This window comes from Stieleria mannarensis, from assembly GCF_014154935.1.
GTDB classification, from domain to species: Bacteria; Planctomycetota; Planctomycetia; order Pirellulales; family Pirellulaceae; genus Stieleria; species Stieleria mannarensis.
The window spans coordinates 1-115,343 of sequence record NZ_JACEHH010000002.1 but is presented as its reverse complement, the minus strand read 5'-3'; the positions used below and the strand labels follow the sequence as shown (position 1 = coordinate 115,343).

The 115,343-nt window shown below is 59.7% G+C and carries 61 protein-coding genes and 1 pseudogene (1 of these 62 running past the window's edge); 37 read left to right on the top strand and 25 right to left on the bottom strand.

Annotated elements, in window-relative coordinates; translation table 11 throughout:
- Both H1B37_RS01760 and H1B37_RS01755 read left to right on the top strand, forming a co-directional pair.
- Window positions 1-838: the 3' portion of an FG-GAP-like repeat-containing protein gene (locus H1B37_RS01760; protein WP_182864894.1), read on the top strand. It extends 428 nt beyond the left edge of the window; only the last 838 of its 1,266 coding nucleotides appear in the window; the start codon falls outside the window, past its left edge; its stop codon occupies window positions 836-838.
- A complete protein-coding gene (locus tag H1B37_RS01755) occupies window positions 835-1,191 on the top strand; it encodes a nucleotide pyrophosphohydrolase (RefSeq protein WP_182864893.1) in 357 nt (118 codons plus the stop codon). The genes H1B37_RS01760 and H1B37_RS01755 overlap by 4 nt, the downstream gene beginning before the upstream one ends.
- A gap of 452 nt (window positions 1,192-1,643) precedes the next feature.
- On the opposite strand, the gene H1B37_RS01750 is transcribed toward H1B37_RS01755, so the two are convergent.
- The 3 genes from H1B37_RS01750 to H1B37_RS01740 all read right to left on the bottom strand — a co-directional run bounded on the left by H1B37_RS01750 (window position 1,644) and on the right by H1B37_RS01740 (window position 4,736).
- On the bottom strand, window positions 1,644-2,423 hold the full coding sequence (locus H1B37_RS01750) for a class I SAM-dependent methyltransferase (RefSeq protein WP_182864892.1): 780 nt from the start codon (window positions 2,421-2,423) through the stop codon (window positions 1,644-1,646).
- 62 nt (window positions 2,424-2,485) lie between these two features.
- The gene (locus H1B37_RS01745) at window positions 2,486-3,013 is read right to left on the bottom strand and encodes a hypothetical protein (protein WP_182864891.1); all 528 of its coding nucleotides are present in this window, start codon (window positions 3,011-3,013) and stop codon (window positions 2,486-2,488) included.
- Window positions 3,014-3,254: 241 nt separating this feature from the next.
- Entirely contained in the window at window positions 3,255-4,736 is a 1,482-nt protein-coding gene (locus tag H1B37_RS01740) for a hypothetical protein (RefSeq protein WP_182864890.1), read from the bottom strand.
- 833 nt (window positions 4,737-5,569) lie between these two features.
- On the opposite strand from H1B37_RS01740, the gene H1B37_RS01735 reads away from it, so the two are divergent.
- The 7 genes from H1B37_RS01735 to H1B37_RS01705 all read left to right on the top strand — a co-directional run bounded on the left by H1B37_RS01735 (window position 5,570) and on the right by H1B37_RS01705 (window position 12,744).
- On the top strand, window positions 5,570-6,016 hold the full coding sequence (locus tag H1B37_RS01735) for a type II secretion system protein GspG (protein ID WP_286177314.1): 447 nt from the start codon (window positions 5,570-5,572) through the stop codon (window positions 6,014-6,016).
- A 65-nt stretch (window positions 6,017-6,081) separates the two neighbouring features.
- Window positions 6,082-6,711, top strand: coding sequence for a pilus assembly FimT family protein (locus H1B37_RS01730; protein WP_182864888.1), 630 nt, complete (start codon window positions 6,082-6,084; stop codon window positions 6,709-6,711).
- Window positions 6,711-7,214, top strand: a complete 504-nt coding sequence (locus tag H1B37_RS01725; RefSeq protein WP_182864887.1) for a type II secretion system protein — start codon at window positions 6,711-6,713, stop codon at window positions 7,212-7,214. Before H1B37_RS01730 ends, H1B37_RS01725 begins: the two co-directional genes overlap by 1 nt.
- A complete protein-coding gene (locus tag H1B37_RS01720) occupies window positions 7,211-8,188 on the top strand; it encodes an MlaD family protein (RefSeq protein ID WP_286177313.1) in 978 nt (325 codons plus the stop codon). The genes H1B37_RS01725 and H1B37_RS01720 overlap by 4 nt, the downstream gene beginning before the upstream one ends.
- Window positions 8,189-8,223: 35 nt before the next feature.
- Window positions 8,224-9,876 carry a type II secretion system minor pseudopilin gene (locus H1B37_RS01715; protein WP_286177312.1) on the top strand — a complete coding sequence of 551 codons (1,653 nt, stop codon included), beginning with the start codon at window positions 8,224-8,226 and terminating at the stop codon, window positions 9,874-9,876.
- Between the two features lie 112 nt (window positions 9,877-9,988).
- Window positions 9,989-11,572 carry a type IV pilus biogenesis protein PilM gene (gene pilM / locus H1B37_RS01710; RefSeq protein ID WP_182864885.1) on the top strand — a complete coding sequence of 528 codons (1,584 nt, stop codon included), beginning with the start codon at window positions 9,989-9,991 and terminating at the stop codon, window positions 11,570-11,572.
- On the top strand, window positions 11,569-12,744 hold the full coding sequence (locus tag H1B37_RS01705) for a cadherin repeat domain-containing protein (protein WP_182864884.1): 1,176 nt from the start codon (window positions 11,569-11,571) through the stop codon (window positions 12,742-12,744). The genes pilM and H1B37_RS01705 overlap by 4 nt, the downstream gene beginning before the upstream one ends.
- A gap of 612 nt (window positions 12,745-13,356) precedes the next feature.
- Here H1B37_RS01705 and H1B37_RS01700 read toward each other — a convergent pair.
- Complete coding sequence (locus tag H1B37_RS01700; protein WP_286177311.1) at window positions 13,357-15,531, bottom strand: sigma 54-interacting transcriptional regulator; 2,175 nt, start codon at window positions 15,529-15,531, stop codon at window positions 13,357-13,359.
- Window positions 15,532-15,748: 217 nt separating this feature from the next.
- Here H1B37_RS01700 and H1B37_RS01695 point away from each other — a divergent pair, with 217 nt between their 5' ends.
- Window positions 15,749-17,098, top strand: a complete 1,350-nt coding sequence (locus tag H1B37_RS01695; RefSeq protein WP_182864883.1) for a DUF1598 domain-containing protein — start codon at window positions 15,749-15,751, stop codon at window positions 17,096-17,098.
- 364 nt (window positions 17,099-17,462) lie between these two features.
- On the opposite strand, the gene recG is transcribed toward H1B37_RS01695, so the two are convergent.
- Both recG and H1B37_RS01685 read right to left on the bottom strand, forming a co-directional pair.
- Complete coding sequence (gene recG, locus H1B37_RS01690) at window positions 17,463-19,622, bottom strand: ATP-dependent DNA helicase RecG (RefSeq protein WP_182864882.1); 2,160 nt, start codon at window positions 19,620-19,622, stop codon at window positions 17,463-17,465.
- Window positions 19,623-19,829: 207 nt separating this feature from the next.
- A complete protein-coding gene (locus H1B37_RS01685; protein WP_182864881.1) occupies window positions 19,830-21,758 on the bottom strand; it encodes a hypothetical protein in 1,929 nt (642 codons plus the stop codon).
- Window positions 21,759-21,962: 204 nt separating this feature from the next.
- Between H1B37_RS01685 and H1B37_RS01680 the strand changes: the two genes are divergently transcribed.
- The 8 genes from H1B37_RS01680 (at window position 21,963) to H1B37_RS01645 (ending at window position 26,895) form a co-directional block, all read left to right on the top strand.
- Window positions 21,963-22,592, top strand: coding sequence for a BON domain-containing protein (locus H1B37_RS01680; protein ID WP_182864880.1), 630 nt, complete (start codon window positions 21,963-21,965; stop codon window positions 22,590-22,592).
- 87 nt (window positions 22,593-22,679) lie between these two features.
- On the top strand, window positions 22,680-23,045 hold the full coding sequence (locus tag H1B37_RS01675; RefSeq protein ID WP_286177310.1) for an ArsR/SmtB family transcription factor: 366 nt from the start codon (window positions 22,680-22,682) through the stop codon (window positions 23,043-23,045).
- 68 nt (window positions 23,046-23,113) lie between these two features.
- Window positions 23,114-24,526 carry a permease gene (locus H1B37_RS01670; RefSeq protein ID WP_182864878.1) on the top strand — a complete coding sequence of 471 codons (1,413 nt, stop codon included), beginning with the start codon at window positions 23,114-23,116 and terminating at the stop codon, window positions 24,524-24,526.
- Between the two features lie 11 nt (window positions 24,527-24,537).
- Window positions 24,538-24,774 carry a thioredoxin family protein gene (locus tag H1B37_RS01665; RefSeq protein ID WP_182864877.1) on the top strand — a complete coding sequence of 79 codons (237 nt, stop codon included), beginning with the start codon at window positions 24,538-24,540 and terminating at the stop codon, window positions 24,772-24,774.
- A gap of 27 nt (window positions 24,775-24,801) precedes the next feature.
- Window positions 24,802-24,960: a hypothetical protein gene (locus H1B37_RS01660; protein WP_182864876.1), complete on the top strand. Its 159-nt coding sequence runs from the start codon at window positions 24,802-24,804 to the stop codon at window positions 24,958-24,960.
- A 58-nt stretch (window positions 24,961-25,018) separates the two neighbouring features.
- Window positions 25,019-25,663, top strand: coding sequence for a nitrophenyl compound nitroreductase subunit ArsF family protein (locus H1B37_RS01655; RefSeq protein ID WP_182864875.1), 645 nt, complete (start codon window positions 25,019-25,021; stop codon window positions 25,661-25,663).
- Between the two features lie 34 nt (window positions 25,664-25,697).
- Window positions 25,698-26,108, top strand: coding sequence for a nitrophenyl compound nitroreductase subunit ArsF family protein (locus H1B37_RS01650; protein ID WP_182864874.1), 411 nt, complete (start codon window positions 25,698-25,700; stop codon window positions 26,106-26,108).
- A gap of 40 nt (window positions 26,109-26,148) precedes the next feature.
- Window positions 26,149-26,895, top strand: a complete 747-nt coding sequence (locus H1B37_RS01645; protein ID WP_182864873.1) for an aromatic aminobenezylarsenical efflux permease ArsG family transporter — start codon at window positions 26,149-26,151, stop codon at window positions 26,893-26,895.
- An 85-nt stretch (window positions 26,896-26,980) separates the two neighbouring features.
- Here H1B37_RS01645 and H1B37_RS01640 read toward each other — a convergent pair.
- The 4 genes and pseudogenes from H1B37_RS01640 to H1B37_RS01625 all read right to left on the bottom strand — a co-directional run.
- A pseudogene (locus tag H1B37_RS01640) lies at window positions 26,981-27,175 on the bottom strand (ACR3 family arsenite efflux transporter); the annotation flags it as partial.
- A 75-nt stretch (window positions 27,176-27,250) separates the two neighbouring features.
- Window positions 27,251-27,616 carry a hypothetical protein gene (locus H1B37_RS01635; protein WP_182864872.1) on the bottom strand — a complete coding sequence of 122 codons (366 nt, stop codon included), beginning with the start codon at window positions 27,614-27,616 and terminating at the stop codon, window positions 27,251-27,253.
- A gap of 98 nt (window positions 27,617-27,714) precedes the next feature.
- Window positions 27,715-29,025 (bottom strand): ABC transporter permease, encoded by a 1,311-nt coding sequence (locus H1B37_RS01630; RefSeq protein ID WP_182864871.1) that lies wholly within the window; start codon window positions 29,023-29,025, stop codon window positions 27,715-27,717.
- Window positions 29,026-29,041: 16 nt separating this feature from the next.
- A complete protein-coding gene (locus tag H1B37_RS01625) occupies window positions 29,042-30,529 on the bottom strand; it encodes an efflux RND transporter periplasmic adaptor subunit (RefSeq protein WP_182864870.1) in 1,488 nt (495 codons plus the stop codon).
- 206 nt (window positions 30,530-30,735) lie between these two features.
- Here H1B37_RS01625 and H1B37_RS01620 point away from each other — a divergent pair, with 206 nt between their 5' ends.
- Window positions 30,736-33,150, top strand: a complete 2,415-nt coding sequence (locus tag H1B37_RS01620; protein ID WP_182864869.1) for a CehA/McbA family metallohydrolase — start codon at window positions 30,736-30,738, stop codon at window positions 33,148-33,150.
- A 138-nt stretch (window positions 33,151-33,288) separates the two neighbouring features.
- Here H1B37_RS01620 and H1B37_RS01615 read toward each other — a convergent pair whose 3' ends face one another.
- The 4 genes from H1B37_RS01615 to H1B37_RS01600 form a co-directional block, all read right to left on the bottom strand.
- Window positions 33,289-34,740, bottom strand: a complete 1,452-nt coding sequence (locus tag H1B37_RS01615) for a leucine-rich repeat domain-containing protein (protein WP_182864868.1) — start codon at window positions 34,738-34,740, stop codon at window positions 33,289-33,291.
- A 47-nt stretch (window positions 34,741-34,787) separates the two neighbouring features.
- Window positions 34,788-35,378, bottom strand: a complete 591-nt coding sequence (locus tag H1B37_RS01610; protein WP_182864867.1) for a hypothetical protein — start codon at window positions 35,376-35,378, stop codon at window positions 34,788-34,790.
- A 73-nt stretch (window positions 35,379-35,451) separates the two neighbouring features.
- Window positions 35,452-38,712, bottom strand: a complete 3,261-nt coding sequence (locus tag H1B37_RS01605) for an efflux RND transporter permease subunit (RefSeq protein WP_286177309.1) — start codon at window positions 38,710-38,712, stop codon at window positions 35,452-35,454.
- Window positions 38,709-40,244 carry an efflux RND transporter periplasmic adaptor subunit gene (locus H1B37_RS01600; protein WP_182864866.1) on the bottom strand — a complete coding sequence of 512 codons (1,536 nt, stop codon included), beginning with the start codon at window positions 40,242-40,244 and terminating at the stop codon, window positions 38,709-38,711. Before H1B37_RS01600 ends, H1B37_RS01605 begins: the two co-directional genes overlap by 4 nt.
- Before the next feature lie 502 nt (window positions 40,245-40,746).
- Between H1B37_RS01600 and H1B37_RS01595 the strand changes: the two genes are divergently transcribed.
- Both H1B37_RS01595 and H1B37_RS01590 read left to right on the top strand, forming a co-directional pair.
- Entirely contained in the window at window positions 40,747-41,910 is a 1,164-nt protein-coding gene (locus H1B37_RS01595) for a c-type cytochrome (RefSeq protein ID WP_182864865.1), read from the top strand.
- Window positions 41,907-44,276 carry a PVC-type heme-binding CxxCH protein gene (locus H1B37_RS01590; protein ID WP_182864864.1) on the top strand — a complete coding sequence of 790 codons (2,370 nt, stop codon included), beginning with the start codon at window positions 41,907-41,909 and terminating at the stop codon, window positions 44,274-44,276. Before H1B37_RS01595 ends, H1B37_RS01590 begins: the two co-directional genes overlap by 4 nt.
- 270 nt (window positions 44,277-44,546) lie before the next feature.
- Here H1B37_RS01590 and H1B37_RS01585 read toward each other — a convergent pair whose 3' ends face one another.
- Window positions 44,547-45,728 carry a hypothetical protein gene (locus tag H1B37_RS01585; RefSeq protein WP_182864863.1) on the bottom strand — a complete coding sequence of 394 codons (1,182 nt, stop codon included), beginning with the start codon at window positions 45,726-45,728 and terminating at the stop codon, window positions 44,547-44,549.
- A 324-nt stretch (window positions 45,729-46,052) separates the two neighbouring features.
- Between H1B37_RS01585 and H1B37_RS01580 the strand changes: the two genes are divergently transcribed.
- Window positions 46,053-46,697 carry a sigma-70 family RNA polymerase sigma factor gene (locus H1B37_RS01580; RefSeq protein ID WP_182864862.1) on the top strand — a complete coding sequence of 215 codons (645 nt, stop codon included), beginning with the start codon at window positions 46,053-46,055 and terminating at the stop codon, window positions 46,695-46,697.
- A 248-nt stretch (window positions 46,698-46,945) separates the two neighbouring features.
- Here H1B37_RS01580 and H1B37_RS01575 read toward each other — a convergent pair whose 3' ends face one another.
- The 5 genes from H1B37_RS01575 to H1B37_RS01555 form a co-directional block, all read right to left on the bottom strand.
- Window positions 46,946-47,797 (bottom strand): SPFH domain-containing protein, encoded by an 852-nt coding sequence (locus H1B37_RS01575; protein ID WP_286177308.1) that lies wholly within the window; start codon window positions 47,795-47,797, stop codon window positions 46,946-46,948.
- A 101-nt stretch (window positions 47,798-47,898) separates the two neighbouring features.
- Window positions 47,899-48,921 carry an SPFH domain-containing protein gene (locus H1B37_RS01570; protein ID WP_182864860.1) on the bottom strand — a complete coding sequence of 341 codons (1,023 nt, stop codon included), beginning with the start codon at window positions 48,919-48,921 and terminating at the stop codon, window positions 47,899-47,901.
- Between the two features lie 517 nt (window positions 48,922-49,438).
- Window positions 49,439-51,982 (bottom strand): DEAD/DEAH box helicase, encoded by a 2,544-nt coding sequence (locus H1B37_RS01565; protein WP_182864859.1) that lies wholly within the window; start codon window positions 51,980-51,982, stop codon window positions 49,439-49,441.
- Between the two features lie 250 nt (window positions 51,983-52,232).
- Window positions 52,233-57,755, bottom strand: coding sequence for a protein kinase domain-containing protein (locus H1B37_RS01560; RefSeq protein ID WP_182864858.1), 5,523 nt, complete (start codon window positions 57,753-57,755; stop codon window positions 52,233-52,235).
- Window positions 57,752-64,843 carry a hypothetical protein gene (locus H1B37_RS01555; protein WP_182864857.1) on the bottom strand — a complete coding sequence of 2,364 codons (7,092 nt, stop codon included), beginning with the start codon at window positions 64,841-64,843 and terminating at the stop codon, window positions 57,752-57,754. The genes H1B37_RS01560 and H1B37_RS01555 overlap by 4 nt, the downstream gene beginning before the upstream one ends.
- Before the next feature lie 291 nt (window positions 64,844-65,134).
- On the opposite strand from H1B37_RS01555, the gene H1B37_RS01550 reads away from it, so the two are divergent.
- From H1B37_RS01550 to H1B37_RS01540, 3 genes are all read left to right on the top strand, one after another.
- A complete protein-coding gene (locus H1B37_RS01550; protein WP_182864856.1) occupies window positions 65,135-65,686 on the top strand; it encodes a hypothetical protein in 552 nt (183 codons plus the stop codon).
- Between the two features lie 141 nt (window positions 65,687-65,827).
- Window positions 65,828-66,601 carry a HEAT repeat domain-containing protein gene (locus H1B37_RS01545; protein WP_286177307.1) on the top strand — a complete coding sequence of 258 codons (774 nt, stop codon included), beginning with the start codon at window positions 65,828-65,830 and terminating at the stop codon, window positions 66,599-66,601.
- A 243-nt stretch (window positions 66,602-66,844) separates the two neighbouring features.
- Window positions 66,845-68,167 (top strand): Gfo/Idh/MocA family protein, encoded by a 1,323-nt coding sequence (locus tag H1B37_RS01540; RefSeq protein WP_182864855.1) that lies wholly within the window; start codon window positions 66,845-66,847, stop codon window positions 68,165-68,167.
- 3 nt (window positions 68,168-68,170) lie between these two features.
- Here the strand turns inward: H1B37_RS01540 and H1B37_RS01535 are convergent, their stop codons facing one another.
- Entirely contained in the window at window positions 68,171-69,811 is a 1,641-nt protein-coding gene (locus H1B37_RS01535) for a hypothetical protein (RefSeq protein ID WP_182864854.1), read from the bottom strand.
- Window positions 69,812-70,511: 700 nt separating this feature from the next.
- Entirely contained in the window at window positions 70,512-84,086 is a 13,575-nt protein-coding gene (locus H1B37_RS01530; protein WP_182864853.1) for a putative Ig domain-containing protein, read from the bottom strand.
- Window positions 84,087-84,536: 450 nt separating this feature from the next.
- Here H1B37_RS01530 and H1B37_RS01525 point away from each other — a divergent pair, with 450 nt between their 5' ends.
- Window positions 84,537-85,715, top strand: coding sequence for a GNAT family N-acetyltransferase (locus H1B37_RS01525; RefSeq protein ID WP_220497985.1), 1,179 nt, complete (start codon window positions 84,537-84,539; stop codon window positions 85,713-85,715).
- A gap of 214 nt (window positions 85,716-85,929) precedes the next feature.
- Complete coding sequence (locus H1B37_RS01520) at window positions 85,930-88,674, top strand: hypothetical protein (RefSeq protein ID WP_182864851.1); 2,745 nt, start codon at window positions 85,930-85,932, stop codon at window positions 88,672-88,674.
- Here H1B37_RS01520 and H1B37_RS01515 read toward each other — a convergent pair.
- Window positions 88,671-89,924, bottom strand: coding sequence for a M48 family metalloprotease (locus tag H1B37_RS01515; RefSeq protein WP_182864850.1), 1,254 nt, complete (start codon window positions 89,922-89,924; stop codon window positions 88,671-88,673). The two genes, H1B37_RS01520 and H1B37_RS01515, sit on opposite strands and share 4 nt — an antisense overlap.
- Before the next feature lie 386 nt (window positions 89,925-90,310).
- On the opposite strand from H1B37_RS01515, the gene uvrA reads away from it, so the two are divergent.
- From uvrA to H1B37_RS01480, 7 genes are all read left to right on the top strand, one after another.
- Complete coding sequence (uvrA, locus tag H1B37_RS01510) at window positions 90,311-96,748, top strand: excinuclease ABC subunit UvrA (RefSeq protein ID WP_182864849.1); 6,438 nt, start codon at window positions 90,311-90,313, stop codon at window positions 96,746-96,748.
- Between the two features lie 147 nt (window positions 96,749-96,895).
- Entirely contained in the window at window positions 96,896-98,107 is a 1,212-nt protein-coding gene (locus H1B37_RS01505; protein WP_182864848.1) for a class I SAM-dependent methyltransferase, read from the top strand.
- Window positions 98,108-98,467: 360 nt separating this feature from the next.
- Window positions 98,468-99,277: a signal peptide-containing protein gene (locus tag H1B37_RS01500; protein WP_182864847.1), complete on the top strand. Its 810-nt coding sequence runs from the start codon at window positions 98,468-98,470 to the stop codon at window positions 99,275-99,277.
- 180 nt (window positions 99,278-99,457) lie between these two features.
- Window positions 99,458-101,020: a hypothetical protein gene (locus H1B37_RS01495; protein ID WP_182864846.1), complete on the top strand. Its 1,563-nt coding sequence runs from the start codon at window positions 99,458-99,460 to the stop codon at window positions 101,018-101,020.
- Between the two features lie 9 nt (window positions 101,021-101,029).
- Window positions 101,030-102,739: a serine/threonine-protein kinase gene (locus tag H1B37_RS01490; protein ID WP_182864845.1), complete on the top strand. Its 1,710-nt coding sequence runs from the start codon at window positions 101,030-101,032 to the stop codon at window positions 102,737-102,739.
- Window positions 102,739-104,097 carry a hypothetical protein gene (locus H1B37_RS01485; RefSeq protein WP_182864844.1) on the top strand — a complete coding sequence of 453 codons (1,359 nt, stop codon included), beginning with the start codon at window positions 102,739-102,741 and terminating at the stop codon, window positions 104,095-104,097. The genes H1B37_RS01490 and H1B37_RS01485 overlap by 1 nt, the downstream gene beginning before the upstream one ends.
- Before the next feature lie 8 nt (window positions 104,098-104,105).
- Complete coding sequence (locus tag H1B37_RS01480; RefSeq protein WP_353620756.1) at window positions 104,106-105,008, top strand: RNA polymerase sigma factor; 903 nt, start codon at window positions 104,106-104,108, stop codon at window positions 105,006-105,008.
- Between the two features lie 62 nt (window positions 105,009-105,070).
- Here H1B37_RS01480 and H1B37_RS01475 read toward each other — a convergent pair whose 3' ends face one another.
- Window positions 105,071-106,810, bottom strand: coding sequence for an arylsulfatase (locus H1B37_RS01475; RefSeq protein ID WP_182864843.1), 1,740 nt, complete (start codon window positions 106,808-106,810; stop codon window positions 105,071-105,073).
- 221 nt (window positions 106,811-107,031) lie between these two features.
- Between H1B37_RS01475 and H1B37_RS01470 the strand changes: the two genes are divergently transcribed.
- Window positions 107,032-108,558, top strand: a complete 1,527-nt coding sequence (locus tag H1B37_RS01470; protein WP_182864842.1) for a sulfatase-like hydrolase/transferase — start codon at window positions 107,032-107,034, stop codon at window positions 108,556-108,558.
- Window positions 108,559-108,751: 193 nt separating this feature from the next.
- Complete coding sequence (locus tag H1B37_RS01465) at window positions 108,752-112,111, top strand: amidohydrolase family protein (RefSeq protein ID WP_182864841.1); 3,360 nt, start codon at window positions 108,752-108,754, stop codon at window positions 112,109-112,111.
- 329 nt (window positions 112,112-112,440) lie between these two features.
- Here the strand turns inward: H1B37_RS01465 and H1B37_RS01460 are convergent, their stop codons facing one another.
- On the bottom strand, window positions 112,441-113,160 hold the full coding sequence (locus H1B37_RS01460) for a type 1 glutamine amidotransferase (RefSeq protein ID WP_182864840.1): 720 nt from the start codon (window positions 113,158-113,160) through the stop codon (window positions 112,441-112,443).
- Between the two features lie 411 nt (window positions 113,161-113,571).
- On the opposite strand from H1B37_RS01460, the gene H1B37_RS01455 reads away from it, so the two are divergent.
- The gene (locus H1B37_RS01455; RefSeq protein ID WP_182864839.1) at window positions 113,572-115,089 is read left to right on the top strand and encodes a TolC family protein; all 1,518 of its coding nucleotides are present in this window, start codon (window positions 113,572-113,574) and stop codon (window positions 115,087-115,089) included.
- Window positions 115,090-115,343 lie beyond the last annotated feature (254 nt).

Sequence of the window (115,343 nt, the reverse complement as noted above, 5' to 3'; positions counted from 1 at the left end):
GTCGCAAAATGAAGGCCAGTTATTTGAAGACCTGGACGGCGATGGGCGTCCGGAATGGATCGTCAATAGCTGGAAAAAGGACTGTCCGATGATGGTCTATCGGCTGGTCGATCGCCCCGCTGGCAACGACGCCGCGGCCGACGATCGCAAGCTGGGGGCGAACGCCAACGGCGGGAAAAAGGCGGCCGCCAAATCGGGCCAGCCCGCCAAGTATGCCCTGGCCGGACACATGCTGGGCGAGTCGGCCAACGGACACGGGGTCGCCGTCGGTGATTTGAACGGCGACGGGAAAACCGATGTGCTGGTCGGCCAAGGCTGGTACGAACAACCGCAATCCGATCCCTGGGGCCAACCCTGGACCTTCCACGCCGACTGGGACCTGCACAGCTCGCTGCCGATGATCGTCACCGACCTGGATCAAGACGGCGACAGCGATTTGATCATCGGCAAAGGCCACGATTACGGGCTGTCCTGGTGGGAACAAACCGATCCGGACAAGCAAACCGGCAAGCTGGACTTCACCGTTCACGAAATCGATTCCAGCTACAGTCAGCCTCACACGCTGGCTTGGGTCGACCTGGACGGCGACGGCAACAAAGACCTGATCACGGGGAAACGCTACTACGCCCACAACAGCCGTGACCCCGGTGGCACCGAGCCGCCGTGCCTGTACTACTACACCTGGGATCAAGAATCCAAGTCGTTCCAACGTCATACGATCGACGAAGGTCACGTCGGATGTGGACTGCAGATCGTCGCCGAAGACCTGAATGGGGACTCCAAAGTCGACATCGCGGTGGCCGGCAAAAGCGGCACGTATCTGTTGCTGGCCCAATGAGTCGGTCCGACGCCCCGTCCTCGCTGACGCTTCGTCAAGCGCAAGACGATGTCGACCGCTGGATTCAAACCATTGGCGTCCGCTACTTCGACGAACTGACCAATCTGGCTCAGCTGGTCGAAGAAGTCGGCGAAGTCGCCAGGATCCTGTCGCGAACCTGCGGCGAACAATCCTACAAGTCGACCGACCGGCCCGGTGAGTTGGCCGATGAATTGGCCGACGTGTTGTTCGTCACGATTTGCCTGGCCAACCAATCCGGCATCGACCTGACCGAAGCGCTGCGAGCGAACCTGGAAAAGAAAACCTCACGCGACAAGGACCGCCACCGCAACAACGAAAAACTGCGGGAATGAATTTCCATCGCGAAGGATCGCCAACGGCCTGTTGATTGAATCGAATCCAGGATGCCGATGCCAGACGCGACGTTTGGCCTTCACCCGCCCTCGTAGAGGTCGTGCGGTTTTTTGGAATTCACCCTCCCTGGCAGGAGGGTCGAGCGCAGCGAGGGGAGGTCGAACGGTGAATCATCGAACCAACTTTCGTCCTCGGATCACATCGAAACGCAGATCAACCCTCCTCGCGTCGTCGCCTACTCCTCCGCGACCCTCCCCGAGGGAGGATGAAGGCGTAAACGCCTGGACTATCAAAGATAAAAACCGCACGACCTCTGGAAGTGAGAGTGCCTACGCGTGCTTGATGGCACCATTCCGCTCGGCCTGGCGTATCGGAAGAATCATCAAGCCGCCAAGAGTTCGCAGTGGAGGGGCGGTCACCCACGGGGCGTCGCAGACCTTGCCGACTTCCGCTACGGGGCGATCTTCCGCAACACGAACAGCCCTTCGAGCAACTCTTTGTCGAACGGCAGCGGGTCGTCGATGTCGTAGGCAAAGTCGAATGATTCGACCAACTCGAATCGATCGCTGACCTTTTTGAACAACCGTTTCAGCTGGGTGGGCGTGTACAGCCGAAGTGGAAATTCGCTTTGAATGCGGATCACTTCGCCACTGGATTTGACCGCTCGCAATTTGACCCGCAAGGTTTCCAATCGCTTTTGGGCGTCGGTGTGTGGCACGCTGATCGTCGTCGACAACGTCGTGCCGGCTTGACGCGTTTTGAAACGCTCGACCACCGCCTCGTAGTCTTCTTCGGGCACCAAGTGCATGCCCAAGATGTAGATCCCGCCGCTGGCCAAACAATCGGCCATGCTGTGCAAGTGGGCCAGCGCATCCTTTTCGGTCAACAGATGCCGAAAGGTGTTGTACGTGCAAAAGGCGGCGTCGAAGGGCTTGTCGAATTCCAACTGCGTCATGTCGCCCTTGACGCACGTCGCGGTCAAACCACGCCGCTTCAACTTGCGGCGCATGTAATTCAACATCGCGTCGCTCAGGTCCAAGCCCGTCGCGTCGTAGCCCTTGGCAGCCATCGCGACGACCAGCCGTCCGCTGCCGCAACCGGGTTCAAACACACGCCGCACGCGGCGGTCGGCATAGCGTTGGAAGGCTTCTTCAAAGAACGCGACTTCGACCGGCGTTTCTTCCCGAAACAGCATGTCGAAATATTGGGGGTGGTCGTACCAGTTAGCCAAGAGTTTTTGCCCAGGTTGTTTGAATCGATCAACGCAAGCACGTCGACTTAGTTTTCTGCGTTTTAGGGTGCTGCGTTTTCGCTTTCCGAACCCGGTCCGGAAGCGTTGTCCTCAAGAGGGACGATCTTCCCGAACAGGTGGCCGCCGTGTTCACCGTGCTGCCACGTCCCGGCGTAGCGCGCGGCATCGGGGCCGGCTTGGATCAAGACCCTTGCGTCGAAGGTCCCCATGCCGGGAATCCAAAGCGAATCCAACGTGATCACCGGCGTGTTGCCGGACCAAAGGATCTTCAAATCCATCGGCAATTCCTGGTCGACGTTGCCGTACTTGATCCGCGCGGTCAAGCGATACAGATCCGCGGCGGGCAGTTTTTCACAGGATTTGATCGTGTAGGTTTCCGTCTTCGGCGTGCCGTCTTTCCCGTCGACGGTGAACTTGCCGATGAACTGCGTCCCGCTCAAGTAGGCTGCCAAGCGGGTCTCGCGCTGAGTCGGTTCGTCTCCGCATGCCGGGGCAGGCGAGACTGCCACCGAATCGATGACCCCCAAAACCAGGAACGCGAGTGACAGATGGAATAGACGGGTCGTCATGATGGCACCTCGAATAGGAACGATACAACGCCACCAGTTTAACGTCGTCCAACGGTCCGATAAGAGCGGCCGGCGCGGATCGACGAGGAAAAAAAAATGGGATTGGCGATAACACCAATCCCAACACGTCGATCCCAAAACCCCAGAAAGCTAGGCGTCACGAAGCGCGCGGCGAGCGTGGAAAAATACTGGGAATCCACCTTCTGGCGAAGGTAGCTACGTTTGCCCGATGCGAAACGACCTACGGATTGACGATCTCGTTGGTCCGTTGAACGTTTTGCTTTTGATTCTTGTACATCTCCGGCAGGTTGACCGGTCGGCGGCGTGGGGGGCCCGGCACGGGTTCGGGTTGCCAGTCTTCGGCACGCACGGCCGAGCCGAGCGGTGTGGTCAACGAATCATCCAGCGTCTTGAGGTAGGACTGCAGCTTCCAAGCGGGAATCACCGTGACCCCGGCTTCGGTCGCTCGCTGTTTGGCTTCCCCGAGCGCGGCCAATTCGGCTGCGGCAGCGTCCTCGTCGCGGCCTTCGATTTTCGGCGATTCACCGACGACCAGGAAGCGAACGCCGGGATCAATGCGTCCGGTTCGTTCACCGTTGTCGGCGATTTCCGCCCCCGCGGCCTTGATCATGCCTTCCAGAATGTCGTTGTCCGGACGACCGTCGTCATCGATATCGATGCCACCGGCCAGCGCGATCCGCACCGTCCGTCCGGGAGCCCAGAAGGGCGAGTAGACGGCGTCGCCTTCGATGATCGGATTGCCGACTTGCGGCATCGCCACCACGCGAGCCTCTGCCAAGTGCGGGCCGAGGATCTTGGTCACTTGGATGGACGCTTTGATGTCCGCATCTTGCAGCCGAGTGGTGTCGTCACGATCGATCACGCCGAAGGTGATTCCCGGCCGCAACGCGTCGGCCGATCCGAGGTTAATCGAGACGATCTTGCCGCCTCGCAAGACGTAGCGGATTTCACCTTGGACGGTTTCGAAGCGGCCACCGCGAAGCTTGTTTAGCTCCAATTTCTGGGTTTCGATCGTGTTTTCCAGGGTCTGGGTCTGTTGGACCAGTTGGTTACGTTCCAGTCCGGCCTTGCGTTGCAACTCTTGCAGTTCGCGCTCGCTCTTGGTCTTGCTGTCCTTGGCACGTTCCATTTTGGTCAGCATGTCGTTGCGGTAGGCGGTGAATTGAGTCCGTTCGTCTTCCAACTGCTTGGCCAGATTCTCTCGCTCCTCTTCGGCCTTGGCCTGAGCTGCGCGGGCGGTTTCGACGTCCGTGGCCGCTTGGGCGCGGATCTTGTTGGCGTCATCGCGGGCGACACCATATTGTTCGTTTCGGTCGCGAATGGCGTTCATGAAGTAGTCGACCAACGCGCCGTAATGACGATCCTGGATGCCGACGTCCTGGCCGAACACCTGCATGTCGTTGTAGAACTGGGTGGTCAACGTATCGAATTGGGCGTCACCGCTGCTGCTATTGGCGAACGAATCGAACTTGTCCTGGGTCATCTGCTCAGCGCCCAGCATTTCCATCATCGTGATGTTCTTCTCCTCGGCGGCTCGCAGACCGTTTTGAACATCGGTCAAGCGGCCGGCGATGGTCGTCCGTTCTTCGGCCTGACCGCTCCCCCAACTCCAGAGGATGAAGTTCAGGGCAAGAGAGAGGACCAGCAGAATCAAACAAGTGATTAAGCTGCCGCGAATGACTGAATCGTCGCGTGCCGCCATGGCAAAATTCCGAGCGATAAGTGGAGAGGACGGGAGAAACGGAGTGGATGGACGAGCCGCTGGCCGACCGGCGATGTCCAAAAGACGGCGCCCATCGGCAAGATTTCCACCCACAGAATATTCACTAGTCTGCGTCATTCTAGCGTTTCTGTGCCAGAAACACCGAGCTTCCCGGTCCGACAGGACGGGTTTTATCGCCCCGTGCGGTCGAGACATCCGGCCCAGACGCATGTTTCCTACGGTAATCGGCGACAACCGGGTCGGCCAGCGAATCGGCGATTCCGCTTTTTTAGGTGCATCGGTGCCTCGTGACACCGCCCATGCCCCCGGAGGACATCCCTTCTGGGTTGTCCCGTCGTCGCGACACCCGCCCGTTAGCGGAACCCCGGCCACCCACCCGAGCCGCAGCGACACTCGCCAGCGAGCTGTCGATCTTAATCGCAACCGAAACAATCGTGGGCCGATGGCGCTAGTCCAATCCCACCTACTTCATGAGCCGACGAATTGAGACACAATGGCGGAACCTTTGGCCGGGCGAGCGGTTAAGATAGGAAGTGCCGCAAACGGTCGCCCCGTGAGGCTGGTCGGCTGCGGTGCCCCGGCCAGATCACCGGTCACGAGCCCAACCGCTCGTCCAAAGGCCCGCTGACTTGCTCAGGCCCGCCGGACTTGCTCAGGCCCGCTGACTCGGAGAGATTGACCAGGGGTCCCCCCCTCGAACACTCCGCCAGCAATACCAACGGGCAGCGATCGCCGCCAAGCCATCGATGCTCCCTCCGGCGATCGGCCTTTCCCCTTCCGGAACAATCCCACAACTCATGCAAATTCGATCCATGCCACGTCCTTCGTCTCTCCCGGCCGCTTCCAATCGTCGTCGTCGACATCGCCGCGCCGCCCGTCATGCGTTCACGCTGCTGGAACTGTTGCTGGTGCTCGCGATCCTGGTCGTGCTAGGCGGTATTGTCGCGGTCAACGTGGTCGGGACCGGCCAAGCGGCCAACGCCGACGCCACCGAGGCCCAATTGAAGATGTTGAAGTCCAACATCGATATGTTCCAGATCCGCATGAACAGCCTGCCGCAATCCTTGGAAGAACTGCGCGACGGGCCTTCCGACGCGGCCAAGAAGGCGAAGTGGGTTGCGCCGATCATCACCGAAATCCCCAAAGACGCCTGGGGCAATGAAATCGACTTCAGCGTCAACGGCAACAGCTACGAACTTCGCAGCGCCGGCATCGACGGCCAGAAGAACACCGAAGACGACATCGTCGTCACCCCGTAAGACGCCTGCCGCAACAGTGATGATCCACGACGATCACGATCCGACAGCACTCGTAGAAAATGTTGATGGCAGACAGTGATCGCACGAGCGAACGACGACGCGGTTTTACGCTGCTGGAGCTGTTATTGGTCCTGGCGATCATGTCGGTGCTGGCGTCGATCGTACTCCCGCAAGTCGCCTGGTTGTTGGGCGACCGGCGGATCGTTCGCGGCGCCAAATTGATCCGCGAAGAATTGATCCTGGCTCGCGTCGACGCGATGCGACAAGGTCGGATCTTGATGGTCGACGCGATGCTGGAATCCGGGCAACTCCGCGTGCAACCCTACTTTTCCATGGCCGACTCGGTCAACGCGATCGACCAAACAGGCACCCAATCGGCGATGTTGTCCGGAGCCGAACAGGGTCAGGTCGTGCCCGCGGTCCAGGATGAATCAGAAATCCGTCAGTTGGAATTGCCCGACGACGTGGTGGTTAAAAGCGTGTCGGTCGTCTCGGCGGCCCGCGCGATGGAAATCCAGCAGGCGACGATGAGCAACCAGGCCGAAGGCTACAGCCAACCGATTCTGTTCTATCCCGACGGGACGACCAGCACCGCCGCGGTCGTCCTGTCACATCCCGAACACGGCCAGATCACCGTCAAGCTGCGCGGGATCACCGGTGACGTCACAATCAGCGAAGTGGGGCCGAATCAGTAATGCGATCCCACCCGCTCAAACAGACGCCTCCTCAACGCCGACGCGCATTTTCGCTGTTGGAAATGCTGTTGGCACTGGCCATCTTGGGCAGCAGTTTGGCAATCCTGGCACAAATCGCCGGGACCGGAGTCAGCGCCGCCCGCGAAGCCCGCGCGCTGGCGACGGCCAGGATGATCTGCCAAACAAAACTAAGCGAATTGTTGTTGAACATGCAGGCCGGGCAAACCCCGACGACGATCATCGAGGCGCCGGCCGAATCGTTCGATAGTGCGTCGACGGAAACCTACGTCTATTCGGTCGAGATCTTGCCGGGACAGCTGGACGGCCTGCTTTCGCTCCGCGTCAGCGTCATCGCCCGCGCCGGTGACGGCAGTGAACAACTCGCCGCGTTCGCGCTCGACCGCTGGGTGATCGATCCCGCGCTGGGGCTGGAGGAGGCCGAGGCGGAAGAAGAGGCGCTGCGTGAAGAAATCGCCAGCGGCGGCGAGGAGCCGGTCGCATGAGGGTCGGTCACACCACTCGAATCTCGTCGAACCGATCGCGCTGGGTACCATGTCGCCGATGCCGACACGGCTTCACCCTGCTGGAACTGTTTCTGACGCTTTCGTTGGCCGTCGTGCTGATGACGCTGGTCAACGCCGCGTTTCGGTTCTACGCCGTTGAAATGGATTCCAGCGATCAAGACATGCGGCGGACCATGTTGGCTTCGGCGGTGATGCAAATGATCGAAGACGACTTGCGGGCGTCGCTGCATCCGGTCCCGCTGGACACCAGCGCGCTTGAAACCCTGTTGGCCAGCACCGCTTCATCCGCCACCGGCGGCGGCAACACCGGCGGTGATCCGGGTGCCGCCGAGGCCGCCGGTATGGAAGATCCGGCGTTGGAAGAGGATGTCGTCACGTCGGTCTCCGGCGTCGCGGTGCTGCAAACCCCCGGATTGATCGGCGACCAATACCAACTGCAAATCGACACGAGTCGGCTGCCCCGCCTGGAAGAGTACACCGTGTTGATGGACGTCGATCCGGGCAACCTGGCCGATTTGCCCAGCGATCTGAAAACCGTGACCTACTACGTCCAAGCATCCGATGCCGTCGGGATCGATGACACGCTGGCCAAGCTGGACGCCACCGAGTCGACCGGCGGCGGCTTGGTCCGCCGCGTGCTGGATCGCTCGGCAACCACCTTCGCGTCGACCTCGGGCAACCTTTCGGCGCTCGGGCAAACCGGCGAATTGCTCGCCCCGGAAGTCACCGGCATCGAGTTTTCTTACTGGGACGGCGTGACCTGGCAAATCGAATGGAACAGCGATGAATTCGGCGAGCTTCCCTTGGCCGTGAAGATCCAAATGGCGATGCTGGATCCCTTGGTCCCCGAAAGTGAACAAGAACCGCGACTGTTCTCGCACGTCGTCCGGCTGCCGATGGCCAAACCAATCGAAGAAGAAGAGGAAGAGGATCTCTCGGGGGCCGGTCTGTGATGTCAGCATTCGATTCATTGGCGAAGCGAAATTCATTGTCGAAACGAACGCCGCGCCGGCGGCGCGGTTTTTTCCTGGTGTTGGTCTTGCTGGTCGTCGTCGTCGCCACGCTGTCGGTTTACTCGTTTACCGGCGTGATGGTCGCCTATGATGACGCCGCGTACTTGTCAGGCGATCTGGTCCGAGCACGGGTGGCGGCCGACTCGGGGGCCGAGGCGATTCGTTTGATCTTGGCTCAACCCAAGATGATGCGGGACGAAATGGGGGGCGTGTACAACAACCCCAATTTGTTTCAGGCGGTCGCGGTTTCCAATCAAGACCCGGCCAACGTGTGTGACTTCTCCGTCCCCGCGCCGGACCTGAACGAAAACGGCATGCTCAGCGGAATCCGCTTCGGGCTGCAAGACGAATCGGCGCGGTTGAACTTGAACACGCTGACGGTTCTGGACGAAAACTCCGACGGCTTGATGGCAGCGCTCAGTTTGATGTCCGAGGAGGACGCGGCGGGGGAGCTGCCCGACAGCATCGCCACCGCATTGCTATTGGCGTTGCCGGGGATGACCGAGGAGATCGCCGATTCGATCCTGGATTGGCTGGATGAGGACGACGAGGTCCGGCCCTACGGTGCGGAACTGGAATATTACAGTGGTCTGCCGACGCCCTATGAACCGACCAACGGTCCGATCAACAGCGTGGAAGAATTGCTGTTGGTCGCCGGCATGACTCCGACCCTGTTGTTCGGTGCCGACAGCAACCGAAACGGGATGTTGGACCCGGACGAACAACAACGTTTTAACGTCAGCGTCGACACGCCCGGCGCGCTCGGTCTGGCGGCGTACTTCACCATCCACGGCCAAGAAGCGAACCGGCAGCGAGACGGATCGTTCCGCGTGAACATCAATTCCGACGACTTGGAAATCCTGTACGAGGACCTGAACGAGGTGCTCGGTGACGAGGTCTACGCCAGTTTTATTTGTGCCTACCGGATGTCCGGCGCCCCGTCAACTTCGGCGGCCGCTGTTCCCGGCGGAGACGTGGAAACGGAAACGGGATCCGACGGCGGCGTTTGGACGGCCGACCTGATGGAAAACTTTGACTTGTCGGCCGGCGGAAGCATTCAGTTCAACCAGGTGTTGGACCTGATCGACGCCACCGTCACGGTCGGTGGAGGTGACAACGCGGTAACCTACCGCAGCCCCTTTGATCTGTTGACCGCCGGCGTCTATCTGCCGCTGATCATGGACAAACTGGTCACCAGCGATACTCCGGCGATGCCCGGCCGGATCAACGTCAATGAATGTCCCGCCGAACTGCTTTACGGCATTCCGTTTTTGACCGAAGAACAAGTCGGTGCGATTCTGGAAGCCCGCGGCACCGAATCGGACGACGAAAATCGACTCTACGAGACTTGGTTGATGGTCGAGGGCATCGTGACGTTGTCGGAGATGAGAAACCTGGTGCCGCTGTTGACCGGCGGCGGCGACGTCTATCGGGCTCAGATCGTCGGCTACTTCGAATCGACCGGCCTGGCCCACCGCCAAGAAGTGATCATCGACGCGACCACCGTGAATCCCAAAATCGTCTCCTACCGCGACCTCAGCCATCTCGGGCGGGCGTTCGACGTCTCCGTCCTGGGCATCCGCAACGTCGCCGCGGTCGCCGGCGATGAGCCTGTCCCCCAGCAGTAGATGGCGGCCGAACAGTCGCCCAACAGCGATCGGCCAATCGAACAACCTTTCCGCCAGCAATCCTCCCCGACGCAAACCATGCCCTCAGACATTCTCCGACTAGACTATCACCATGCCTAAACGAATAGCCCTCGACTATGACGATCGCGAATTGCGGATCGTCGTCGCCAACTGCAGCGGTTCCAAGGTGCAGGTGACCGACGCCCAGGTCATTCCGATCCCCGAAAACGGTTCGGTGTCGGAGAAACTGCGCGGCTACATCACAAGCGAGAATCTGCAAAAGACAGAAACGCTGGTGGCGATCGGCCGCGGCAAGGCGGAGTTGCGCGAGTTGCAACTGCCACCGGTGCCCGAGGACGAGTTACCGGACATGGTGCGATTCCAGGCGATCCGCAGTTTTGCCTCCGCCAGCGAGCGCGCGATCGTCGACTTTTTGGTGACCCGTCGCACCAACGAAAACCACACGTTGATCGCCGCAGCCGTCGCACCGGCGGAAATGGACAAGGTTCGCGAGCTTTGTTCGACATCGGAACTGTTGCCCAAACGGATCGCGCTGCGTCCCTTGACCGCCGCGTCACTGTACCTGCGAACGCAAAAGCAGCCATCGATCTGTGTGATGATCGACCTGCTGACCGACGACGCGGAAATTGTGATCGCCCGCGACGGCAAAGTGATCTTTGTTCGAACGGTGCGTTTGCCCTCGGAGGAACGACATCGCAGCGGCGCGATCGCCAGTGAGCTACACCGCACGATGGTGGCGTGCGGTGAAACCTCCACACCGGACCGCATCGTGGTCTGGGGCACGAGCGGTGTGCACGCCGGCGACATCGCCGCGATCAAGAACACGATCAATTGCGAAGACGTCCAAGCGGTCAACCCGTTTGATCTGGTCGGATTGCAGATCGATCGCGAGGCGCTTCCCGAACATGTCGGCCGACTCGCGCCCCTGGTCGGATTGCTCGCCAGCGACGAAACGGCTCCGGAAACCCTGATCGATTTTCTGAACCCACGCAAGAAGCCGGAAGTCGAACCGGATCGCGTGCGCCGCATCCTGATGATCGCCGGACCGATCGCCGCGGTCTTCTTGATCGGGTTCTTTATCTATCGTCAATTTGCCGAGTGGGATCGAAAGATCACAAACGCAACCAACGAAGTCAACTTGTTGTTGCCTTCGTCCGAAGCGGCCGATGAGAGCATCGCGAGAACCGAAACCATCGACCAGTTCCTGGACGCCGATGTCAACTGGCTTGATGAGATTCGGCGGTTGGCCGAAAAGGCACCGCCGAGTGACAAGATGATTGTCCGTAACATCTCGGGAACCGCCAACATTCGCGGCGGTGGCGGCACGCTGCGGGTCGTCGGCGCCGTCACCGAACCCGGCGTGATCGACGAATTGGAAGCATCGCTCCGCGACGAAACTCACGCCGTCGTCGGCAAGGGATCGCAAGAACAAAAGGACCAAGACGCCTACTCGTGGACCTTCACCGAATCTGTCGCGGTCTCCGGGGAAACGGTGCGCAACACACGATACTCGCGGATGACAGAGCAAATGCTGCAAGCGGAATCTGAAACCGATGCCGCCGACACAGAACCGCCTGCCGAGTCGGCGCCGGCAGACGAAACGCCCGCAGAAGCAGAATCTTCCGAGCAGGAAACACCTGAAAACGCCACCGAATCGGCGGAGGTCCAAGCATGAACCAACGTGAACGAGTACTAGCGATTCTGGTCGGCGGGCTGTTCGTCCTGGGTCTCGGCCAGTGGGGATTCACCAAGTACAAGACCGCGATCAAGCAGCGACGTACGCAATACGAATCGCTGCAGGAGCGACAGGTTCAACTTGCCGAGAAACGCAACCAGGGTGCGCTGGCCGATCGCCAGATGGGCGAGTATCTGGTGCGATCGGTCTCCAGTGACGTCGAACGGGCCCGCAGTGATTACCAAAGTTGGTTATTCGATGTCGTGGAGACTCACAACATCCAAGACGCCAAGATCGACAGCGGGCGGACCGCACCGATTGGTGACCTCTATCAACAGATGACGTTTCTGCTGACCGGGCGTGCCGAGGCGCCCGAGATTTTCGACTTCATGCACGAGATCCAGTCCAAGGACTACCTGCATCGGATTCGCGAATTCGACCTCAAACCTTCAAAGACCGAGTCGGGGTTCACGATCAGCATGACGATCGAAGTCGCTTCGTTGAGGAACGCGCCGGTCGATGCCAAGCCCCCCGAAACCGATGCCTGGCGTGTCGACCCCGATGCGTTGGCCTACAGCGAACCGATCTTGAACCGCAACCTGTTCGAGCCGCCCAACCGCCCGCCGAGCTACGGCGGCAGCAAAACCATCGAAGTCACCAAGGGACGCAGCGAATCGGTTTCGTTGGTTTTCAAGGATGCCGAACAGCACCGATTGTCGTATGAGTTGGTCGATCCGCCGGAGAACATTTCGATCGACCAGCGCAGCGGAACCCTGCGAGTCAGTTCGGACGAGCTGACGGAGTTTGACATCAAGGTGCGCGCGACCGACGACGGTTATCCGAGGCGAACGGTTGAGGAGACGTTGTTGGTGAAGGTGGTCGATCCGCCGCCGCCGCCGCCACCGGAAAAGCCGCCGCTGGAGTTTGACGATGCCAAGCAGACCTACCTGACCGGATTGGTGCAGGGTGCCGACGACTGGACCGCCTGGATGAACGTCCGCACGCGTGGCACGACACTCAAGTTGCGCGTCGGCGACGAGTTCGAAATCGGCAGCGTGCGTGGCGTCGTCGAATCGATCGACGCCGACCGCGTGAAGATCAAGATCGGCGACAAGACCATCACCCTGACCAGTGGCGGAACCCTCAAATCCGCCGTCGACTCGGTCGAGTGAGTATTTGATGACGGTTGGTCAAAAGATTTGCTGGTCAAAAAATCGAAGGCCCTAGTAAGGCGGGTGCCAGCAAACGCGGCCTCCCATTTTTTGACCACTCCATTTTTTGACCAATTGCCATTCCAATTGGTGCCACCCACCAATCACGCGCCGGGCGACGCCCCACGCGTGAAGCCAGGGGAGATAGGACCTATGTGACCTAGGGGACAAATGTGACTGGCCACGTGGTTGAATATCCGGCAGCGTCCTATTGGTCCTCTACGTCCCATTGGTCCTATTTCCGCGTGCCGCCAATTGGTGCCACCCGCTTTCAATTGGTGCCATCCACCATCTCGCTCTCAATTGGTGCCATCCATCATCTTGTTTGCTAGCAGAGAAGCTGAGTGCAGCCCAGGGTTGGATTTGCTAGCAGTCGCTCAGTTGGTGCTGGAGTGCGATAGATGGGTGGCACCAAATTGGCGAATCGACAGGAGAAGGATGGCAGAATGATGCGGGGCAGAATGATGAAGACGGACCAGCATCTATCACATCATTCTGCCCCGTATCATTCTGCCTTCACTCTGAGACACACGGCTCTTGGCGATGACAGGCTGGAAGCCGATCCCACCGGGGCTACGATTCTCGGTTGAATTTCTTGAGCTTGCGATCCAGCGTGCTTCGTTCGATGCCCAGGATCGAGGCGGCTCGGCTCTTGTTGCCGTCGGTGTGGCGGAGCACGCGTTCGATGTGGGAACGCTCCAGGTCGGCCAGGGAAATCTCCACGGGCGAATTCGCGGTCGCAGAATCGGCGTCCCCTTTCCCAGCCGACATCGCCGGCGTCAGCAACAGGTGCTCGGCGTCGATCGTCGTTCCCGCATTCAGTACGACCGCGCGTTCGATCACGTTACGCAATTCACGGATGTTCCCCGGCCAACGGTAATCCAACAACATCCGTCGCGCTGGCTCGGTGATCGTCGTGATTCGCCGTCCCATCTGTTCGTTAAACTGAGCCAGAAAATGCTCGGCCAACAGCAGGATATCGCTGCCGCGGCTGCGTAGCGGTGGCACCAGGATTTCGACCACATGCAAGCGATAGAACAGGTCTTGGCGAAACTTGCCTTCGGCTACCATCGCTTGTAGATCACGGTTGGTCGCCGCGACCACCCGCACGTCGACTTTGATCGGACTTTGCCCCCCGACACGTTCAAACGGATGACCTTCCAACACGCGCAAGAACTTGGCTTGGATCTCCGCATCCATCTCGCCGATTTCGTCCAACATTAACGTGCCACCATCGGCCGCTTCGAACTTGCCCTGCTTGCGATCGGTCGCGCCGGTAAACGCGCCCTTCTCGTGGCCGAACAATTCGCTTTCCAGCAAGGAGGGCGACAGTGCGGCACAGTTCATACAAACCAGCGGCGCCGACGCGCGTCCGCTGGCATGGTGGATTGCCGAAGCCACCAATTCTTTGCCAACCCCGGACTCACCACGCACCAACACCGTCGCGTTGGTCGGCGCCACCAGGGCGATCTTTTCAATGATGTCGCGGACCGCATCGCTTTGCCCGACGATCTGAACTTTGCCGCCGATCTGTTTTTGCAGCGTCTGGATTTGGCGTTGGGATCGACGGAGCGAACGATCCAGTTTCCCGCGGACACGCAGGTTGCGCAACGACTCAGCCAGAATCTCCGCGACCGCCAACACGAACTCCAGATCGCGCGGCGAAAACACGGTTTCTTTGTCAGTCGTCAGCAGGTGCAACATCCCCAGCACCTTTTCTTCGCGATCTTTGACCGGTGCCAAGATCATGCTGACCGCATCGATTTCGCCGCGGCTGTTTTCGGTCGCCAACGTTCGGTCGCCGGCGACGTTCCGGGCCAAGATCGCTTGCCCGTCCGGCCCGATCACGCTGGCAATCGCGGTGTCTGCCGGACGCCGGTAGCTGCTCGATCCGAGCGCCGAATCGTTTGCATGACGCGTGGCCACTAAAACCAAGTTCGAGGAATCGGCCGCCGAAGTGTTGCCGGACGATTTCTGTGATTTCGTTTTGACGACGAAGGCCCCGGCGCTGCGGAAGGGAATCGAAGCGGCCAGACGATCCAAAACCAGTTCGATCGCTTGGGCGGCCGACTCGGCACCGGCCAATTCGAATGCTAACTGCAGCAGCGTCGCCCGCGCCGTTTCGGTCTCCGCCGATGCGTCTTTGGCTCCGGCATCTTTGGCTCCGGCATCTTTGCCCGCGGCGCGAAACGGCTTGGTTTCCAGCAGGTCGCGGTGCAGGTATTCGCTCTTGGCGCGACGATCGGTGATCGACGCCGCCTCCATCGCCAACGTCAAGTGATCCTCGGTCGCACCGGCCGGCAGCGGCGAGGCGGCGGGCCCCTCGGCCGATTGAATCTGGTGCACGAATTGGAGGGAGTACCCGGCGATTTCGATTTTGTCGCCGTCGGCCAGCTTGGTCGGCGAATCGATCCGACGTCCCGAGACGAACGTGCCGTTGCGGCTGCCCAAATCCTCGATCATCCAGCCCTCGGGGGACGACCAAACGCGGGCGTGTTGGCGGCTGGCCCGTTCGCTGCGGATCGCAATGTCGTTGGTGCTGGATCGTCCCAGGATGACTTGCGCGGGCGCCGAAAGCCGAAAAACATCACTCCAGCGGCCGGCGGATTGGGTCACCAGGTACCCGCCATCGATGCCACCGGCGGGGACAAACGCATCGTGCTTTCGTGCCGCCCCCCCGTTCATCGACAGGCTGCCGGAGGCGGAATCGTCGCCGTGCGGCGGCAAGGTCATGCTGCTGTCACTCAAAATGCTCGGATTCCCTGGAAATTGCGGAAAGTCCCTGGAGAAGAATGCCAGCCGATTAGTTTACCAGATCAGCGGGTCGAACTTGCGACCAGAATCGGCGGCAACTATTCTCTAGATCAGTCTAGGCCGCCTCCCAACCGACTTTTCCGCCGCACGATGACGCGTCTTTGCGAATCCCCGGCGTCTCAAATCCAATTCCATTCGGAGTAACTTTTCGATGAAACTGAGCCAAGCTCGATTCATGATCGCGATTGCGATGAGCTGTCTCGTTGCGGTCGCCTCGCTGACGACGGCGGGATTCAACAACGGTGGCGGCAATAACGTTGGTGGTGTTTCGATTGATCCGGCCGGCGTGGTTCGCTCGGCAACGGTTCAAGAAAACCAGGAACTCGTCAACCTGCTCCGCAACGAAGTGACCGCACCGGCGGGTGACCTGGCCGCCGCCGCAGAACTGCGAATGGTCTCACTGTCCGGACTCCAAGACGCGATCATTGAAGTCCGCAAGTCGGGCGCCCGGCTGCCGGCCGAGATCCGCTACCTGGCCGGGCTGACCGGTGTGGATTATGTCCTGGTCGATCACGAAAACAACGACTTGATCCTGGCCGGGCCGGCCGAACCGTGGACGCTGTCCGAAACCGGCAGCGTCGTCGGGACCGAAACCGGCGCCGCGATCTTGCAACTGGAAGACTTGGTCGTGGCACTCCGCAACGTCGAAAACTCTCGAGCCCAAGGCATCAGCTGCTCGATCGAGCCGACCACCGAAGGCCGGCAACGGCTCAACGCATTCCTCAGCCGAATCAAACTGCGTCCGGGACAAAACCCGGCCGCGCTCGAAGCCGGCATGAAACAAGCGTTCGGCCCGCAGATGATCAAGCTGACCGGCATCCCCGCCACCAGCCGCTACGCCTGCACCCTCGTCGCGGCCGACTACCAAATGAAACGGCTGGCGATGGCGATCGAAGACTCCCCGGTCAAAGGCCTGCCCAGCTACCTGCAACTGGCACGCAACACCTCTCACGCCGGCAGCATGAATCCGCGTTGGTGGATGGAATGCGAGTACGAAAGCCTGACCCGCAATGAAGAAGGCACGGTTTGGAAGCTGACCGGTCAAGGCATCAAGACGATGACCGAACAAGACGCGATCGCCGCCGACGGTTCCGCATCGAGCACCGAAAAGGCAGACAAGCTGGCTCAGAAATGGGCCACGTCGATGACCGAAAGGTTCGAGCAGCTGGCCAAAGAGATGCCGGTCTTCGGTGACCTGCAAAACCTGATGGACCTGACCGTTGCATCGACTTTGATCGTTCAAGAACAACTGGAAAACCGCTCGGGATTGGAATTGACCGTGCTTCGCGACCAAGAAACCCTCGCGCCGCCGGCATTCGACGCCCCGCAAACGATCGCTCCGGAGTGCAGCTTCATCAAAGGCCGCAGCGGCTGGGTCGTGACGGCCTCCGGTGGCGTTTCGATCAACGCCTTCCAGATCGTTCATGACCAGCAAGTCGACACCTCGCTGACCAACAAGATCGCTTCGGCGCGCAGCGACGCCTGGTGGTGGAACAAGTAGGGCGGGACGATTGCAAATTGCAACGTGAACATTGCAACTTGCAGGTTGGAGGTACCGGCCCCATAGGGTGATCGTCGCACGCAGCGTGACCTACCGACACTTCACCCTCCCTTCCAGCTGTCGTGCGGTTTTTAACCTCTGATTTAACAAACGTTTTCGACTTCACCCTCCCTAAGTGAGGGTCGCGGAGGAGTGAGCGCTCGGAGCGGGGAGGGTTCGTTGTGGCTCGGAAGCACTCTACCACCACCACGAATCGCCCCTCCCCTCGCTACGCTCGACCCTCCCTGCCAGGGAGGGTTAATTCTGAAAACCGCACGACCTCTCGAGCGAGGGTTAATTCTTAACTTGGTGCCGATACCCTTCCCTACGCGACGTCGCCTAGGTCGAGCCGCTTGCCGTAGCGCCGCATCAGTTGCTTCTTGAGCGGCTGCCACTTGGGATCGGACAACTCGGGGTCTTCGTCGATCGTCGCCTGTGCGATCTCGCGGGCGACCTGCAGCACGTCGATGTCGTTCATCACGTCGGCGATCCGCATCGGCGGCAGCCCGCTTTGACGCGCCCCGAACACGTCACCGGGGCCGCGCATTTTGAAATCGGCTTCGGCCAGTTCGAATCCGTCGCTGGTGTCTTCGAACACTTTCAATCGCTCGAACTCCTCCGGTGATTGTTCCCCGTCGGTAAACACACACACGTGACCGGCATGGGTGCCGCGGGAGACCCGTCCGCGGAGTTGGTGCAACTGGGCCAACCCGAAACGCTGGGCGCCCAGGATGGTCATCACAGTCGCATTGGGCACATCGATGCCGACTTCGATCACGGTCGTGCTGACCAAAACGTCCGTCTCTCCGTCGGCAAACGCTTCCATCACCGCACGTTTTTCGTCGCTGGAAAGCCGTCCGTGAAGCAGCCCGACCTGGTATCCTGCCAGCTCACCGCTGCACAGCTCGCGATAGACCGATTCCACCGACGAGACGTCTTCCTCGGTCGTCGCCTCCTCCGCATCCCCTTGCGTCGCAGTGACCTGAGCACTCACCCGGGGCGCGACGACGAACGCCTGGCGGCCTTCATCGAGTTGTTTCTTGACGAACGTCCACCAACGCTGACGCCACTGGTCGCGGCCCAAGTACGTGTTCACGCCGCCACGTCCCGGCGGTTTTTCGCGCAGCGTCGTCAAATCCACGTCGCCGAACATCGTCATCGCAACCGAACGCGGAATCGGCGTCGCACTCATCACCAAGTAATGCGGATCCACGCCGCCGCTGCGGAGTTGAACGCGCTGCCGCACGCCGAACTTGTGTTGTTCATCGATCACGCACAGCCCCAAACTTCTGAACTCGATGCCGTACAGCAGCGATTGCGTGCCGACGAGCAGATCGATTTCCCCCGAGGCCGTCTTTTCGAGCGTCTCACGCCGCTCGGCCGCGCCCTGGGAACCGCACAGCAGCCCGATTCGGACGCGGCTGTCGGCCAACATCCGCGACAGGGTTTGGAAATGCTGCCTGGCCAAGACCTCCGTCGGTGCCATCAACACCGCTTGATGAGAATTGCCGACGGCCAGCATCATCGCGTAGATCGCCACCACGGTTTTCCCGCTGCCGACGTCGCCTTGCAACAACCGGTTCATCGGAAATTGTCGGCCCATGTCGCGTCCGATCGCCAGCATCGCCGCCTTCTGGTCGCCGGTCAATTCGAACGGAAATCGGTTCGTGATCCGCGCATCCAACATCGCCGATGTCGGCAGCGGCGTGGATCGCAAGTCCGTCGTCAGCTTGCGACGACGCATCGCCAGGGCAAGTTGCATGACCAGCAATTCTTGAAAGACGAACCGCGTTCGCGCCGCGGTCAGGTCGCTTGCGTCGGCCGGCCAATGGATGCTGCGGATCGCATGGTGAATGTCCGGCAATGGAATCCGCAGATCGATTTCCGCTGCACGCAACGCCTGGGTCGCTTGGTCGCGCAGGTCGCTCGGCAAGACTTCGGTCAGCGACCCGCACAGCGCGTCGATCGCCGTGCTGACATAGCGCCGCATTTCGTTTTGTTTGACGCCTTCGGTCAGCGGATAGATCGGCAAGATTTTGGGCTTTGCGATCCCCTCATCCTCTTCCAACAACGTCACCTTGGGATGCACAAATTCCCAGCGCAGCCCGTTCAGCTTCGGTTCGCCGCTGATCATGACGCGGCGGTCAAAGGTGATTTGTTCGGCGCGAAAGGGCTGGTTGAAGAACACGATTCGGACCGCGCCGGACTCGTTCTGCACGACGGCGCCGAAAATCGATTTGCCCGGCGTTCGAGAAACAATCTCGGCGTCGACGATCGTGCCCACCAGCGACGCCGATTGCCCCTCGCGCAGTTGGTCGACCTTGCTCGGTGGCGCCGGGAATTCATAATTTCGTGGGAAACAGAACAACAGGTCGCCGGCGGTCCGCAGCCCGATCTTGGCCAGTTTGTCGGCGCGCATCGATCCGATGCCCGGCAAGAATTGCGCCGGCGTTGCGAGCGTCGTCGGGTTTGAGTTCTCCGTCATCTCACTCCGGTGGGAGAGGCATGCAGATGGGCCGTTTCACTTTGTACAAGAAACGTCGTGCATCGCAGTGCGAACGTAGCGACCTTCGCCAGAAGGTGGATCTCCAGCGGTTTCCACGCTCTGGCGAGCGTAGCTACGTGAGATGATGCTGTCCAGCTAGCCAGACAGCCGCCGCGAGTGACAGGCTAGAAGCCTATCCCACAATGATCAATCATCCAACGGCTCGGCCCGCAAAGTAAAGAATCCGAAGTGGATTCCGTCGGGCTCGTCGTAGCCGAAAAAACCGGTCGGGGCGAAGTATTTTTCAAACTCCGAGAACGGCGGCAACTCGTTTTGATCCAAAAGCTCGGAAAACTTCCGCGCGACGATGTTGTTTTCACCCGCCCGGCGAATCATATTTCGCGAGTTTTCGTCCTTGGCCAGATCATAAATCACGCGGATCCCCTGGGCACCGTCGATGAACGACAGCAAGAACGGTGACTCGCCGTCCAGCTTGCCACCCAATTCACTGGCCACCAAATCATACTCGGGCAACTGGACCAGACGTGGCAAGTTGCCCGCCTCGGCCAGTGCGGCCTTTTCCATGAACTGGGTGCTGTCGGCATAGATCAACCATTTCCCCAGCACCATGAAACTCGGTTCGGGACGCCGCATGTTCTTGGGAAAGTTTTCGCCAGGGCCGCGAAGACGGTAAACGACGTGCCCGCTGATCGAATCAACCTTCATCTGGTTTGGCATGCGATCGCGGATCTGGGCAAGGCTGGACTTCGTTTTGGTCGTGTCCTTCATTTCGAGCGCCAACACGGTAACGCCGCTGTTGAATCGAATGGGCTGTTCCATCCAAGTCACCCGCACCAGTCGGCCGGTGATGTTTTCGAGCAAATCTTCTCGCAGTTTCACGCCCAGTCGTTTTTCGATCGGTGTTTCAACGAGTTCTTGAAGTGCGTCGGTGCGTTGTTGCAGTTTGTCGATCACCTTGCCGACGTTTTCGTAGGCCTTTTCAAAGTCCCAAGTAATCGACGTGTATCCGGCAACGGAATCGGGAACCCAGTTCGGCGGCGTCGTGTCGCCGGTTTCCGGTCGCAACACGCCCAGCACGCCGTCGCGTGGCGGATCGATTTTGATGTGGTAGTGTGCGATGCCTTCGAACACGTCACCGCCGGAAAACGAACTGCCGCCGATCCCGCCGATGCGATTGGCCCCCAAGTCCTGGATGACCGGCCAGATGAATCCGGCCGTCAATGAACCGCTGCGTTTGATCACCCGGTCGACGATGGCGTGGGGATCGACAAAGAACGTCAGTTGCGGCCGCGTTTCTTCGGCACCGATGCAACGTGACATGATCGATCCGAATTTCGCACTGTCGGCCAGCGTCGGTTCGTCGCTCTTTTCCAGCCAATGATTTAGGACGTCTTGCGCGGTCGAATTCCCGACGCCGATCACCAGCGTGCCGTCTCGTTCAAAGAACTCGATCGGCTGCTGACCGTACCGTCCGGGCAACAGACGGATGACCTCGGTCGAGTCGATCTCGCGGACGCGGCGAACGTAGCCGCCGTTGAGGACCTGTTCCTCGAACCGTTCGACGATCGACATCAATTGCGGGATGCTCTTGTCCGCATCGATGATCAGGGTTGCGCCGAAGGAATACAGCTCGCGCCGCTTTTGGCGTTCGCGGCGCGCCTCCAACTCCGTTTGGTCTTCGTTTTCCCTGGCTTGGATCTCGGGCTTTTCGTCTTCATCCTGAGGCTTGACCGGGTGGATCGCAAAGGCGACTTGGCCGTGCGGAATGGCCAACAACTCGTCCAGGTTCACCCCGACCCGATCGCTGATTTCGTCAAACAGATCGCGGGCGGTCGCATAAAACTGATCGGCAAAGGGCCTCATTTTGGGGTCGTCGATCATCTTGCCGATCGACGTCTTGTCCATTTGGGTCCGCAGGTCGTCGGCACTGTCCAGACGGATGTAGACGAGTGTATCACTTGGTAACAAACGCGGTGCTCCAGGGGCAGCGTCGGCATCCGGTTTACTGTCCGCGGCGGTCGCCAGCGGTCCAGCGGCCATCATCAAGCACACCAGCACCGACACGACGGCGGAACGCCGGGGGCGTAATACGAGATCTGGAGGAGAGAGTAACATCGGTTTCGGCATCGTAGATTAGGGGAAAAACGCTGGGAAGATTGGACGGGATGTGACGGCTGATTCGATTTTCCGGGTTCGATCTTGGTTGCAAACGCCCGAAGCCTGCTCGGCTAAATCCGAAACGTTTCAGGGCGCCGGATGTTAAACTAACGTATCAGATCTTGAAATCTGGTTGCCCGCACTATCGTCCAAGGTCCGCTCATGGTCTCCCTGAATCAAATCACTCGCTTTTGCCGCTGGTTCTCGATCGTTGTCTTGGCGAGCGTTTTTGTCGCCGGCAGTGGGGTCGCACAGGCCCAAGATGAGGCGGAAGGTACCGGCGGAACCCAATTCGAAGGCGTCGAACCGGACATGAGTGCCTTTGAAGGCATCGAGCGTGGTGATTCGGTCGGCACGGCCTCCACGCAAGGCTTTGGACTCGCCGCCGAAGCCGGCACAGGCACGGCGGGGCGTGCGACCGGCGGGATTGGCGGCGGTGGCGGTGGTTTCGGTGGCGGCCTGGGAGGCTTGTTTGGTGCCCTGGGCGGTGCCTTCGGAGGCCAAGGCGCCTCGAGCGAAAAACCGATCATCCGCGTTCGACTCCGCTCGGCGATCGACATCCCCCCACGACCGGCAGCCCAGGTTCAACAATCCGCACGTCGGACGCTCGATCGCCTGCCCTACAGCAGCCGCATTCCTGGCGTCAACGTCACCATGGACGGACAAACCGCTATCCTGAGCGGCACCGTCGCCAACGAGAAAGACCGCCGCATGAGCGAATTGCTGATGCGACTCGAGCCCGGCGTCCGCCAGGTTGACAATCAAGTCGTCGTGAATTCGACAGTGAATTGATACCACCGTCCCACGGGTCAGCGTGATCAATCGCTTCTGGTTCCCGAATCCATTTCCGATTCTATTGAGCAAGCCTTAGAATTGCGGTTGCCAAAGCACCAGACACGCAAGGATCCCGATGGGAACCCGATGGACAAGACCGAAACAGCCAAGTACGAAACGCGGGCCAAGGTGCTCAAGGCCTTGGCCCATCCCGCGCGCTTGAAATTGGTCGATGTGCTGTCAGAGCACGATCAGGTGTGCGTTTGCGACCTGACCGAAGCGATCGGTACCGATATTTCGACGGTCTCTCGTCACCTGACGCAGCTGAAGAATGCCGGGATCGTGGAAAGTGAAAAACGTGGCCAAATGGTCTTCTACCGCCTGCGCGTCAAGTGTTTAAGCCAATTGTTCGGTTGTATCGAGTCGGTGGTGAAGTGCCAGGTCGACCAGCAACGGAACGTGCTCTCTTAAGAGCGATTTTTTTTGGCACCTCATTTGCTTATTTGTGCAAATAAGCAAGTATACGATGGGGGTCCAAAATGACTCGAGAATGGAAAATCTTCGCCGCGTTCCTCGGCGTCTTCCTGTTTGCCTACTTCGTCCCCTTGGCGACGCCACAATTTGACGCAGCCTCCGACCCGCTGGCGACAAAGGTGACCGGCGCGATCGTTGAGGCCTTCTTGCTGTTGCAGTGGTACGCCCGCAACCACACGCTGGCATGTGTCGTGCCCGCCCTGTTCATCGCAGGCGCCATCACGACGTTTCTGACGAAAGAAGCGGTGCTGAAACACTTGGGACCGAAGGCGAACAAAGCCGAAGCCTACTCGGTCGCTTCGGTGTCCGGGACGGTGCTGGCGGTCTGTTCCTGCAGCGTGTTACCGATGTTTGCCGGGATCTATCGAATTGGAGCCGGTCTGGGGCCCGCCGCCTGTTTTTTGTACGCCGGGCCGGCGATCAATGTCTTGGCGATTTTTTTGACCGCCCGTGTGCTCGGCTTTGAACTGGGGGTCGCCCGGGTGATCGGTGCGATTGTTTTCGGGGTCATCATCGGATTGTTGATGGGCGTCTTCTTTCGTGAAAGCGAACAGGAGCGGACCGAGGTGACGATGGCGTTGCCCGATCCGCCCGCGTCGAAGCGTCCGCTCTGGCAATCGGCCTCGATGCTTACCGCAATGCTCGCCTTTCTGATCTTCAGCGATTGGTTCAACCCGGGCGACAAGCAGGTGCAATTGACCGATGGCACGCAGTTCGCCGCCACGCTGCAGTACGAGACCTTGGAAACCTATGACCTTCGGCTCAAATCCGCGGTGCTGGGGCACGAGGCTTCCGAAGTGGTTCGATTGTCGAAATCAGAAATCACAAGCATCGAAGACGTCGATACCTGGGTCACACAAATCCACCACCATCGCTGGTATCTCGCCGGCGCGATGGGGATCGTTGTTGCAGTGATGAGTTTGATCTGGCTGGACCGCGAGGATTTTCGTGAGTGGATGGGCAACACCTGGGAGTTCTCCAAGTTGCTGATCCCACTGCTCTTTGGCGGCGTGTTTGTCGTCGGATTCTTGGGTGCCTTGATTCCCGAGAAACAAGTCGCCTCGCTCGTCGGTGACAACAGTCTGTTGTCGAATCTGATCGCGTCGGTCGTCGGATGTTTGTTTTACTTCGCAACGCTGACGGAAGTCCCGATCCTGGAAGCCCTGATGCAAAACGGCATGGCTTCGGGACCGGCGCTCGCGCTGTTGCTTGCGGGGCCAGCCTTGTCGCTGCCGAGCATCTTGGTGATCCGCGGCGTGATCGGAAACAAAAAAACAGCCGTCTTCGTCGCTCTGGTTGTCGTCATGGCGACGGTCGCAGGCATGACCTATGGATCGTTCTTTCCGTCTGAATCGAACCTCGGCATTGAAACCATTGCCGAGCTTTCAAATTCTTCAACCAATCTCCTTGAACCGTAAAGGGAACCATCATGACCAAGATTCAAATTCTCGGAACCGGATGCAGAAAGTGTCTTGCGCTGAAAGAAAACGCCGAGTCGGCGCTCAAGCAGGCCAACGTTGAGGCAGAGGTCGAAAAGATCGAAGACATCAACGAGATCGTCAAATACGGAGTGATGAGCACGCCGGCGCTGGCGATCGATGGCCAAGTCAAGTTTGTCGGCAAGATCGCTTCGCCCGACGAAATCATCCAAGTACTTCCGCAGTAGCGTGTCGCAACCTGTCTGATGATGGAGATGAACCATGTTTTCCAATTCGATCGGTTTTCTGGCCTGACGACCGACGAGGTCAACGACCTGATACCGGTCAAACCCTTGGCGGAGTTCGAACCGGTGATGCGGGAAGCCATGCAAGCCAAGCTTTCCGCCGTCATGGAAAAAATCCGCCCTGCATGAGCCTTGTGCTGAATCGATCACGTGCAAGGCATTCACAAACCGACCAAGGATTGGAACTGTGGACCTTAAAACATCACTATCCATTGCATTGCTTTCGTTTTTCTCGGCAACGATCGTTGTCCTGATCGCCCGTTCGCTCGACAACCAGGCGATTCGCTCGATCGAGCCTCAACTGGCCCGCATTGCCGACCAACTGGAGACGTTGAACTCTGCGGGAGTGTTGACCGCAGCGCCGATCACCGGCTCGAACGCCGTCGAAACCGAAAATGGCGTGGTCGTCAACTATTTCTTCAGCAACACCCGATGCGCCACCTGTCGCGCGATCGAGTCTCAGACACTGGAAGTCGTTCAGTCCGAATTCGCTGCCGAATTGAAAGACGGCACGGTTGGCTGGAAGACACTCAACTATGAAGACGACAACCATTCGCAGCTGAGAGAACAGTTCCAGATTGTCATGCCGGTTGTCGTTCTGACTCGAGTTCAAAACGGTGAGCTGGCTGAGTGGAAACGGCTCGATCAGGTCTGGGGCCTGGTCAGCGACCGCGCGGCGTTTTCGACATTCATCGAACAGGAAATCAATGGCTTGCTGGACGCCGTCAATGTCCCCGACGTCGCAGATGAAGAATCTGTCCTGAGATCAAACACTGCAACGGATGATTCGACGGAAGTCGACACGCCCGTTGATTTGCCTTTACCTGAATAGCCCGACCGATACTCGATTCCGCAGGGAGTTTGTCATGTTACGCGTTCTTGTTTTTGGTGCGGCCGTCGTTGCGAGCAGTGTTGCATTGCCGGCTCATGCCGCCGATCGGCCGGCCGATCGTGTGGTGGCGATGTATTTCCACCGCACCGAGCGTTGCCCGACGTGCAAGATGATGGGCAGCTATTCCGAAGAGGCGGTGAAGAAGGGGTTCCCCGAACAAGTGAAAAACCGGTCAGTTGAATTTCGCACCATTGATTTTCAGCAGCCGAAGAACGCGAAGCTCGCCGAAGCCTACAAGGTAAAGGGTCCGGCGCTGATCATTGCCGACGTCGAAGACGATCGTGTCACGGAGTACAAGGATTTGAAGGACATCTGGGTTAAGGTTCGAAACAAACCCGAATTCCTTGAGTACGTCCGCACCAGCATCCAGGCGTATCTGGATTGATCGCGTCTTGCTGAATCGAATCCCCCAGAGGAACGGAACCATGTTGACGTACTCGCTCTACGCGATCGCGGCTTTGTATCTCGGTGTGCTGACCTCGATCAGCCCCTGTCCGTTGACGACCAATATTGCCGCCATTTCCTACATCGGCAGCAAGGTCGAAAACTCAAAAAGCGTAATTCATGCCGGTGTACTGTACACGATCGGACGCTGCCTGCTGTACGTGACATTGGCGGGGTTGTTGACTTGGACCAGTCTGTCTATTCCGATGGTGTCAGTGCTGTTGCAAACGTACATGCACCTACTTCTTGGTCCGATCTTCTTGTTGCTCGGAATGTTGTTGGCAGGGATTGTGTCGATCAGTTTTGGAGGCGGGTTGCTCAGCGAAGGGATGCAACGTCGCGTCGACTCGATGGGACTCTGGGGAGCGCTCTTGTTGGGTGCGTTGTTCGCGATGTCGTTCTGTCCGACGTCCGCGGCATGGTTCTTCGGCCTCTTGACGCTCACGCTCGGTTCGGATTCCGGAGCGATCACGAGCATGCTGACGCGAATCGGATTGAGTCTTCCCGATGCGACGGTACCAGGAGGATCGTTGGTGTTGCCGTTTGTTTATGGCGTCGGCACCGGGTTGCCCGTCATTCTGGTCGCGTTCCTCTTGGCGTTTAGCGCGAATGCCGTCGGGGCCACGTACAAAGTGCTTGGACAGATCGAATGGTGGGCGCGGATGACGACGGGCTGGATCTTTATCTCACTAGGCGTCTATTTTTCCTTGGTCTACGTGTTCGCGTGATAGGCGAACGAGGCAGGCTTCCGCATGGTGGGAACTGGTGTCGACACAAGTCGTAAGGCTTGTTGAACCCACCAGGAGGGTTTCTTCAATGCTGTCCAGCCAATTCCGGTTCGCTCGGTTCTTTCATTTCGGCGTCTTCGGGAGATTCGGCCGGGAACCAGGCTTTCGTTTTTAGGCAAAATTTGACCAGGGCCAGCATCAAAGGAACTTCGATTAACACGCCCACCACGGTCGCCAGGGCTGCTCCGGAAGACAATCCGTACAACATCGTGGCCAATGCCGGCCCGCTCATCCCCGGCACTTCTCTGTGCGCAAAGCCGGGAAAGAAGGGAGACATCGCAAATTGTGTAGACTCCTATACCTGCCAGTCCTGGTCAAACACTTTCCCTCGAACCCAGACGTTCCACAGGTGCAACCACCCCGCCTGGATCGCAAGCGCAAACACGATCGTCGCTCTGCCGATCGGGATCTGTGCTTCGGCCGGACTCCACTCCATCAAAAAGATCGTCAAAAAACAACCGATCGCCATCGCGATCATCGCCCCGCTGATCATCCACAATGCGCGGAGGTCCGGTCGTCCCGCAAAAATCGCCAGGACGATGGCGATCAACGCCAACACCGGTCCACTGATGACGATCGACTCGACGTCGTACATCGCTGCTGCCGATGCGATCGGCGAACCGATCAAGATCAGCGCGGCGATCGCGATGGCGATCTTCAAACGTCGACTACCGGAGTAAGATTCTGGGGGAAGTGGCGGTGATGCGGGAGCGCTCTGAGGGGCCGCATAGGGGTTGAATTCCGATCCCAGCGATCTCGCTACTCATGACGCAAGGCTTCGATCGGGCTCATGTAGGCTGCACGGCGTGCCGGATAGACTCCGAAGATCAATCCGACGCCGAGGGAAATGAACAGCGACAACAGCACCGACCACAACGCAATCCGAGGTTCCAGAGTATAAACGATCTCCGGCAAGATCTCCGGGGAAACCGCCGACACGAACGATCGCAACGAGCGGAAGAGCGGGCCACACATCAATCCGCACAGCACGCCCAACAGACCTCCACTTCCAGTCAGCACCAGCGTCTCGGTCAAGAATTGCTGAATGATGTCACTGCGTCTGGCCCCCAAGGCGCGGCGGATCCCGATTTCGCGTGTCCGTTCGGTCACCGTTGCCAGCATGATGTTCATGATCCCGATCCCGCCGACCAACAGCGAAATCCCTGCGATCACCACCAACAAGACGTTGAACATCGTCCGCGTCCGCTCGGCCTGACGCAGCAACTCTTTTGGTACCACGACCGCAAAGTCTTCATTGTCGTGGTACGTCTCCAACAAATGCTTCACGATCGCGGCGGTGACATCGACGTCCTTGATCTCGCGCACCGACAGCGTGATCTGGGTCAGCTCGACAATTTCACCCTTGAAATTAAACCCATCACCGGTGCGTGTCATGATTTGGTCACCGACCCGATGCTGGAACGTTTTCAACGGGATGTAGGCGTCGCTGCTGTATTCGCGTGCATCGAGCGAACCGCCGATCGCGGCGGACGCTTCCCGCGGTTTGGTTTGCCCGATCACCCGATACACGTCGCTTTCGACGCGAACTTTCTGGCCGATCGGGTCTTCCTGTGGGAACAATCGCTTGGCCGTGCCGTCGGCCAGGACGATCACGTTTTCGCGGTCGTCCCGATCGTTGATCCACCGTCCACGGGCGATTTCCAACCGATTCAGCGGCAGATGTTCCGGCGTGCACCCGATCAATTTGGCATCGATCCGCCGATCCTTGACCATCATTTCGCGGCGCAACTCACGGATCGGCACGGACGTTTCGATCGTGGGCACGTTGGACAGGATGCGTCGATAGTCGGCCCGCGTGACGCCGTAGGTCTTCACACGCTGCTCCGCATCCTCGCTCGTTCGCGGTTCGATGCTGCGCACGATGATGTTCTTGGCGCCCAATTCCAAAATCTGTTGTTGGGCGTCATAGCTGACTCCTTCGCCCATCGCGACCAACCAGATCACGGTGGTGGTCCCGATGAAGATGCCCAGGGCCGCAAGCGCCGAACGCAGCTTTTGGACCATCAGACTTTTAAAGCCCAGTTTCAAGGTTTGAACGAGTTTGCCCATCGCCAATCGGCCTCGTTCAAGTTCCGGCGTCCGGTTTGACCAGTTTCTCCCCGCTCGTCTCTACGTCTTCCGTTTTGGCATCCTTTTCCGCAGCGGCCCCCCCCTGCTCGGCGTCTTGCGTCGCAGTCTTTGCCGGTCCCATGGCTTGGCGTTGCGCTTCATCGACGTAGGCCAGCGGATCCAGAACGACCTTCTCTCCCTCGGACAGTCCTGCCGTGACGATGGTGAATTCGTCATTGGTATCGCCCAAGCGGACCAATCGGCGAGTCACGCGTCCGCGTTCTTCCACCCAACAGAAAAACTGGCCGTCGATCTCCACGATGCTGGCTACCGGCACGGTCAACACATCCTGATGATCGGCCAACACGACATCGACGATCGCACTCATGCCCGGCTTCAGCCCTTCGTGCTGTTGCAGTTTGATGATGGTGTCGTACTTCACCAGATTCCCCGTCCACCAACCGGCCGGTTTGGTCACTTCGGCGATCTCGCTGACCTCGCCGACCAACCGCACGTCTTGCAATTCGATCTTGGCGGGCATGCCGACTTTCAATCGATCCACTTTCGATTCGTGGATCCCGACCTTGACCTGCATTTGGCTGACGTCAGGAATCACCAGCAACGTTTGCTGCTCGCGGACCACCGCGCCTTCTTCGATGTCCGGCGTCGATTTCCAGTCCGCCATCGATGGAAAGATCACCATCCCGCCGATCTCCGCGGTGATGGTGCAATTCTTCAGTTGCTCCTTTTCACGTTCCAGGCGGGCCTGTTCGAGCCGCAGCGAGGCATCAAAGGATGCCAGTCGGGCCTTGGCCGCCCGCAGGTCACTTTGAAGCGTCTGCAATTCCTTTTGCTTCTTGTACTTCTCCAACGCCATCAGCTTGGTCTGTTTCAATTCGAGCGCCTTGCGCGCCGATTCCACCGCAAATTTCTCGCCCTGCAATTGCAGCGGCTTGATCAACCCCTTGGCGGCCATCCGCAGGTTCGACTCATAGCTCAGCTCGGCCTGCTTGAGCGCTTGTTCGGCATCAAAAATTTCTTTCTCGATGGTGCCGCGTTCTTCGACGAAGGTGCCTTCGAGATACTCGGTGATACTTTTTTCGGCGACCGCGACGTCACTTTCGGCGGTGATTTTGTTGGCCAGCGCGTTCTCGTAAATGATCTCCTGGGCCAAGATATTGTCTTCGATCAGCGACGTATCCAGGCGGACCAACTCGTCGCCCGGTTGGACCATTGATCCGGTTTCGATGACCCACAAGACGGTGCTGCCGCCTTTGACCATGCACTTGATTTCTTCATTGTTGCTGCTTTCGACGGTCCCGTTCTCCGTCACCGTGACCTGCAGTTTGCCGCGTGAGACACGATGCGTCAGAATGGACGACTCCTCATCACGCTCCAACGAATTGGTCGCCAGCGTGGTGACCGCGCCGACCGCGCCGAGCAAAACGAGCGCAATGAGCGTGCGTCGTCCCCAGGTCGAAGCGGTCGAGATCGTGTCGGACATCAGATCGTTGCAGAGGTGTGTGGCGGGATCCCGTTTCAAGGAATCGTGCGGACAGAGAATCCCCATTCTACCCGCTGATGGCGTTTTTTTGAGAGCGAAACTGGAATCCGCGAGAATCGAAAAACGGCACGATGCACGCACGGGCGACCAATGCGTTACAAATTGATACCCCGCACACTCCCGAATTGCCCTCCCCAGGACCAGTCATGAACGCCCCTCGCAAAACCACGTCCCCGGTTCTCTTGTCGATCGGTATCGCGATTTGTTTGCTGCAACCGGCGCGACTTGCCAGCGGACAAGACGATTTGGCAATCGTGCATCGTGTGCCGAAACAACCTCTGCTGGCCGCGACGGCGCGATTGATCGAAGCGATGCAGTTCGCCGGTTCGCCCTTGGATGATTCAACCCTTGCCGCGATCCAGGACGCCGACAAACTCGGCACGCCGGCCGAGGTGTCGCGCGCGATCCAATCCGCCCTGGACCCGTTGTGCTTGGCAGCAGTGCACATCAATGCCGAAAGCCGCGTCAAAGTCACCGAGGGCCCGGTGAAGAAGCAACTGATGCAACAGGGTTGGCGCGCATTCCTGGTGAAAGTCCACAACGAAGCCGGCATCACGCCCGAATTGGTCGTCGACAGCCCCAATGCGGCGCCGGTTTATCAGAAAGGCCGCGGCGCCCGTCAACGCCCCCGCAGCGACGAAGATCTGGTCGATCCGAATGAAACCGAGGACCGCTGGCTAGACCTGTCGATGCTCAACCGCGCCCCGCTGAAAAAACAGCTCAGCGGACTGAACCTGGAATACCGCGTCGTCATGCTCGGCAGCCGTGATGCCGGTAAACGCGAAGCCAACATCGCCTTCAACGTCGGCCAGGGGACTCAGGACATCGGGTTTCGAAACAGCGTCGCGATCCTATTCGATTGCCAGAGTGCGGTCGACGTCCAACTGGGAATCATCGACGTTGACGGACAGCCGACGACCGCGTCGTTGTTGATCACCGACGATCAGGGACGCGTGTACCCGAATCCGGCCAAACGTTTGGCTCCTGATTTCTTCTTTCACCACCAAGTCTATCGGGCCGACGGCGAGTCGCTGCTGCTGCCACCCGGCGAGTACAACGTGTCGGTCACGCGGGGGCCGGAATATGTGCCGATCCGACGTCGCATCCGAGTCCCGGACATCGAACGGCATCAAGAGTCCTTTCAACTGAAACGCTGGATCCACATGGCCAAACGCCGTTGGTATTCCGGCGACCACCATGTCCACGCGGCCGGTTGCGCCCACTATGACAGTCCGACCGAAGGCGTCGGCCCGGAAGACATGATGCGGCACTTGTTGGGCGAAGACGTCAACGTCGGTTGTGTGCTCAGTTGGGGTCCCTGCTGGTACACCCAAAAAGAATTCTTCAACGGTCAAACGTCTGCACTGTCGACCGAAGACAACTTGATGCGTTACGACGTCGAAGTCAGCGGGTTCCCCAGCTCCCATGCCGGTCACCTGTGTCTGCTGAACTTGAGCGAAGACGACTACCCGGGCACAAACGAGATCGAGGACTGGCCGAGTTGGACGTTGCCGGTGTTGCAATGGGGCAAACAACAAGGCGGTGTCGTCGGATACAGCCATAGCGGATGGGGATTGGCGCTTCCCGACACCATGCCCGACGGTTCACGCAAGTTTGTCGGACGCCCCTGGGGCGGTGCCAAGGGAGATTGGCGTGGGAAGGCCGCCGACGCGTTGCCAGACTTTGCGATGCCGAAGTTTGACGGGATCGGGGCCAACGAATACATCGTCACGGTCGCCGAAGACGCCTGTGATTTCATCTCCGCGGTCGACACGCCGGCGATCTGGGAACTCAACATCTGGTACCACACACTCAACTGCGGCATGACCGCGCGAATCAGCGGCGAAACCGATTTCCCCTGTATCTACGGTGACCGCGTCGGCCTGGGACGGATCTATGTCCAGCTGGACGAAGATCAACCGCTGGACTATGAAAACTGGATCGCGGGATTGAAGGACGGTCGCAGCTACTGCGGCGACGGACTCAGCCACATCATCGACTTTGCCGTTGATGGTTTGGGAGTGGGGCAAAAGCAATCCGCGGACACGAAGCCGAGTCGTTTGGATTTGAAGCGTCCCGACACGGTGAACGTGACCTTCGACGTCGCAGCGTTGCTCAAGGAAACGCCGACCAAAGAAACCGAGCGGATTCGCAAGTTGCGGATGGACGAAAAACCCTACTGGCACATCGAACGCTGTCGACTCGGTGATTCACGACGCGTTCCGGTGGAAGTGATCGTCAACGGCGAAGTGGTTGATACACGCCAGATCATCGCCGACGGCTCGGTCACGTCACATTCGATCCCGGTTCAAATCGATCAGTCGTCGTGGGTCGCCGTTCGCATCCTGCCCTCGGTCCACACCAATCCGGTCTTTGTTCATGTTGCCGACAAACCGATCCGAGCCAACCGCAAGAGTGCTCAGTGGTGCATCGATGCCGTGGCGGCGTGCTGGAATTCCAAGCGTGGTCAAATCCGCGAATCCGAACGATCCGAAGCGAAAGCCGCCTACGACCGTGCCGCCGAGCGCTATCGCACCATCCTCGCCGAATCGAGCAATTAGTCGTCCCCTCCGTGTTGGAGTTTAGCCTTGAGGCGACCGTCCAGCTTAGGGCGATCGTTTTCTGGTGTCCGATGGCCCTTCCAGGCTGTCGCCCATGGGGCTCTACGCGACGACCTGGAAAGGACGTCGTACAGCTGATCAGTTCCCCGACGCGTTCTGTGCGCAAAGGCGTTCGACGAACGCTTCCGCCTCCGGCGTCAACTTGGCGATCCGGATCGTTGTCAGCTGTTTCAATTCTCCCAGCGGTTGGACATCATCGAGCGTCACCTGGTTGCGATTTCGAACGACCAGAAACGACAATCGCTTCAACTTGGCGATCTCGCGGAACGTCGTCTTGGTCGTATAAAACCGTCCCTGCAGGTCCAACGATCGCAGCGAAAGCCCGTCTGTCAGCCGCAGCGGTGTCGATATTCTGTTGTAGAGCCTCAGTTTCTGCAGCCGATTCATCCGTGCGATGTACTGCCAAACAAACAAATGATTCCGAATCCGCAACTCGATCGGTGGGTTGATGGATGCAACGACTTCCAAGTCATCTTCCAGATTCTCCGCAACGTTGAGATCCAGTTCCTTGAGCCCCAAATCGATCCACGACTGAAGCAGATCTTGGCTGATCGGTGTAGGTGCAATCGACAAGCGGTAACGCCAAAAAAAATCCGCTTGATAGATGAATTCGACGTATCCGTCGAACGTCCCCACCTTCTTCAGCCCCGACGGCAGCCATTCGGTGAGCCCCTTGAGCGTCACCCCGGGACTGCTCACGTCCGCGCTGTTGAAAATGTCGATCCGGCCAAATTTACGATGATCGATCAATTGCAGTCGTCGGTCGTCGACGGTGCAGCGTTGAAGATCAAGTTCTCGCGCCCGAATCGTATTGAGCGCGAGGCATGCTTCGTCGGTTAATTCGCAATCACGCAACAGCAACTTGTCGACGCGCGACGTGTCCGTGCGACAAAACAGTTGAATCTCCTCGGCGTCGAAATCCCACAGAAAACAAGATCCGACCGGTTGTAGGTGTTCGATCGAGCTGAGTTGCCGCATCACGCCGCCAGTCATGCGAGACGACTTTTGGTTGTAATACTCAGCAGAAAACACCAGTCGCTGCAACAGCGGTAACTCTCCCAATCGTCCGACTTTGGCTGGGGCGATTCGTGTGTCGTGGATGTCCAACGCTTCGAGTGATTGACAATCCAGCAAGTGGTCGACCGCGTTGCTTGTCAGGTTGTGATTGCCCCATAATGACATTCGTTTCAGCTGCTTGCACTCAGCCAATTCGGCGACGTCGTCGACACCAATCGCGGTGCGATCCAAGTAAAGTCGCTGGAGTGATTTCAGGTGTTCGATGCCGTCTAGGCCGCCACGCCTGAGTCGACTGTGAGAAAGATTGACCTGCGTCGGCGTCGCAAAAAAATGGCGTGTTTGCCGATGGAAACCGTCCAGAAAGCTTGATCGATAATGCACCTCTCCGCCGAGCGATTCAAAACGTTGGACGATCTCGCGAATCCGCGTCTGTCGCTGATAGACAAAAATTCCGATCGCGGTCACGGCCGCCAGCAGCAACAGCGTTCGAATCGAAAATCGAAGACGTTTCATGGTATCATCGTACCAACAAACGTAGCTACCGTCGCCAGACGGTGCGGCTACGATCCTCGTACAACCTCATTCGCCGCCCGGAACAATCCATGCTTTTGAAGAAAGGAATACGCCCGCCAAAATCGACTCCAATAATCGTCTTCCCAGATCGTCAACTCAGGATACCCAGGCACCAAACACCCTGTGTATTTGTAATCGCGAAAACAATTCACGGGTACCAATCCGGCGCGCTCTGGGTTTCGAGCGATATAATTGACCAAATCCCACAACGCAGACTCCTTTCGCTCGTCGTCTCGGAGCACACGGTCATGTGGTTGGTGTTGCGGTTGAAATCCAATTTTGCCAAGCGCTGAATTCACGTGCTTTCGGAAGTACTTCATCGCCTTCAGCTGGTCTGACGCCGCATCGATGCCAATCCACAATGCATGTAAGTGGTCTGGCATCAGGCAGTAGATCGGGCAGACAAGTCTGTATCGAAACATGGCGTGTGTTAGTAGTTCCCGAAATTTGTACAGGAAGATGGGACGCAGCCAGCCAGTCGCGCGGTCCTGGATCGTCATCGTCCAATGCACAGAGGCGTCGCCCTGATAGTACTCAGGCGAGAGACGGGGCAGATGCTTGTCGTTGTGATTGGTCATTGTTGTTCGATCGTTATTCGTACGGCGCGGGAAACCACCTTCTGGCGAAGGTAGCTACGTTGTGTGGCCGCTGCTACGCGGGGACCGGCACGGCCGGCTCGTCGCTTTGATACTCTCCGATCTCGTCTTCCGATTCGGCGGTCAAACGGCCTCCGGCGCTCCAATACAACGAGTAGGTGACCGGCACGAGGTACAACACAACAACGGTCGCGAATAGTTCACCGAAGGCGATGCTGGTCGCCATCGGGATCAAAATCTGCGCCTGGATCGACGACTCCATCAGGATCGGCACCAGCCCGCCGATCGTGGTGATGGTGGTCAACAGCACCGGCCGAAATCGTCGCGTTCCCGATTCGGTGAGCGCCTGTCCGATCGGCATCCCGCCGCGAACCCGTGAATTGATAAAGTCGATCAGCACAATTGAATCGTTCACGACGATCCCGGTCAGCGCGATGATCCCGTAGAAACTGAACAAGGTCAGCGGCAACCCCATCATCAAGTGCCCGACCACCGCACCGAGCGCCCCGAACGGGATGATCAACATCACCAACAACGGCTGGACAGACGACTTAAACTCGATCGCCAACAAGATGTACATGACAAACAACGCGACGCCGAAACCGCTGAATAAACTTCCCATCGACTCGGCACGGCGTTCTTGCTGGCCTTCCCACCGCACTCGCAACTCCGGATACTTCGCCAGCAATCCGGGCAAGAACTCCGCTTGCAGATCCGCAACGATCTCCTCAGCGTTCCCGGTTTCTTCGTCCAGATTGCTCGACACCGTGATCGATCGGGCTTGATCGATGCGATTGATCTCCGAATAAGCTCGGACGACATCAATTTCGGCCAGCTCGGTGATCGGTCGTTCGATCCCGTCGCTCAACCGGACCCGGACTTCGTCAAAATTGGCCAGCAACCGGCGATCGTCGCGCGGGTAGGTGACCATGATTTTCACCTCGTGGCGTCCGCGTTGCACCCGCATCACTTCTTCGCCGTAATACGCCGCCCGCACGGTTTCGGCCAAGTCGGCCGTCCGCACGCCCATCGCGAACGCTTCGGGTTTGATCCGGAAACGATACTCCCATTTCCCCGGCACCGAGTCATCTTTGATGTCGTAAACGCCTGGGTACTTGGCCAATCGTTCCTTGCACTCCTCGACAGCGGCTTCCAGTTTGTCCACGCTGCGGGCAGGACCGAGCAACTTGAATTCGATCGGTGTTCCTCCGGGGCCGAAGGACCGCGTGCCCAGCGTCAATTCCTCGGTGCCGACGATCGTTCCGACCTCTTCACGCCACTGGGCGACGATGGCCCGGCTGTGCACGCCGCGGCTTTCCGCGTTGACCAGTTCGACCTCGACGCTGCCCTTGTGGCCGCCTCCTCCGGAGGGCATCGGGGATCCGCCGGGGCCGCCGCCGGAGACCGAAGCGCCGACGACACGGTAGGACGTCTTGGCAATCGGCTGTCCGCGTTTCTCATAGCGGTCGGCGATTCTCCAAAAGGCATCTTCGACCCGCTTCGTCGCCGCGTTCGTCACACGTTCGGGTGTCCCATCGGGAAACACCACGGTAGCACTGAGCGTGTTGCCGTCGACCCGAGGAAAGAAATTGAACTGGATGATCCCACTGCGGTACAGACCGCCGGTCAAGATCAACGCAGCAAAACAGAGGGCGACGGCGATCGAACGGTTACCGAGCGACCAACGCAGCGTCGGACCATAAACGCGGTCGATGTAACGGTCCAACAACCACGTCGCCACCTGATTGAGTTTCTGGGCAACCAGCAACAACGGGCGAAACACATACAGCACGACGTTAAAGAATCGAAACACGATGCTTTCTTCGTGCGCCAAGTGGCAGGGCAAGATCGTGATGCATTCGATCAGCGAGACCATCAGGATGGCGATGATCGCGGCCGGCATCACCGCGGTGAACTTGCCCATCGTTCCGCTGACAAACAACAGCGGCGCGAACGCAACCACGGTCGTCAAAACGGCTGTCGTGACCGACGGAATCACCTCCACCGTCCCATCGATCGCCGCGCGTAAGTGCGGTTTTCCCATCTGCCGATGCGCAAACACGTTCTCGCCGACGACGATCGCGTCATCGACCACGATGCCCAGCGCCATCACAAACGCAAACATCGAAATCAGGTTCAACGTCTGGCCGGTCAAATACAAAAAGATGCCCGCGGCGAGGATGGAGAACGGGATTCCAAGTGCGACCCAGAACGCCAGTTTCGGATCTAAGAACAACAACAACAGCGTGAACACAATCACCAGCCCCTGAGCGCCGTTATCGAGCAGCAGGTCCAGGCGTCCCCGGACCTCGACCGATTCGTCGCTCCAGGTCATCAACTGGTATCCCGGTGGCAATTCGGCATGGGCGACGTAGTCCTTGACCGCGTCGATCATCACAAACAAATCTTCCGACGTGCTGCGTTCGACCGACAGTGCCAGCGCGGGTTTGCCATTGATCACGTTGATCGCTGTTGCATCGGTGAACTCATCGCGGACCATGCCGAGGTCGGCGACGGTCAAGACCGCGCCGCTGGATTCGGTGACCAGCGGCAATTCGGACAACTCGTCACCACTGGTGCGTCGATTGTTTCCCCGCAACAACACCTCTTGCGATTGGCTGCGGATCGACCCGGCAGGCAACTCGCGATTCTCCCGACGAATGATCTCGGCGGCCTGACGCAGCGTCAGCCCGTGCGCCCGCAGCGTTTCCTCCGGTATTTCGATGTCGATCTGGTAATCGCGCGCGGCCAAAAAGTCGACTTGCGAGACCGAATCGATCGCCAACAAGTCGTCTCGGATGCGTTCGGCGACCTCGCGTAGATCCAACTGTGCCTGCGACGAGAGTGTGTCGTCGGCGTTCCGCGGGGCGGTTTCGGGGGCCAGCACGCCGACGCGAATCGAAGGACGACGGTTGGTGACCAACGTGACCACGGGGTCTTCGGCTTCAAGTGGAAAGCTGGGGATTCGATCCACGCCCGAACGCACTTCGTCCAAGACGCGGTCGGGCGAACGTGCCCCGGGGATCAATTCCATCAAGACGGTGCAAGAGCCCTCCATCGCCACCGTCGTGACTTTCTTGATGCCTTCGATCGAGCGAACCGCTTCCTCAACCTTCTGACCGATCCCCTGTTCAGCCTCCTGGGGCGCCGCGCCGGGATAGGGCACGGTGACGGTGATCCGGTCGAGTTCGAATTCGGGGAACGATTCCCGGTGCATCGCCCGCAAGCAGAACCAACCGACGATCATGATCGCGACCATACACAAATTTAGTGCGGCGCGATTGTGAATCGACGCGTCAACGATCGACTTCATCATTGTGACCGCCCTCCTTGGCCGGAGCCGCCGCGACGTTTGCCGTCAGCGCCGGGTTTGCCGCCTGGCGGTCCCGATCGTTTGTTAGACGACGGGTCCGCTGACGTGCTGACCGCCATCCCTTCAACCGGTGTCGCCAGGGGTGACGTCACGATCAGGTCACCGGCGCGCAAACCGCCCGACCGCTGATAGGCGACGACGTAGTCGGCGGTCGAATTGGCGACCGCAATCGACTTCTTGTGCAGCTTTCCCGACTGGACCGTCCAAACCGTGTTGCCCGGCTGGATCGCTTCGTGTGGTAAACGAACCAGCGGGATCGGCGGCGTTGCGTGAATCCGCACCTTCACGAACATCCCCGTCATCAACGTGGGCGGTTGCTGAGTGGCGCCACGGCCGATGATTTCTTCACCAAGACTGGCTTGTTGTTCGCCCGAACCGCTCCCAGAATTCTCCTGCGCCGCGACCAATGCATCGCCACGCCCCACCGATTCCAGTTCGGCCAGCTTCATCACCGCCGTCGGATCGTCGACGTGCACGCGGCAAGGCACCATGCGGGTTTGAGCGTCCACGCCGGCGCCGTCATAACGATCCGCGACCGCCCGCCAAGCGAACTGTTCATCACCCAGCGAGTAGATCACGGTGGCCGGTGTTTCGGGGAAATCGTAGCCGCGTTGGTAGTCATCGTCGCTGCCCGCAGGCGAACCGCTTTGCCAAAGCCAATGCATTTGCTGCATGTACAACTTGCAGCTGACGTCCAGCCGCGACGTGTCTTGCAGCACCACGATTGAACCGCCGGCTTGCACGTACCCGTCTTGCTCGACGCTTTCGCTGACGACCACCCCGTCGATCGGAGACTTGATTTCCGTTCGAGCCAAATTCAGTTCGGCCTTGTCCAGATTCGCCTGCACCAGCGCCTTGGCACTTTCCATCCGCAATCGACGCTGTGTCAACAGATTGCGTTGGTCGATTTGGGATTGCAGGGTATTGCGAGTGGTTAATTCCGCTTTTCGAGCACTGTCGACTTCGGAGTCCGACGCGGCACTGCGCAGCATCAGATCTTCGTTGCGTTTCAATTGTCGCACGTCGATGGCAAGTTGCTGACGGGACGATTCGATCTGGTTGTCCGACGCGATGATTTCGGCATCCAGTTCGCGAATCATCGCCTCGGCCTGTGCCAGTTCCTCGGCCAGACGACGCACTTCCAATTGATAGTCGTCCGGTTCGATCCGCAACAACAAGTCGCCTTTTTTGACCGTCCGCCCGCTGCGACAGGCATCGGATTTGTACTGGACCTTTCCCGAAATCTGGGCGGTAAGATCGATCTCGCGATAGGGGACGACCACGCCGTCGACGTCGAAGGCGATGCCGTCCGTGTGCGCGAGCGCCGGCTTGGCCACCACCAGCGGGGGCGGAGCGGGTCTGGGCGGCTGGACCGGGACTTCCGGCGTTCCCATCAAAAAGAAGCCGCCCACCCCGGCGGCCAAAATCCCGATCGATACAAACGTTCGTCCCAGAGCCGGAATCCAGTTTTTCATCAACGACACCCGTAGGTTAAGCGAGCTGTAAACGCGGCGGTGCAATCCTGCTCTTTTTCAACACGCCATCATAGCTGAAGTCTCGCGAGTCCACCGTTGCGTCCACACCAGCCCACCTCCCCATCATTCTGCCCCGAATCATTCTGCCTCCCCACACTCAAATCTCCCCGACACGCGCCGCTCGCTTACCAGGCTGTCGATTTAATCGCAACCGAAACAAGAGTGAGCCGATGGCGCTAGCCACGGGCCTCGAAGGGCGATGCTGGCACCGCAAGGCCCGCGGCTAGCGCCGTCGGCTCACTAAATCGACAGCCTGTCACGCTTCCCGCTGGCATTTTGCCCGCATCGTCTGGCCTCCACACGACCTTTTGCCCATCCGATCTACTACAATCAGGCTCCCCCCGAATCGACGCCCTCTTCCCATTCCCTCCCCACTGGACCGCTTTGCTTCATGCCCTCCCCCGATCTCCTCACGCGCAGCAAATGGTTCGCGATACTCAGCGTGCTTCTATTGATCGCCAATCCGACCGCAGCCCTGGCCTTGGATGAACCCGCCACTCTCGCGCTGTTAGTCCGAGCGATTCAACAATCCGAAAGCGAGAGCGTTCGATCGTCGTTGCTGAAGGGCATGTTGCGGGGGCTGGAAGGTCGACGCGACGTCCAGCCGCCTGACGAGTGGAATTCGCTGGCGGCCGAACTGGCCCGTAGCGATCGTCCCTCGATCCGTGACGCCGCCAACCGTTTGTCCCAGATCTTTGGTGACGCCGCTGCGACCGAGCGTGCTCTGGCGACACTCCGTGATCCGGTCGCACCCGACAGCCAACGCCAAGCTGCGCTCGCTTCGCTGGTTTCGCAGCGCTACGAAGGTCTGGCAGAGGAATTGGAATCGCTCTTGGACGTCGACGCCCTACGTCTGGACGCCATCCGCGCCCACGCGGTGATCGCTACACAAGATGCCCCGAAAATTCTGCTGTCCCGCTACGCCACCAGCACCCCGCAAGCCCAATCGGCGACGATCGAAACACTGGCTACGCGAAAAGCCTATGCAAGAGAACTCGTGCGGGCGATCAAAGGCCAAACGGTACCGCGAGACCATATCCCGTCCTACATCGCCCGCACGCTACGTGACCTGCTGGGGCAAGAGTTCACGGCGGTCTATGGCGAGATTCCCGAGCTGGAAAAGAATGTCAGCGAAAGGATCGCCAAATTCAAACGCTTGATCACTGACGAAGCGCTCACCGGGGCCGACGCACGGCGTGGTCGAGTGGTTTTCCAAAAGACCTGCGGCGCGTGCCACCTGATGTACGGCGCCGGCGGCAAGGTCGGCCCTGATTTGACCGGCTCCAACCGCGCCAACCTGGACTATTTTCTGCTCAACAGCGTCGACCCCAGCGGCGATGTTCCCGAAGGCTATCGGACCCAGTTGATCCAAACCGTCGACGGCCGCGTGCTCACCGGCGTGCTGGCCGAAGAAGACAACCGGCGGATCGTGCTAAAGACCGTCGACCAACCGAGACTGGTGATCGCCAAAGACGAGATCGAAGCGCGGAAGGTCTCCGAGAAATCGATGATGCCCGAGGGGCAACTGGAACAACTCCCCCGCAAGGACCTGTTCGACCTGGTGAAGTACATGCAAACCAAATCGCAAGTGGAGGCGGCGGAATGAAGATCGCCATGGAAGATGTCAATCAACCTTTCGAGGATCAGCCGTCTGGCGCCAGCCTACGGGCCCGCAGCCCGCTATCTCTGGTGTGCCTGGGGCTCGCACTCGCCTTCGGTTTCCCGGTGGTCGCGGCGGCACAACAACGTCTGCCGAAAAAGCAGCATCGCACCAGCGACGCGCCGTTCCTGACGCCCGATGAAGCCGTCAAAAAAATGTCGATCCCGGACGGCTTTGACGTTTCCATCTTCGCCGCCGAACCGGACTTGGCCGAACCGATCGCGTTCTGCTTTGACGACCGCGGCCGGATGTGGGTGGTCGAAAATTTGAACTACCGCACCCGTCGCGAGCACACCGATGACAAGGTCAGCCGGATTCAGATTCTGGAGGACACCGACAGCGACGGTGTGTTCGACAAAAAGACGACCTTTGCCGACGATTTGACTTTCACATCGGGAATCGCCGTCGGCTTCGGAGGCGTCTACGTCGGTTCGCCGCCGAACTTCAGTTTCATTCCCGATGCCGACGGTGACGACCGACCCGACGGTCCGCCGCAAGTGCTGTTGGACGGCTGGGGTATCAACGACCGCCATGAAACGCTGAACAGTTTCATCTGGGGCCCCGACGGATGGCTGTATGGTTGCCATGGTGTGTTCACACAATCAAGGGTCGGAAAGCCAGGCGAAGACGATGCGCGGCGGCAGTTCATCGACGGCGGCATCTGGCGGTTTCATCCGGTCACGAAGAAGTACGAAGTGTTCGCGCGAGGACTTTCGAACCCGTGGGGATTTGATTTCGACAAACATGGCCAAGGCTTCGCCACCTGCTGCGTCATCCCGCACCTGTTTCATGTCGTCCAAGGCGGTGTGTACACCAAGCAAAGCCGCCCGCATATCAATCCACACATCTACGACGACATCACAACGATCCGCGACCACACGCACTTGTCCGCCCACGGCGGCGCGCGGTTCTATCTGGCCGACGCGTTTCCGCAGCAGTATCACGACCGCTTGTTCATGTGCAACATCCACGAGCACTGTGTGCTGACCGACGTGATGGTGCCCAACGGTTCCAGCTTCATCGGCAAACACGGGGACGACTTCCTGCCGACGAACGATTTGGCCTGGGTCGGGTTCAGCGTGGAAATCGGCCCCGAAGGCGGTGTCTACATCCTGGATTGGCACGACACCGACATCTGCGGCAACGCGATCAACTTTCCCCAAAGCGGTCGGATCTACCGGATCATGCCCGAAGGCAGCCAGCCGATCGCGCGGCCCAATCTGCGTTCGCTGTCTGACAGCGAATTGATCGCGATGCAGTGGCACACCAACGATTGGTACGTCCGCCAGGCGCGTGTGCTGTTGCACGCACGCGCAGCTGACCGAACGCTCGATCCATCCGCCACCAAGAAGCAGCTGAAGGAAATGTTTCGCACCGCCGACACGTCCCCGAGGCGATTGCGTACCTTATGGGCAGCCCACGTCACCGGGGTGATCACATCGCAGGAACTGACGGACTTGCTGGACCATGACGACCACTACGTGCGAGCCTGGGCGATCCAGTTGTTGAGCGAGACGACGACGGTGGACGCCTTCTTTTTGGCCGACGTCGAATCGTCAGAATCCAGCTTAGCTCCGACGGTCCGGAACAAGTTTGCCGCGATGGCCAAACACGACGACTCGCCCATCGTCCGGCTGTACTTGGCCTCGGCGCTCCAGCGGCTTCCCCTTGCCGATCGCTGGCCGATTTTAGAGCAGTTGGCGATGCACGCCGAAGATGCCAATGACAACAACTTGGCCCGCATGTACTGGTTCGCCTTGGAGCCGATGGTGCCGGAATTCCCCGAGCGATCCCTGGCGTTGGCCGTCAAAGGCAAACTGTCCAACCTGCAAGAATTCGTGGCCCGACGGTTGGCGACGGGGGACGTTGCCGAAGAATCCGATCCCAACTGGCGGCGTGTGGTGGCGCAGGTCGCGCCCGGGTTTGACGTCCGCGACGTCGGAGAGGGAGGCATCGTGCACCACAAGGTGTTCCGAAACCGATCGGCCGTGCAAACGCATCCCAAGGACCGCCACCAGCCGTGCCGAATGTTCCGTGATGTCAAGCTTCCCGCCGACAAGGCGACCGAATTGCAACTACGCGTCAGCCATCACCCCCACGGCGACTGGCAATTGCGAGTGCTGGTCGGAAAAGACGTGCTGGCCGATCAAACGGTCAGCTCGAGCACGGTTGCCAACGACGAATGGTTGGACGTCACTGTCGACCTGTCGAAGTACGCCGGCCAGCAGGTTCGATTGACATTGGAAAACCGAGCCAACGATTGGCACAACGAATGGGCCTACTGGAACGAAGTCAAGTTGGTCAGCCGGTAAGGTTTTGTCACAGCGAAATTTTTGGGGGGGGAATCTGTAACGAAATCTCCGGGGCGCATGGGTGCGGGTAAATGTCCGATTCGGCCCCTCCAAAGAGTCTCGGGCCTGGACGGCGACGGCTTCATTGCCGGGCAAACCTCAGGCACCGGCACTGAGGACTCCGACCAGTCGTTTCAAGCTGACTTGTTCCTCTTGCAGGCCGCGGAACGCTCGGCAAATTTGTGATCGGCTTCGCGGCGGTCGATGCAGGCGGAGCGCCGGCAAGCGAACTCAGTTGCTTGGCGGTTGCGGGATCAACAGAACACCTTCACGGTAGGGTTCGGCATCGATGGAGTGCCGGTGCAGTAGGAGTTGTGGGAAACCGACCTCGGTGCGTTCACTGATAGCCCATATCGATCCAGGCACACCTTCAGGAAAAATCGCCGCGTCGACAGGATCCAGAAGGCTGTTGACGTCGAGCAGGCCGTGGTCGCGTGTGAAGAGTCGGTTGGGCGAGTGCATGCTAATGTCGCCGCTATTGTTGTTGTCGGGTGCTCTACCGTCTAAGTCCTTGCGGCCATTCTTTAAGATTTCTAGCGAGTCTGTGTATTCGTAGACTGCAGTGCGAACGCCTTTGGATCCTTCCATCGTCCCAACCATCGTTCCGTAGTCGTTAATGGAAATCCCGCCGACGTCGGCAGACGGAAACACTTGTCCGGTGTCGGGATCGATCAGCATTCTGCCTGGACCGCCAATTACATAGACGGTGTTCGTTACCGGATCACGGTTGCTGAGTGAGTCAAAGCGTTTCGACACAGGCGTTTGCAGTGGAGTCCATGTCTGAGTGGTTGTTGAATAGAGAAAGTACTCGCCGGAACTTTTTAGGGCTTGGACCACCATATCCCCGGAGTTGTTCAGCGATAGCGCACCCAGTTCTGCGTTTTCCAGGCCGGTTGGGTGAGTCAGAACAATGAATGGCGATGCAGGTGCGACCGCGTTGGGATCGAACAAGTACGGTGACCACTGTCCATCCTTAAATGTCCAGCCGCAGGTCTGACCCAAGTCATTGATGTCCTCGGCGTGGGTGATGAGCCAACCATCGCGTGATCCTGGGGACAGCACATCAACAAGTTCGTTGAGTGTGATCGGATCGGCAACCGAAGTCAGAGCATCTCGCCCGTCCCAGTAGAATGCTTCGCTGGCCGTATACCCTCCGATGAGCCCGTCATAGGTGAAGTCTCCGCAGACTTCACCCCACGCGTTTATACTTCGCACATCCAAGTCCGCGGGATAAGGATTGGGAATCACCACGGCTCGGTAGCTGACCGGTCCGCCCGACGAAGGCGGCGGATCATCTTTGGGAGGCTTTCCCTTGTCGTTGGGAGGGGCCGCGGAAAGCAGCGTCGACAGCAAGATCCCGCAGCAGAGATAGCCAAACGTAGAGAGCCGCAAGTCAAGGTGACGGATGTTCATGTCTCGTTCCTCGTGTCTGTCATATGGCGGTGCAATGGGTTCGCGCCGAATGTTGGTCGGTCGCTATTGAGCTAGTTGCCTTGGGGGGCCCGTTCGTGTCGGCCCCGGTACGACAGTTTCGCGATTTTTTCGCAAAACGAGTTGCGGCCGCCGCGTCTCTGTCAGACTTTCTCACGATTTTTCTTTCGCACCCCGACACGATCGTGCTGCTGATCGGGTGGCAAACCGTTGCCGTCGGTCCGACGATCGGCGAGGAAAATGGCTCGCCGACCCTGGTATGCTGATGGGTCCTTCAAGACCGTCTTCATAGCAACCCTGGAAGAAATGGACACAAATTCGCGACGTGGGATTGAGCGTCTCATCGCGGACGCCCGTTCCGGCGACAATTCGGCGTTGGGCAAGGTGTTGGAATCGTTTCATGCTTATTTGGAACTTCTCGCCAAGCTGCGGTTGGACCACAAGCTTCAGGGAAAGGTCAGCCCGTCGGACGTCGTGCAGGAAACCTTTCTTTCCGCCAAGCAAGCGTTTGCCAACTTTCGGGGGCAAAGCGAACGCGAACTGATGGCGTGGCTGAGGAGCATCCTGGCGACTGAAATTGCCGGCCAGATCCGCTACTACAATCGGCATCGCCGGGCGGTCACCCTCGAGAAACGATTGAGTGAAAACCTGGACGGGACGTCTGCGGGTCTGCCGCTCGGGGTGGCCGATCCAGCGGTTTCCCCCAGCGTGGCAGCGGCCAAACGGGAAGCAGAAGTGATGGTGGCCGATGCGTTGTCCCGGCTTAGCGACGATCATCGCGAGGTGATCATTCTGCATAGTTTTCAGCAACAGACATTTCCCGAGGTGGCCGCAAGAATGGGACGCAGCACCGACGCCGTCAAGAGTTTGTGGGTACGCGCGCTGGCGAATCTTCGAAAGGCGATGACGGACGACGTATCGCGAAGCCACGGAAGCGAGGACGTAAGATGAGCGGCCGATCCGATGCGAAGCAGCTCCCGTCCCCGTCTTTGCCGATCGCTGGCCGATTTTAGAGCAGTTGACGGTGGGCGATCATGAAATAGGACCAATAGGACACATACGACTGATAGGTCCCAGACGTCCTATCGGTCCCATTGCCCACGGGCACTCCGTGCCCCGACGGTCACAACCGCAGCCTCCACATCATTCTGCCCCGAATCATTCTGCCTCCCCATCGTTTTGCCCCCATCATCACGCCCCTACGACTCCCGCCCGGCACCCTCGCCGACCTGGATCAGTACGTTGCTCGAATCGGGCAGCAAGTCGACTTCGGCGTTGGATTCGATCAGCGTGTCGACTTCCATCACCGACAAGACGGTGTTCAAAATTTCCGGGTCGGCCGCGGCGATCTCATTGAGTGCCTTGCCGACAATCTTGGGACGCGATGCGGAAGCCTCGGCCATCTTTTGTGAAACGCGGTAGGCGGTTTCACTTTTGATCAGCCCCACGCGGTTCTCGCCGTCCTGCTTCATCGCACTGGTCACCTGCACCAAGCGTTTGACGACCTTTTCGGTGATGTTGTCGACCATCAACCGATCGGTGAATGCGACTTTTCGGATGTAGACCGATCCGAGGGTGTAGCCCCATTTCTCCGACAGCGGCGAGACGGTCTTGCGAACCGTTCGGCTGAGCGAGTGGCGGTCTTCGAGCATCTTTTCCATCTCCAGATTGCTCAGCGTGGAAATGGTCGAACTGGTCACGTTGGCTTGCAGCGAACCGTCGGGATTCGCGTTGGTGAACAGGTACGAAACCGGATCGGTCACCCGCATTTCGTACCAGATCCCCACGCCCATCGGCGTGCCCTCTTCCGAGTTGACCATTTGGCTCCGCAAATAATGTTGACGAAGCGAGGTGTCGACGACATACGACTTTCCAAAGAACGGCACCAGCAACGCCCGTGGGCCGAATTTGAACACCGGGATTTGCAGCCCCGGTTGATCCAGCGTCCCGATCACTTTGCCGAACAGAGTGAAGACATGCGCCTTGCATTCGCCGACGCAGGCGTAGAGTCCAAAGAAGCGTGCGAATCCGAGCAGAATCGGAATCAACATCAAACCGAAAATAAATCCACCGCCGAACCATCCCATCGTATCACCTTCTTAGTTTTCGTTGTCTTTGTTCAGTTTTGATTGTCACTCGTTGCCGGCGTGTCTTAACCAGCGGCGTCGCTATTGGTGGTCTGGATCACTCGACGAGCAACGTTATAGAGTGGGATCCGGGCGTTCCGCAGATAGGCCTGCAAGCAAGAAGAACCGCCTTCCTTTTTGATCTCGGTCAGCGTTTGGGCCAGTTCACGTAGCGGTGCGACCTCTGCCTGGGCGTTATTGGTCGCGATCTCGACGGCGCGGGCACTCATCGTGATTTGTTGCTCGCTATCGGCCCGTGCGGTACTCAGGTCCGCGGCGACCTGGTTGCGTGTGCTGTTGATCGCCGACAGGGCGCGGTCGACTTCGGCGGGCGGGTCGATTTCGGTGATCAAGGCTGCGTCCAGTTCGATCCCATAGCGACCGGTCGTCGAACGGCACTGCTCTTCCATGTACTGATTCAACAGCGGCAAGTTTTTTCGCAAGTCGTTGATCGAAACGCCTTCACTCAAATCGATCGATGAAGCCTCTTGGTCACCGGCAGCTTCGTCGACTTCCGCATCGACCAACAGCGTTTGTCCTTTCGGGTCGACAAAGTTAGCGACGCGTTCGCGGAGCACGCTGACGAAGTAGCCCATGACGTGCTCGAGCGGACTGGCGACGCCGAACAGATAGGGGTACAGGTTGCTCTCGCTGATCCGATAACGAAGCTGGCCGTTGATCCCGGTCGTCAAGTTGTCTTTGGTGACCGCTTCGATCGTGTCCTGGGCTTTGGAAGGGTCCCAGGACAGGTCGACCGCCTGGGTCGCGACGGAAACCTTGTGGACGTCTTGCCAAGGCATCTTGAAATACGGTCCGCCGGGGCCGACGACACGCACCTGAGGGTATTCATACCGCTGGTGTTCCTCGTCGCTCAATCCGTCAGAATCCGCGCCACCGTCGGCGACCTGCATGCCTTCGAGTCGCTGTGCTTTTCCGAAACTCGTCACGATCGCCCGCTGGTCGGGGCTGACCGTGTAGAAACCGCCGACAATACAGCGGAAAAAGCTGTAGATGATGATGCCCATCATCAGTCCGAGAAAGAATGTCATGGCCGTGCTTGGTGTGTTTGGGCGAGTGGTGGGGGACCGAAATCTGGAATCCAAGAATACCCCATGGTTAGGTCCTCGCGGGCGGATCATCCCCGCATCACCCCATTTGGGCCCCAACACCGATCATCCAGGGCGAAGCATTTCGACCAATTCGCCGGTTTCTCACTGCATCAACCAGGCGAGACACGGTGGGAGAAGAGGTAGGAAGATTTTGGAGGTAAGAAGATTGTGAAAGGCGAGGGGAGAACGCGCACCGTCATTTTCTTACCCCGAAATCTTCTTACCAACCTCCGACCGATGATTCGCCGACCGAGAAAGGACGGTTGACTAGGGATCCCTTTGGAAGTACCGCGTTGACCTCACCTCACTCCCCAGCGTGCAGAGAACAGCAGAACCACCTTCTGGCGAAGGTAGCTACGTTATTCAAAGCTCTGCCCCCATCGTCTTGCCCCCATCGTTTTGCCCCCATTATTCTGCCCCGTATCATTCTGCCATCCTTCTCCGCATCTCCACCTCTTCAATTCTGCCGTCGTCCGCTGCTGATCAGGGTGTCTTCCAGGTTTTCGTCGTGGGACAGGACTTCGTCGGTCGTTTGCGGATCGGCTTTGCGGCAGCTTTCGGTCAAAATGTCGGCCAAGTCATCGAGCGTGTCCTCCCAGGTTTCGACCGTCGTGTTTTCCGGCGGGACGTTGGCCATCTCGTCGAGGAACAAAATCATCCGCAGGCAATGTCGCAGTAGGATGCCTTCTTCTTTTTGCAGCTTCTTCGTGGTGACGTACTTGTTGAAATCACCGTCGTAGTTGAGCAGTTCGCCGACGATCCAAACGGGGCGAACGCGAACGCCTTGTACGGTCGGATAATCGTTTTGGAACAAGCGATGGATCTTTTCGCCGATCGTCAGTGGCCAGACGCGCGGTTCTTCGAACATCACACGGCCGAAGCCCCGATCCTTTACCTCCTCTTCGTCGTCTTCGCCGCGAGCACCAAGTTCTTCGGGCGTTGCCAATCCCAGCTTCAAGAGTTGCGGGTCCAGCCGCGTCGTCGCCAGGGTCCCCGGTGGCATGTCTTCGATCCGGGGCATACGGGTGAAGCGTGCCACCGTTCCGGGCACTTCCAACACACTTTCAAACGCTGCGATCCGTTCTTCGGGGTCCGCGGTCGCTAACAAGTCGGCCATGTAGACGCCGAACAGCGGATTGATGCTGCGCAAATGCACCAGACGCTCCAACCGCGGTGTGGGCGCGGCGGTCAGCGGGCGATAGGCGTCCAAGTCGTACTGCTTGATCCGCGGCTGGTCCTCTTCATGGGACTCCGGATCCTCGCCCGTCTCGGGCTGCGGCGCCGGTGCATCCTCACGCATTTGATCAAGGATCTCACCGAACAGTCCACTGGTCGCGGGCGGCGGTTCGGGTTGGCTCGCATCGGTCTTTTTCCCCGAATTTGGTTTCGCGTTTCCAGAGTCGGTCGCCGGCGTCGGTTTGGGATCCAATGACAGGTAGTCCGCCTGCCACATGGTGATCAACATGCGATTCAGTTCCCGCTGCCCCTCCTCGATCTTCTTGGGCGTCAGCAATCGCTTGGACACCAGTTCCCGCAGCGGTGCGACGCTGGCGTCTTTGCCGAGCATGTAGGCGAGCAGCCTCCAAGGGAGTTGTCCGCGGCTGGAAAGGTCGGCCGACGCGGCTTCTTGCAGTTGAATGAACTGCTGCTCGGTCCAGTACGTTTCGCCGGAACGCCGCTTGGGCATTTTCTTTTTGAGCTGTTTCTTGGCCTTCAGCAGTCCCGGATCCTTGGTGTCCTCGGGGATCGAGTCGTACTTTTCACGCCACTTGTTCAATTTGACGTCGTCTTCGTGGGCGAGGGCATAAACAAAGCCGCGGTCGTCGAATTGCGGTCGCCCGGCACGGCCGAAGATCTGTTGTGCCGACGCCGTGTCGACCAGTTTGCGTTTGTCCTTGGGGCCTTTTAATAAGCTCGGCAACACGACACTTCGCGCCGGCAGATTGATTCCGGCGGCCAGCGTTTCGGTGCAGACACACATCGCCAACAGTTTGCGTTGGAACAATTCTTCGACCATGCGGCGGTAGCGGGGCATGACGCCGGCATGGTGCACGCCGACACCGCGCATCAGAATCTGTTTCAACTTCGGCCCGGCACCGGCCGCCATGTCGGCCGCGTTCAGATAGTCGGCCAACTCGGCTTGCCGTTCCTTGTCGATCAGATTTTTCCCCTTGAGCATTTCCGCGACCGTCCAGCACTGGGAGCGGGAAAAGCAGAACACCAGCGATGGGGTGCGGCGGAGTTCGTCGTCGCCGGCAGCGATTTTTTCGGCAAAGTCGTTCAAGATCTCATCGCCGATCCACTCGTATTGCAGCGGCACCTTGCGCTCATCTCCGCTGACCAGTTGCAACCGGCGGTTGTGGGCGCGGGACAGCCAGGAGGTGAATTCCAGCGAATTGCCGACGGTCGCGCTCAGCAACATCGTGCGGATGTGGGGCGGCAACAAGGCCAACGTCAATTCCCAGACGATGCCGCGTTCGGGGTCGTTGAAGGAATGAAATTCGTCCATGACGACTGACGTGACGTCGGAAAAGTCAAACGCTTCGGGGTTGAGCAAACGGTTCAGCAGGATTTCGGCGACGACGACCAGCACGGGGGCGTCGCCGTTGACGCGTCGGTTGCCCGTGACCAGTCCGACGCTGTCGGCCGGAAACCCCCAACGGACCGCACTTTCACGCAGTTCGTCCAGTTTTTGATCGGTCAGGGCGATCAGCGGGGTGGTGTAGTACATCCGCCGCCCGGTCCGCAGGGCTTCATAGACCGCGGCTTCGGCGATCATCGTTTTGCCCGTTCCGGTCGGCGCGCAGATCAACACGCCCTGGTCCCCGAGCCCCGGGTCGCCGGCAAAGTAGGCCAGCATCGCTTCCTCTTGGACCGGGTAGGGATCGTAGGGAAGCAACGAAAAGTACTCGGTGGCCAGCGAATCTCGATCCAGGTCGGGATCAACGGACGTGTGCTTGGCGGCTGCGGAAGCGTCGGCGGCAGGTTCTTGGTGATTCATGCCCATGTTGTAGCATGACCGGGGTGGGCACTGACACGGGGATGCGGCACCAAAGCGTAAGCTGCCCAGGCGTCTTGTTATGTCCGAGTCCAAGCTCCCAATGCCAGCCCGACGCGCGAGTGAGGGGCTCCCGGCGCCCCTCGCTCACGCGTCGGGCTGGCATGACCGCGTCAATTTCGAAACATCGATCGACTCCCCAAGCCACAAAGACTTTCGGCGACTCATGCAGCGTAACTCTTGGCGAGTTCTGCTACGGTTGGACGTCATTGTCGATCGGCCGGGCGTCGGGGGCTGGCCACAGCAACACGTTGCCGTCGCGGGCGGCGGTGATGACGAGGTCGCCGTCGGTGCTGCGATCGATCGCGGTGACGCCTTGGGTGTGACGCCGCAGGGCCAGGACTTCGCGACCGAAAATCACGTCCGATGCCGCGGACAGGTCGTCTTGCTGAACCGACAGACGCGGATCCCAGACGCGTGCCGATTTGTCGCGGGATGCCGTCAGCACGCGGATCGGGCTGGAACCATCGCTGACGACACAAATCGATTCGATGCGATCGGCATGACCGCGCATCACACGTGGTTTGGCATCCTTTCCGCCAGACATCTCGATCAACCAGGCGGTTTTGTCCGACGCGCCGACGGCGATGTAACGGCCATCGCCCGAAAAGGCGATGCAAGTCGGCGCGAGCCCGGCAGGTAGGCTCCACCCAAACGTCGCCGCAGCGCCATCGAGAGGCCGCACTTGGATCGATCCATTGGCACCGGCCAGCAACAACGCGTCTCCGTCGGGAGCGAACCGGACGTGCATGACCTCGGTTCCCTCGATTCCGAATTCGCGTTCCAGATCGAACCCGCTTTCGGGATCTTTCCATCGCCACAGTCGGGCCACCGCGCCGGCGCCCGATGTGACGATCCGGTAGCCGCGCCCGTCGATGCGGCTGGCAATGTCCATCCCCGTGATCGCGCCGGGGTGTGGGTTTTCCAATTTGTCGATCGCGGCCCCGGTGTCCGTTTTCCACAAACGCACACTACGACTGGCCGTGGCCGCGTACTTGCCGTCGGGGGTGAAGCAGGCATCGACGACCGATGCATGGGGGCGATAACTCTTCTGATGCTCCATCGCGCGGATCGACCAGCGAAACGCCGCTTCGCCGTTGAGCGTGATCAAGTGATCGTTTCCCGATAGCAGTCCCGCCTCGGGGGCACCGATCGCAGTCGGCAGATCGAAGGACTTGGTTTGCTTGCCGGCCAGATCGACCATCGTCACTCGCCCGCCGCGTCCGCCGAGGGCTTGGCGGCAAATCACGACTTCGCTGCCCCGGTCGCCGAATCGAGCCGAGGTCAGGTGGGGATGGTCGCCGGAGGTCTGGCCGTCGACGTCAAGTTCCGCTTCCACTTGATCCAGTCGGCGACTCTGCTCAGTCGCCAAATCCCACCAGGTCGCCGTCGTCACAAATCGATCGCGCGTCGTTTGGGCGGACAGCGTGACGGCCTGGTCACCGCGCGGCGACAAGGAAACCGAGGTCACAAATCCGTCGTGTTCCAGCCGACGACGCGTTTGCCGCGATTGGAGATCGATCTCCACCAATTGGCCGTTGTCACTGGCCACCCAAAGTGATGCATCGTCAGGGGAAATTGCGAGTTCGTTGATCCGATGGCCGCGCAACAGATCGACCGGTTGGCCGACCGGTCGGCCCGTGGTCGCGTCCCAAACGATCAAACGGCCGCCGCGATCCCCCGTGATGGCGATCGCCCCGGTGCCCGAGATCGCAAACGCGGTGACGGCCTGCTGGCCGGCGGCAAAGCGATGCAGAATCGTCGGGACGCCGCCGGAGGGATCCACGTCCCACAACAACGCTTTGGCATCGGGGCGACTGGAACCGGACAGCAATCGTCGGCCGTCACGCGAAAGCGCGAAGGCGTTGTTGATTCCCGTCCCCGTCAGGGAACCGAGTTGGGTGCCGGAGTCGACGTCCCAAATCCGGATCGTCGCATCGGCGCTACCGACGAACAAACGCTGCCCCGATGCGTCCAACTGTGCCGACATCGCCAGGAACTCGGTGCCTTCGTTCAGTTCCCCCGGGGCGCGTTCTTTGATGTTGAACCGCGAGATCTCGCGAAACGTCATCGTCGTGCGATCGATCCCGAGGATTCTGGCGGTGTGGTCGCGACTGGCAGAAATCAGACGCGATCCGGTCGCCTCCAGCCGCGCCGCCAGGATTTCATCTTGGTGCAATCGTGTCTCGTACTTCGCGGTACCGTCGGCAGATTCGTCCTGGTCCGGCGCCAGCGACCCGCGCGCCGGACAATCCCACACCCGGACCGTTCGGTCGACCGATCCGGACACGATGGCCCCGGCCCCGCTCGCATCGGCCGTGGTTTCCAGTCCGCGTACCCAACCGCCGTGCCCACGGAGCGTGTATCGCAGCGATTGATCGGCCAGATTCCAGGCCCGGATCGTGTAGTCGTCCGACCCGGTCAACAAGGTTTCATCGGCATCATCGAATCGAATCACGCCGATGGCATCGGGGTGGGCGGTCCAGTTTGCAACGACGGCTTCCCGTGGATTGTCGGTGGCCGTGAATTGAGTCGGCGAATCGGCCGGGTCGTCGATCGAGGTGATGGCTTTCTTGATCGCGGTCTCGAAATCGGTCGGACGCAATCGTTGCGGGCGCCACACGTAAACGTTTCCGCGGGTGTCGCCGGATGCGGCCAGTCGCCCGTCGGCCGACAGGGCCAAAGACACAACCGGGAAGGGATGTTGGGAGAATTCACCGATCCGGCCGAACTGGTCCTCTTGCAATCGCCACGCCACCACACGCCCCGTCTTTCCATCACTGACCGAGGCGACCAGGGTCGGCGGATCGCCGGCGGTGGATTGGTGGGCCGCCAAGGCGACGACCGGCGCGATATGCCATCCCTGGGCAACACGTTGCGGCTGGTTCGGATCCCACAGCGAAATGGTTCGATCGGACGATGCGGTCGCCAGTCTTCCGTCCGGCAGGAATATCAAATCGGTCACCGCTGCATCATGTCCGTCCAGTTGGCGGACGGTTTGCCCGGTCAGCGGATCGACCACCAGGACGGCGCCGGCTTTTGTTCCAACGGCGATCCAGCGTTCGTCATCGGCGATGTCGACGCAAGTGGCGTCCAGGTCCTTGCGAATCCAGGTCGGGCCGGGGGTACGTTCCAAATTCGACCGGTGCACCGAGGCGTCGTTGCAGACCACGACGGCGGACCGGCGGTTGGACGTGACGGCCAAGTCGATGACACCGGCCTCCAAGCGAACTTCATCGCGCGACTGATTGGCGAGTTGCCACAGATAACGCCACTCCCACGTCGGCGGATCCTTCGGAGCTGCCTGACGAATCGCTTTCAAGATCAAGCGTGCGTCGTCGAATTCGTTCCCGTCGACGCGTGCTTTCGCCAACCCGATCTGGGACAGGTAGGACTCGTAGCGTGCCCGCTGAAGGGCCACCAGCGCGGCCTGCTCGCTCGTTTCGGCCCGCTGTTGCTGGCGGAGTGCATCGGCGGCGTTTTGGTCTGCAATCTCCTTTTGTTCCTTCGCTTTTTGTGCGTTGATTTCCGCGTCGGCGCGGGCTTTGATCGCCAGTTGCAAGTTTGCTACGGCGATCCCCTTCTGCTGTTCGACCTCGGCGTTCTTCTTCTGAACTTCGGCCAGCCGGTCGGCTGCCAGTTCCTCCGACGCTATCGCCCGGTCCCGTTGCTCGGTCGCGATCTGCGTTTGCTCTTCGGCAACCTTGCGTGCGGTCTCGGCGATTTCGCGTTGCTCGTTGGCTTCATTGCGTTTGTCGTTGATCACGTACAGAGCGATGCTGCCGCCGACCAGAATGAACAGCACGCTGGCGGCGACCAGACGTCGGAATAATTGCAACCTGACCGAACGAAGCTCGCGCTGCCGCAGGCCTTCGTTCAGCTTTTCGATCAGTTCCAGGTGATCGGAGTTACTCGCATCGAGCAGCGACAACCCCAAGTCATAGTCGCCGTTGTCGTAGGCAGCGGCTGCGTGATCGATGCGACAGCGGGCGAGTCCTGAGGCGGCGGCTTGATTGCCGTCCCAAAGGTTGAGCGCCTGTTCGAAACCGTGGGCGGCCCGCGAAAAGGATTCGTAACGCGACGTCTGCTTGGCGTGTTGATACTCCTTTTCGGCGGCCGTGGAGATGGCGATGCTTTCGGAGTGTGATCGGTAGCAGCGGATCGCTTGTTGGAACGCCTGGACCGATTCATAGCGATCCTTCGGTTCGGTCGCCATCGCGCGAAGGGCGATGTCCATCAGTTCGCCGCGGTGCTGCGGCGAGACGTCTTGGATTTCGTTGTCGGCGACCTTGCGGATGCATTGGGTCACGTTTGCCGCCTGGTGCGGCGCATGACCGGTGACGATGTAGTACAGCGTCGCGCCCAGCAGATAGATGTCGCTGTGCGGGCCGATCGCGTCGACCGGACCGAGAGCCATTTCGGGGGACATGAAAGCGGGTGTTCCGCCCAGCCCGGCCGTGAAGGTGATCGACTGCTTCTTTTCGAATTCCGGCTGGGCGATCGCCAGTCCCCAATCCATTACCAAGACTTCGCCGAAATCCCCCAGCATGATGTTTTCGGGCTTAATGTCGCGGTGAATCACGCCGCGGGTGTGCGCAAACGCGATGGCGTCGCAGACCTTCAGCAAAATTTCCAGATTCTCGTCGCGTGTTTTCTCGTGGATCGTTTTCAGCCACGGTTTTCCGACCACGCGTTTCATGGCGTAAAACAACGTGTTGTCGGCCGCCACGGCGATGTCGTGGATGGGGACAATGTTGGGGTGATCCAGATCGCCGGTGACCACCGCTTCGGAAAGAAATTGTTGTCGCCGCTCCCGTTCGACCGCATCCAACCGGCCGGACTGGCGCAGCGATTGTCGCTTTTCTTTAGGGAGCGGCTTGATCACTTTGACAGCGATCATCCGGTCCAATGACGATTGGCGGGCGACATAGACGTTGCCCATCCCACCGCGTCCGAGCAATCGAATCAGTCGATAGTCCGAAGGCGCGTCGGGGTCGCGGGTCGGAATCGCCAGATCGCGCTCGCGGATGTGCAACTTCGTTTCGTGGATCGACCGCTCCACCGCCGGGCGAAGCTTCGTCGGCTGCGAACGATTGGCCTTGCTGGCACCGATCGCAGCCGACCCCCAAAACGCCGCGTCCTCTTTGCTCAATTCACGCGGATTGATCGTTTGGGAAATGTCACGGCTGTGCATCACCGAGGGGGGCGACGGATCGGGTGCGTCCGCAGGATCCAACGTGTCCTGATCGTCCCGCGCATCGGGCGGCAGCCGAATGTCCGGCGCGTCCATCGGTACGGTCACATCGATGGCATCAATCGTCGCATCAATCGGCGCATCGATCGGCTGCGAACCTCCACTGCCATCGGTTTCGATCGGTGTCGTCAGGTCGGCGGAGTCGCGGTTGTCCGCACGCGTCGCATGAATCGATTCGGCATCGAGTGTATCGGTAGTCGCATCGTTGGCGGCCGAATGACCGCGTTGACCGCCGGCAAAGATCCGCGTGGACTGGCCAGGGGTCGGCGGAATGTCCACCGTCGATTGATCCGGCGACTCGGACCATTGGACGGTTTCTTCGTTCGGGTCTGGTTCTTTGTTCGGGTCTGGTTCTTCAATCGGGTCTGGCCCGCCGCCGTGATCGGAATCCGGCCGAGTATCCTCGGGGCCGTTTTCGTCATCCGGTTTGTTTTCGTCGTCATTCTCAAAGGGGTCGGTCACTGGATTGCCCCCCGTTCGGTCGGCAGGCTTGTCGGCGGGCCGGACGGTTGCAGACGAGCTCGGAAACGCCCTGCCACGGAAAATCGGTCATCCCGGTTGATGTCTGACGGGGGCGGAACATCAACGCGATCGGCGTGATCCGTTCGCGGCCGAGAGGGGTCGAAGCTGGAGGATTGATTCGGATCCGGGCCGGATTCGCCCGGTTGCTGAGCGTCTTGATCTTGTTGTTCGTCACGATCTTCCAGATCGGCGTCGGGATCGACCGGCACCAGTCGCAAGGCGCCTCCGTCGGGGGCATCGCCGGGCAGAATCGGTTTGCCGTCACGAAGATCCACGCTCAAGATCGAACGCACGTTCCCGTCGCCGAGCACATATTGAATTTCATAGCGGCCATCGGGCAGTGATTCGAACAGTTTTTTCAGCTGATCGCCGCTGATGATGTCGTCCGGCAAACGCGTCGGCGGCACCAGGTCGTCGGCCTGTGGATCGGGCGAACGGACGCGGATTTGAAAGTACTCTTCCCGGACGATCGTGGTCGACGCGACGACCTCGGTGGTTTCCATCGATCCACCCAAAACGACGAAGGTCTGTTCGCTGCTGACGACGACGGGGGCTTGCTCGATGGTCGGAATCACGTCGCGCACCGGAAAGAAGGCGACCGGGATCGTCAGCGAGGGGATGATGAATTGGGCGGTGCCGTTTTCCAGGACCGGCGTTTGCGGCCCGTCTGCGGTCAGCGGGTTGTCGGTCGAGGAAATCAATTCGCCCTCGACCAATTGAACCTCGCTGTCGGCTTGCTGGATCGTTTGACCGGTCACCAGAATGGATTCGTGATGCCGAACCGAAAACCGCACCTGCAGCGGGTCGGTTGCGGACGTTCGACCGTTGAACCTTGAATCCAAAATGTCCGGCTCCAAATACAGATGTTCCACTTGCAACGGCGGCGCGTCACCGCTCAGCGAATCGATTTGCTGGAACCGCTGTGTCGCGGCGCCCCAGTCGATGTTGATTGTAAGCCCGCGTTCGCCTTCGTTGCCGATTTGCACCGTCAACACGCCCGTCGCATCGTTGACCGCGGCTTGTTCCAATCGATTCGTCGTGACCGTGGTCGCATCATAGAACGCGGTATCGCTGAGCCCGTCCCGCGGTCGTGTGGCAAAGATCCTGGCCACACCGACGCCGCCGCCGGTTTCGATTTGAAAGTCTCGCCCCAGAACGATCTCCGGCGCATCGATCATCACCGCACCGGCGCTGCTTTGCCCGGCATCGATCTGCACCAGGTCGCCCAAGTGAATCAACCGCTCGGCCTGCAACCGAATTCGACCATTCGCTCCGCCCGCGACAATCTCTTCGTCACCTTGCAATGAGTCCAGGTCTGCAACGAGCATTGCATCGGAAACTCGAATGGAATCGCCCGCGTGAATACGGATTTCTCCGTTGGTCGTCGAGAGGACTTCGCGATCATCGTTTCGATCCGACGACGCCAACCGGATCGAATCGAGTTCTTGGATCTGTGCGTCACCACGTGTGATGCCGTCGACACGAAGCACCAAATCATTGACGTTGGTGACCAGCCGAATCGCATCGCTCCCGTCGCCGGTCGCGTTGCCGCTGGTGACGCTCAAATCGTCTGCGACCACCAACGAGTCGGCACCGAAGGACAGCACATCATCGCCGGCAACGAGATCGACGTCGGTGACGTTGTCTTGGTCCAGTGATGTACTGCGGGTCGCGGCGACAATGGATCCAACCATGATGTCGCTGTCGGCGGCCGTTGTGACCAGTCGCACATCACGGTGCTCGTCGCCATCCAGGCCACTGGCGTTCTCGGAACGCACCTGATGGGCCACGATGTCCCCCGTCGCAACGATCTCGATGCGTCCGTCGCTGGTCCGCACGTCGACCAACTCGATGCTTGCTCCTTCGGCGATCTCCAACACACCCGCTTGTTGAACGGTCGCAACCAGCTCTTTGATTTCGGTTTCGATCGCGTTGCCGTCGCCGATGCCGTCGGCGACTTCGATTTGAACGCGTCCCGATTCTGCGACCAGGTCGACGTGTTGATCGCCGGCATCGACGAGCGATCCGAACGCGGATTCGATTTGAATCGCCAGCCCGTCGGCCGCCGAGCGGACCGAGGAGACGAATAGATTTCCGGGGACCTGCAAGAATGCCGTACCGCGGCCCGCATCGATCCAGGAACCGTCTTGTAGCGCGATGGTGCTAGCCTGTGAATCCGCCGCGTTGCCCGCCGTCAAACGAACGCTGCCATCGGTCGACGTTAAGTTTCCTGAGGGCGTGAACACGATGTTTCGGCGAGCGGCGAGGGTCACGTCGCCCTGATCGCTGGTGATCTCGCCGCGGACGGTGATGTCGGATTGCCCGACCAGGTTCTGCAGCAGGATGTCCCCGGCCCCGGCGGCCGACAGCGCGGCGCCGGCGGGCTGGGACAAGACATCGATCGACGCGGATTCGGTCAACACGCTCACGTCGCCGTCGGCATTCGTGACTTGTCCGACACTCAACCGATCATCGCCGGCGTGTCGAATCAAGATCTCACCGGCGCCGCCGCTGAACACACGCGACAGTGTGACGGTGCCGTCGGCCCGGATATCCAATCGAATCGCACCCTGGTCCGTCACGGCCTGCAGGTCCGACAAACCGGTCACCTTCAGCGTGTCCGCGGCACCGATGCCGGATCGGGCGTTCAACAGAATTTCACGCCCAATCAAGTCGATTCCGTTATCAGAATCCGCATCGTCGATCGTGACCGCGTCGATCTGGATACGCCCGTCGCCGGCATCGACCAATCCAATCGGAAGTGCTCCGGTGGCGGACGGAATTCCCGAAGAGTCGTCGCTGGCGACGAAGATTGATCCCCCAGTCCCAGACGTGGTGGCAGAAAAGGATTGTCGCGCGACGACGTTGATGGGAACCGCGGCCGAACCGATCGAGGCGACGGCGCCGGGCATGTTCGATTGTCCCGGATACAACTCCCCGGCCGCAATCAACACGACGTCGCCGGCGACGTTGACGCTCCCTTGCCCGGGTTCCGCAACGACGTTGCCTGCGGCGACCAGCGTCACCGGACCGCCCGTGGTCACCGCCGACCCCAATCTCAAATCCCCGGCGACTTGAACGTCGATCGCGTCAGCGGCAGAAACGAACACAAGCAAGTCGTCCGCCCCATCGCGAACCACAACCGCCTGGGCCGCCGACAAATCAACCTCACCGATGGCGTTGGTGATCGATCCCAGGTCCAGATCGCCGCTGGAGACGGCGGTGACCCGCGCCGCGTCGATCTTGGCCCCCGCGGCTTGTTCAACCGACCCGATCTCGCCCAGCCCATCGCTACGACCGAGCACCAATGTGCCCGCCGGGGCCGAGATCTGTCCGAGTCGATAGTCACCGCCGTGCAAGGACACGGCGTCGTCGGTCGCGGCGCTGCGGAGGTCGGCGAGCGACAAATCACTGATCGGGGCATCCGAATCGATCACCACGTGTCCGTCGGATGCATCGACGATCGAACGGATGACCAGCTGGTCGTCGGCAACAATTTGAACATCACCGCCGCCGACGAGTGTCAAATCACCATCGATCGTCACCGATTCGGCCTCCAGCCGCATCCCCCGGACGACGCCCGGCGAACCGAACTGGAAATCGGCGTCCCAGATCAGCTGGTCATTGCCCGAACCGCCGACAACGACGGGCACAGCACGGAAGTCCTGGCTGAATCCGGAAAACTGCAACCGGTCGTCCCCGCCGCCGCCATCGATCGACAGACCGTCCGCCGGAGCTTCGAAAGTCAGCTCGCCCGAAAGACCGCCGCTGGTCAGCTGCCACCGGCTCATCGACGGATCCGCGTCCGGCTGAACGACCAGTTGATCGTCCGCAGCGGTCAGTCGTGCCGACAGAACGGACGTCGGCAGTTGCAAATCGACTTGGGAGACGCCGATCAACGTGACGTCGTAGTCCGGCGCGAACGACGGCGCATGCCGGGCAGTCAAACGCAGCTCGCCGGCGGTTTGATAGACGATGTCGAACTGTTTGGGCGAATCCACACTGCCGCGATCACTGTCGATCATCCAGACCGCACCATCACCCATCACTTGGGAGGTGTCAAACACGATGTCGGCATCAAAGTGCAGCGGTGTGGCGCCGGTTCCGACGAAACCGTCGACGTCAATGTACAGCTGTGACTGGTCGATGGTGGCATCAAGGATCAAGGTGCCACCATTCATTCCGGCGATGGGGCGAATCGTCGGGGTGGCCGTCTGTGCATCGGCGAACGAATCACCACTGCGAATTTCCAAGTTGACGCCGTTTCGGTCGACCAGCGTCACCTTGTCGACCGTCTGCACGTGATCCCCCGCGGTCACGATCGCGACGTCATTTCCGTCGCCGCCGAAGTAGGTGATGAACGCCGGCACCGCGTCCGCCCCGGGACCGAACTGGGTCAAGATGCGTGCCCCTTCGAACAATTCACGCGGCGTCGCCAAACGATTTCCGTCCGCGTCGAACTCGCTGTAAAACCGCCCCATCACCGATTGCGACGAATCGTTATGCAGGATCAGCAATTCGGTGTCACCGGGCAAGGCAGTGGTAATGTCCAACCGCAACAATGCGCCGCCCAGATCGATCGGCTGGTCGGTGACACCGACCGAGTCGAACGCATCGCCGGCGCTCGGCCCGTCGACGTCGACCACAAACACGGCATCGCGGTCGAGAGTCAATGAACCGAATTGCGGCTGCCCGGTTGCCGCGCCGCTGGTGAACCCGTCGGGCGCCAAGCTGCCACCGTTGATCGTGACGGCACCGGAGATCGTTCCGCTGCCGGAGAGTACACCGTCGGCCTGGACATCGACCGTTGCGTCGCCGCTGATGCTTCCGTCGACGCGCAGCGTTCCGCCGATGACGACGAAATCCGCATCGGAGGTGGTGTCATGCACGACAACCAACGTGCCGTCGCCGTGTTTTTCGATTCCCACCACGTCCTGGGAAACGATGGACATGGCATCGAGCTGGACGACGCGATCCGGCTGGACCGAAATCAATGGATCAAATTGCACGTCGGCCGATCGCAGCAGCGTGTCCGTTTCAAACTCAACCGCGTTTTGAAACGTCACGGAACCGTCGGCCAGAATTTGCCGCGTTGACATCGCCGCGGCGACGACCTGAGTTCCTCCGCCCGCGGCCAGCGTGATGTCTTGCCAATCGGTCAAGTCGGCGTCCAAGCGGATCGCGGCTTGAGCCTCCAGCGACAATCGATCGCCGCCGGAAAATGTGCCCCGCAGCGTCAGTGCGTCACCGGCCGACAGCGAGACCTGATCGTCGGAGTTGAGCGTGCGAAGATCGCCATCGAGAAGCAAGTCCTGGTCCGCCGTCAGCTGCGACAACGCTTGCTGAAACACGACATCGCCGGTCAGTTCGAGATTGCCTCCGACGCCAGCCGACGTGTCGAACGAACGAATCGACGCGCCGAACAGTCGCAGTTGATCGGCGGAAAGCACGACATCGCCGCCATCGACGGAGATGTCGCGAACGTCCAACTCATCCGCCGCGACGACAAACGCGGCCAAATCCGGGGCGCCCGCCTGTGAGAATCCGCCGACGTTTCCGCGAATGTCGACATACCCGCCCTGGGACGATCCGGTTGCATCGATGGTCAGTCGCCCCGCCGCCATGGATGCATCCGAGACGACCGGGCCGAACCAAGTCACGTCGCCGGCGACCGTTGCCCCCAATCCGGTCTGGATCAGCACCTCACCGACAAGACTCGAATTGCCACCCAACAGCACATTGCCGCCGGCGGATGTGATCGACGCGTCGCTGAGCAATACGTTCGGCGCGTTCAGGGACACACTGCCGTCGAGGCCCGCAGCCGAGGTGTCCACGGTGCCGGTGATCGACAGTTGATCGGTCGCCACCATCACAATCGATCCGGTCTCGGCGACGACCGCTCCGCTGGCGAGGATCTGGTTCGAACGCAGATTGATGGTCCCGGCCGAAACGTCCCCCTGCAACGTGGTTGCGTCCATCGCGTCAAGCGACAACGTGCCCCGGATTTCAACGTCACCCAAAAGTTCAACTTCGGTCGCACCGGCGACACGCACGTCGTCGACCAAGCTGCCGTCGGAGGCGTCCAATTGCCCGATGCGAATCAACGAGTCAGCACTAGGATCAAATTCAATGAACAAACGGGTGCTGTCCGACGACGCGCTGGTGATCGCGTCCCGCCAATCCACCTCGCCCGATCCGCCGATCAAACGCACACTGCCGTCCAACGTGACCGTTCCATCGACGTTGAAGGCCCCCGAACCGACGTCGATCTGCGTCAGTCCGCTTGGCGGGGCGGCCCCGATCCGCACGCCGCCATTCAGGGTCACGTCGCGGTCGGCAAATTGAATCGACGTGCCGCTCGGTGACAGCTCAATCGTTTCGGCAGTGATGTCGATGTCGGTTGCCGGTGAAGGCGACGTGACCGGTTGGAATTCCAACGTGACGCGGTCATCGCCGCCACCGTCGACCACGTCCAAATTGATTCCATCGGGCAATTCGATTCGCAGCAGATCGTCGCCGCCACCCAGATCAATTGTGACTTGGCCGCCGGCAATCTCGGAAACCGCCAGCGGATCGCTCGGATCGCCCGTCGCGCCGCCGGTGTGGCCGCTGATCGGAATCACCGTGCCGTTGCCGTCGGTCAGCTGGATCTCATCTCCGGCCCCAACGGTTTGCAGGTGGACTTCGTCGTTGGCCAGATCGCCGAAAATCAACAGCCCACTGGCGGCCGAGAGTTCCGCCGTGGCATTGAGGACGATCCGCGGCTCCAACGGCGTCAGTCGTGGCACGAATCGCTCACGCGTCGGGCTGACATCATGCTGTTGACTCTGCCACCTTGAGAACAAGCCGTCGAGCGATTCAGCGATTCGCTCCCAGATCCCCCCCCAACTTTGACGGCTCCATCGCTTGCCGCCCCAGTCGTCGCCGCAAACCGGCGTCGTCTGACGCAGCGCAGCGGCCAGCCGCGGACGTGGGGAACGATCCAGGGACGTCGGCGAGGCGTGGATGGGGGCGTTGAAGGGGGTCACGAACAGCCCTTGACTCTGCGCAAATCAGACAATCTCGGCACACCGGACAGACGACAAGCACGATCGCGACCGAGAGGCCGCAATCATCCGGCTTGTTAATTAGGCGAAAATCTTCCGGAGATACCGATTTTAATAGCAGCCGCCGGCAACCGTAGTCGAAAAACCACAGGGATAGGCTTTCAACCTGCCCAGCATGCGAGCGTGGCAAAACGTCACGGTCTGCACGCTCGCGTTTAGAACACGTCGCGGCCCCAAAACCGCCGCCGAATCGCCTCGCTACCCCGTTTCGCCATGAAAACGCAGACGCTCGCACTGATCGTCACTTTGGCCGTCGGCTCCAGCGTGGTCGGCCAGGACGCCGGCGACCCGCTGCGACTTTCACCCGTCCAGGTCGACGACGTCAGCCAGCCGTCGCCAGCGGAGCAATCGCAAGTCGAAATCTTGCAAGATGCATCCAGCCCGAAAGATGACATCCGCGAAAACGCCGCCCAAGCCGGTGGATTCACCCGATTGTCCAAACCGATGTCACAGATCCAACTCTCGGGGCTGTCGACGTCGGCCGATGTTTCACGCCCGGGTTCCACAGCGCCGGACGTTCGCTGGATGACCGCTGCGGAGGGTCACCTTCAGAACGAACTCGAATCGATCACCACCTACGCGCGGCGGCGGTTGTATTTCGAAGACGCCGCACTCGAACGCTGCGGCAGATCCGACCAAGTGCTTTCGAATGGGATCCTGACCAATTTGCATTCCGGAGTGAAGTTTCTGGTCGACACGACACTGTTGCCGTTTCGCATGATCCGACAGCGGCCGGATGAACTGGTGGGCGCCGTTGCTGAGTGACTGGGCCTGAGTGAATCGGGAAGTGGTCTTGGCGAGCCCGCCTTGACTTTGATAAGTCCCAAGGTTCGATGCTCCACGCGTGCACGAGCCGCCTGGCCGTCACCGATACATTCCCGTCAAAACCGTGGTTCTGGAAACGGAATGCCCTCTCAACCAACCCCGCTGACTGACATGACGCAACATCATCGCTTACGCAATCTCACCTGCGGCGGCATCGCCGCAGTCCTCTGCGTATTGGCGTGTGGATGTCACGACGGGCCGTTGTACGGTCTGAAACGGATCAACCCGTATTATTCGATGCGGGAATGGAAGCGTGACCGCGAATTGGGGGTCACCGATCACGAGCGACGTGAAGAGCTGGCATCGCTGGCCGGCCAAATCGGCGACATGAGTGACAAGGAACAGGCGAAGTGGGCGCCCCACTTGGATCGCATCCTGGAAAACGATCCCAGCCCCGAAATGCGGCGATTGTCGATCCTTGCGGCTGCAAAATTAAAAACCCCCGGTGCCATCGAAATGATCGAGCGTGGGCTGGACGACGAAAGTTTGAAAGTCCAGATGGAAGCCTGTCGTTCGCTGGGCAAACGGCGTGAACCGGAAGCCGCGCAGTTGCTCGCGTCGACGCTGGGGACGACGCCCGAATTGGATGTGAAGAACTCGGCGATCGCGGCACTGGGCAACCACAAGGGGACGATACCCGTCCAGTCATTGCGGCTGGCGCTGGAGGACCGTGATCCGGCCACCATCGATCTGGCGATGAACAGCTTGAAAGGTGTCATCGGCAAGGACTATGGCAACGATCCCAAGCAATGGATCGCAGCGATCGACGGACAGGCCTCGCCCACCGACGCCACGGCAGAATCCGAAGACGACGTCCGCATCGCCGCCGAAGACGACGGGGCAACCCTGCGGTAGCGTTTCGGCTACACCAGGATTCGGCAGGTTTCGAATCCAGTGGGCGATGTTCGTAAGCCTCCGTTTGGGGCGTCCGCCTCCGGGTACCCCATCATTCTGCCCCGAATCATTCTACCATCCAACTCCCAACTCCCAACTCCCAACTCCCAACTCCCAACTCCCAACTCCCAACTCCCAACTCCCAACTCCCAACTCCCAACTCCCAACTCCCAACTCCCAACTCCCAACTCCCAACCCGCCCCCATGCCCCTCCAACGTCGAACCTTCCTCACCGGCACCGCTGCCGCCGCGACACTCGCCTCGGCACCCAAGATCCACGCGGCCTCCAAAAACAAGACCTACCGCACGGCACTGATCGGAGCCGGTTGGTGGGGGATGAACATCCTGCGTGAAGCGATGGCCGGTGGGCAAACCAAAGTCGTTGGGCTGTGCGATGTGGATTCGGACCGACTGGAGATCAACGCCGAAGAAGTCACCGACCTGTCCGGCGACACCCCGCGGACTTACCGCGACTATCGCGAGCTGTTCGAAAAGGAAGACGTCGAAATTGCGATCATCGCCACGCCGGATCACTGGCACGCGCTCAATGCGTTGGCGGCGATCGAGGCGGGGGCACATGTTTTCATCGAGAAACCGACCGGCCACACGATCGGCGAAAGCCAAGCCGTCCTCGCCGCCTCACAAGCCGCCGATCGATTGGTCCAGGTCGGGCTGCATCGGCGCATCGGCCCCCACCACGTCTCGGGCATGAAATTCCTGAAGGACGGCGGCGCAGGCGACATCGGGTTGGTGCGAATGTTTGTGCACAGCCGCGGCGGAGCAGAAAAGCCGACGCGAAACAGCGAGCCGCCGGAAAACCTCGATTGGGACATGTACTGCGGCCCCGCGCCGCTGCGTCCCTATTGCCGGCGGATCCATCCCGGCGGCTTCCGGCACTTTCTGGATTTCGCCAACGGGACGCTCGGTGACTGGGGCGTCCATTGGCTGGACCAGATGCTCTGGTGGAGCGACCAGCAAGCCCCCAAAAGCGTTCATTCCACCGGCGGACGACCGATCGCCGGAACGCCGGTGCTCAACGACGACGAACAAACGACCGACGCCCCCGATCACCAAACCGCCACATACGAATTCGATTCCTTCACCGCGACCTGGGAACATCGCAAGTTCGCCGGGCAGGGACCGGAGCAGACCAGCATCGGATGCTACTTCTTCGGCACCCAGGGAACCTTCCACATCGGCTGGCGCGACGGTTGGACGTTCTACCCGGCCGACGGCAAGAAGCAAGTGATCCACCAAGACGCCGAGCTGCAAGAACCCGACGGGCACAACCTGAAACTGCTCTACGCCGATTTCCTTCGATCAATCGAAACCGGCAGCCGCCCGGTCGCCGACATCACCGTCGGGCACCAAGCCACCACGCTCGCCCTCTTGGGCATGCTGTCGATGAAACTCGGCCGTAGCGTCCGCTGGGATGCGGGCGCCCAGCAGATCCTCGGCGACGACGAAGCCAACGGAATGCTGCGACGAAAATACCGCCAGCCTTGGACCTATCCTGAAATCGGTTAGTCACTACCGCAGCAACCGGGTGTACTGCATTCGAAACGCCCCATCGTATTGTCGGTCGCTCGATGTCAGCGGAACGGCGTAACCGGCCGTCAACTGACCTTGCTGTTTGAACTCAAACGTCGTTCCCACCACCGCGCTCGTCAAGCTGGTCGTTCCGCCCCAATTACCCACCTGGATATTGCCGGCGGTCACGATCGACGCGTCGTCGCCGAGTGAATTGGTGTGGTGGACCTCCACCGTCGGAATGATCCCCGACAAGCAAGCTGCGTCATCGTTGCGATAGGCCCAACATCCCAACGCGACATCAAAGAAGAAGTAGTCGGGATCGTCAAATGAGCCCGCTGCTTGAAGTCCTTGTCCGGAGTTCGTCCAGACATCGTTTTCGTCGGTCGCAAAACTGAATTGGGTGAACCCTTGCGCGAACCACTTCTGCGACGGCATGTACAGCCATCCGAGGAACGGTTGAATTTGCACCGCGTCGTTTTCAACACGCAATAATGGCGTGCCGTCGGCAAGGTCGACGGCGATGTCGTCCGCGGTCGAGAACCCAAATCCGACTCCGCCGGTCAACGCATAGGTGTCGGTGCCGTACAACAACGCTTTGACGTACAGCATGATGTTGCCCAGTTCGGCGCTGGATCCGTTGGAAACCGCCGTGCTGGTCGCGGTCAGATCGCTGACCGCATCGGTCGCGAACGGGATTCGCAGCTCGACCGAAGCCTGTCCGCCCAGGAACGTCTTTTCAAACCCGGGCGTGAACCGGTTCAGTCCGCTCGACGCATTGCTCGCGACCACGTCATCGAAATAGCTGTAATTGAAGAACACGCGATCCTGCGGCAACACGCTTCCGCCCTCGGCGATCTTCATCGATCCGACGCCGCCATTGGCCGCGCTCGGCAGCGCCGTGTCGAAGCGAATCAGATAGTCGTAAAAATAGTAGGCGTCCAAGTCTTCGCCGCCGTTCATCGAATCCGTCCCGCCTTGCAACATCGCTCCCGACGCATTCGCGTCAAAGACGGTCGTCCCCGTTAGCGCATTACGACTTTGGAAAGCCGCATGGACGCCCGTGTCGTAAGTGCCCGGCGGCGGTTGCAGCAGGATGATGTCATAGGCCTGTGCGGTCGAAGCCAGTTGGGCTTGGATTTGTGAGATCGTATCGGTAGTGGTCAACGTCGCGTTGCCGGCGATCGTGCCGGCCAGGCTGGCTGCGGGCAACGTCCCGCTGGCGCGAAAGATCGCTTGGGCTTGTTGCACCGACGCCAGACTGCTCGCATAAATCCCGACCGGCCCGGATTCGGAGATCGTCAAGGTGTTCGCCCCCGGCGGAAGTGTTGCGGGAGCATCCAGATCGTCGGCGAACACGAACACACGGTCCAGCCGATAATCGCCCACCGCCCGAGTCTGCGGGCCGGCAAAGAAATCCCCGATCATCGAGGGCAGCCGATCCTGCAGCGTCAGGCACCGGCGCGGGCTGCTTTGAAACATCGCGTCGCAGCATTCATCCAAACTGTCGCAGTCGACTTCGTCACAAAGCGTCGCGTCACTCCATGCTTCGGGCAAGTCATCCTGGCCCTGCAGCAATGGAGCGCCCGCGGAATACAGTAAGGCAGCCGCAAGAAGGCGAAAAACAATCCGTCGAGCCATCACCAGGACCTCCCTGTCCAACCGTTGACGTCGAGGCCCGCTGGCAAGCCACGGCCCTCGCACTTCCCCCGCTTCCGCTGAGCTGTCATCGCCCCTCGGCCCGGCAATCAGGCGACACGCCGGAGCCAACTCAACCACTCTGCAGACTGGTATCGGCGGGCTGCTTGTAGCAATCGCACCGGTTCAACCGAATTCAGCCCCGACACGATCCGGTTGAGTGTGACAATCGCTACGAGCGAGATGGTTTACGTAACCGGTAAAGTTTGCCGGGAGCGAGGGACAGAAAAATGGGGGGCAGGAAAATGAGGCAAGTCGGATAGCTCGTGACCATGTTGACGATCATTGGCCAACGGCCATGCGCAACACTTGACCGAGCCCGCAAATCAACCCCCGTCCCTTTTAGGCCCGTCCCTTTTAGGCCCGTCCCTTTTAGGCCGTCCCCGGCGGATGAACGACAAATGAAACGGTGGGCATGTTGATTCTCCACAGCTTATGACTGGACTGTGAAATTAGCACCAGGATTGGTCCGTCTGGCTCTCGCTCCCAGACTGCCGAAACGTCGATCTCAGAAGTGCCGTTTTCAAGTCCTTGCTCAACGATCGGATCTTGGCCAATTCGATTGATCCAAAACGAGTATGGCTTTTGAACATATTTGCGTTTAACGTGCTCAAGGGGATCCATCGGTAGCGTGTCTCGTGCACTAGAACCTAGGGAATCGTGTGCCACGGCACCAGGGAAGTGGAATCTGAATCCGCGCCGCGCCCACGCCGTGAGTATGAAACAGAAACTGCAAGTGGATACACCAGAGTTGACGTCCAAGAACGGTCCAGTAGTGATGGCCACCGTGAAGTGCGATTCCAAACGTGCGATTCCCGAGTGTAATCTTGTATTCGATGATCGTCGTCAACCCCGTTGCATCAGTCGCGAATGTCGGAGCGTTTAGCGCGTATCGATAAAAGTTCACATCCTCCGAATCGATCCCAAGGGGATCTTGTTGCAGGAACCTTCCAGTCAACGGCGACATGAATCGGGCTCTGAAGAAGTAATCGTTTGTTGAGAAGTCCAATTCTCGCCCCGTGAAGTTGTACCGGTCGGCGATGTCAGGATTTGTGCGAGTGAGGAGCGATCCAAAAACACCGAATTCGCTGCGGTTCTGTGAACCAATTCCCGCTCCATTGATGTCTCGGATCGAACGCAGGTGATCGGCAAGGTACCAGGACGTGCCTTCCCCAGATCTATATCGCGCCAGGTTTTGATCCATTTCGTCTCGGAACAGATAGGTGCCGATCCTCTCTCCCGTTTGCCGGAGGTCAGTCCAAACATTACTATCGCTGAGCACGAAAAAGGTCTGCTCAGCAACTCCGGCGTTTTCTCCATCCCCATCGGCGTGATCCGCAATTTTGCGTCCGTGGACATCGTAGGTGTAGCGGACGCTTTGGGTCAGGATGGCTCCCGAGGTGGGATTCTGGAGTTCACCCGGATCGCTGCTCCAATCGTCGACTCGAACGAGGCGATTGTGGTGATCGTAGTGGAAGGTGCGTGTTTCACCGGTCGTTCGGTGGACTCGCTTGATCTGGTTGCCTTCGCCGTCATAGAAGTACTCGTAGACTCCGTCGCTTCGCAGTTGGTTTGCCGGTCCGGCGGGGCTGTAGGTTTGTTCGACGTAATTACCGGGCTCTCCGACACGTGACGTCAGGCGATTGCCGTTGGCGTCGTAGGTGTAGTGTTCGTCGGCTTGGCCGCTGAAGATGGCGTCGGTGAGTTGACCGGTCAGGTCATAGCCGTACGTGATGCTTTGGGCGTACTGCGGATCTTGGTGCGTGCGTTCTTCGGCGGTTAGCAGCCCTCCAAAATCGTAGTCGTAATCGTATCCGGCCAGGAGTTCGTCGACGGCGTTGCGGTGGATCAGCTCATCCGATCGGCCGGCGGTGTCGTAGGTCCGCTCGGTTCGGCCGATCAGCGTGTTGGCATCCAGGTCCGAGTAACGGCGGACTTCTTTCTCTCGGCCGGCGGCGTTGTAAAAGAAATCCACGCGTGCCGGGTCGACGTCTGGTGTTTCACCCACGGGAACATCGGCGTCGTACCATTCCCTGATCCACAGACGGTTTCGTGAATCGTATTCGGATTTGACGGTGACACCGGCATCGTCGTACGTCTTGGTGAGGTTCCCCTGCGCATCATACTCGTAGTTCAAAATCACCCGCGGGACATCCCGATCACCTATCGGGTTGTTGTCGACCGAAGTCAGCCGGTTCAATTCGTCATAGGTGTGCAGGTAACGACTGTTCGAATCACTCGCCGTCAGCATGTTGCCGAGCACGTCATAAGTGAACTGGATCGTTTCCACCGACGCGTTCGGATCGGTCGCATGGTCGGGGGCGTTGTACCAACGCTCTTCTACCAGTCGGCCTGCGTGGTCGTATTCGAACTCACGCCGTCGGGCATTGCGATCGATCGTCTTGCTCTGATTGCCTTCGGCGTCATAGCAGGTCAACCGAACATGATCGGCGGCCGTGTTGGTGTGGCAATCCGCACCGCTCGGGTCGTCGTAGAGAGGATCGCGCGGATCGGATGGATTCGCAGGTGAGACCGGATCCACCGGAGCGATTTGTTCCAGCAACTCATCGTTGGATAGCGATTGCAAACTGGCATCCGCGCCGACCAGATCCACCCAATAGAACGGATCACGCTCTTCCACCACGCGGTTCAATTCATCATAAACCCATGTCGTGATGTTGCCGACGGGATCCTGCAGCAGCACACGATTACCTTGGGCGTCATAGCGGTACTGCACGACACCACCTTCGGCATCCGTCTGGCGGATCAACCGATCGTTTTGGTCGTAGCCGTAATCGGTGATTCGGCTGAATCGATCATCAATCGGCGTGGCGGGCGATTCGGTCAGGTTGCCGTTGGCGTCAATGGACTCTGGACTGACAATGATTTCCCAGTCCAGAAGTTGATCGTCGTAAAACTTGCGTACGATGGTGGGCGGATGATTCGGATCCCCCGCCACTCCCGTTGTCTCTTCGGTAACGCGTCCTGCCGAATCGTATTTGGTTTCCATCTGTTCAACGAGCGTCCCATCAGCCTCGTAAGAAGCCTCGCGAGTGACTAGACCGAATCGGTTGTACCGGAAGGTCTCGTAGCTCCCATCCGCGTAGGTTATCCGTGACGGTGAACCACAGGGACACGCAGCGGTATAATCGAAGGTCGTCGTATTGCCGTTGAAGTCGGTGAATGTCGTCCTGCGTCCCCGGCCATCGTAGGTGAACGCCGATGAATTTCCTTCGGCATTGACGATTCGCATCAGATTCCCGCGCGCGTCATAGCTAAAGGCGGTTGTGGCACCGGACGCATCCTGAACAGAGTTGACTCGGTTGCCGCTGTCATAGGTGAACGTTGTCAAAACCGGCTCGGCGAACGGTTCAGATTCGGTGCCCAACTCGATCACACGAAGGATGTTACCGCGATTGTCATACTCACGTTCGGAGACAAATCCCAGCCGGTCAATGATACGGGTTTCCAGATCGGGGTTGTGCGGGTCCCCGTACTCGCGATACGTCACCGCTCCCAGCGGATCCTTTTCCTCGACCACGTTGCCTCGATCATCGTAGGTCAGTTTCGTTGGATTCCCATTGGCATCACGAACCAACGCCGAATTCGACGCGACGTCGACATCCCGATCGTCGATGCGATTTCCGGTTGCGTCAACAACACCTTTAAACTCCCATTGCCGTGAATCAGGATGTTGTTCGTAAACCACTGTTAGGACCGCATCACCTTGGGGATCGAATCCCTGGTCCAAGTAATGCGCAGGATGGTCGCGATACGTGTAGGAAGTCGTCAGCCCGGCCAAATCAGTCAAACTGCGCAGATCTCCGCCGACATCGTATTGGTAAACCACCTTGTCGCCCGACGGCTGCACCACTTCAGTGATCCGGCCTTTCGCGTCACGAACGAACTTGACCGAGGCACCGCTGGAGTGCGAAATTCCATCATCGCTGAAGGTGACGGTGTTGCCGTTGAGGTCGGTGATGGTTTGCAGACCGTCGAATTGGTTGTAGCGGTATTTGAGGCCTTCTTTGGTCGTCAGCGTGTAGGTGTCGGGGTTGATCCCGCCGGCCAACGCACCGACGATGCCGCCGACGGCGACGGTTTTCTGGTCGATGGTGAGCGTGTCATAGACGCCGGGGTCGGGCGTGAAGACCGGACGGCCGGTCGATCCGAAAAAGCTGCCGCGGATGTCGGTGACGTCATAGGTGAATCCGACCCGCTGGCCGTCGGGATTCGTCAAGTACACCTTCGTCTTTCCAGCGACAAATTTGTCGTTGCCGAAACTGAGTGCGCCCCCTGTACCAACGGCCCCCGCTTCGAAGATCCGTGCATCCTGCACGCCCAGACTCCAGCCGTAGCCGAAGTCGCCTTCGTCGCCCGCATTGAGCGTGTCGTAGACTCGTGTGACGTTGATCGGGATTCCGACCAACGGGATGCTCAGGTCGGTGAACTCCAGACGGAAATTCCCCAGTTGCAAGTTGCCTTCGACGTTGACCAACGTCGGCTGCACGTAGCCTCGACCGTTGACGTCATAAGCCGCCACGACGATCGCGTAACCGTCCTTGGAAACCGCCGAACTATCGAACACCGCCAACTGGCCGGCATGGACTTCCTCGGTCCCCTCGTTGATCATCACCCAATCGGGATCGGACAGGTTGATCCCGGTCAAGGAAACCTTGTCGGCTCGCGCATAAAACACGCGGTAATACCACAGGTTGTCTTCCGGGTCGTCGACCGTGCCTTCGATCGTCACCAATCCCATCACGTTCTCACCGACCTCCGGCGACGTGATGACGACTTCCGGCGGTTGATTGTCGGTGGGATCGAATCCGGGATGCGGCGGCAGGTCGGGGGGGATCACCGTTCCCGGATCGTTCGGATTGTTTGGATCAACGGGCTGGTTCGGCCGCGACGGATCGACGATCGTGACCGTCCCGTCGCTTTCGCCGCGCAGTCCCGCCGTGTCGCTCGCGAACGCTTCCAACGCGACCGCGCCGGCGGTCTGGCCGGTCAAGACGACCGCACCGGTGTCGTCCAGCGTCACCATCGCGCCGTCGACGATCAAGCCGACGTCCACCACCCCGACGTTGTCCGACGCCAACACTCTGACCGTGTAACTGGATCCCTGGTCCACCTGGCCGTCGCCTTGGAAGGTCCGATCGCCGGAAATAATGGTGAAGGAAACCTGCGGCGGGATTGTGTCGTCCAGCAACGTGATCTGCCACGTGTCGCTTGCCGATTGCCCACGGTTGTCCGCAACGGTCACCGTCACGTCGGCGGCGTCTTCGGAAAAACCATCGGTCTGCCAGATGATCCGTCCGAATCGATCGATTGTCATCCCATCGGGGGCATCATCGTTCAATCGGTACGTCAACGGGTCGCCTTCGGGATCGCTGGCGCGAACGGTGTAGCGGTACGTCGCCCCGCGCACGACGCTGTCGATCGGCGTCGAATTGATCTGGGGCGCGCTGTTGACCGCGACGGACAACAGATAGGTTTGTGTCGAAGTTGCACCATGGTCGTCGGTCGCAGTCACGATCACCGTCGGACTCGGATCCTGTTCGGCCGGTGTCCAAGTGATCAACCCCGCGTCGTCGATCGTCAGCGTCGCCGGTAGATCGCCTGCGATCGAGAACGTCACCGCGTCGCCATCGGGATCAACCCCGCGGACCTGATACGTGTACAGCGTCCCGGCTTCGGCGGCAAAAATGGGCGTTGATGTGATGATCGGCGCACGGTTGCCCACCGTTCCCTTGCTCGGGTCGCCGGGGACGAGCAGTTCGTCGGAGGACTTGACGACGATCGTGTACGCTTGCGTTCCGGTATCCAGTCCATCGCTGACTTCGACCAAGACGTCGTGCGAGTCGACTTGGGCGGCCGTCGGCGTCCAGCGAATCAGGCCGGTCGTTTCGTTGATCTCCATCCCGTCAGGAGCTTCCAGCAATTTCCACGTTAGCGGGTCATTCTCCAAATCATCGCCGCGGACCGCGTACAAGTACACGCGGTCACTGTAACCGACCGTCGGCGGGATCGAGACGATCGCTGGGGCGACGTTGTTGCACCCGACGTCGATGCCGAATCGTTGCGTCGCCTGACCGACCAGCACATCGGTCGCGGTGACCTCAACGAAATGGCTGCCGATCTGCGATTCATCGGGAGTCCAGCGGACGACACCCGTATACGGATCGATCGACATGCCGCGCGGTGCGACCGTCAATTCCCAGCTGACCGGGTCTCCATCGGGATCACGTGCGACGGCATCGTATCGATAGTCGCGGCCGCTGACCCAGTGGGTCGGCGGGACGGAAATAATTTCCGGCAGTTGGTTGATGTCGACCGATGCGACGCTGAGGTCAAACGACTGCGTCGCCACACCACCGCGACCGTCACTGACCTGGATTTCGATCGCGTTGCTGGACGCAGCAGTCGGCGAAGGCGTCCAGCGGAGGATTCCTCCGTCGGTGATCTGCATGCCGGTGGGCGGATCGATCAATTGATAGGTCAGTGTGTCGCCGTCGGGGTCGGAGGCTTGGAGGTCATAGGTCCAATCGAGTCCAAACCGTGCAGTCGGGCGAGGCGATGAATGGATGACCGGAATGCGGTTGACGGCGGATGCGTCCGCGATGTCCAACGTCCAATCTTGCGAGTCCGAACCGCCACGACCGTCTTCGGCGATGATCGAGAAACTCACCTCGGATCCGGCCGAGGATTCGGGAACATCCCAGACGAGTTCGTGATAGGCGTCGACCAGCTGGTCATCGGAGTTCATCAATTCCACGCGTGAGATGGTGATCCCGTCCGGCGCGGTGTCACTTAGCCGCCACGTCACCTGATCGCCGTCGGCATCTTGGGCTCGCAACCGATGGGTGAACGAATTTCCGGCGATTGCCATCACGGCGGGAGCAGACGTGATGGTCGGGGCGACGTTCGGCGCGGTGACGACGACCTGGAACGACTGGACGGCCAATCCGCCGCGCCCGTCACTGACTTGCATCACGACGTTGTGGCCACCGAGTTGATCTTCGGTCGGCAGCCAAGCGATTGAACCGAGGTCCGGGTGAATCGTCATCCCGTCGGGGGCAAGGGGCAACCGGAATTCCAAGCCATCGTTTTCATGATCGGTAGCGACGACGTCATACCGATACAGGTCGCCGAGTGTCGTCTCGGTCATCGCGGAACCGGTGATGACCGGCCGTTGATTTTCGCCTCCGCTCACGTCCGAATTGACAAAACTGACGTTCGTCGCCGATTGGCCAGGATTCAAGCGAATCGTATAGCCGTTATCGACCGGGAAACTGGGACTCCAGCCCTGCTGGACGACTTGCCGAACGCTGTAATCTCCACCAGCCAAGTTCTGAAACTCAAAATGGCCTTCCGAATCTGTCTCAGTAAATCGTTCTCCTGGATCGAGCACCATGTTGTCATTGGAGTCGATAAAAACAATCCACCCCGGCAAACTCACTTCGGAGGGATCCGGCTGCTGGGTGATCGATTCAAGCCCTAGTTCAACGTAGTCGAACGCCGTGTAGGGTTCCTGAGAGGCGACAAACCGCACATCCAAATAGCCGTTCCACGCCGTTCCGAGATCATTGAAAACTTGATCGAAGTTGAGACTCGCGGAGGTTGATTGAATCAATCCATTTTCGTTTGCCGGCTGAATCGAAAGCGGGATGCTGATCGTTTCCCCCGCAGCGCCCGAACCGTCATTGGCGATCACTTCGATGCTCGCGGGGACAACGTCATAATCGCCGAACACGACATTGACGAATAGCTCCGTTCCTTCAGCAACACTATCTTTGGGGACCTCGAAACGAAACTCAAAGTTCGGCTCGTTCGGAATCTCGGGCCCGCTGGGATCGGGGAAGTTGGTCCCCTGATCGCTTGTCGAGAGTGCGATATCGGTCCACTGAGAACCGCTGGACCCTCGATCGACGAACCCGAATCCGCCGATGGATGCTCCGCTGAGTTCTGCGAGATCACGATTGTCAAATTCGTCTCCGGAACCGGTTGCCACGTCAAGGTTGCCGTTCAAGTCCGGCAAAAATTCGCCATCTTGTAGCAGTCCGTTTCCATCGATATCGACCGGAGTGTTCTGTGCGGACAGAAGTGCTGACGGATCATCGAAACCAAACCCGTCTACATCTCCGATGGTGATTCCCGTAAACGCGTAGGGTTCCGACGTCACGTTTCCGGCAATGGACGCGGTTCCAGGCTCGGCAAGCTGAATTTGAAACGATTGTGCGTCCATGCCACCGCGACCATCGGAGACCGCAACCTTCACGTCGACTACGCCACTCTGGTCGACCGACGGTGTCCACGTGATTCGACCGGCCGAATCAACCGCCATGCCGTCGGGGGCAACGGGAAGACGGTAGGTCAGTTCATCGTTGTCCGGATCGACGGCGACGACTTGATACTCGTAGACATCGCCCAGGTTGACGGGGATCGACCCGAGGACTTCGTTGGTGTTGGCGTTGACGAACGCCAAATCAAATCGCGACGGTGTGCCGGATTCGAACTGGATGTCGAACGAAACGGTTTGGCCGGTTGCGATGTCGGTTTGGATTCCGGTCAGATTGACAAAGCCGACATCGGGGTCGGAGGCGACAACGTTGATCGGAATGTTACGGATGATGCTTTCGCCCAGAACATCCGAGAACACGTTGGTGAACGCTTCGGCGGCTGCCGCGTCGCTTCGCAGAAAGTTCAAATCCCAGGTGATGCCGTCGACGCCCCAGGCCAGATCGACGTATTCGGTGCGGATGTTGGCCACGTCGCCTCGTCCGACCGGTTCGCTGCGAACATACTGGCCGCCATCGCTGGCGGTGAATCCGGAACCGCCGTCGCTAACGTATGCTGTTCCGTCGGCGGCAACGCCGAATGCGAGCGCATCGTTGGAATCTTCCATGCGAGCATTGGCGACGATCGAGAACAGGATGCTTTCGTTCTCCAGTCGGTCGGCGATCGAATTGAAGGACACCGATCCGTTGACCGTCGTTCGTTCTTCGTCGGTGACCAGGATCACGACACGGGACGCTTCATCACGGAACGAATAGTTGTTCAGCGTGTACTCGATGCCGTCGTAGCCGTCTTCGGCGCCTGATCGCGACGTGCTGAGCGAGTTGGTCGCGGTGGCAAAGTCGGTGGCCGACATCCAACGATCGCTGCCGGATTGTCGCACGCGAGCAGTGTTGGCGAATCCGACCAATCCGTATCGGTTGTTCGTCAGGCCAGCCCCGACCAAAGACTGATCCAGGGATGCAATGATGTCACCCAGCCATGCCTGTTCACCGGCCATCGATCCCGACTCATCGACCACAAACACGATGTCCGCCGTCCCCAGATCGCCACCGGAATCGGGCAACGTCAGCGAGATGTTCGATTGGACCGTGCCACCGATTTCCAGCGGAACCGAAAGTTGCGTGGGACTGATGTTGCCCGAGGCGGGATTGTTGACGCCGGCGATCCCATACGACGTGTTGGGATCCGACACGATCGTCGGCGGATGGTTTTCCGGGTCCGGGTGAACACAGACGACAAATTCTTGAACCGCCACTCCGCCGTTGCCGTCGCTGACTTCGACCGTGACGTCATGGTTGCCGATCTGGTCGGCCGACGGATTCCACCTGATCAAGCCGTTCGTCGAATCGATTCGCATGCCGTCGGGCGATTCGACCAAGGCATAGGTCAGTGTGTCTAAATCGGGATCGATTGCTTGGACGTCATATTGGTACGGATCGTTCAACCCCAGTTGAAGTGAATCGGTCGTGATCGTGTACACGACGTCGGTAAAGTCAAAGTCGGTCGCATCTTCCCAAGCAAACTGCGTCTTTCCGTTGGAGAGGATGGTCGCGCGGAGACGATCGACACCGCCGTGTGCTTGTTCGTACGAAAAGAATGCCGCTCGATTTCCGTCGCGGTACTGTTGGGTGGTTCCGTTCTGGATGATGTAAGCTGCATAGAGCTGTCCCGTCTGGAGATCAACCGTCGAGACCGCTCCGGCACCTAGCCCGCTGCGAAAAACGACCAGCGAATTGTCGGCGGCCAGCGCGGCGGCCCCGTACCCCGGGTCGCCGGGTAACAAACCATCGACCGTCCCCTGGGCGTCATCGATTCGGTAAACGCCGAATTCGTTGTTGAACGCAGCCTGCCGAATGGTCCAATCGAACTGTGTCGAAACCGTTTGTCCGCTCACACCGCCGAGCAAGAAGAACTTGTCGTTCTCCTGAAGGTCCACGTTGATCCCTGGATTCTCACCCAATTCGGCAATCGTCACCGGCGTGCTGGTGATCACCGGTGGGCGATTGGGCGGGGCCTGGGAAACGGTGACGGTGTAATGCTGTGTCGCGACGCCTCCATTGCCATCGCTGACTCGAACCGCCACGTCGTGCTGGCCGATGTCGTCTTGGCTGGGCATCCACGTGATCAGCCCCGTTGCCGAATCGATTCCCATCTCCTCCGGTGCGGTTGTCAACGTGTACGTCAGCGCGTCCCCATCCGCATCGATCGCGTCGACGTCGTAGCGATACGTTCGATCGTAGGGAGCTTCGGTTGCCGGGATCGTCGTGATCACCGGCGGTTCGTTCAGTTTTCCCAGGAACACCAACTCGTAATCAAACTGATGCTTCAACGGATTACCGAACGCAATCGTCGGCGACGCAGTCACTTCGTTCGGTTCCAGCGTCCCGTCGTCGACGGCGTCTGAAAAATCGAAGTACGGCGTGCCGTCGTCTAAATAGCCGTCGGGATCGACGACCGAGACCGCCGGGTCGCTGATGTTGCGGACGCCGACCAACAGCGGCACCTCGCTTTCGAACACGCCGTCGTTGCGCGTCGCCAAGTCGACATACAGGTGCCGCTGGTCTTCGTTGAACGAGGTCCGGCCGTACACGCCAGAGAAACTGCCGGTGATGTCGCTGTAGCGATCCAATTCGATGCCCGACGGTTCACGGCCCGTGATCGAGACCGTCACGGTGCGGCTTTGACCATAGGCATCGAACGCTTCAACGTCGTAGGCATTCAAGCCGGTAGCGACATCCACGTGCGCGTAAAACGTTCCGCCGGCGTCCAACGCGTCGACCGGTTTTCCGTTGACCGTGACAAAAGCAATCGAATTGGCGAATTGCTGGTCCACGTTCAAAAACGGAGTCGCTGCGGTCGCGATTCCCGACAAGACGATCGTCGAGGGTTCGATCGAAGCGTCGGCTGATGGGGTCAGGATCGTGATGTCCGGCGGAGCCAGGGCATCGACGGCGAACTCGATCACACTGGGATCGACCGCCGGGTCGGAGGACTGGAGCGTGAGTTGAACTTCCAGGAATTGCCCACGGACGTCCTGCAGCGTCGCCAACGATTCGGTGGTCGTCCATGGCAACGATTCGATCGAACCCGGATCATCGGACGCCCTGACGCGAATCGTCAGAGCGCTGCCCTCGGGCGTGTCGGCGATCGCACGCGTGGTGGTCCAGACCGTGCCCGATCGCCCCGAATCGATCGTTTCGGTCCAGGTGCCTTCGCGAAGCAGGTTGGCCCGAACGCTGCCGGTGGAATCGCTGTAGTTGTACGGCGAGTTCCCGGTCGGCACGGACAACGCCACCTGGTCCGTGTCCGGGTCGACTTTGATCGCCGTGTTGCTGCCGAGCGACGTGGTCCAAAAGAATCCGTCCGCGTCGACGGCGGCACCCTTGAGGCCGTTCGCGCCGGTTTCGACTGTTTTGGCTTGGAGGAGCGTTCGTCGGTCGTCTGCGAATTCCCATTTGAACAGATAAGTGCCGTCATAGTGGGCCGCCCAGACGTCTCCGTTATGGTCGACCGCGACCCCGCCGCCGCTCGATTCCCCCGTTGCCGAGTTGTAGTGATCGATCTCGCCCGTGGCGGGATCATAGCGAGTGAGATACGAGCCCTGCCAACCCGAAGTCCAAACGACACCGTTTTCGTCCAGCGTGATGCCGTACATCGTTTGGCCGATGTCGATGGATCCCAGGTACGACTGTGTGTGCGTGTCGATTCGATCCAGCTGTCGTGAATTGGCCGTCGTGCTGTACAGGATTCCGTTGCTATCGATCACCGATCCGTAGGGAGATCCGGAGACGGCGACGATCTTTTCAAACGCACCGGTGGCCTCGTCAAAGACTTCATACTGGTTCCGATTCAGCAATCCGACCCAGAGCTTGCCATTGCCATCGATCGCAATACCACGCGCTCCGCCGCCATAATTCCACTGATCCGGATTGCTTCGGTTTCGGCCCGCATGAATCGTCATCGCGATGCGTTCATCATCGGGCTGGCCATCCCCGTTGGCGTCCCAAGGCAACATTTCATCGCCGGAAATGCGTCCGTCGCCGTTGGCATCAAAGCTGGTGTCGACGACGCCATTTCCGTTGCGGTCGATGAAACCGTCGTGCAAGATTTTGACAGCGTTGTAGGGAATGCTGGTGTTGTCCCCGCGGTTGGCGACCCACGCGGCGCCATCCCCGGTGACCGCAATCCGCGACGGGTTGGTCGCACTGTTGGCACCGGTCCGGTAGCGTCCCAATTCTTCGCCCGTTTCGGTATTGAATTTGGAAACCGTGCCGTCGCCGGAATTGGAAATCCAGATGATCGGCAAGATTTCAATTCCACCCGACGCGTTCAACTGGATCGAACCGGCAGCCTGGTCGGCGTGCAAGTTAAAAAGTTCACCCGCTTGAAAGTCATCTGCGGTGGTGTAGACGAACGTCTTGGGGTAATCGATCGGCGTGGAGACAAGCGGTGGCTTCTGGGCATCCGCTGAAACCGTCGTGTCGACGATGGCGAGCGGTGCCGGTGCGGTGCGAGAGCGTTGGGATTCAAACTCTGCCACGGATGCGGAATCCGGCGGCACATCGACGGGGTCTCCCGTGTAACCGGGGATCACATAGTCGATGATCCGCACGGTCGTCGTCGTGTCGGTGTCGTCGTTGGCCAGACGGAAGATCAGGCTGGCGGTTTCACCGGCGATCACGCCGGACAGATCGACCGTGACCTTCGTGCCACCGTCGACCGGTTCGGTCGAAACTCCCGATCCGGCGACCGCCCCCAGTTCCTCCGTCACGTTATAAAACGCGTCGCGCGTGGCGGTGTACGGCGCGACCAGTGGGTTGCCAAAACGATCGACCAACGCGACTTCAAACGCATCGTTGATGAACTGGGTGTCCGCTCTGTCAAACTCGAGGTCGCTGTAGGTAAAACTCAGCTCACTCGCTCCGGCGGGAACCACAAACGTCGTCTCCAAGGTCGTCACAAAGGAATCGCCCTCGCTCAGCACCGCCGTGCATTCATCGGCGACGACACTTCCCCGTCCCGTGTCCGAGCCTCCCGATTGTGACGTTCGCCATCCGGTCAGGTCGTCGACAAACAGTGTGCAACTGTCGTACGGAGCCTGTGTCTGGACGTCGATGATGACATCGTCAAACCCACGGTTTCCCACCATCATTCCCGGCAGGTGACTGGCGTGCATTTCCCAGCCAATCTGTGGCGATGAGACATCGATCGCACTCGATTCGGTCAACAGTCTCAAGTGCTGATCAGAATCGCCCAGGTCATCAGCCGGCTGCAAGACATAGACGCCGAGGTGTCGGCCGGCAGGAAAGGTGTTGCTTTCGGAAAACGGTTCGGCACGAAACTTGGAATAGGCCACCCCGCGATGCGCCGAGGCAAACACGGCCTGGGGATAGTCGGCATGTTCCGGCGGCAACCCGCTGACCGTCCCCGAGGCATCATCGGCGATGAAGAATCCCAGCTCGTTGAATTCTTCGCGGACGAACTCGAAGTGGGCCGACAGATCGACCCGTTGATCGTCATCACCGGGCAACGTCATCAACATCACGCTGGTGAAACCGGCCGGCGCGACGTCCCCTTCGGCCTCGGGCCCCAAGTGCGCGATCGAACCGTCACCCGACTGTCCCAGTCCGTTGATCACCCGCAACGCGTCGACGGTCGTCAGCTTTCCGTCGCCGCTGGTGTCATAAAAACTTTGCAGCCGGTTGGATCGACTTCCAAGCGATCCCGCCCCATCGGACGTCGCGATCTTGTTGATCACCCGCAACGCATCCATCGAACTGACTTGTCCGTCATTGTTCACGTCCAACGGCCGGGCCGGATTCTGCCAATCCGACGCCAGCAACATTCTCGCTTCCAGCTTTTCCATCAGCGAGTGGCGGTTGCGGTTGGACTTCCTGCGTGTACGGGACGATTTCATTTGGCCTGCCTCACGGGGTCAATCTCGGTTGGACCCCGGTATTTTGCTAGCCTGCTCCCCCCCGTGCCACCGTTAGGCCCCGAAAAACCGTCAACATTCTTTTATCCGTCAAAACTGTCACCGCCGGCCCCCACCAGATCGGATTGACGACAGACGGTGTATCGCGGCGATTCGTCGCGGACGCGGTTATGACGGAGCGACGCTCGCTCGAGCCTTGAATCCAGCGGCGCTGTCGCGGCCTATTGATTGAATCGTTTTCGATGACTGAACAGGACATTACGAGTCTGAAGCGTTAGCGACTGGGCCTGTCCCGCCACTTGCTAGCGCTGCGGGCTCGTCAATCAACAGGCCGGTAAGCCGGTGGTGCGTGATGTGATGCTGTCGGGCGATCTGGCAAGTTTGCGACGTATGGTTGGCAGTCACCTGTTTTCCATCCCGCCTGAGACTGCCATGGTCGCGACTCTGCCATCCCCGTCGTCAGCCTGTTTTGAGACAAACTCTCCGCAGTTCAGCGGACGCATCATCGACGATCCCGCTGCATTGGAGTCGCTCGTGCCTGCCTGGCGGGATCTGGTCGCACGGTGTGCTTGGCGCAACCCGTGTTACGAACCGGAGTTTCTGATCCCGTTGCTGAAGCATCGCGGCGACGAATCGGTTGGGTTGTTAGTGATCGAAGGTGCCTCGGCGATGGATACGAATCGGCACTTGTATGGCGTGATGCCGCTGGTGAGCAAGTCTTTCTATCGCTTGCCGATCCGATCGGTGCATGCTTGGCGGCCCGTCGAAGCATTTGATTCGACCCCGTTGTTGGATCGTGAGCACGGCGACCAGGCGTTGTCCGCGATCTTCACGACGCTCTCGGGGCGGGGCGTCCGTCTGTTGGCCTTCGACACCGTCTCGGCCGACGCGGCGTTTGACGGCCTGATCCGTCGTGCGGCGACACAGCAGGATCGCGCCGTCTTCACGCGCGACCGCTTTTCTCGAGCCGCGATGCATCCGGGGGACGACGCCGATACGTATCTGCGACAGTCGATGTCCAAGAATCGTCGCAAGAAAGCCAAGCGATTGCTAAAGAAACTTCAAGCGGTCGGCAGCGTTTCGCTGGAACACTCCTCGGAAGCAAACGACGTTCACCAGTGGGCGCATGACTTTGTCGATCTGGAAGCTGCCGGTTGGAAAGGACGCCAGGGGACCGCGATGGCGTGCCGAAGCGAATCGCTCGCATTCTTTTTGGAAATGGTCGACCGATGTGCGCAGCAGGATTCGATCCGATTCGGCCGATTGACACTCGACGGCGCCCCGATCGCCATGCTAGTCGACCTTCACAGCGGCGGTCAGGTCAGTGGATACAAGACGACCTACGACGAGCGATTCGCCGAGTATTCGCCCGGGTTCCTGCTGGAAATGCAAAACGTGCATTGGCTTCACGAGCTCGGCTGCACGGTTTGTGATTCGTGTACGGATCCGAATAATGAACTGATCAACGGCCTGTACGCCCAGCGTCTCGCGTTTCAAAGCATCGCGATCGGGTTGGACAGCGGGATGCATTGGCCGGTCACCTCGCTGTTGCCGTGGATGCAATCGTCGGCGCGCTTTGCAAAATCCTGCGTGCGAAGAATCAGACGCTGAACAAGCGGGATCAGCGAATACGAGTACGAAACGCGAGCGGCCTGTTGATTGAATCGACAGACCGCAAGCGAGCGTGTTTGGATCCAGCGACTTTCTTTTTTTTAGCGGGACAGTTAAGGGAAACTCGGCCGGACCACGCAGGGGGCTGGTGAGTCGGGAATGCTCCGATCTCTCCACCCCAAATCTTCTGCCTTTGGTCCACAAGGTCGCTGCAATGTTCCCCAAAACCTTCACGTTCGGTCAAAAACGTTCAAGTCGCTCCAAAAAGCCCCCGACGAAACGGCGTTCGACGGCGCGTCGGATCACGCGTCCGCTGGAAACCCTCGAAGCCCGCCAATTGATGGCCGCCGATGCGACGCCGCTCTCGCTGTTGGATATCACCGCGAGCGATCACACCGCGGCGCTCGTCGCCACGGTTGAATCGGGCCAGCAGTCCGACCAGTCGACGCAGGCCGCACAATCGCAAACGTCGCAATTGTCCGCGGCGGCCCGCCAGACCGTCGACGCGATGAAGGCGATCGCCGACCAAACCGGCCGGATCGCACTGGACCAAATCGATCAATTCGCCTCGTTCGCGGGCATCGTGATCGAAGCGCCAACGTTCGGCAGCGACGGCTCGGTCACCGGGACGACGACCTTCGGCCAATCCGACGCTCCGGTCTTGTTTCAATATGTCGGCAATGCTCTGGGAAGCAACGCACTGGGAACCGATTCACTGGGGCATTGGGTGTTGGCCGTCAAGACCGATCTGGGGGCGCTGGCCCAAAGCAACGACTTGATCGAATCGCCGCTGGAATTTAAGTCGCCGATCGTCGTCTTCTCGGCCGCCGTAGGGGAAATCGAATCGTCAGCGATGTCGACACAGGCCCAAGACTTTTACGGCGATCTGTACGCGTCAGATGATTTCACCGTCCGATTGCAACGCGGCGTCAACGTGCTGACGACCGCGACGATCGCGGAGGATTCGATTCCGGGCGAATTGCTCAATCGCGTCGGCTTGGACATTCCGGAGATCCAAATCGAAGGCGTCTTGTTCAGCGAGTTTTCCAACGATGTCGTCCAGCAATGGAAATCCGAACCCAAAGACACGGGTTTCTGGGAGGAGCTGCGTGAAGACGTGATGCTGAGGGCGACCTTGCCCCAAATCGTCATCAACGACCTGCCGCCAAACCTGAGTGTCGGCAACGCGTTCCTGGTGTGGCAATCGCCCGGCACCGACCAAGACCAATTGTACGTCAGCGTTGATCTGGCGATGGCTCAAAGCGACGGTTCGATCGTCGAACTGTCCGGACGCGTCGGCATCGCCGAAACACCGACCGGAAACGAGTTTCGCTTGTCCGCGACCGCTCGCAACATCAACAACGCGTTCGGCGTGACGGGACTGGACCTGGACGAAGTCATCTTGCTGATCAGCATGAACACCGTCAAAGCACCGGCACCGGGCCAGGCAGGGGCGAATCAAGTCGGGCCGACCGCGGTGCCATCGGTCAGCGTCGGCGTGCTGGCGGACATGCAACTGGGCGGACGCCATGTGTCGATTGCCGGCAAGGTGGATTTCAGCATGGCCGCCGGAACGCCGGTCAAGATCGCACTTCGCGGTGAACTGGAATCACTCTCCAGCACCGACCTGATGAATTTTGCCAAGCGTTTGACGGGGCTGGGAGAAGTCTCCACCGACCCGAGCAAAACGCCGGCGTTCGAAATTCGCGACGTCGTCCTCAACATCGCCCCGCTCGGCGGCGACGTCGAACTGGGCATCGAAGACGGCATCGGTGTCCGGGGCGAACTGTACATCAAAGGAACTTTGGCCGGCCGCGTCGACGGATTGATCGATCGCACCGGGATCACGCCGGTCGTCCGACTGAAAGCTTGGACGCGGGCGTTCGATCTGGGCGCCCTTTCGGTCACCGACGTCAACATCGACATTCTGATGTCCGAAAGCAACCAGGACCACTTCATCGTCAGCGGCGGTGTCAAAATGCTGGGCGTTTCGCACGATGTCGACATCCACATCACGCCACGCCGCATGTATTACAACATCACCACGGAAGTCGATGGATTGGGCATGGTGGATTACGAATTCGAAGCCTCGTCCATCGGCGTTCCGTTCTGGACCTACCGTGCGGTGGTTCGCAATGATTTAAGTGCGACGCTGGAGGGCAAGGTCGCCGGCGGGTTGAACGATTGGATCGACCAGGCCCGCAAGGATTTCGACAAAGCCCAAGCCGGACTCGATGCGGCCCAACGAGAGGTCGACAAACTGATCGGCCAACGTGATGCGGCGATCAAAGAAGCCCAACGCGATTTCGACGAGATCAAATCGGATCTGGTGGCCGCGGAAAGAGCCGTCGCGTCGCTTTCCTCCAAAGTCAATTCGCTCCGCAAAACCGAAAGCGCCCGTTATTCGACGTGGCGCAAGGCCGTTCGCAGCCGCAAAGCGGCTAAGTGGTACAACTACGCCCAACGTCGGGCGTACGAAGTCGCGACCTACGCCAGGTACGCCTCCACCAAGGGACTTCGCTTGGCCGCCCAGGGATCGTTGAACGTCGCCAACGCGACCATGTCGGCCGTGCGTGCATCGGCGGGCTGGATCCTTGACGCCGCCGGCCCCGAGGCTCATCCGGACGTGATTCGCATCAATGCCGAACTGGCCCTCAAGAATGCTGCGTTGGATGTCGCCCAATTGGCGGTCCAAGCCGCCGAGGAAGTCGCGACCGGTGCGGTCGGAGCGTTGGCGTTTGTCGCCGAGCACCATGACGACCTGTTCATGATCGACCAAGTCTCGTTCGAGGGCACGCTGTCGGCGATGTTGGCTGACAATGCGGTGGATTTCCAAATCGACTATCGATTCATGAACAAGTCCCACAGCATGGGCTTGCATCTGGCCGCCCCCGACCTGGACCTGGATGACATCGCCAAACAGATCGTCCGCGACGTCAAAGCAGGGTTGGCAACCTAACCGGCAAACGCGTCGATCCGATCGCTGATCCCGGGATGAAGCCACGTCGGCTTGCGGGCCGCGTCGCTATCTTCGGTCACACGCAGCAGCGCCGCGGCGAGCTGGTGTCCCGCGTCGCTCTCGGTCGCCGGAACTTCGGCGCAGGTCTGGGCAACCGACGGCGCCAAACGGCAGGCGACCGCATCGGCGTCGTATTCACTGCGGTAGCTGACAACCCGCAAGATCAACACCGTGGCCAGCAGGCTCAGGGCACTGCCGAGCGTTCCGGCCCAATCCGCTGCCCAATCTGCCCCCCAAGCGGAAAGCGAATCGTGCATCAGCCCCCGCTCCAGCGCCGCACCGGCCAGCCAAGCGGGAACCAGGGCGGCAATCCGCAGCGGCACGTGAAACCGTCTCGCATGCGCCACCTCGTGCAAAATCACCATCGCAAGTTCCTCGCGGCTGAGCTCTCGGACCAACCGGTCGCTCAACATCAGCACGCGAAAACGCCCCAACAATCCGGCGATCATCGCATTGTGGGTTTGCAGCCCCGTGTCCCATTGCACGATCTTGCAGCGTCGGATCCCGGCAGCCGCGACAACGGATTGGATCCATTGCAGCGTCGCATCATCCAGCGGCGTCGTCGGAAAGATGCGTCGGACCAAGACCGGGATCCCGGCGACCAGCAATAATCCGAGCGCGCCCCAGGCCACCCACGGCGGCACCTGATCCCCGATCGATGTCAGAGCGACCAAGTCGACCAGTGCCAAAATTCCGACGATCGGGGCGACCAGCCAGCCGACGCTGCACCGCAGTGTCGCGACGATCGACTTCAACCCTGCCCACACGCTGGGCCGCACCAACCCCAGCCGCGCCGCAAACAGATACTCGCCCGCCCACAATCCGGACATCATCGCCATCGCGGGAAACAGCAGCACCATGGCCTGTAGCGCCAGCGAATTCTGAACCAGCGGCAATTGATCCAAATTGCGCCCGAGCCCGAATCCGCCCAGACACAGCAGCACCAATCCCAAGGAAAACCAGCGAAAACACTCGGTTTGACGATCAAACCAATCGTAACCCACCCGCGCGTCCACTTCGCCTTGATCGATCAATCGCACCACCAAACGCACCGCCAGGTAGCAAAGCACCCACCAAGCGAGGATCACCAGCGCGGTGAAACCGGCCGCTCGGGCGAAGGATTGGCTGGACGCGGGCAGCGACCCCAAGCTGAGCGAGAGGATGACGGCCAGAAAGTAGTAGAGCTGCATCGGCAAACGGGGAAGCGTGGGATGTGCATTGCGGCAGTGGGAGAGCCTTCTGGTGGTCTACCGCAGCTCAATTTTCGTACTTGACGATGGGTTCCGAGGGTCGCCGTGTTCTCCGAACTCGGCGCCCCAAAAGCGAAGCTTTTCCCCGCGCCGACCTCGGAGAGGACGGCGACTGTCCCGCCCATTGGAACAAAGCACTAGCCTGGCATCAGTGGGAGAGGCGTTCAGTATCACTGCGTTTCTCGCCGAGGTCTCCCTTCTTTCCCAGCCCAATCACGAATTAGCCGCAGAGCGGTCCAGATTTTCCGGTCATTTCGCCAAATAGACGCTCCCTGTAGACTATCCGGACAAGGAATGCCGTCTTCTACTGACCACGAATTGCCCGAATGTCGACGACCGAAATCCTGGTCAAGGGTGCCCGCGAGCACAACCTCCGTGATGTCAATCTGACGCTGCCACGCGGCGAATTGGTCTGTTTTTCCGGTGTCTCGGGCAGCGGAAAGTCCTCCCTGGCCTTCGACACGCTGTACGCCGAAGGCCAACGCCGCTACGTCGAATCGCTGTCGAATTACGCGCGGCAATTCATGGGGCAGATGCCCAAACCCGACGTCGATTTGGTCAGCGGACTGAGCCCTTCGATTTCGATCGCCCAAAAATCGACCGGTAACAATCCCCGCAGCACCGTCGGGACGATCACCGAAATCTACGATTTTCTGCGGGTGCTGTTCGCCCGGGTCGCGACGCCGAATTGCCCCAATTGCCACGTCCCCATCGCCGCCCAACCGTCCGACGCCATCACGTCACGGATCTTGGACTTGGATCCGGAACAAACCATTTGGGTTTTGGCGCCGTTGGTGCGGGGGCACAAGGGCGAGTTCAAGGACTTGTTCGAGGATCTGCGTAAACAGGGGTTCACGCGAGCACGCGTGGACAACGAAACGATCTTGCTGTCCGACCCGCCGCCGCTGGATCGCGCCCGCCGCCACGACGTCGAAGTGGTCGTCGACCGCGTGGGGATCGATGATCGTGACCGCGGCCGCATCAACGAAGCGGTCGACCAGGCCCTGAAGCTGGGCGACGCGTCGCTGATCGTGTCGCTTTCGGATCCCAACAGCGATTCGGCCAGACCGGCCAAAGAAGACATCTTGTTTTCGTCACGCTACTCCTGCGGCTCCTGTGGCGAAAGCTTCCGCGCGCCGACGCCCCAGCTGTTCTCCTTCAACAGCCCCCAGGGGATGTGCGAAGCCTGTGACGGGCTCGGGCACCTGTACACCTTCGTCCCCGAATTGATCATCCCCGACGAATCGCTGTCGATCCGCAAGGGGGCGATCACGCTGTTGGGCAAGTGGGGTGACATCGGTCGCTATCGCCGGCACATCTACAAAGGCTTTGCGACGGCGATGGACAAGCTGTTGGAGCTTGATCCGGGGACGATGCTGGAAACGCGTTGGCGTGACCTTCCGGTCGAAGCACAAAAGTTATGGTTGTGGGGCAGCGAGTCGACTTACGAATTGACCTGGCGCGGCGGCCGCAAGAGTCGCAAGTACACCGGTTCGTTCGACGGGTTCATTCCCGAACTTCTGGATCGCTACCGGACGACCAAGAACAAGATGCAGCTGCGGCATCTTGAAAAACACATGAACACGATCGATTGCGTCGATTGCCAGGGGCGTCGGCTGAATCGACAGGCCAGTGCGGCGACGATCACGACCGCCTCGGCCGCTTTTGAAGACAGCCGCGCGCGCTCGCTGCCCGAATTGTGCGAGCTGTCGATCGACCAGCTGAGCGACTTCTTTGACGAAATTAATCTCGGCGAAACCGATGCGAAAATCGCCGCCGAAGCGTTGAAAGAGATTCGCACCCGGCTGGGATTCCTGCTCGGCGTCGGCTTGGACTATCTGACGCTAGGACGAACCGCCCCCACGCTCTCCGGCGGCGAATCGCAACGCATTCGACTGGCCGGCCAAATCGGCAGCGGTCTGGTCGGTGTCTTGTACATCTTGGACGAACCGTCGATCGGATTGCACGCCCGCGACAACGATCGGTTGATCGAAACCCTGGTGCGGCTAAGAGACGCCGGCAACACACTGATCGTGGTCGAACACGACGAAGACACGATGCGGGCGTCCGATCGGATTGTCGATTTCGGCCCCGGCCCGGGCGTCCGTGGCGGCGAAATCGTCGGCATCGGCGACGCCGACGCATTGGGCAGCAACAAACGCAGCGTGACCGGCCAGTTCCTCGCCGGGAATCGACAAATCGCGATCCCCGAAACCTTGCGTCCGATCGATGGCGAGGAACAACTGACGATTCACGGCGCTCGGTTTCACAACCTGCGGAACGTCGACGCAACGATTCCGCTGGGGACTGTGACCTGCGTGACCGGTGTTTCCGGAAGCGGAAAAAGTTCGCTGATCGGCGGCATTCTGGAACCGGCACTGCGTCGCGAGCTAAACGGGGCCGAGTGCGAACCCGGAGACCACGATTCGATCAGCGGTCTGGAATTTCTGGACAAGACGATCGCGATCGACCAATCCCCGATCGGCCGAACGCCACGCAGCAACCCGGCGACGTACGTCAAAGTCTTTGACGAAATCCGCAACCTGTTCGCCAAACTGACCGAAGCGAAAACGCGGGGTTACACCGCCAGCCGGTTTAGTTTCAACGTCGACGGCGGACGCTGTGCGGCTTGCGACGGCAACGGTGCGTCGAAACTGGAAATGGACTTCCTGGCCGACATCTGGGTGACGTGTCCGGTCTGCGGCGGCAAACGCTACAACCGCGAAACGCTGTCGGTCCAATTCAAGGGCGCTTCGATCGCCGACGTGCTGGAGATGGACATCGCCCAGGCGCTGAAATTGTTTGAAAACGTCCCCAAGGTCGCCGAAAAACTGCAAACGCTGGTCGACGTCGGCTTGGAGTATCTCAAGCTCGGCCAACCCTCCCCGACCCTTTCCGGCGGCGAAGCACAACGGATCAAGCTGTCGCGTGAATTGAGTAAACGCGAAACCGGCAAGACGTTGTACGTTTTGGACGAACCGACGACGGGGCTGCACTTTGCCGACATCGAATTGTTGCTCCGCGTGATCCACGGGCTGGCCGATCGCGGCAACACGGTGGTGATCGTCGAACACAACATGGACGTCATCAAAACGGCCGACTACGTGCTCGACCTTGGCCCCGAAGGCGGCGCCGGTGGCGGTCAGATCGTTGCCCAGGGACGTCCGGCCGAAATCGCCAAGAACATGGACAGCCACACCGGGGCGGCGCTGGCCAAGGTGATGGGCGTCAAGCGTCGCAGGCCGGCAAAACATCACGCCACCGCCAAGCCATCGGCCGCATTGGCACCGCCGCCGGAAAAGGCCAAAACCCACTTGGTCGTCCAGTCCGCAGCGGAACACAATTTGAAATCGGTGTCGGCGGAGATCCCCCGCGATGCCATGACCGTGTTCTGCGGCCCCAGCGGCAGCGGCAAAAGCTCGATGGCGATGGACACAATCTACGCCGAAGGCCAACGCCGTTACGTCGAATCGCTGTCGTCCTACGCCCGGCAATTCATCGGCCAAGTTCAAAAGCCCAAGGTCGAACGGATCGAGGGCTTATCACCGGCAGTGGCGTTGGAACAAAAGAACCTCGGTCATTCCCCACGCAGCACCGTCGGCACAGTCACCGAGATCTTTGATTTTCTACGCATCTTGATGGCGCGTTTGGGCATCCGTCATTGCCCGGACTGCGGCGTCGAAGTCGGCACGCAGACGCCCGAACAGATCGCCGAGAAAGTTTTGTCGATGCCCGAAGGCACGCGTGCCCTGCTGCTTGCGCCGATCGAGGTCGTGGCCGGTGAAGCGTCCAAGGACACGTGGCAATCGCTGCGCAGCCAAGGCTACCAACGGATTCGCGTCGACGGAAAGACGATCGCGCTCGATGACGCCCCCGCACTGGATCCGCGCAAGCGACAAACCGTCCAGGTCGTCGTCGACCGGATCGCGGTCAATCCGGAAGAACGCTCGCGCATCAGCGACAGTGTCGAACAAGCGTTGTCGTTGGGGATCGGAGTGATCCAAGTCGCGATCGCACATCCGGACCGCGAAGAACAGCATTGGGAAACGATCACCCACAGCCAGCACTTGGTCTGTGGCGATTGCGGACGGTCCTTTCCCACGTTGACGCCGCACCACTTTTCATTCAACAGCTCGGTCGGATGGTGTCCGCAGTGCGAAGGGTTGGGCATGCAGACGGGAACCAACCCGGCGGCGCTGATCGATTCGCCTCGCAAGACACTTGCCGAAGGTGCCGCGTTGCTTTGGCCCAGCGTCGACCAGGAAGTCTCGATGTGGCTGCTGCGCGCCCTTTCGCGGCAAACCGGCATCCCGATCGATATTCCCTTTGACGAATTGACGGCGACGCACCGCAGAATGTTGTTCCATGGTCTTGGCGAGCGTTGGATTGAGGTTCACCAAAACGACGCCAAGCCGGGATCGAGTTCGCACAAGAAGTTGTTCCGCTATCGATTCAAAGGGTTCTATCCGGCGCTCGAGGAGGCGTCGCGTTTGACACCGGGATTGCGTGGCAAGCTGGAACAGTTCGTCGACGACATCAATTGCAGCGCCTGCGACGGGTCTCGATTGCGAGAGGAAGCCGCGGCGTGCAAATTCCGTGGCTGGACGATGGCCGATCTGGTTCATATGCCGCTGGATCGATTGGACGACGTCGTTTCGGATTGGAAACTTGATCGCCGAGAGAAAAAGATCGCCGGCGAGTTGGTGCGGGAGATTCAATCGCGGGTTCGGTTCCTGCTGGATGTCGGATTGAATTACTTGACGTTGCATCGTGGTGCGGCAACCCTGTCCGGCGGCGAAGCCCAACGGATCCGATTGGCCGCCCAACTCGGCAGCGGATTGTGCGGCGTGCTGTACGTGTTGGACGAACCCACAATCGGGCTGCACCCACGCGACAATCTGCGTCTGCTTTCGGCATTGCATCGGTTGCGTGATTTGGGCAACACGCTGTTGGTTGTCGAACATGACCGGGACGTGATTGCCGGCAGCGACTACCTCTGTGACTTTGGCCCCCGAGCCGGTCGGCACGGCGGACGGATCGTTGCCGAAGGCCACCCGACGGGGCTGACGCCGATCGAACAAAGTGTCACGGCGGGTTACATCAACGGCACCAAGCACATTCCCTTACCCTCGGTCCGGCGCCCGGTGATGACCGACGGCGGCAAGCCGCTGGTGGGCTATTTGACCTTGGTCGGTGCCTCGGAAAACAACCTCGATCACGTCGATTTAAAGTTACCCTTGGGCGTGTTGACGGTCGTCACCGGCCCCAGCGGCAGCGGCAAAAGCACTCTCGTCGAAGGAACCCTGTATCCGATCCTGGGCAAGCGGTTGCATCGATTGCGAATGAAGCCCGGACGGCATGAGAAGGTCGAAGGTTTGCGGCACATCGACAAAGTGATCCGCGTCGATCAATCGCCGCTGGGCAACACGCCCAGCAGCAATCCGGCGACTTACACCGGCGTGTTCGATCTGATTCGAAACCTGTTTGCGATGATCCCCGAAGCGGTCGAACGCAAATTCATTGCGCGGACGTTTAGTTTTAATGTCCCCGGCGGACGCTGCGAGACCTGTGAAGGCAGCGGGCAACGCAAAATCGAAATGCACTTTTTGCCCGACGTCTGGGTGCCCTGTGAAGAATGCGGATCGCGGCGTTACAACGAAGACGTGCTGGAGATCAAGTATCACGGCAAGTCGATTGCCGATGTGTTGGCCATGCCCTGCGGCGAGGCGGTCGAATTGTTTGCCGCCGAACCACGGATCGTCCGCGTGCTGCAAACTTTGTGTGACGTCGGTTTGGACTACGTCACGTTGGGGCAATCCGCACCGACTCTGTCTGGCGGAGAAGCCCAACGCGTGAAACTGGCGTCGGAACTCGCGCGTCCGGGGACCGGCAGGACGTTGTACCTGCTGGACGAACCGACGACCGGATTGCACTTTGATGACATCGCGAAACTGTTGGACGTGATTCAGCGTCTGGTCGATCTGGGCAACACCTGTGTCGTCATCGAACACAACCTGGACGTCGTCAAATGTGCCGACTGGGTCATCGACATGGGGCCGGGGGCCGGCGTCGACGGCGGAAAAATCGTTTTCGAAGGCACGCCCGAACAGCTTGCCGCGACCGCGACGTCAGCGACCGAGGGGCCGGTGTCCGTCACCGCATCCTTTGTCGCCGAAGCGCTCGATCCCTCGCTGAAGTCTTCCCCGACGGCGAAGCCAAAACCGAAGCCGAAAGCCTCTCGTCGAAAATCGTCCACCTTGCGAATCGATTCGGCCGGCCAAACGAAATCCGCTTCCAAGTCGGCGGCGAAATCGAATGGGCAAGTGAAGAAGGCGAAAGCCAATCGCAAGACAAAGAAGCCAGATTCGAATTCCGTTTGGAAAACACTCGGCCGGAAATGGCATTCGATGCCCAAAGGTTTCGACGACAACCAGAAGCCGGATTGGCCGATCAAGTTGCCGGACCGTTTGTTCGATCAGATCGAAAAGATCGGCGGTGAGGATTGTTTGCGGATGTCGGCGGCCAACCGCGTCGACGTGGTCGGTGCCGATGGTGACGTCAAACTGTCGATCCGCACGCGTGATTTGGATGCGGTCAAGATCGTCGCCAGCGAACCACTCGATCCGGCCGAAGCGGATGATCTGGGCGAGGCAAAGATCGTGGTCTCAGGCGACAAGGAAGCGACCACATTGGCCATCAACCGACTCGGCCAAGCGACCAAACCCGCCCTCCGCCGCTTCCTCAAACGCGCCCTGACAACCTAGCATGCCAGCGGGACGCGTCAGCGAGCGGCACCGGTCACCAAATCATCATCGCCGGCCACTGGCTCACGCCACGTGCTGGCATCATCGCGGCCACTGGCGCACGCCACGTGCTGGCATTAAACCGCGACCACTTACCGAATTCAAACGATGCCCCGCACCCCATCCCCCCACGACCTCGCCGGCTGTGAAGACGCGCTGCGCATGGCGATCCAGCACGGCGTTTGGGACACCGCCGTGGCGGCCAAAGTCCGCTCGATGGTGGGTGAAGACCTCGCGGCCGTCGTCCTGGTGTCGCTGAATCTGCAATCTAAAGCGCGGGCCAAACTGGGCGATGGGATCTGGTGGTGCACCGAACGTTCGCTCCGCCAAGCGACCCCCGCGTCGGTCGCCGACTTGAAGGCCCGCTGGATGCATTGCACCACCGTGGTCGACGGATGTTGTGGGTTGGGCGCCGACACTCTGGCAATCGCCAAGGCATGCGGTTCTTCAAACCGTCCGATCACCGCGGTGGATACCGATCCCATGATGGTTGCGATGGCCACGGAAAACCTGCGGTTGAATTTGGGTTCCATCCCGGCAAAGCTCGACGTGCGCTGTGACGACGTCGCCACGTTTGCGATTCCCGGCGACGCGACCGTGCATCTGGATCCCGATCGCCGCAACGATGCCGGCCGCAAGGTTCGCCCCGAAGACTACTCACCGCCTTGGGACGTGGTGGAACAAGTTTTGGATCGCTGTCAGGCGGGGATCGTTAAACTGGCACCGGCCGCCGAGATCGAAGACCGGTCGCAGCGGCATCGCGTGTGGATTTCACTTGACGGCAGTGTCCGCGAACAAACGTTACTGACCGCTAGCGCGATCGATCGGGCCGGTGCCAGCCTTGGGCAGCGACTTGCCGAATCCGCGCGCTCCGCGGTCGTGCTGGGGAAAGATGGCAATGTCGCGGTTCACAGCAACGAGCGGATCGACCAAACGGTTGCCCGGCATGACAAACCGCTGGCCTACTTGGCCGACCCCGACGCCGCCATCCGAGCCGCCGGACTGACCGAATCGTTTGCCGATCGACACGGCTATGCCGCCATCGGCGGCCCCAGCGGTTTCTTGACCGGTGAAACAGAAATCACCGGTGACCTGGCGATCTGTGAACCCGTGATCTGGTCGGGCGCCTGCGATGACCGCAAGTTGCGCAAGACCTTGCGATCGATGAATTGCTATCCCTGGCGAGTCAAAACGCGGGGCGTGTCCCAGAATCCCAACGTACTGGAAAAACGCTACCGCCCCTGCGGCGAGCGGCCGGTCACGTTGTGGATCGGAAAGGGAATCCGACGTCAATTCGCGGCGTTGACCGCGCCTGAATGACCGGTCCCGCCTCTTGAGGTCGTGCGGTTTTTCAAATTAACCCTCCCTGGAAGGGAGGGTCGAGCGTAGCGAGGGGAGGGTCGATTGGTGGTGGCTGAGTGCTTCCGAGCCACAACGCCCCCTCCCCGCGTCGTCGCTCACTCCTCCGCGCCCCTCCCAGAGGGAGGGTGAAGTCGTAAACGCCTCGTCTCTCCGCGGATAAAAACCGCACGGCCTCTTCTGGCGAAGGTGGCTACGTTTGAACCGATCGTATTTTCCGATTTTTCCTGTCACATTTCCCGCCCGCCTTCGACTCCCCTGATACAGACCGTCAAATCGGTCATTTTCAGGTCGTATTCCACTCTTTGAAGGTTGGTTGTCATGTTCCGAGCGGTCAAGTATTCCGTCGCCGCGTTTCTGGCGGTCCTGATCGGCGGCGTTTTGTTGCTGGGGCCGGGTTTCTTTAGCTACGTGCGAACCTCGGCGCGGTCGGTGCAAGATTCCGTCCAGGAAACTGTGCCGATCGAGTTTGAACTGCGGCGGGCCCGCGATCTGATCGAAGCCATCTTGCCCGAATTGCAAGCCCAAGTGCGGATGATCGCCCAGGAAGAAGTCGAGATCGCCGCACTGCGGCGAGACGTTTCGCAAACCGAGCACCGTCTGGAGGATGAATTCGCGTCGCTTTCCAAGCTGCGCGACCAGATGCGGACACAAACCGTGTCGTTCAAAGCGGACGGTCGCAACCTGAATCGAACGCAAATGACCGAGCAGCTTGCCAGACGCCTGGACCGCTACAAGACGAGCCGACTTGCGCTGGCCGCCAAGGAACGTCTGCTGGAAAAGCGAAACGAATCGCTGGCCGCGGCGCTAGCATCCTTGGATTCGATGCGTCACCGAAAAGCCGAACTGGAGCAGAAGGTCGAGGCGTTGGCGGCTCAAGCCCGATTGGTCCAAGCATCCAAGATCGATGCGGGAATCCAACTCAACGGAAGCGACTTGTCCGATGCCGATCAATTGCTGCAACAGATTGAAACGCGATTGGCCGTCGCCCAGCGGGTCCTGGAACACGAACAAGACGTCTTTGCGATCGAACTGGAGGGGGAAAATCAAAGCGAAGATCAGGTCCTGGCGGACTATGACGAGTACTTCGGCAACGAAAACGCTCCGCCACCGTTGGTGTCTAGCCTTTAGGCCAATGCCACTTACTTTTTGAGCCGACGGCGCTAGCCGCGGGCCTTGGCTTGCGCTTCGAGACTTGTAAGGCCCGAGGCTAGCGCCTGCGGCTCAGTTTGTGATCGAAAGCGACAACGTACGGCTAAAGCCTGAACACCAGCGCAAAACCGATTCAACAATCCAGCGAACATCCCAGCCGTGTTTCCAATCCAACTCAAACGAATCGAGACCGCGATTGCCGCAGGGCGTTTGGACGAAGCGTTCCAGCTGTTGATCACGACACCGCAACGGGAGCACCGCGACGGCCAGCGGTTGACGGATTTGTTGATCGCTCATTTGATTCAACGTTCACGGCAACACCTTGATCGCCAACACCACCGCGATGCCAAATCGGATGCGGACAAGGCACAACGTCTGGCCGGACGAACCAGCGAGGTCGTCGATCTGGTTCACGAAATCATTGAAATGGAATCGCAACAGTGTGCCCAGGCGGCCGCCGAGCAAGAGGCAGCCCGGGAGGCTAAAATGCAGGCTCTGCTCGGTCAATTCACGTTGGGACAACATCTCTTGCCACCCGGTCCAACCCATTCCAGGCTCGCTGCCGAAATCGAACGCAAACGCACGCTGGCCGCTGCGGCAGCCGATCGGATCGGGCAGGCGGTCGCCGCACGGGATTTTGAGGCGGGCGTCGCAATCGTCCAGTCGCTTGATGCAGAACTTCGACGTCATCGATTGTTGGTGGACAAGATCCAGGCACTGTTGCCAGCGATCCTGGAGCGGATTGTCGCCGACCTCGAGAGCGGTCGATTGGATCGCGGCCGGGACTGGTTGCAAATGGCAATCGACATGGCGCCGACGGATGCTCGCCTGAACGAACTGCGATCCTGTTTCGATCGATGTGCAAGCGCTAACGAATTGATCGACCGGGCATGCTATCAGGAAGCCGATCGCGAACTCGCCTTGGTCTCACAAGTGATCTCGGATGCAGCTTGGATCGCGGAGACGCGCAAGGCACTGGCCGAACTTGCGGCCCATTCCGCCAGCGTGCGTTCGGGACCCTTGGGGCTGCTCGACGGTTACGCCTCGATTCCGACGGGTAGACCTGTTGGTGTTCAGGCTTTAGCCGCACACTCCGGCTGCGAAGCAGCGTCGGAGAATCGGCTAAAGCCTAGACATCAACGATCGGACGAAGAGGAGGATTGTGCCAGGATATTGCGGGTCGATGGGGTAGGGGCGATTCTGTTGCTCGATGCGGAGCGCGTATCGGTGGGGCCGTCATCGACGTCCACGCGATACGATTTGCCGCTAATGACCGAGAGGCCGTCGGCGGCGTTGTTCATCCGCCGCGCGGGCGAAGACTATTTTGCCGAGTCGGAAGCGGAGTTCCGCGTCAATGATCGCCCGGCCAAACGCCGATTGCTGGCCGACGGTGATTCGCTCGGATACGGCCGACGGGGACGTTTAAAGTTTCGCAAGACCGTTCCCGCAAGCGGTTCGGCGGTGCTGCAATTGTCTGGGGCGGGGCTGGCCAAACGTGAGATTCGCTGTGCGGCGCTGATGGCCGATTCGCTGCTGTTTTCGGACTCTGGCGGCCACTTTTCGATTCCCCGCGGCGAGCGACCGATCGTGATGTTTCGCGCGACCGGTGGTTACGCGATGAAATTCGCAGAACCGGGCGGTGACGTCCATCAACTGGAACTCGATCGCCCGGTCTTACTCGGCGAGACGCGTTTCACACTCAATCAAGTCAATCTGTCTTAGGGTCGCGGCATGCCAGCGTTTCACTACCAACAAGGCGACCGTCCGCTGGAGGGATACACGATCCAGCACGCGCTCGGACGCGGCGGATTCGGCGAGGTCTACTTTGCGACCAGTGATGCGGGCCGCGAAGTCGCTCTCAAAGCGGTGCAAAATTACGAGGACATCGAACTGCGCGGCATCGGCCACTGCATGAATTTAAAATCACCGCATCTGGTGATGATCTTCGACGTCAAACAGGGCGACGATGGGACACCCTGGGTGATCATGGAGTATGTTTCCGGCGCTTCCCTGCGAGAGATCTTGGATGCGTCACCCCAGGGAATCGATCCGGCGCAGGCGATGTTCTTCGTTCGCGAGCTTGCCAAGGGAATCGACTACTTGCACGGCGCCGGAATCGTGCACCGAGACTTGAAGCCGCACAACATTTTCTTCGAAGACGGTGTCGTCAAAATCGGCGATTACAGTTTGAGCAAGGTGATCACCGTCAGCCATGCCAGCGGGCATACGATGACGGTGGGAAGCGTGCACTACATGGCCCCGGAAATCAGCATGGGGCGCTACGACAAAACCGTCGATCTGTATGCCCTGGGCGTGATGTTGTATGAAATGCTGACCGGCAAACCGCCCTTTGACGGCGAAAGTGTCGGCGAGATCTTGATGAAACATCTGAGCGGTGAAGTCGATGTCAGCGTGTTGGAAGAACCGTTTGCCGGCGTGGTTCGCAAGGCGATGGACCGTGACCCGGCAAAGCGTTTCCAGTCCGCCAGGGAGATGGCTGATGCACTCGGCTGTGAATCGACAAGGGTGAGCGACGATTCGATTCCCGCCAGTTTGTCGTTGATCGGAAAAAAGCCCGTCTCCCCGACGAATCCATTGCCACCAGAGCCTGAATCGTTGGGGATCGAAGACTTGGCCGACACGGTCGGTGCACGGCAAGCCACCCGCGACACCGCCGAATCAGAAACACCGTCACGCCGGGGCGACGCGCATCAAGTGATCGATGCGAGATTACGACGGATGGCTGACGCACGGTATCTGACCCGCGTGGCTCTGTCGTTCGTGTCCACGATCCTATTGGGCGTTCTGGCTTTTGTCGTCACTCCCGAGGTCGCCGGCGATCTCGATGCGATCGCGCTGGTATTGATGCCGGTTTGGATTTGGCTGATTTCAATGTCATTGGCCATGACGATTATTTTTTCCCAGCCGCCAGCGCCGCGCTGGTTTACCCCTCTGGCCACGCGGGTCTGGCTGCTCGGGGTTTGGGCGTTGATCTACGGCTTGCTTCACTATGTGTTCAATCGAATTCCATTTGAAGATGCACTTGCCGGATGCTGGGCAGGTGGCTTGACCGCGACCCTGCTGATGGACTGGCGGTGTTTTGCCGATCCGCAACGACCTCAGCGAATCCGGGTCGGACGCACGCTGATTGCAGGGTCGGTCAGTGGTGTCGCGGCGGGACTATATGGCGTCGCATTGGGACTGAATGTCTTTCGACTGGACTTCGCGATCCTGTCGATGGCCGCGACGATGGCCGGCGCGATCACGGTCCAATTGACGTCGCTCTGGGAAGAACCAGACGACAGCTCGTGGGACCAACGCGATGCAATGCGAACCAGGACCGCCCCATCGCATCGATCTGGACACGATCGGTCGCGGCCCAAGAGTCCACTGATAGATTCCTATTGCGCTAATTCACCGACCGCGGAGCGAGTTTCCTAATGTTTGTCAGCTATTTCTTGTTGATCGTCATCGGAATCTACTTTGGCATCTTGGTCGTCGTGATCGTTTCGGCGGTCAGTGCAAAATCGACTGCCGGCCGTGTCGCTGCGATCGTGGCGGGCGTGTTTTTGTTGATCATCGTGCCAATGTTTCTAGTGATGGCGACCTACAGCCTGCGGCGGGTCGCCTCGTCCGAGCACCATTCCTGGGCCGACCAGCACGCTGCGGGAACCAGAGTACCCGATCGGCCTCTCGATTCGATCAACGTCGATGTTCCTTCCATTCCCAGTGAGTCATCGACCTCCGCTGCTCCCTCGCCGCCCCAGCGTCCGGTACCGCCGCCGGTCCTGAAACCGGTTGATCAGATCTCCGACGAGGATTCACTTCAGCCAAACGCAACCTCCCAACAACAGCCGACCGGAACGTGGCGAACGACGGACACGCAGACCTTCACGGCGAACGTGTATCCGAGTGATGGCTCCGCGATGGATTCTTTGGTATCCGGCCTGAAAGAGAAACTCGCTGAAAACCGAGTGCTGCTTCGCGACGATGAAAAGGAGAGCAATGACGTTGTCGATCCCGACAAGGTCGTCGTTTCCGCTGACGGCCCCGATCTCGACTCCTTGCTTCCGGTTGCGATCTCACGTCTGAGGACGCAGTTCTCCGCGATCGGCATCGGAACCCGTCCGGTCAACGCACCATCCGAAGCGACCGAAAACGAGCTTGCGATCCATTTCTCTGCCTCCAAGTCGCCTTCGCTGCCGGCACCTTGGGATCAACAAGACCAGCTTCAAAACCGACTGCTCACCTGCACCGCGACGATGGGCGGCCGCCAATCCACCTACCAGGCCTTTGTGACCGAGAAACCTTGGGTCGAATCGTTCGACCAATTTGTGTCCCGGTATCCGCAACGCAAATTCGTTGTCGGGTACTCCGGCGAATTTCAATCGACCGAGGGGCAAGCCCGCAAAGCCGCCTTGGAGGATGCGGTCCGGCAAGCAGCGTTTTCCTTCCGCGGCCAATCGTATGCGATCATTGACGATCGGCATGTCATCGATCGATTCGCTCAGCGACTGTCCCGTTCTTACGGCGACGTTTGGCGAGAAGCCGTTCTGGTCGAAGTGCCCGACGCACGGCAGGTCGATGCCGCACGCACGACGGCCGCCGAAGCGTTTGAACGATCCCGAATCGGGCGTCTGTCGCAAGCGTTTGGAATCGTTATGCTGGTCCTCGCCACCATCGCGTTGTGTTTGGGCCTCAATTGGATCACCAAAGGCTACTATCGCAGTCAGGTCGTGTTAGGATTGGCAGGTGTGGTCGTGATGGGCGGCCTGATCCTTGCCATGTTCCTCGGTTAGGGCGCTCCGTGAACGAAGCTGACACGCATCTTCTGCAATTGATTCAAACCGGCGACCAAGACGGGTGGCGGCAATTCGTGGACCGATTCCAGCGTCGTTTGATCGCGTTCGCGCTCCATCGTGTCGACTCCTTGGCCACCGCCGAAGACTTGGTCCAAGAAACGTTCGTCTCGTTCTTGGATTCGCGGGAAAACTATCGCGGCGACGGCGAACTGGAATCCTTTCTGTTTCAAATTCTGCGCTACCGCATCATCGATCATTACCGCCGCAGCGGTATCACGCGAGAGTTTCCGGTGTGTGATTTCGGCCAGGAAGACTCAATCGACGCACTTGCCACCGCGGAGTCGACCGAACCAAGTGTCAGTTGGTACGTCCGACGTGAAGAACAGAACCAAGCCACCACGGTGGCGCTGGCGACCGCGATCCGTCGTCTCGCCGATGACTTGCAGTCGGGCCAGCGGTTCAAAGAGTTGGAAATCGCCGAAGGATTGTTTTTCGCCCGGCGACGCAATCAAGAACTCGCCGCGGTGATGGAGATCAGTGAAAACGAAGTCGCCGTCGTCAAGCGTCGACTGATCGGACGATTGCGTGATGACTTGAGGCAGTCGGCGGAGCGTGCCGGCAACTGGCCCGATGATGCCGTGCTGGCCGACGGTTTGTTAAGTCGCGTCTGGGAAGCGGAACGCCCCAGTTGTCCCAAACGCAGCACGTTGGGCAAGTACACCCTCGGGATTCTGCCGGACGCCTGGGCCAGCTACGTAGGTTTTCACGTCCAGACGCTCGGGTGTTCGTTTTGTCGCGCCAATCTGGAGGAACTCCGTCCCGGTTCGGAATCAGGTGAAAACGCTACCGCCCGCGACCGGTTGGTGCAATCCACCATCGGCTTTTTTCGAGCGCACGTTGGTGTCTAGCCTTTAGGCGATTCCCGTCGCTGCGAAGCAGCGACCATGGGCGGCTAAAGCCTGAACACCAGCTACTTCTTCTTCCCTTTCTTGTTCGGGTTGATCGGCAGCACGTCGGCCCGCTCGGCGTAGGCCTGCCACATGGCGGCCAACGATTCGACTCGCTCGGGTTGTTCGTCGGCCAGGTCATGTTGTTCGCTTCGATCGGCCGCGATGTTGTACAGTTCCCACTTTCCCTTGGCCCCCTTGGCGACCAACTTGTAATCGCCGACGCGGATCGCACGATTGCCTTCGTGTTCCCAGTAGATTGCCTCGCGCTCGATCGGTTGGCCGGCGAAGGTCGGCACCAGGCTTTTGCCTTCCATCGGATTGATCCGGTTGCCGCCGTGGAAAACAGCCGGGTAGTCAGCCCCCGAAACATCCACGGCGGTCGCCATCAAGTCGACCAGGTGTCCCGGTGTATGTTCCAACTCGCCGTGTCGCGTCACCTTGGCCGGCCAGTGGACGATCAACGGCGTCGAGATGCCACCTTCGTGCACCCAGTGTTTGTATTCGCGAAAGGGCGTGTTGGAGACGGTGGCCCAGGCACGTCCGTAGCCGATGTAAGTGTCGGCCGGCCCGGCCATGACGCCTTTGCCGGTGCGAACCGGGAAACCATCGCGGGTTTGTTTCGGTTGCATGTTTCCTTGCAAATAGTTGTTGGGCAACTCGGGTAGCGTGGCCGTTTTAGCGCGATCCACCCCTTTACCGCCACGGCCGTAGTTTTCCGCGCATCCGCCGTTGTCTTGAAAGAAACAAATCAGCGTGTTTTCGAATTGGCCGGTATCGCGAAGTGCGTCGACGATTCGGCCGATGCCCTGATCCATGTTGTCGATCATCGCCGCGTAGACTTCCATGTTGCGTTTGTCCCATTCCCAGAATTCAGTTTCCTTGGCATTTTCGGGGATCGGGAACAGTGTCGTCGCGTTCGGATCGATCACGCCTAGGTCAATCATTTTTTGGTAGCGTGCCGCGCGAACGGCGTCGTATCCGGCATCGTATTTCCCTTTGTACTTTGCGACGTCCTTTTCCAACGCATGCATCGGCCAATGGGCCGCGGTGAAACTGACGTACATGAAAAACGGCTGGTCGCCGGTTTCAAAGTGGTGTTCGTTGATAAAGCGGACGGCGTGGTCGGCGATCGCATCGGTGTAGTAGAACGTGCCGTTGGATTGATCCTCTGGCCCGTATTCGGGGTCATCCGCGGGTGAGATGTATTGGTTGTCCCGCGTCAACGTGTTGGGATCAAAGAAACTGCCGGCGCCGTGGATCGTTCCGTAAAAGCGGTCGAAGCCGCGTTGTCGCGGCCAGTTGTGTTTGTCGGCTTCATTCTGGGGGCGGATCTGTTTGGTGACGTGCCATTTCCCCGACAGGTAGGTGCGGTAGCCGGCCGGCTTGAGCACTTCGGCCAGCGTGACGCAGTTCCGATTCAAATCGCCGCGGTATCCGTCATAGCCTCGGTCGTTCATCATGTGACCGATCCCCGCCTGGTGCGGGTACAGCCCCGTCAACAGACTCGCCCGCGTCGGGCAGCAGCGGGCGGTGTTGTAGAACTGGGTGTAGCGAATCCCCTGGTCGGCGAGGGCATTCAAATTCGGCGTGTCGATTTCGCTGCCGTAACATCCGATGTCCGAGTATCCCATGTCGTCGGACATGATGTAAATGATGTTCGGAGGCGGCTCTGACGGGGCGAGATCGGCCGCCGTAGCAGTGGAGTGCGGACAAATCGTCGCCGCTGCGAAACAAATCGCTGCAAATCGAAATCGGAGCATGAATGATCCTCTGTGATGAACGTTCCGGTGGCTACCATCTTAACCAGACAAACGTCGTTCGCGTGACGATCGTCGAATCACTTTCCGCCGGGAAAACCGATTAGAATACCGCTCGGCCGCTGCGAACGGAGATCAATCGCAAGGACGTCTTGCCGAGTCGGCCAGCACCGTCAAAACCCGCTACACGTCGCGGCTGGCAACAGTCTTGCGGCGATGAATCGATGATCAAACACGCCCTTTTGCTGGTCTTGCTGCTGACCTCCGGTGCCTTCGCCGAGGATCGGCCGAACATCCTGTTCATTTTTTCCGACGACCAGAATTACAAAACGCTGTCGTGCTATCCCGAATCGCCCGACTGGGTTCACACCCCCAACATCGACGCGTTGGCAAAACAGGGCATCCGTTTTGAACGCACCTATTTCGGTGCCTGGTGCATGCCCTCCCGCGCCAGTTTCCTGACCGGACGCTTGCAACACGGCATCCAAACGATGCGGATGCAGGGCCAATACCCGGGCAGCGTTTATGATCCACAGCAGTGTCGTTTCTGGCCCGCCGAGCTACGCAAGAGCGGCTACCACACCGCCCAGATCGGCAAGTGGCACACGGGTATCGACACCGGCAACGGCCGAGACTGGGACCACCAGATCGTCTGGAACCGTCCCGGGCATCCGGAGAACGCCGGCAATTACTTCTACGATCAAATCATGACCTTCAACGGCGTCGATCGCAAAGTCGACGGGTACTCGACGGACAACTACACCAACTGGGCGATCGACTACATCAAGGGCCAGAACCGCGACGAAACCAAACCCTGGTATTTGTGGCTGTGCTACGGTGCCATCCACGGGCCGACCACGCCCGCCGACCGACACGAAGGAAAACTGGCCGGCAACAATGCACCCGTTCCCGAAGACATCTTCGGTCCCTGGCCCAACAAGCCCGCTTACCTGGCCAATCTAAACGCATGGCAAGAAGGTCCCGACGGTAAACCGTACCGCCGCAGCAAAAAGGTCGCGAAAAGCAACTTCAACACCAACACCGCCGGACAAGGGTACGACGATTGGGTCCAGCAATACAACGAATGCGAAATGGCGATCGACGAAGGCGTCGGTCGTTTGATCCAAACCCTGCGTGACACCGGGCAATTGGAAAACACGCTGATCGTGTATGCCGCCGACCAAGGGTTCGCGCTCGGGCAACATGGCATGAACAACAAAGTCGCGGCCTACGACGCCGCGATCGCTTCGCCCATGATCATTTCGCACGCCGGAAAGATCCCCGCCGGAAAGGTTTGCGCGCACCCGATCAACGCCCCCGACCTGGTCCGCCATTTTTGCGACGCCGCAAACGTCGACCTCCCCTGGCGGACCGACGGACGTGACATCAGCCGACTGCTGACCGATCCAGAAACCGACGATTGGAGCCAACCGATGCTGATGACCCACACGGGTCGCAGGTATGGATCGGACACCGACCAAATGCCGGACGAAACCGGAATGTACGAAGTCGGCGGCATCCCCTGGTACGCGCTGTTGCGCGACGGTCGCTACAAATACATCCGCACGATGGTCGAAGGCGAAATGGAAGAAGTCTACGATCTTGACGCGGACCCGGAAGAACTGAACAACCTCGCGTTGCTGCCCGAGCACCGAACGTTGCTGCTCTCGCTGCGAGAAAAAGCGATCGAAGAGCTGCGCCGCACCGACGCAAAGTTCATTCCGCACCTGCCGGCGCCACGGACTCCGTAGTGCCGCGGGAAGATACGAAGCAACCCTCCCCTCGCTACGCTCGACCCTCCCTTCCAGGGAGGGTTAATTCAAAAACCGCACGACTTTGGAAAGGAGGGCTGATTCTTAACTTGGTACCTGCCCCTTCTCCGCTTGATGTTCCCCCGAGTTATTTTGTTGTCTCCAAAATCAAACACCGAATCTTCGCTTCACCATGGCTTCATGCTACAAGACCCTGCTGTTCACCCTCTTCGCCCTCATCGCGACAACCCATGCCATCGCCGACGAGTCCGACTCACCGGCTGAATGGGACGTCGAGAATTACCCTGCGCCGAATCGGCAACAGAAGATCGACACCGATACCGGCACATGGATGAACTTGGATGTCAGCCCCGACGGCAGCCAAATCGTGTTTGATCTGCTGGGGGATTTGTATTTGATGCCGATCACCGGCGCCGACGGGACGGCCGCGACCGGAAAGCAGTTCCCCAAGAATTTGACCAACACCGTTGCCTGGGAAATGCAGCCGCGATTCAGTCCCGACGGCAGCCAGATCGCGATGACCAGCGACCGCACCGGCAAGAACAAGAAAGCCGGCGACAACCTTTGGATCATCAACGCCGACGGATCCTCACCGACCCAGGTGACCGGTGAAACGTACCGCTTGATCTGCAATCCCGTCTGGTCTCCCGACGGCCAGTACCTGGTCGGACGGAAACACTTCACCAGTCGACGTTCGCTCGGTGCCGGCGAGTTTTGGATGTTCCATCGCGATGCCCTGGCCGCCGGCGCGACCGTCGGCGTGCAACTGACCAAGCGGCCCAACGACCAGAAAGATGTCAACGAACAAGTTTTCTCGCCCGACGGACGTTACCTGTACTACAGCCAAGACGTCACGCCGGGCGACACCTTCGAATATGACAAGAATTCACACCAAGGCATTTACGCGATCAAGCGATTGGATCTGGTCGAAGGCAAGACCGAGACGCTGATCCGGGGTCCCGGCGGAGCCTGTCGGCCGACGCCTTCACCGGATGGAAAAACGTTGGCCTTCGTCCGCCGCGTCGGAGTCAAAACCGGATTGCACCTGTTCGACCTTCAGTCGGGCGAGATTCGCTTGGTCTACGAGGACCTGGAGCGTGACATGCAGGAAGCGTGGGCGATCCACGGTGTTTACAGTGCGTTCGATTTCACGCCCGATGGTCGGTCGATCGTGATTTGGGCCAAAGGCAAAATCCGCCGAATCGACCTGGAGAACGGCGATGCGGAGATCATCCCATTTCGAATCCGCGACACGCGTACCGTCAAGACCGTCGTCCGTCACAAGATCCCCGTCGGCGAAGACGAATTCGATGTCAAGATGTTGCGCGACGTCTGTGTTTCGCCGACCGGCGATCGGGTGGCGTATCAAGCACTCGGATACATCTACATCAAGTCAATGCCCGATGGCACACCGATCCGTTTGACCGACCAAACGCATCACTTCGAGTTTTGCCCGCAGTTCTCGCGCGACGGTCGCTACATCGTCTACACGACTTGGAATGATCGCGAGTTGGGGACGATCCGAATCGCGTCGACCGATCCGAGTGCCAACGAAAACTGGATCGTGACCGACACGCCCGGTCACTACACCAAGGCGACTTTCTCCCCCGACGGAAAGCAAATCGTCTTTGAACGCCGCGGCGGAGGCCACTTGCGGTCGCCGCTGTGGTCGCGTGAACAAGGCATTTACCGAATCGATTGGCGTGACGGTGTCGCCGAGCGGATCACCGATTCGGGCAGCGATCCACAGTTTGCCGCATCGGGCGATCGGGTCTTTTTGACGCGCCGCGGTGGCGGCAAAGAATCCGACAACGTCACGCTGTATTCGGTCGATTTGTCGGGCCAGAACGCACGCGATCACTACACCAGCGACTGGGCGACCGAGATGCAAGTTTCGCCCGACGGCAAGTCGTTGGCGCTCGTCGAGCGATTTCACGTCTATGTGACTCCGTTTGTTCATGCCCCCTCGGCGATCAAGGTCGGCCCCGGCGGTAAAGGGTTGCCGATCGCCAAGGTCAGCGAACAAGCCGGCGACTTTGTGCATTTTTCCGGTGACGGATCCGCGTTGCACTGGTCGCTCGGACCGGAACTTTCCACCTGCGACGTTTCTGGCGCAATGGACAAGCTACTCGGAAGCAAGCAGGAATCGGACACGAACACCGAGGATGTATCACCGGCGGCTATCGAATCCACCAACATCGGGTTCAAGTATCCACACGCCCAGCCCGACGAAACGCGTGCACTGGTCGGCGGCCGGATCGTCACGATGGGCAAAGCCGGAGTGATCGAAAACGGAGTCGTCGTGATCCGCGGCAACCGGATCGTCGCGGTCGGCCCACGCGACGAAATTGAAATTCCCGCCGACGCGATCAAGACCAACCTGAAGGGCCAAGTCGTACTACCCGGGTTGATCGACACACACGCCCATGGGGCCCAAGCGACCGGTGGGATCACGCCGCAACAGAACTGGATCGACTACGCCCGGCTGGCGTTCGGCGTCACCACGATCCACGACCCCAGCAACGACACGCACAGCATTTTCGCGGCCAGTGAAATGACCAAGGCGGGCGTGATCGTTGCCCCACGAACCTTTTCGACCGGCAAGATCCTTTACGGAGCCACGGGGTCCTACAAAGCCGAAATCGAATCGTTGGCCGACGCGGAATTCCATCTCAAACGGATGAAGGCGGTCGGTGCATTCAGCGTCAAAAGTTACAACCAGCCGCGACGCGATCAAAGACAGCAGGTGCTCGCGGCGGCACGCAAGTTGGACATGCTGGTCGTCCCCGAAGGCGGTTCGACGTTCATGCACAACATGACGATGATCGTCGACGGACACACCGGGATCGAACACACCTTGCCGGTGCAAACGGCCTACGACGATGTCATGGATCTGTGGCGTGGCACCGGCGTCGGTTACACGCCGACATTGAATGTTGCTTACGGTGGCCTGTCAGGTGAACGTTATTGGTACGCGATCGACGATCTGTGGTTGCACACGCGGCTCAAGACCTTCATTCCGCCACACGTCTTGAATCCCCGCGCACGACGCCGTGAAAAAGCACCACTGGAAGATTACAACCACATCAAAGTCGCCGCGATCGCCCGGCAAGTCGTCGACCAAGGCGGACTGGTGCAAGCCGGCGGCCACGGTCAATTGCCGGGGCTGTGTACGCACTGGGAGATGTGGAGTTTCGTCCAGGGAGGCATGACGCCGATGCAGGCGTTGACCTGTGGCACGCTCAACGGTGCAAAGTACCTGGGGCTGGACAATGATTTGGGATCAATCGAAGTGGGCAAGCTGGCCGATTTGATCGTGATCCGCCGCGGCGCCGATCCGACCAAACAGATTCGTGACTCGGAAAAGATCCAATTCGTGATGGCCAACGGGCAACTGTTCGAAGCCGACCGAATGAACCGCAGCGGTGACAACGCGCCCCGGGGAGAATTCTTTTGGGAAAACAACGCCGGCGCGGGAGTGTTGGCGACCGCATCCGAAGCGGTCGGCTGCAGTTGCCATCGCGGCCGGTAGGTCACGCCGGAAACGTCCATCATTTTACCGCGGCTTTCGGTACCCAATTTAATTTCTCTCCCTCTGGGAGAGACGGCGTTTGCGCAGCAAGCAAACGCCAGAGAGGGCCCGCGTCGCGATCGTTTGGGCGACTTCCGCTGCGATTGAATCCGGACCTTAGACGATCGACGTTTCGCGCGTGACACTCTGCGGGGGCATGAAAACACAGCGGGCATCAGCTGGATCGACTCAAACGCCGCCGTTTGTTTGGCCGTCACGGAGAAGAGGTAAGAAGATTCGGGGCAGAATGATGGCGTGCACGTGGCGAGAAGCCACATGCACCGCATGCCCTACGCTTGCCGCAACAACTGCATGAATCGACCGAGCAATTGGTCGGTCGCCGGGGTGTCTCGCACCTTTGCCTCGAACACTTCCAGCGAGTCGCCGGTGATGGATTTGACGTAGTTGGGATAGGCGTGGATGCGTTGAATGAACGCGGTCCGATCGAGTTCGGGATGGAATTGAGTGCCATAGATCGGTCGGTCTTTGACGCGGAACGCCTGGTTTTGCACCTTCTCGCTCGACGCCAACAAGATCGCTTGCGGGGGCAAGGTCACGACGCAATCCTGATGTCCCATCGGAGCGAGGAAGTGATCGCCGAGCGGCCCGAAGAGCGGATCTTCGCGGCCGGCCCGGGTCAGCCGGACTTCGATGGATCCCAATTCGGCGTGAGCGGCATCGGTGACGACTTCGCCTCCGAGTGCCTTGGCCATCGCTTGGAATCCCCAGCAGGAGGCGAAAGTCGGTTTGGCCAGTTCGTACAATTCCCACATTGCCGCCAGCGCCGGTGGCAGCCACTCGCCTCCCTCGGCGACCGAGTAGTCGCCGCTTCCGCCCAACAGAACCACATCGACGGCATCCAATTCAGCGACGGTCGGCGGGCCGGCCAATAAGTCGTGGACAGCGATCTGAGCGGGAGCACATTGCAACGCCCTGGCGAAACACCCGATCTCCTGATCGCGCATCGGATCGTCAGCGTTGCGGATTTGCAGCAATAGAAATCTGTCCATCGATCGCATCACACTCCAGGAGCCGTTCAGTCAGCCCGGGCAAGTCTATCACAAGCAGCAGGGCCGACCAGGCGCGAGGATCGACGACTGCCCCCCCGGGTTAAGCCCACAACGCTGTTAAACCTTGCCGGTTGCAGTGGTTTCCGGCCCGCGCCACTGGCGATTTGACGACTCAGGTTCGCTACTCGAGGCACCATCGTGTCAATCGTTCCGATACAACGTCTGTCGTACGTCCGCTGCGGATGTCACTTGGATCAGATCGGCAAGGATGCTGACGTGATCATTTCTCACAACGGGAGTCTATCGGTGTGCACGGATGCCATCAGACAATTCAAGGTGTCACTGTCGGCCTGCTGCTTGTTATCTGTTGTCGGGTGTGCACAGGTTGACCAGCGAACGGTCACACCAGCGATGCCGGGCGCGACCACTGCACCGACGGAGACGCCGTTGACGGTGCGACCGGCAGTCCATCGGAAAAAGGCGGTCGAACCATCCGCATCGTCGCTCGATCGCGTCAAGACCGTTGCCTACGCGGATGAGGGCGCCGAGGGCGATGAAGTCGCGACTGGGGACAAGGGGCAAGACTCGTCGCCGAGTTTTGCGGACCAGTTGGAGCGGATCGCGCTGGCACCGGTTGAGATGCATGCGGTCGAATCGCGGTTAGAATCATTCAGCGATCTGGTCGCGGCCGATGTGTCGCAGGCAACCGAGGAAAACGTCTATACCCTGGACCAGCTCGAGCAACTCGCCCTCGCCAACAACCCCGCCATTGTCGCAGCCGGCGCGACGGCCACCAAGGCCGCGGGGCTGCGCAACCAAGTCGGCACGCGTCCCAACCCGACACTGGGCTATTTCGGCCAGCAACTCGCCGATGAAAACACCGACCAGCACGGGGTGTTTGTGGAACAGGAGTTCGTTCGTGGCAACAAACTGGAACTCAACCGAGAGGTACTCGGACACACGATGTCGGCCCAGCGCTGGGAAATGCAGACGCAACGCTACCGTGTTCTGACCGATGTGCGTGTCCGGTTCTATGAAGCCGTCGCGGCGCAGCAACGCGCCGACGCGACACGCAATTTCGAAACCGTCGCCCGACGCGGGGTGCAAGTTGCGATGGAGCGGAAGGAGGCCGAGGAAGGCAACTTGATCGAGGTCTTGCAGGCCCAAACCCTGCTCAGCGAAATCATGCTGGCCGCCGAACAAGCAGAAGTCGAGTACCGGGGGGCGTGGCAGGATTTGGCCGCCGTCGCCGGGTTGCCCGAAGCCGCACCGGCGCGACTGGTCGACGTCCCCGCGACCGAAAAAGCCCCGCGCGATTGGCAGGCCGCTTACGACCAGATCCTTTCCGAAAGCCCCGAATTGTCGGCGGCCAACGCGTTGGTGTGTGAGAAGTACGCCTTGCTGAAACGGCAACGTGTCCAGATGGTGCCTAACCTGACCGGAAATTTCGGCGCGGGCTACGACAATGCAACCGACTCCGGAATGATCAATCTGGAGTTTTCCGCGCCGATTCCTGTGTGGAATCAAAACTCCGGTAACATCTCGGCCGCCTACGCCGAATACACCCGCGCCCTGGAAGACGTCAAACGGATCGAGCAATCCATCAAGAGTCGGTTGGCACGGACTGCCCAAGCATTCGATTCCGCCTTGGCAGCGGTCACGAAGTACGAAACGGAGATCATCCCGCAGACGCAGAAGAGCTTGGATTTGAGCGAAGAAGCGTACCGCGCCGGCGAACTCGAATTCCTGCAGGTCCTGGTGGTGCGGCGTAGCTATTTCGAATCCGCGATTCGCTTGATCGCCGCCCAAGGTAACCTGGCCCAAGCCAACGCCCAAGTCGAAGGGCTGTTGTTGACCGGCGGGTTGGACGCACCGTCCGACTACACCGACGGCGACGGGATCCGCGGCGCGTCGTTTGGCGGGCAGTGATGGCGTTCCGGGGATGGTAGCGTGGTGGGGCAAAACGATGGGGGCAAAACGATAGAAGGCAGAATGATGGGGGGCAGAATGATGAGGGCAGGAGTGTTGGTGTCGAACCTTGAGGCGATTCCCCCTCGCTGCGAAGCAGCGACCGTGGGCGGCTAAAGCCTGGACACCAGCGTGTATGCCCGGTCCCTTCATCCTCAAACGGCCCCATCATTCTGCCCCGTATCATTCTGCCTGCTCTCTGAATCCTCGCACGT

Excerpts from the sequence above, each read along its gene's own strand:
- H1B37_RS01755 (WP_182864893.1), top strand. The coding sequence starts at position 835 with ATGAGTCGGTCCGACGCCCCGTCCTCGCTGACGCTTCGTCAAGCGCAA.
- H1B37_RS01745 (WP_182864891.1), bottom strand. The coding sequence starts at position 3,013 with ATGACGACCCGTCTATTCCATCTGTCACTCGCGTTCCTGGTTTTGGGG.
- H1B37_RS01740 (WP_182864890.1), bottom strand. The coding sequence starts at position 4,736 with ATGGCGGCACGCGACGATTCAGTCATTCGCGGCAGCTTAATCACTTGT.
- H1B37_RS01735 (WP_286177314.1), top strand. The coding sequence starts at position 5,570 with ATGCCACGTCCTTCGTCTCTCCCGGCCGCTTCCAATCGTCGTCGTCGA.
- H1B37_RS01730 (WP_182864888.1), top strand. The coding sequence starts at position 6,082 with ATGGCAGACAGTGATCGCACGAGCGAACGACGACGCGGTTTTACGCTG.
- H1B37_RS01725 (WP_182864887.1), top strand. The coding sequence starts at position 6,711 with ATGCGATCCCACCCGCTCAAACAGACGCCTCCTCAACGCCGACGCGCA.
- H1B37_RS01720 (WP_286177313.1), top strand. The coding sequence starts at position 7,211 with ATGAGGGTCGGTCACACCACTCGAATCTCGTCGAACCGATCGCGCTGG.
- pilM (WP_182864885.1), top strand. The coding sequence starts at position 9,989 with ATGCCTAAACGAATAGCCCTCGACTATGACGATCGCGAATTGCGGATC.
- H1B37_RS01705 (WP_182864884.1), top strand. The coding sequence starts at position 11,569 with ATGAACCAACGTGAACGAGTACTAGCGATTCTGGTCGGCGGGCTGTTC.
- H1B37_RS01695 (WP_182864883.1), top strand. The coding sequence starts at position 15,749 with ATGAAACTGAGCCAAGCTCGATTCATGATCGCGATTGCGATGAGCTGT.
- recG (WP_182864882.1), bottom strand. The coding sequence starts at position 19,622 with ATGACGGAGAACTCAAACCCGACGACGCTCGCAACGCCGGCGCAATTC.
- H1B37_RS01685 (WP_182864881.1), bottom strand. The coding sequence starts at position 21,758 with ATGTTACTCTCTCCTCCAGATCTCGTATTACGCCCCCGGCGTTCCGCC.
- H1B37_RS01680 (WP_182864880.1), top strand. The coding sequence starts at position 21,963 with ATGGTCTCCCTGAATCAAATCACTCGCTTTTGCCGCTGGTTCTCGATC.
- H1B37_RS01670 (WP_182864878.1), top strand. The coding sequence starts at position 23,114 with ATGACTCGAGAATGGAAAATCTTCGCCGCGTTCCTCGGCGTCTTCCTG.
- H1B37_RS01665 (WP_182864877.1), top strand. The coding sequence starts at position 24,538 with ATGACCAAGATTCAAATTCTCGGAACCGGATGCAGAAAGTGTCTTGCG.
- H1B37_RS01660 (WP_182864876.1), top strand. The coding sequence starts at position 24,802 with ATGAACCATGTTTTCCAATTCGATCGGTTTTCTGGCCTGACGACCGAC.
- H1B37_RS01650 (WP_182864874.1), top strand. The coding sequence starts at position 25,698 with ATGTTACGCGTTCTTGTTTTTGGTGCGGCCGTCGTTGCGAGCAGTGTT.
- H1B37_RS01645 (WP_182864873.1), top strand. The coding sequence starts at position 26,149 with ATGTTGACGTACTCGCTCTACGCGATCGCGGCTTTGTATCTCGGTGTG.
- H1B37_RS01630 (WP_182864871.1), bottom strand. The coding sequence starts at position 29,025 with ATGGGCAAACTCGTTCAAACCTTGAAACTGGGCTTTAAAAGTCTGATG.
- H1B37_RS01625 (WP_182864870.1), bottom strand. The coding sequence starts at position 30,529 with ATGTCCGACACGATCTCGACCGCTTCGACCTGGGGACGACGCACGCTC.
- H1B37_RS01620 (WP_182864869.1), top strand. The coding sequence starts at position 30,736 with ATGAACGCCCCTCGCAAAACCACGTCCCCGGTTCTCTTGTCGATCGGT.
- H1B37_RS01615 (WP_182864868.1), bottom strand. The coding sequence starts at position 34,740 with ATGAAACGTCTTCGATTTTCGATTCGAACGCTGTTGCTGCTGGCGGCC.
- H1B37_RS01610 (WP_182864867.1), bottom strand. The coding sequence starts at position 35,378 with ATGACCAATCACAACGACAAGCATCTGCCCCGTCTCTCGCCTGAGTAC.
- H1B37_RS01605 (WP_286177309.1), bottom strand. The coding sequence starts at position 38,712 with ATGATGAAGTCGATCGTTGACGCGTCGATTCACAATCGCGCCGCACTA.
- H1B37_RS01600 (WP_182864866.1), bottom strand. The coding sequence starts at position 40,244 with ATGAAAAACTGGATTCCGGCTCTGGGACGAACGTTTGTATCGATCGGG.
- H1B37_RS01590 (WP_182864864.1), top strand. The coding sequence starts at position 41,907 with ATGAAGATCGCCATGGAAGATGTCAATCAACCTTTCGAGGATCAGCCG.
- H1B37_RS01585 (WP_182864863.1), bottom strand. The coding sequence starts at position 45,728 with ATGAACATCCGTCACCTTGACTTGCGGCTCTCTACGTTTGGCTATCTC.
- H1B37_RS01580 (WP_182864862.1), top strand. The coding sequence starts at position 46,053 with ATGGACACAAATTCGCGACGTGGGATTGAGCGTCTCATCGCGGACGCC.
- H1B37_RS01575 (WP_286177308.1), bottom strand. The coding sequence starts at position 47,797 with ATGTTGATTCCGATTCTGCTCGGATTCGCACGCTTCTTTGGACTCTAC.
- H1B37_RS01570 (WP_182864860.1), bottom strand. The coding sequence starts at position 48,921 with ATGACATTCTTTCTCGGACTGATGATGGGCATCATCATCTACAGCTTT.
- H1B37_RS01565 (WP_182864859.1), bottom strand. The coding sequence starts at position 51,982 with ATGAATCACCAAGAACCTGCCGCCGACGCTTCCGCAGCCGCCAAGCAC.
- H1B37_RS01550 (WP_182864856.1), top strand. The coding sequence starts at position 65,135 with ATGAAAACGCAGACGCTCGCACTGATCGTCACTTTGGCCGTCGGCTCC.
- H1B37_RS01545 (WP_286177307.1), top strand. The coding sequence starts at position 65,828 with ATGCCCTCTCAACCAACCCCGCTGACTGACATGACGCAACATCATCGC.
- H1B37_RS01540 (WP_182864855.1), top strand. The coding sequence starts at position 66,845 with ATGCCCCTCCAACGTCGAACCTTCCTCACCGGCACCGCTGCCGCCGCG.
- H1B37_RS01535 (WP_182864854.1), bottom strand. The coding sequence starts at position 69,811 with ATGGCTCGACGGATTGTTTTTCGCCTTCTTGCGGCTGCCTTACTGTAT.
- H1B37_RS01530 (WP_182864853.1), bottom strand. The coding sequence starts at position 84,086 with ATGAAATCGTCCCGTACACGCAGGAAGTCCAACCGCAACCGCCACTCG.
- H1B37_RS01525 (WP_220497985.1), top strand. The coding sequence starts at position 84,537 with ATGGTCGCGACTCTGCCATCCCCGTCGTCAGCCTGTTTTGAGACAAAC.
- H1B37_RS01520 (WP_182864851.1), top strand. The coding sequence starts at position 85,930 with ATGTTCCCCAAAACCTTCACGTTCGGTCAAAAACGTTCAAGTCGCTCC.
- H1B37_RS01515 (WP_182864850.1), bottom strand. The coding sequence starts at position 89,924 with ATGCAGCTCTACTACTTTCTGGCCGTCATCCTCTCGCTCAGCTTGGGG.
- uvrA (WP_182864849.1), top strand. The coding sequence starts at position 90,311 with ATGTCGACGACCGAAATCCTGGTCAAGGGTGCCCGCGAGCACAACCTC.
- H1B37_RS01505 (WP_182864848.1), top strand. The coding sequence starts at position 96,896 with ATGCCCCGCACCCCATCCCCCCACGACCTCGCCGGCTGTGAAGACGCG.
- H1B37_RS01500 (WP_182864847.1), top strand. The coding sequence starts at position 98,468 with ATGTTCCGAGCGGTCAAGTATTCCGTCGCCGCGTTTCTGGCGGTCCTG.
- H1B37_RS01490 (WP_182864845.1), top strand. The coding sequence starts at position 101,030 with ATGCCAGCGTTTCACTACCAACAAGGCGACCGTCCGCTGGAGGGATAC.
- H1B37_RS01485 (WP_182864844.1), top strand. The coding sequence starts at position 102,739 with ATGTTTGTCAGCTATTTCTTGTTGATCGTCATCGGAATCTACTTTGGC.
- H1B37_RS01475 (WP_182864843.1), bottom strand. The coding sequence starts at position 106,810 with ATGCTCCGATTTCGATTTGCAGCGATTTGTTTCGCAGCGGCGACGATT.
- H1B37_RS01470 (WP_182864842.1), top strand. The coding sequence starts at position 107,032 with ATGATCAAACACGCCCTTTTGCTGGTCTTGCTGCTGACCTCCGGTGCC.
- H1B37_RS01465 (WP_182864841.1), top strand. The coding sequence starts at position 108,752 with ATGGCTTCATGCTACAAGACCCTGCTGTTCACCCTCTTCGCCCTCATC.
- H1B37_RS01460 (WP_182864840.1), bottom strand. The coding sequence starts at position 113,160 with ATGGACAGATTTCTATTGCTGCAAATCCGCAACGCTGACGATCCGATG.
- H1B37_RS01455 (WP_182864839.1), top strand. The coding sequence starts at position 113,572 with ATGCCGGGCGCGACCACTGCACCGACGGAGACGCCGTTGACGGTGCGA.